Source organism: Rhodococcus sp. NPDC056516, assembly GCF_042794655.1.
Classification (GTDB): domain Bacteria; phylum Actinomycetota; class Actinomycetes; order Mycobacteriales; family Mycobacteriaceae; genus Rhodococcus_F.
Genome location: NZ_JBHTTG010000010.1, coordinates 56619 through 169631 on the forward strand (window position 1 = coordinate 56619; position 113013 = coordinate 169631).

105 protein-coding genes and 1 pseudogene (2 of these 106 running past the window's edge) are annotated in these 113013 nt (G+C 62.6%); 49 read left to right on the forward strand and 57 right to left on the reverse strand.

Features of this window, described 5'->3' with window-relative positions; genetic code table 11:
* A protein-coding gene (locus ACFQ6Y_RS27650; RefSeq protein WP_378541358.1) for a uracil-xanthine permease family protein crosses the window boundary here: on the forward strand, nucleotides 1-1194 show its 3' portion. Its footprint begins 240 nt before the window's first position; only the last 1194 of its 1434 coding nucleotides appear in the window; its start codon lies beyond the left edge, outside the window; its stop codon occupies nucleotides 1192-1194.
* Nucleotides 1195-1278: 84 nt separating this feature from the next.
* On the opposite strand, the gene ACFQ6Y_RS27655 is transcribed toward ACFQ6Y_RS27650, so the two are convergent.
* The 4 genes from ACFQ6Y_RS27655 to upp form a co-directional block, all read right to left on the reverse strand.
* The gene (locus ACFQ6Y_RS27655) at nucleotides 1279-2790 is read right to left on the reverse strand and encodes a carboxyl transferase domain-containing protein (RefSeq protein WP_378639709.1); all 1512 of its coding nucleotides are present in this window, start codon (nucleotides 2788-2790) and stop codon (nucleotides 1279-1281) included.
* Nucleotides 2787-4013, reverse strand: coding sequence for a CaiB/BaiF CoA transferase family protein (locus ACFQ6Y_RS27660; protein WP_378639712.1), 1227 nt, complete (start codon nucleotides 4011-4013; stop codon nucleotides 2787-2789). The genes ACFQ6Y_RS27655 and ACFQ6Y_RS27660 overlap by 4 nt, the downstream gene beginning before the upstream one ends.
* 289 nt (nucleotides 4014-4302) lie before the next feature.
* Nucleotides 4303-6000, reverse strand: a complete 1698-nt coding sequence (locus ACFQ6Y_RS27665; protein ID WP_003946020.1) for a PucR family transcriptional regulator — start codon at nucleotides 5998-6000, stop codon at nucleotides 4303-4305.
* Nucleotides 6001-6091: 91 nt separating this feature from the next.
* The gene (upp, locus tag ACFQ6Y_RS27670; protein WP_378448505.1) at nucleotides 6092-6715 is read right to left on the reverse strand and encodes a uracil phosphoribosyltransferase; all 624 of its coding nucleotides are present in this window, start codon (nucleotides 6713-6715) and stop codon (nucleotides 6092-6094) included.
* Between the two features lie 223 nt (nucleotides 6716-6938).
* Between upp and ACFQ6Y_RS27675 the strand changes: the two genes are divergently transcribed.
* The 11 genes from ACFQ6Y_RS27675 (at nucleotide 6939) to ACFQ6Y_RS27725 (ending at nucleotide 22664) form a co-directional block, all read left to right on the forward strand.
* Nucleotides 6939-8048, forward strand: coding sequence for a ring-opening amidohydrolase (locus ACFQ6Y_RS27675; protein ID WP_378530066.1), 1110 nt, complete (start codon nucleotides 6939-6941; stop codon nucleotides 8046-8048).
* A 136-nt stretch (nucleotides 8049-8184) separates the two neighbouring features.
* Nucleotides 8185-9663, forward strand: coding sequence for an amidase (locus ACFQ6Y_RS27680; protein ID WP_378639714.1), 1479 nt, complete (start codon nucleotides 8185-8187; stop codon nucleotides 9661-9663).
* 40 nt (nucleotides 9664-9703) lie between these two features.
* A complete protein-coding gene (locus ACFQ6Y_RS27685; protein ID WP_378639717.1) occupies nucleotides 9704-10927 on the forward strand; it encodes an aspartate aminotransferase family protein in 1224 nt (407 codons plus the stop codon).
* A gap of 292 nt (nucleotides 10928-11219) precedes the next feature.
* Nucleotides 11220-12659: a uracil-xanthine permease family protein gene (locus ACFQ6Y_RS27690; RefSeq protein ID WP_378639720.1), complete on the forward strand. Its 1440-nt coding sequence runs from the start codon at nucleotides 11220-11222 to the stop codon at nucleotides 12657-12659.
* A gap of 89 nt (nucleotides 12660-12748) precedes the next feature.
* Nucleotides 12749-13651: an FAD binding domain-containing protein gene (locus ACFQ6Y_RS27695; RefSeq protein ID WP_378448500.1), complete on the forward strand. Its 903-nt coding sequence runs from the start codon at nucleotides 12749-12751 to the stop codon at nucleotides 13649-13651.
* Between the two features lie 2 nt (nucleotides 13652-13653).
* Nucleotides 13654-14298 (forward strand): (2Fe-2S)-binding protein, encoded by a 645-nt coding sequence (locus tag ACFQ6Y_RS27700; protein WP_029256750.1) that lies wholly within the window; start codon nucleotides 13654-13656, stop codon nucleotides 14296-14298.
* Nucleotides 14295-16817, forward strand: a complete 2523-nt coding sequence (gene cutA / locus ACFQ6Y_RS27705; protein ID WP_378639722.1) for an aerobic carbon-monoxide dehydrogenase large subunit — start codon at nucleotides 14295-14297, stop codon at nucleotides 16815-16817. Before ACFQ6Y_RS27700 ends, cutA begins: the two co-directional genes overlap by 4 nt.
* On the forward strand, nucleotides 16814-17485 hold the full coding sequence (locus tag ACFQ6Y_RS27710; protein WP_378639724.1) for a carbon monoxide dehydrogenase subunit G: 672 nt from the start codon (nucleotides 16814-16816) through the stop codon (nucleotides 17483-17485). The genes cutA and ACFQ6Y_RS27710 overlap by 4 nt, the downstream gene beginning before the upstream one ends.
* Nucleotides 17486-17776: 291 nt before the next feature.
* On the forward strand, nucleotides 17777-19876 hold the full coding sequence (locus tag ACFQ6Y_RS27715) for a hydantoinase/oxoprolinase family protein (RefSeq protein ID WP_378639727.1): 2100 nt from the start codon (nucleotides 17777-17779) through the stop codon (nucleotides 19874-19876).
* A complete protein-coding gene (locus ACFQ6Y_RS27720) occupies nucleotides 19876-21816 on the forward strand; it encodes a hydantoinase B/oxoprolinase family protein (protein ID WP_378639729.1) in 1941 nt (646 codons plus the stop codon). Before ACFQ6Y_RS27715 ends, ACFQ6Y_RS27720 begins: the two co-directional genes overlap by 1 nt.
* Before the next feature lie 14 nt (nucleotides 21817-21830).
* Complete coding sequence (locus ACFQ6Y_RS27725; RefSeq protein WP_378639732.1) at nucleotides 21831-22664, forward strand: NmrA family NAD(P)-binding protein; 834 nt, start codon at nucleotides 21831-21833, stop codon at nucleotides 22662-22664.
* A gap of 6 nt (nucleotides 22665-22670) precedes the next feature.
* On the opposite strand, the gene ACFQ6Y_RS27730 is transcribed toward ACFQ6Y_RS27725, so the two are convergent.
* The 6 genes from ACFQ6Y_RS27730 to ACFQ6Y_RS27755 are packed head-to-tail and all read right to left on the reverse strand — an operon-like array spanning nucleotide 22671 to nucleotide 27094.
* A complete protein-coding gene (locus ACFQ6Y_RS27730) occupies nucleotides 22671-23681 on the reverse strand; it encodes a YdcF family protein (RefSeq protein ID WP_378639734.1) in 1011 nt (336 codons plus the stop codon).
* A gap of 25 nt (nucleotides 23682-23706) precedes the next feature.
* Nucleotides 23707-24513, reverse strand: a complete 807-nt coding sequence (locus ACFQ6Y_RS27735; protein WP_378541383.1) for an ABC transporter ATP-binding protein — start codon at nucleotides 24511-24513, stop codon at nucleotides 23707-23709.
* Nucleotides 24513-25295, reverse strand: coding sequence for an ABC transporter permease (locus ACFQ6Y_RS27740; RefSeq protein WP_378532687.1), 783 nt, complete (start codon nucleotides 25293-25295; stop codon nucleotides 24513-24515). Before ACFQ6Y_RS27740 ends, ACFQ6Y_RS27735 begins: the two co-directional genes overlap by 1 nt.
* Before the next feature lie 2 nt (nucleotides 25296-25297).
* The gene (locus tag ACFQ6Y_RS27745; RefSeq protein WP_378639736.1) at nucleotides 25298-25759 is read right to left on the reverse strand and encodes an ABC transporter permease; all 462 of its coding nucleotides are present in this window, start codon (nucleotides 25757-25759) and stop codon (nucleotides 25298-25300) included.
* Between the two features lie 38 nt (nucleotides 25760-25797).
* Entirely contained in the window at nucleotides 25798-26079 is a 282-nt protein-coding gene (locus tag ACFQ6Y_RS27750; protein WP_378639738.1) for a hypothetical protein, read from the reverse strand.
* 10 nt (nucleotides 26080-26089) lie between these two features.
* Entirely contained in the window at nucleotides 26090-27094 is a 1005-nt protein-coding gene (locus ACFQ6Y_RS27755; RefSeq protein ID WP_378639741.1) for an ABC transporter substrate-binding protein, read from the reverse strand.
* Between the two features lie 195 nt (nucleotides 27095-27289).
* On the opposite strand from ACFQ6Y_RS27755, the gene ACFQ6Y_RS27760 reads away from it, so the two are divergent.
* The 3 genes from ACFQ6Y_RS27760 to ACFQ6Y_RS27770 are packed head-to-tail and all read left to right on the forward strand — an operon-like array spanning nucleotide 27290 to nucleotide 29311.
* Nucleotides 27290-28072 (forward strand): IclR family transcriptional regulator, encoded by a 783-nt coding sequence (locus ACFQ6Y_RS27760; RefSeq protein ID WP_283306427.1) that lies wholly within the window; start codon nucleotides 27290-27292, stop codon nucleotides 28070-28072.
* The gene (locus ACFQ6Y_RS27765) at nucleotides 28069-28881 is read left to right on the forward strand and encodes an alpha/beta fold hydrolase (RefSeq protein WP_378639744.1); all 813 of its coding nucleotides are present in this window, start codon (nucleotides 28069-28071) and stop codon (nucleotides 28879-28881) included. Before ACFQ6Y_RS27760 ends, ACFQ6Y_RS27765 begins: the two co-directional genes overlap by 4 nt.
* 43 nt (nucleotides 28882-28924) lie before the next feature.
* Nucleotides 28925-29311 carry a RidA family protein gene (locus tag ACFQ6Y_RS27770; RefSeq protein ID WP_003946047.1) on the forward strand — a complete coding sequence of 129 codons (387 nt, stop codon included), beginning with the start codon at nucleotides 28925-28927 and terminating at the stop codon, nucleotides 29309-29311.
* A 13-nt stretch (nucleotides 29312-29324) separates the two neighbouring features.
* On the opposite strand, the gene ACFQ6Y_RS27775 is transcribed toward ACFQ6Y_RS27770, so the two are convergent.
* From ACFQ6Y_RS27775 to ACFQ6Y_RS27815, 9 genes are all read right to left on the reverse strand, one after another.
* Nucleotides 29325-30575 (reverse strand): reverse transcriptase family protein, encoded by a 1251-nt coding sequence (locus ACFQ6Y_RS27775; protein WP_378639747.1) that lies wholly within the window; start codon nucleotides 30573-30575, stop codon nucleotides 29325-29327.
* A 227-nt stretch (nucleotides 30576-30802) separates the two neighbouring features.
* Nucleotides 30803-31744, reverse strand: a complete 942-nt coding sequence (locus ACFQ6Y_RS27780) for an ABC transporter substrate-binding protein (protein WP_378639750.1) — start codon at nucleotides 31742-31744, stop codon at nucleotides 30803-30805.
* A gap of 41 nt (nucleotides 31745-31785) precedes the next feature.
* Nucleotides 31786-32493, reverse strand: a complete 708-nt coding sequence (locus tag ACFQ6Y_RS27785; RefSeq protein ID WP_378541394.1) for a class II aldolase/adducin family protein — start codon at nucleotides 32491-32493, stop codon at nucleotides 31786-31788.
* Nucleotides 32490-33644: an LLM class flavin-dependent oxidoreductase gene (locus tag ACFQ6Y_RS27790; RefSeq protein ID WP_283306422.1), complete on the reverse strand. Its 1155-nt coding sequence runs from the start codon at nucleotides 33642-33644 to the stop codon at nucleotides 32490-32492. Before ACFQ6Y_RS27790 ends, ACFQ6Y_RS27785 begins: the two co-directional genes overlap by 4 nt.
* Complete coding sequence (locus ACFQ6Y_RS27795; RefSeq protein ID WP_378639752.1) at nucleotides 33641-34732, reverse strand: LLM class flavin-dependent oxidoreductase; 1092 nt, start codon at nucleotides 34730-34732, stop codon at nucleotides 33641-33643. Before ACFQ6Y_RS27795 ends, ACFQ6Y_RS27790 begins: the two co-directional genes overlap by 4 nt.
* Entirely contained in the window at nucleotides 34729-35769 is a 1041-nt protein-coding gene (locus ACFQ6Y_RS27800; protein ID WP_378639754.1) for an ABC transporter substrate-binding protein, read from the reverse strand. Before ACFQ6Y_RS27800 ends, ACFQ6Y_RS27795 begins: the two co-directional genes overlap by 4 nt.
* The gene (locus ACFQ6Y_RS27805; RefSeq protein ID WP_378639756.1) at nucleotides 35753-36595 is read right to left on the reverse strand and encodes an ABC transporter ATP-binding protein; all 843 of its coding nucleotides are present in this window, start codon (nucleotides 36593-36595) and stop codon (nucleotides 35753-35755) included. Before ACFQ6Y_RS27805 ends, ACFQ6Y_RS27800 begins: the two co-directional genes overlap by 17 nt.
* Complete coding sequence (locus ACFQ6Y_RS27810; RefSeq protein ID WP_378639758.1) at nucleotides 36592-37449, reverse strand: ABC transporter permease; 858 nt, start codon at nucleotides 37447-37449, stop codon at nucleotides 36592-36594. The genes ACFQ6Y_RS27805 and ACFQ6Y_RS27810 overlap by 4 nt, the downstream gene beginning before the upstream one ends.
* A 4-nt stretch (nucleotides 37450-37453) precedes the next feature.
* Nucleotides 37454-38506 carry an NrtA/SsuA/CpmA family ABC transporter substrate-binding protein gene (locus ACFQ6Y_RS27815; protein ID WP_378639760.1) on the reverse strand — a complete coding sequence of 351 codons (1053 nt, stop codon included), beginning with the start codon at nucleotides 38504-38506 and terminating at the stop codon, nucleotides 37454-37456.
* A 247-nt stretch (nucleotides 38507-38753) separates the two neighbouring features.
* On the opposite strand from ACFQ6Y_RS27815, the gene ACFQ6Y_RS27820 reads away from it, so the two are divergent.
* The 4 genes from ACFQ6Y_RS27820 to ACFQ6Y_RS27835 all read left to right on the forward strand — a co-directional run bounded on the left by ACFQ6Y_RS27820 (nucleotide 38754) and on the right by ACFQ6Y_RS27835 (nucleotide 42202).
* Nucleotides 38754-39503 carry an IclR family transcriptional regulator gene (locus tag ACFQ6Y_RS27820; protein WP_030537941.1) on the forward strand — a complete coding sequence of 250 codons (750 nt, stop codon included), beginning with the start codon at nucleotides 38754-38756 and terminating at the stop codon, nucleotides 39501-39503.
* A gap of 118 nt (nucleotides 39504-39621) precedes the next feature.
* Entirely contained in the window at nucleotides 39622-40092 is a 471-nt protein-coding gene (locus ACFQ6Y_RS27825; RefSeq protein ID WP_378639762.1) for an NfeD family protein, read from the forward strand.
* A complete protein-coding gene (locus ACFQ6Y_RS27830) occupies nucleotides 40089-40904 on the forward strand; it encodes a slipin family protein (protein WP_378639765.1) in 816 nt (271 codons plus the stop codon). Before ACFQ6Y_RS27825 ends, ACFQ6Y_RS27830 begins: the two co-directional genes overlap by 4 nt.
* Before the next feature lie 59 nt (nucleotides 40905-40963).
* Nucleotides 40964-42202 carry a DUF222 domain-containing protein gene (locus ACFQ6Y_RS27835; protein WP_378639768.1) on the forward strand — a complete coding sequence of 413 codons (1239 nt, stop codon included), beginning with the start codon at nucleotides 40964-40966 and terminating at the stop codon, nucleotides 42200-42202.
* Nucleotides 42203-42284: 82 nt separating this feature from the next.
* Here the strand turns inward: ACFQ6Y_RS27835 and ACFQ6Y_RS27840 are convergent, their stop codons facing one another.
* A complete protein-coding gene (locus ACFQ6Y_RS27840; protein WP_378639771.1) occupies nucleotides 42285-42980 on the reverse strand; it encodes a pyridoxamine 5'-phosphate oxidase family protein in 696 nt (231 codons plus the stop codon).
* 82 nt (nucleotides 42981-43062) lie between these two features.
* Between ACFQ6Y_RS27840 and ACFQ6Y_RS27845 the strand changes: the two genes are divergently transcribed.
* Together ACFQ6Y_RS27845 and ACFQ6Y_RS27850 are read left to right on the forward strand one after the other, a co-directional pair.
* Complete coding sequence (locus tag ACFQ6Y_RS27845; protein ID WP_378639774.1) at nucleotides 43063-44448, forward strand: PLP-dependent aminotransferase family protein; 1386 nt, start codon at nucleotides 43063-43065, stop codon at nucleotides 44446-44448.
* 59 nt (nucleotides 44449-44507) lie between these two features.
* Nucleotides 44508-46625 carry an FAD-dependent oxidoreductase gene (locus ACFQ6Y_RS27850; protein WP_378639777.1) on the forward strand — a complete coding sequence of 706 codons (2118 nt, stop codon included), beginning with the start codon at nucleotides 44508-44510 and terminating at the stop codon, nucleotides 46623-46625.
* A gap of 7 nt (nucleotides 46626-46632) precedes the next feature.
* Here ACFQ6Y_RS27850 and ACFQ6Y_RS27855 read toward each other — a convergent pair whose 3' ends face one another.
* The 6 genes from ACFQ6Y_RS27855 to ACFQ6Y_RS27880 all read right to left on the reverse strand — a co-directional run bounded on the left by ACFQ6Y_RS27855 (nucleotide 46633) and on the right by ACFQ6Y_RS27880 (nucleotide 52087).
* On the reverse strand, nucleotides 46633-47691 hold the full coding sequence (locus tag ACFQ6Y_RS27855) for an isopenicillin N synthase family dioxygenase (RefSeq protein WP_378639779.1): 1059 nt from the start codon (nucleotides 47689-47691) through the stop codon (nucleotides 46633-46635).
* A 169-nt stretch (nucleotides 47692-47860) separates the two neighbouring features.
* Nucleotides 47861-48964 carry an inositol-3-phosphate synthase gene (locus tag ACFQ6Y_RS27860; RefSeq protein ID WP_378639781.1) on the reverse strand — a complete coding sequence of 368 codons (1104 nt, stop codon included), beginning with the start codon at nucleotides 48962-48964 and terminating at the stop codon, nucleotides 47861-47863.
* Entirely contained in the window at nucleotides 48957-49520 is a 564-nt protein-coding gene (locus ACFQ6Y_RS27865) for a PadR family transcriptional regulator (RefSeq protein ID WP_003946014.1), read from the reverse strand. Before ACFQ6Y_RS27865 ends, ACFQ6Y_RS27860 begins: the two co-directional genes overlap by 8 nt.
* A 116-nt stretch (nucleotides 49521-49636) precedes the next feature.
* On the reverse strand, nucleotides 49637-50407 hold the full coding sequence (locus tag ACFQ6Y_RS27870; RefSeq protein WP_378639783.1) for a DUF1707 domain-containing protein: 771 nt from the start codon (nucleotides 50405-50407) through the stop codon (nucleotides 49637-49639).
* Between the two features lie 9 nt (nucleotides 50408-50416).
* Nucleotides 50417-51238, reverse strand: coding sequence for a DUF1707 domain-containing protein (locus ACFQ6Y_RS27875; protein ID WP_378541418.1), 822 nt, complete (start codon nucleotides 51236-51238; stop codon nucleotides 50417-50419).
* Nucleotides 51239-51247: 9 nt separating this feature from the next.
* Nucleotides 51248-52087 (reverse strand): DUF1707 domain-containing protein, encoded by an 840-nt coding sequence (locus tag ACFQ6Y_RS27880; RefSeq protein WP_378639786.1) that lies wholly within the window; start codon nucleotides 52085-52087, stop codon nucleotides 51248-51250.
* Between the two features lie 128 nt (nucleotides 52088-52215).
* On the opposite strand from ACFQ6Y_RS27880, the gene ACFQ6Y_RS27885 reads away from it, so the two are divergent.
* The 3 genes from ACFQ6Y_RS27885 to ACFQ6Y_RS27895 all read left to right on the forward strand — a co-directional run bounded on the left by ACFQ6Y_RS27885 (nucleotide 52216) and on the right by ACFQ6Y_RS27895 (nucleotide 56992).
* The gene (locus ACFQ6Y_RS27885) at nucleotides 52216-52635 is read left to right on the forward strand and encodes a DUF5318 family protein (RefSeq protein WP_042448217.1); all 420 of its coding nucleotides are present in this window, start codon (nucleotides 52216-52218) and stop codon (nucleotides 52633-52635) included.
* 589 nt (nucleotides 52636-53224) lie between these two features.
* Complete coding sequence (locus tag ACFQ6Y_RS27890; RefSeq protein WP_378640048.1) at nucleotides 53225-55375, forward strand: transglycosylase domain-containing protein; 2151 nt, start codon at nucleotides 53225-53227, stop codon at nucleotides 55373-55375.
* 39 nt (nucleotides 55376-55414) lie between these two features.
* Complete coding sequence (locus ACFQ6Y_RS27895) at nucleotides 55415-56992, forward strand: glycosyltransferase family 87 protein (protein WP_378530127.1); 1578 nt, start codon at nucleotides 55415-55417, stop codon at nucleotides 56990-56992.
* 2 nt (nucleotides 56993-56994) lie between these two features.
* Here ACFQ6Y_RS27895 and ACFQ6Y_RS27900 read toward each other — a convergent pair whose 3' ends face one another.
* Complete coding sequence (locus ACFQ6Y_RS27900) at nucleotides 56995-57294, reverse strand: helix-turn-helix transcriptional regulator (protein WP_378448469.1); 300 nt, start codon at nucleotides 57292-57294, stop codon at nucleotides 56995-56997.
* Between the two features lie 187 nt (nucleotides 57295-57481).
* Between ACFQ6Y_RS27900 and ACFQ6Y_RS27905 the strand changes: the two genes are divergently transcribed.
* Complete coding sequence (locus tag ACFQ6Y_RS27905; protein WP_378639789.1) at nucleotides 57482-61324, forward strand: helix-turn-helix domain-containing protein; 3843 nt, start codon at nucleotides 57482-57484, stop codon at nucleotides 61322-61324.
* A 6-nt stretch (nucleotides 61325-61330) separates the two neighbouring features.
* On the opposite strand, the gene ACFQ6Y_RS27910 is transcribed toward ACFQ6Y_RS27905, so the two are convergent.
* The 3 genes from ACFQ6Y_RS27910 to ACFQ6Y_RS27920 are packed head-to-tail and all read right to left on the reverse strand — an operon-like array spanning nucleotide 61331 to nucleotide 64095.
* A complete protein-coding gene (locus tag ACFQ6Y_RS27910; protein ID WP_378639792.1) occupies nucleotides 61331-62110 on the reverse strand; it encodes a DUF4190 domain-containing protein in 780 nt (259 codons plus the stop codon).
* Nucleotides 62111-62155: 45 nt separating this feature from the next.
* Nucleotides 62156-62740 (reverse strand): GNAT family N-acetyltransferase, encoded by a 585-nt coding sequence (locus tag ACFQ6Y_RS27915; RefSeq protein WP_378639793.1) that lies wholly within the window; start codon nucleotides 62738-62740, stop codon nucleotides 62156-62158.
* Nucleotides 62740-64095 (reverse strand): glycosyltransferase family 87 protein, encoded by a 1356-nt coding sequence (locus ACFQ6Y_RS27920; RefSeq protein ID WP_378639796.1) that lies wholly within the window; start codon nucleotides 64093-64095, stop codon nucleotides 62740-62742. The genes ACFQ6Y_RS27915 and ACFQ6Y_RS27920 overlap by 1 nt, the downstream gene beginning before the upstream one ends.
* Nucleotides 64096-64305: 210 nt before the next feature.
* Here ACFQ6Y_RS27920 and rpsF point away from each other — a divergent pair, with 210 nt between their 5' ends.
* The 5 genes from rpsF to dnaB all read left to right on the forward strand — a co-directional run bounded on the left by rpsF (nucleotide 64306) and on the right by dnaB (nucleotide 69114).
* Nucleotides 64306-64593, forward strand: coding sequence for a 30S ribosomal protein S6 (gene rpsF, locus ACFQ6Y_RS27925; RefSeq protein WP_003941237.1), 288 nt, complete (start codon nucleotides 64306-64308; stop codon nucleotides 64591-64593).
* Between the two features lie 64 nt (nucleotides 64594-64657).
* Nucleotides 64658-65182 carry a single-stranded DNA-binding protein gene (locus ACFQ6Y_RS27930; RefSeq protein ID WP_003941248.1) on the forward strand — a complete coding sequence of 175 codons (525 nt, stop codon included), beginning with the start codon at nucleotides 64658-64660 and terminating at the stop codon, nucleotides 65180-65182.
* Nucleotides 65183-65221: 39 nt separating this feature from the next.
* Nucleotides 65222-65464 (forward strand): 30S ribosomal protein S18, encoded by a 243-nt coding sequence (rpsR, locus tag ACFQ6Y_RS27935; RefSeq protein ID WP_003941245.1) that lies wholly within the window; start codon nucleotides 65222-65224, stop codon nucleotides 65462-65464.
* A gap of 18 nt (nucleotides 65465-65482) precedes the next feature.
* A complete protein-coding gene (gene rplI, locus ACFQ6Y_RS27940; protein ID WP_007735531.1) occupies nucleotides 65483-65938 on the forward strand; it encodes a 50S ribosomal protein L9 in 456 nt (151 codons plus the stop codon).
* Between the two features lie 518 nt (nucleotides 65939-66456).
* On the forward strand, nucleotides 66457-69114 hold the full coding sequence (gene dnaB, locus ACFQ6Y_RS27945) for a replicative DNA helicase (RefSeq protein WP_378639800.1): 2658 nt from the start codon (nucleotides 66457-66459) through the stop codon (nucleotides 69112-69114).
* A gap of 517 nt (nucleotides 69115-69631) precedes the next feature.
* Here dnaB and ACFQ6Y_RS27950 read toward each other — a convergent pair.
* Nucleotides 69632-70159: an AAA family ATPase gene (locus tag ACFQ6Y_RS27950; RefSeq protein ID WP_378639803.1), complete on the reverse strand. Its 528-nt coding sequence runs from the start codon at nucleotides 70157-70159 to the stop codon at nucleotides 69632-69634.
* Nucleotides 70160-70413: 254 nt separating this feature from the next.
* Between ACFQ6Y_RS27950 and ACFQ6Y_RS27955 the strand changes: the two are divergent.
* From ACFQ6Y_RS27955 to ACFQ6Y_RS27970, 4 genes and pseudogenes are all read left to right on the forward strand, one after another.
* Nucleotides 70414-70518 (forward strand): annotated as a pseudogene (locus ACFQ6Y_RS27955) (ribbon-helix-helix protein, CopG family); the annotation flags it as partial.
* A gap of 1154 nt (nucleotides 70519-71672) precedes the next feature.
* Entirely contained in the window at nucleotides 71673-71912 is a 240-nt protein-coding gene (locus ACFQ6Y_RS27960; protein ID WP_378639806.1) for a hypothetical protein, read from the forward strand.
* Between the two features lie 47 nt (nucleotides 71913-71959).
* Nucleotides 71960-72556, forward strand: coding sequence for an IS3 family transposase (locus ACFQ6Y_RS27965; protein WP_378639808.1), 597 nt, complete (start codon nucleotides 71960-71962; stop codon nucleotides 72554-72556).
* A 21-nt stretch (nucleotides 72557-72577) separates the two neighbouring features.
* Nucleotides 72578-72766 carry an IS3 family transposase gene (locus ACFQ6Y_RS27970; protein ID WP_378639810.1) on the forward strand — a complete coding sequence of 63 codons (189 nt, stop codon included), beginning with the start codon at nucleotides 72578-72580 and terminating at the stop codon, nucleotides 72764-72766.
* A gap of 110 nt (nucleotides 72767-72876) precedes the next feature.
* Here the strand turns inward: ACFQ6Y_RS27970 and ACFQ6Y_RS27975 are convergent, their stop codons facing one another.
* On the reverse strand, nucleotides 72877-73218 hold the full coding sequence (locus ACFQ6Y_RS27975; RefSeq protein ID WP_378639812.1) for a nitroreductase family deazaflavin-dependent oxidoreductase: 342 nt from the start codon (nucleotides 73216-73218) through the stop codon (nucleotides 72877-72879).
* A gap of 452 nt (nucleotides 73219-73670) precedes the next feature.
* Between ACFQ6Y_RS27975 and ACFQ6Y_RS27980 the strand changes: the two genes are divergently transcribed.
* Nucleotides 73671-74771: a hypothetical protein gene (locus tag ACFQ6Y_RS27980; RefSeq protein WP_378639815.1), complete on the forward strand. Its 1101-nt coding sequence runs from the start codon at nucleotides 73671-73673 to the stop codon at nucleotides 74769-74771.
* A gap of 251 nt (nucleotides 74772-75022) precedes the next feature.
* On the opposite strand, the gene ACFQ6Y_RS27985 is transcribed toward ACFQ6Y_RS27980, so the two are convergent.
* From ACFQ6Y_RS27985 to ACFQ6Y_RS28055, 15 genes are all read right to left on the reverse strand, one after another.
* Entirely contained in the window at nucleotides 75023-75373 is a 351-nt protein-coding gene (locus tag ACFQ6Y_RS27985) for a hypothetical protein (protein WP_378639817.1), read from the reverse strand.
* A gap of 163 nt (nucleotides 75374-75536) precedes the next feature.
* Nucleotides 75537-75998 carry an Hsp20/alpha crystallin family protein gene (locus ACFQ6Y_RS27990; protein WP_378639819.1) on the reverse strand — a complete coding sequence of 154 codons (462 nt, stop codon included), beginning with the start codon at nucleotides 75996-75998 and terminating at the stop codon, nucleotides 75537-75539.
* Between the two features lie 1141 nt (nucleotides 75999-77139).
* Complete coding sequence (locus ACFQ6Y_RS27995) at nucleotides 77140-77580, reverse strand: DUF1931 family protein (protein WP_024487875.1); 441 nt, start codon at nucleotides 77578-77580, stop codon at nucleotides 77140-77142.
* Between the two features lie 13 nt (nucleotides 77581-77593).
* The gene (locus ACFQ6Y_RS28000) at nucleotides 77594-79321 is read right to left on the reverse strand and encodes an FAD-dependent oxidoreductase (RefSeq protein ID WP_378639821.1); all 1728 of its coding nucleotides are present in this window, start codon (nucleotides 79319-79321) and stop codon (nucleotides 77594-77596) included.
* Nucleotides 79299-79565, reverse strand: coding sequence for a UBP-type zinc finger domain-containing protein (locus tag ACFQ6Y_RS28005; RefSeq protein ID WP_007735548.1), 267 nt, complete (start codon nucleotides 79563-79565; stop codon nucleotides 79299-79301). The genes ACFQ6Y_RS28000 and ACFQ6Y_RS28005 overlap by 23 nt, the downstream gene beginning before the upstream one ends.
* Nucleotides 79562-80014: a thioredoxin gene (gene trxA / locus ACFQ6Y_RS28010; RefSeq protein ID WP_378530157.1), complete on the reverse strand. Its 453-nt coding sequence runs from the start codon at nucleotides 80012-80014 to the stop codon at nucleotides 79562-79564. The genes ACFQ6Y_RS28005 and trxA overlap by 4 nt, the downstream gene beginning before the upstream one ends.
* A 16-nt stretch (nucleotides 80015-80030) precedes the next feature.
* Nucleotides 80031-82664: an ATP-dependent chaperone ClpB gene (gene clpB / locus ACFQ6Y_RS28015; protein ID WP_378639824.1), complete on the reverse strand. Its 2634-nt coding sequence runs from the start codon at nucleotides 82662-82664 to the stop codon at nucleotides 80031-80033.
* Nucleotides 82646-82975: a chaperone modulator CbpM gene (locus tag ACFQ6Y_RS28020; RefSeq protein ID WP_378530161.1), complete on the reverse strand. Its 330-nt coding sequence runs from the start codon at nucleotides 82973-82975 to the stop codon at nucleotides 82646-82648. The genes clpB and ACFQ6Y_RS28020 overlap by 19 nt, the downstream gene beginning before the upstream one ends.
* On the reverse strand, nucleotides 82972-83892 hold the full coding sequence (locus tag ACFQ6Y_RS28025; RefSeq protein ID WP_378639827.1) for a DnaJ C-terminal domain-containing protein: 921 nt from the start codon (nucleotides 83890-83892) through the stop codon (nucleotides 82972-82974). The genes ACFQ6Y_RS28020 and ACFQ6Y_RS28025 overlap by 4 nt, the downstream gene beginning before the upstream one ends.
* A gap of 6 nt (nucleotides 83893-83898) precedes the next feature.
* Complete coding sequence (locus tag ACFQ6Y_RS28030; RefSeq protein WP_378530165.1) at nucleotides 83899-84423, reverse strand: nucleotide exchange factor GrpE; 525 nt, start codon at nucleotides 84421-84423, stop codon at nucleotides 83899-83901.
* An 8-nt stretch (nucleotides 84424-84431) separates the two neighbouring features.
* A complete protein-coding gene (gene dnaK / locus ACFQ6Y_RS28035; RefSeq protein ID WP_378530167.1) occupies nucleotides 84432-86306 on the reverse strand; it encodes a molecular chaperone DnaK in 1875 nt (624 codons plus the stop codon).
* A gap of 3 nt (nucleotides 86307-86309) precedes the next feature.
* Nucleotides 86310-86537: a hypothetical protein gene (locus tag ACFQ6Y_RS28040; protein ID WP_378530169.1), complete on the reverse strand. Its 228-nt coding sequence runs from the start codon at nucleotides 86535-86537 to the stop codon at nucleotides 86310-86312.
* 905 nt (nucleotides 86538-87442) lie between these two features.
* Entirely contained in the window at nucleotides 87443-87856 is a 414-nt protein-coding gene (locus ACFQ6Y_RS28045) for a heme-binding protein (RefSeq protein WP_378639831.1), read from the reverse strand.
* The gene (locus ACFQ6Y_RS28050; protein WP_378639834.1) at nucleotides 87853-88041 is read right to left on the reverse strand and encodes a DJ-1/PfpI family protein; all 189 of its coding nucleotides are present in this window, start codon (nucleotides 88039-88041) and stop codon (nucleotides 87853-87855) included. Before ACFQ6Y_RS28050 ends, ACFQ6Y_RS28045 begins: the two co-directional genes overlap by 4 nt.
* Before the next feature lie 28 nt (nucleotides 88042-88069).
* Complete coding sequence (locus tag ACFQ6Y_RS28055) at nucleotides 88070-89209, reverse strand: glutathione-independent formaldehyde dehydrogenase (protein ID WP_378639837.1); 1140 nt, start codon at nucleotides 89207-89209, stop codon at nucleotides 88070-88072.
* Nucleotides 89210-89559: 350 nt separating this feature from the next.
* Here ACFQ6Y_RS28055 and ACFQ6Y_RS28060 point away from each other — a divergent pair, with 350 nt between their 5' ends.
* Complete coding sequence (locus tag ACFQ6Y_RS28060) at nucleotides 89560-89856, forward strand: putative quinol monooxygenase (RefSeq protein WP_020971354.1); 297 nt, start codon at nucleotides 89560-89562, stop codon at nucleotides 89854-89856.
* Between the two features lie 164 nt (nucleotides 89857-90020).
* Here the strand turns inward: ACFQ6Y_RS28060 and ACFQ6Y_RS28065 are convergent, their stop codons facing one another.
* On the reverse strand, nucleotides 90021-90173 hold the full coding sequence (locus ACFQ6Y_RS28065) for a hypothetical protein (RefSeq protein ID WP_378530177.1): 153 nt from the start codon (nucleotides 90171-90173) through the stop codon (nucleotides 90021-90023).
* 808 nt (nucleotides 90174-90981) lie between these two features.
* Nucleotides 90982-92100, reverse strand: a complete 1119-nt coding sequence (locus ACFQ6Y_RS28070) for a lipase family protein (protein ID WP_378530179.1) — start codon at nucleotides 92098-92100, stop codon at nucleotides 90982-90984.
* Nucleotides 92101-92309: 209 nt separating this feature from the next.
* On the opposite strand from ACFQ6Y_RS28070, the gene ACFQ6Y_RS28075 reads away from it, so the two are divergent.
* Nucleotides 92310-92453: a hypothetical protein gene (locus ACFQ6Y_RS28075; protein WP_378530181.1), complete on the forward strand. Its 144-nt coding sequence runs from the start codon at nucleotides 92310-92312 to the stop codon at nucleotides 92451-92453.
* A gap of 200 nt (nucleotides 92454-92653) precedes the next feature.
* On the opposite strand, the gene ACFQ6Y_RS28080 is transcribed toward ACFQ6Y_RS28075, so the two are convergent.
* Together ACFQ6Y_RS28080 and ACFQ6Y_RS28085 are read right to left on the reverse strand one after the other, a co-directional pair.
* Nucleotides 92654-93904 (reverse strand): MFS transporter, encoded by a 1251-nt coding sequence (locus ACFQ6Y_RS28080; RefSeq protein WP_378639839.1) that lies wholly within the window; start codon nucleotides 93902-93904, stop codon nucleotides 92654-92656.
* Between the two features lie 12 nt (nucleotides 93905-93916).
* A complete protein-coding gene (locus ACFQ6Y_RS28085) occupies nucleotides 93917-95266 on the reverse strand; it encodes an NAD(P)-binding domain-containing protein (protein WP_378639842.1) in 1350 nt (449 codons plus the stop codon).
* Between the two features lie 97 nt (nucleotides 95267-95363).
* Here ACFQ6Y_RS28085 and ACFQ6Y_RS28090 point away from each other — a divergent pair, with 97 nt between their 5' ends.
* From ACFQ6Y_RS28090 to ACFQ6Y_RS28105, 4 genes are all read left to right on the forward strand, one after another.
* Complete coding sequence (locus ACFQ6Y_RS28090; protein ID WP_378639844.1) at nucleotides 95364-96248, forward strand: helix-turn-helix domain-containing GNAT family N-acetyltransferase; 885 nt, start codon at nucleotides 95364-95366, stop codon at nucleotides 96246-96248.
* Between the two features lie 110 nt (nucleotides 96249-96358).
* Nucleotides 96359-96745: an ArsR/SmtB family transcription factor gene (locus tag ACFQ6Y_RS28095; RefSeq protein ID WP_378541443.1), complete on the forward strand. Its 387-nt coding sequence runs from the start codon at nucleotides 96359-96361 to the stop codon at nucleotides 96743-96745.
* Complete coding sequence (gene arsB / locus ACFQ6Y_RS28100; protein ID WP_378541445.1) at nucleotides 96742-97839, forward strand: ACR3 family arsenite efflux transporter; 1098 nt, start codon at nucleotides 96742-96744, stop codon at nucleotides 97837-97839. The genes ACFQ6Y_RS28095 and arsB overlap by 4 nt, the downstream gene beginning before the upstream one ends.
* A 69-nt stretch (nucleotides 97840-97908) precedes the next feature.
* The gene (locus ACFQ6Y_RS28105) at nucleotides 97909-98319 is read left to right on the forward strand and encodes a low molecular weight phosphatase family protein (RefSeq protein WP_378639847.1); all 411 of its coding nucleotides are present in this window, start codon (nucleotides 97909-97911) and stop codon (nucleotides 98317-98319) included.
* A 49-nt stretch (nucleotides 98320-98368) separates the two neighbouring features.
* On the opposite strand, the gene ACFQ6Y_RS28110 is transcribed toward ACFQ6Y_RS28105, so the two are convergent.
* From ACFQ6Y_RS28110 to ACFQ6Y_RS28135, 6 genes are read right to left on the reverse strand one after another with little or no spacing between them, the layout of a single operon-like run.
* Nucleotides 98369-99574, reverse strand: a complete 1206-nt coding sequence (locus ACFQ6Y_RS28110) for a TetR/AcrR family transcriptional regulator (RefSeq protein WP_378639850.1) — start codon at nucleotides 99572-99574, stop codon at nucleotides 98369-98371.
* Between the two features lie 25 nt (nucleotides 99575-99599).
* A complete protein-coding gene (locus tag ACFQ6Y_RS28115) occupies nucleotides 99600-101147 on the reverse strand; it encodes a long-chain fatty acid--CoA ligase (RefSeq protein ID WP_378639853.1) in 1548 nt (515 codons plus the stop codon).
* A 29-nt stretch (nucleotides 101148-101176) separates the two neighbouring features.
* Nucleotides 101177-101980 carry an SDR family NAD(P)-dependent oxidoreductase gene (locus ACFQ6Y_RS28120; RefSeq protein ID WP_378639856.1) on the reverse strand — a complete coding sequence of 268 codons (804 nt, stop codon included), beginning with the start codon at nucleotides 101978-101980 and terminating at the stop codon, nucleotides 101177-101179.
* A 29-nt stretch (nucleotides 101981-102009) separates the two neighbouring features.
* Nucleotides 102010-102390 (reverse strand): MaoC/PaaZ C-terminal domain-containing protein, encoded by a 381-nt coding sequence (locus ACFQ6Y_RS28125; protein ID WP_378639859.1) that lies wholly within the window; start codon nucleotides 102388-102390, stop codon nucleotides 102010-102012.
* Nucleotides 102387-102842: a MaoC family dehydratase N-terminal domain-containing protein gene (locus ACFQ6Y_RS28130; RefSeq protein ID WP_378639862.1), complete on the reverse strand. Its 456-nt coding sequence runs from the start codon at nucleotides 102840-102842 to the stop codon at nucleotides 102387-102389. Before ACFQ6Y_RS28130 ends, ACFQ6Y_RS28125 begins: the two co-directional genes overlap by 4 nt.
* Before the next feature lies 1 nt (nucleotide 102843).
* On the reverse strand, nucleotides 102844-104028 hold the full coding sequence (locus ACFQ6Y_RS28135) for a lipid-transfer protein (RefSeq protein WP_378639865.1): 1185 nt from the start codon (nucleotides 104026-104028) through the stop codon (nucleotides 102844-102846).
* Between the two features lie 380 nt (nucleotides 104029-104408).
* Between ACFQ6Y_RS28135 and ACFQ6Y_RS28140 the strand changes: the two genes are divergently transcribed.
* The 8 genes from ACFQ6Y_RS28140 to ACFQ6Y_RS28175 all read left to right on the forward strand — a co-directional run.
* A complete protein-coding gene (locus ACFQ6Y_RS28140; RefSeq protein ID WP_378639867.1) occupies nucleotides 104409-105731 on the forward strand; it encodes an MFS transporter in 1323 nt (440 codons plus the stop codon).
* 38 nt (nucleotides 105732-105769) lie between these two features.
* Nucleotides 105770-106927 (forward strand): acyl-CoA dehydrogenase family protein, encoded by a 1158-nt coding sequence (locus ACFQ6Y_RS28145; RefSeq protein ID WP_378639873.1) that lies wholly within the window; start codon nucleotides 105770-105772, stop codon nucleotides 106925-106927.
* A gap of 17 nt (nucleotides 106928-106944) precedes the next feature.
* Entirely contained in the window at nucleotides 106945-107736 is a 792-nt protein-coding gene (locus ACFQ6Y_RS28150; RefSeq protein ID WP_378639876.1) for an enoyl-CoA hydratase/isomerase family protein, read from the forward strand.
* A 46-nt stretch (nucleotides 107737-107782) separates the two neighbouring features.
* The gene (locus ACFQ6Y_RS28155; protein ID WP_378639878.1) at nucleotides 107783-109315 is read left to right on the forward strand and encodes a long-chain fatty acid--CoA ligase; all 1533 of its coding nucleotides are present in this window, start codon (nucleotides 107783-107785) and stop codon (nucleotides 109313-109315) included.
* A gap of 38 nt (nucleotides 109316-109353) precedes the next feature.
* Nucleotides 109354-110499, forward strand: coding sequence for an acyl-CoA dehydrogenase family protein (locus ACFQ6Y_RS28160; protein WP_378639879.1), 1146 nt, complete (start codon nucleotides 109354-109356; stop codon nucleotides 110497-110499).
* A 51-nt stretch (nucleotides 110500-110550) separates the two neighbouring features.
* Entirely contained in the window at nucleotides 110551-111645 is a 1095-nt protein-coding gene (locus tag ACFQ6Y_RS28165) for a CaiB/BaiF CoA transferase family protein (RefSeq protein WP_378639882.1), read from the forward strand.
* Entirely contained in the window at nucleotides 111642-112511 is an 870-nt protein-coding gene (locus tag ACFQ6Y_RS28170; protein ID WP_378639885.1) for an acyl-CoA thioesterase, read from the forward strand. Before ACFQ6Y_RS28165 ends, ACFQ6Y_RS28170 begins: the two co-directional genes overlap by 4 nt.
* Before the next feature lie 291 nt (nucleotides 112512-112802).
* Nucleotides 112803-113013 carry the beginning of an ATP-binding protein gene (locus tag ACFQ6Y_RS28175; RefSeq protein WP_378639887.1) on the forward strand. 227 nt of this gene lie beyond the right edge of the window, so only the first 211 of its 438 coding nucleotides appear in the window; it begins with the start codon at nucleotides 112803-112805; its stop codon lies off the right edge, out of view.

Consider the following 113013-nt stretch of genomic DNA (forward strand, 5'->3'; position numbering starts at 1 on the left):
TACCTCGGAACGTCGGCGGCCTTTGTCGGTGGTATCGCCGCCATTCGAGCCCAGGGCGGAACGTCCGCAGAGGTGACCGGCGCGATCCTGGTGTCCGGACTCGTCCTGGCGGCCATCGGTATCGCGATCCACTTCCTCGGCGGCCGGGTCGTGTTCAAGGTTCTTCCGCCAGTGGTGACCGGCGCGGTGGTGATGCTGATCGGATTCAACCTGGCACCCGTCGTCGCGGGGCTGTACTGGCCGCAGGACCAGTGGGTGGCTCTGATCGTCATGGTGGCCCTGATCGTCATGAGTATCGCGCTACGAGGCTTCATGGCGCGCATCGCCATCTTCCTGGCGCTGATCTTCGGCTACGTCCTCTCCTGGATCCTCGACCGCGTCTCGGGGACGATCACCTCCTACGACGCAGGCACCGGTCAGATCACCGAGCACTTCCGCGTCAACTGGGATTCGGTGCAGTCGGCGTCGTGGTTCGGGCTGCCCCCGTTCTCGGACGAAGCCAACGGAATCGTCGGGATCCACGCTCCGTCGTTCAGCCTGACGTTCATCATCCTGGTCCTTCCGGGTGTCATCGCGTTGATCGCGGAGAACGCGGGCCACGTCAAGGCCGTGGCCGAGATGACCGGGGACGACCTCGACCCGTACATGGGACGTGCGCTCGCCGGTGACGGTTTCGCCACCGCTATCGCCAGCAGCGTCGGCGGCTCGCCCACGACGACGTACGCCGAGAACATCGGCGTCATGGCAGCGACCCGTGTGTACTCCACCGCGGCCTACGCGGTTGCCGGCATCGTTGCCATGATGCTCGGCTTCTCCCCCAAATTCGGTGCCGTCATCTCGGCGACGCCCGGCGGTGTTCTCGGCGGAATCACCGTGGTGCTCTACGGCATGATCGGTCTGCTCGGCGCCAAGATATGGAAGGAGAACGGCGTCGACTTCGGGAATCCGCTCAACCTCATGCCGATCGCGGCCGGCCTCATCATCGGTATCGGCGACACGGCTCTGAAGTTCAGTGACACGTTCTCGCTCAGCGGCATCGCGCTCGGCACAATCGTCGTGATCGGGATGTACCACCTGTGCCAGTTCATCGGTTCGAAGAATCCGGAACTGAATGCGAAGAATCCGGAACCGAACAAGCCGGATTCGAAGGCTCCCGGCGGCGATCGGGAGGAACCCGCCAAGCAGCTCACGTGACGTCTGGCTGAGTGTGCTCGATTGACGAAGGCCGGACATCCTCCACGGAGGATGTCCGGCCTTTCCGGTGTTCTGGGTGATCGATCAGACGGAGGTACTGGCTTCGACCAGGCCGATACGGTCGATGCGTCCGGTGCGGGTGATGAGCCGTTCGGTCGCATCGGTAGCAGTGAGCACGCTCAGCTCGTAGTGCAACACCGCTCCGACACGAGTACAGAATGCTGCGGGTTCGTCCGCTGCATCGGGAAATTCGGGGATGACCCGATCGACGATGCCGCCCGCGAGTAGATCGAAGGACCGTATCCCTTGACTGGCAGCCATGTCCGGCGCGTGCGTGATGTCGTGGAACATGATCGCGCTCGCACCTTCGGGAGGTAAGGGCGAGAGCCAACCGTGGCGGGCCGCCAGCACTCGATCGGCCGGAATCAGCGCCAGTGCACCGCCGCCGGTGCCCTGCCCGAGCAGGAGGGAAATGGTGGGGACCTCGAGTGAAATCATGTCGGCTATGCACCGAGCGATCTCGCCGGCCAGGCCGCCTTCTTCGGCTTCCTTCGACAGTGCCGCGCCCGCCGTGTCGATGATCGTCACCAACGGCAGGTCGAGTTCTGCGGCCAGCCGCATTCCTCGCCGAGCTTCCCGCAGAGCGCCGGGGCCGAGTGGGGAGTGAGGAGTCTGCCCGCGACGGTCCTGTCCGAGAAGGACGCAGGGCATGTCGCCGAAGCGGACGAGTGCGAGCATGATGCCGGGATCGTTCTCGCCTTGGCCGGTTCCGTTGAGCGGGAGCATGTCCGAGGCGGAATTGAGCAACACTTCCCGTATCCCCGGTCGGTCTTCGCGTCGGGATGCGACGACGGATTCCCACGCCGACGTATCGGGTGGGCAATCGTACGAGCACGGGTCACTGGGCAATAAGTACCCACGATGCGCCCCGGTGATGATGCGCAATGCGCGTTCGACGATTTCGGCGAGCTGGTCTGGCGGCCTCACTGCATCGATGAGTCCGTGCTCGTGAAGGTTCTCCGCTGTCTGGACACCGGCGGGGAAAGGTGAGTTGTACAAGGCCTCGAACACTCGAGGGCCGAGGAATCCGACGAGGGCCCCCGGTTCCGCGATCGTCACGTGACCGAGTGATCCCCAGGACGCGAATACGCCTCCGGTGGTTGGGTTTCGGAGATAGACGATGTAGGGCAGGTGCGCTTCTTTGTGCTTGATGAGCGCCGCGGTGATCTTGACCATCTGCAAAAACGCCGTCGTCCCCTCCTGCATACGCGTTCCCCCGGACGTGGGAAGCGCAAGAAGGGGCAGCTGCTCTTGCGTGGCTCGACGGATGGCGACGACGAGGCGTTCGCCCGCCGCCACGCCGATCGATCCGCCGAGAAAGCCGAACTCGCATAAGATGATTGCCACGCGGCGCCCTCTGACGGAGGCGCTGCCCGTCAGGACGGACTCGTCGAGCCCGGTCTTCTCCTGGGCCCGCAGAAGTGCTTCCGCGTAATCGGAGTCGGTCGCGACGGGGATCGGAGGGGTGTCCCACGACTCCCAGGTGCCGGCATCGATCACCAGGTCGAGCAAGTCGCGAGCCGTCAGGCGGTTCATCGGGTGAATCCTTGTAGCCATGACATGATTTCGTCAGTGTCTTCACCGAGAACCGGCGGTGCCGTGTGGCGAGTCTCCGTCACTTCGGTTCCGTCCGGTTCGAAGAATCGCAGCGGCGGACCGGGCAGAGTGATGTTGCCGAGCGTGCTGTGGTCGACATCGACGAGCAATCCCTGTGATCGGGTCTGCTCCCATTCGTACACCTCGGAGATCGTCCGAACCCGTCCTGCCGGTATTCCGATGCGGTCGAGTTCGGTCAGAAGCTCGTCACGTGAGTACGGTTTGAAGGTACGTTCGATCAATTCGACTACCTGGAAATGATTTTCGACGCGTTCGGCGTTTGTTGCCATACCTGGGGCGTCAGGATCTAGGTCGAACCCTTCGCAGAATCTTCTCCACAGACTCTCGCTGCCGACCGAGATCTGTACTGCGCCATCGCCGGTACGAAAGAGTCCGTACGGTGCGATGGAGGGATGGTGGTTACCTTGCGCTGTGCCTACCTCGCCGGCGACGGTCCACTTCGTTCCTTGAAACGCGTGAACACCGACCACGCTGGCCAAGAGCGACGTTCGGACAACGCGGCCTCTCCCCGTCTGCTCGCGTTCCTTCAAGGCTGCGACGACGCCGAAGGCCCCGTACATCCCGGCGAGAAGATCGGCGATCGGAACTCCGACCCTTTGGACGTCGTCCGGATTCGATCCGGTCAGCGACATGAGCCCGGCTTCCCCCTGGGCGATCTGGTCGTAGCCGGCGCGACCACCTTCCGGACCGTCGTGGCCGAAACCGCTGATGGACAGAACGATCAGTCGAGGATTCAGTTTGGCCAGCCGCTCGGTGGAGAATCCGAGTCGATCGAGCACCCCGGTGCGGAAGTTCTCCATGAGAACGTCGGCGCGGCAGACGAGATCTTCGAGGGTTGCACGCCCACTGTCGGATTTGAGATCGAGCGTGATCGACTTCTTGTTCCGGTTCGTGGACAGGAAATACGTCGATTCGCGTTGTGTGTTCGGTGGTTCCAACGGGGGCTCGACAAAAGGCGGCCCCCACCCACGGGTGTCGTCGCCGCCATGAGGTGATTCGACCTTGATCACGTCGGCACCCAGATCGCCGAGCATCATTGCCGCGTGAGGACCCGCGAGTGCGCGCGTGAGGTCGACGACTATCACGTCGTGTAACGGACCACTACGAGCACTTGTGTTGTGAGGCTTCGAAGTCGAGTTCATGTCGCACCGCCGTGTTCTGGTGTAATTGGCTGAGCCAGTTGGTGGTTGAGGCCTCCGTAGTTCGGTCGACTCCGGTCCGCTGGACCGAGAAACCGGCCAGGGCCACTGAAGGAGGTATGTGCGGCCCGTCTTTCGAACCGTAAGCGGGCACCGGTGAACGGCACATGGGTAACCTTGCCGACGACGGGTGTCAGTGGTGGGTAAGAAGTGACGAACGCTCACCGCATGGCGCGATTACGGTTGTGTCGAACCGTGATCGGGGCGCTCTGTCAGCCTATTTGGTGCATTTTCATGACATTTCGTGCATCTTCATGACCTGCAGGGCGAGTGAGACGTTCAACCGGAGAACGGGGTCGTCGGTGAACGATCCGACGACGCTCTCCAGCTTTCCGATTCTGTATCGCAAGGTGTTGTAATGCATATGCAGTGCCCGGGACGCTTCGGCGACATTGCAATTGCAGTCGAGCAAAGTTTGGAGTGTGAGACGTAGGTCCGCGGCTTCGGCGTTGTCCGCCGACAAGGACTTCAGAACGTCATCGGTGAACGAACGCAGTTCGCTCTTGTCCGTCTGGAGCGAGAGGAGTCGGTGTACACCGAGTTCGTCGAAGTGTGCGATCTGCCCCGGCCCGTTGATACGTCGGCCGACGACCACGGCTGTACAGGCTTGGTCGTAGGCCGCGGGTAGATCGGCCAGGGAGTAGATCACCCGGCTCACTCCCGTGCTGAAGGATCGGCGGCCGCTGGTGCGATCGCCGGCAACCTTGCGCACCAACCCTTCGATGTCCCGAACCGCACGGTCGGTGCTGGTCGGGAAAAGCGTGACCACCTCGTGTCGAAACCCGACGGACGGCGCCGTCCGCTCGTGTGTTCGTACCACTTGTTGCCAGCCGTCGCTGAGTCGATCTTGGTCCGTGCGAGTGGAATTCGCGTGCTGGGATTCCGGGTGATCGACGTCGAGTTCTGCAACCACAACGGCAAGTGGACGAGTGACATCCCACCCCAACTGGGTGAAGTGCGCGCTCACTTCCGCCGGCGAGCCGGCTTCGCCTATCAGTGCGTCGCGGAGGAAGTCGCCGCGGAACTTGGATTCCACTGCCGCAACTGCCAGCTGTTTGGTGACGGCCAGCGCGGCAACGGTGGCCGCTCGCTCCAGCGCTTGAACGACAACTGCGCCGAGTTCGTGGGTGCCGGCGTACGCCACCATTCGGCCGTGATCGGTGCCGCCGGCCACTACTCGGGTGAGCGCCAACTGACCGGGAAATCCCTTGGGCGCGTTCTGTAAACCGACAGCGACCCGCTCGGTCAGGAACCGCCCGGTGCTTTCGAACAACGGAAGCGCGTTCAGCGCGGCTGAATCCCCGGCCTCGGTCAATACCCTCCCGTCCGGCGAGCAGATCAGAACGCTGACGTCGAAAAGCGCGGCGAATTCCGCGGCAATCTGAGGTAGATCGCCACCTTCCAGGACGATCGACGTCAACGAGCGGTGAAGTCGATCGGCAATGTCGAGTGCCGCGGACTGCTTCGCCACCAACTTCGTGAAGACCTCCGAGATCACCTCGTCGAATCCCGCGGTGACGGGAAGAACCAACAGCGGAAGCCCTCGCTGCTCTGCCATGTGCAGCATCGCCTCGGGCAGCTCGTCGAGATAACGGCCCGTTTTCACGGCAAGTGCCGCGACTCCTCGACGTGCAAGACCGTCGACGAGGTCACTGAGATCTGTGTCGTCGAGAAGCTCTCCGGTCCGCCCGTAGCGCAGCGGGAACCCGGTTGTCACCAACAACTCGTTCGGCTTCACCCAAGCGAGGATGTCCGGTACTTCCATCACGTTCACCGATTGAACGAGGTGGCGCAAGCCCCCATGCCCGGCAAGCACTTCGGCTCCACGCAGACTGGGCAGCTCGAGGACATCCCGAACCGTCAGTCTGTAGTCGCCACCTTCTGGCAAATGTTGAAGCTCTTCGCTCGAATATTTGGCAGATCTATCCATGTCGCGAGACTACGCTCGATCGCACAGTGAACATTGTCAACAGTTGACGAAAATACTCTCTCGGAATGAGTGGTCTCCGTATGTCTGGCTACTATCTTGGTCCGAATTGGCGATCGCCGGCGTCTCCGAGTCCAGGTACCAGGAACGCATTTTCGTTCAGGCCGTCGTCGATGCTCGCGGTGAGGAGTCGGACCGGATGTCCGGAGTTCTTCAACGCTTCGATCCCTTCCGGAGCCACGACGACGCAAATTGCAGTCACGTCGGTTGCTCCGCGCGCAACGAGCAGATCGATTGTGCGGACGATGGATCCACCAGTTGCCAACATCGGATCGAGGACGTAGACGGGGGTGCCCGACAAATCAGCGGGCAGGGACTCCAGATACGGAACCGGCTGGTGTGTCTTCTCGTCTCGCGCCATTCCCACGAAACCGACTCCTGCCTGCGGAATGAGGGCGCTCGCTTGTTCGACCATGCCGAGGCCGGCACGCAAGACCGGTACCAGGAGCGGCGGATTCGCCAGTCGCACTCCCTGCGTCGGAGCAACTGGCGTCTCGATGTCGAATCGTTCCACTTCTGCGCCGCGCGTGGCCTCGTAGACCAACATGTGCGTCAGTCTGCGCAGGGCGGACCGAAATGTTGCGTTGTCGCTGCGAGCGTCGCGCATGGTCGTGAGCAGAGATGCCGCCAGCGGATGGTCGACAACAGTGGTGTCCATGGTCGAATCGTAAGTGAGAACCGATGGGGCGGCGCACAACCGGTGAATCGGAGTCGAAATAACCAATCACGGTTTTCGTTTGGGCAAGTATTGACGATGCCGAAGGGTTTGAGTCGTCATAGCGTGGTCGGCATGGCAGTTCCGAACCGCTCGGCTGGACTGGGCGCCGGGAACTGTCAAGGCCCAATTTTGCCTCCACGATTCCCTATACAAGGAGATGCCAATGCCCGAAGCAATCGAGGTCCGTAAGGTTCCGCTCCACAGCGTCTCCGACGCCAGTGAGCTCGCCAAGCTGATCGACGACGGTGTCCTCGAGGCCGACCGCGTCATTGCAGTCATCGGCAAAACCGAGGGTAACGGCGGCGTCAACGACTACACGCGCATCATCGCGGACCGAGCGTTTCGAGAGGTTCTCTCCGCCAAGGGCAATCGCAGCCTCGACGAGGTGGCGCAGGTGCCGATCGTCTGGTCAGGTGGTACGGACGGCGTGATCAGCCCGCACGCGACGATCTTCGCGACGGTACCGGCAGACAAGGTCACCAAGACCGACGAGCCGCGACTGACCGTGGGCGTCGCCATGAGTGAGCAACTGCTGCCCGAGGACATCGGCCGTACGGCCATGATTACCAAAGTAGCTGCGGCAGTGAAAGATGCGATGGCCAACGCCGGCATCACCGATCCCGCCGACGTGCACTACGTACAGACCAAGACTCCGTTGCTGACCATTCACACCATCCGTGACGCCAAGAGCCGCGGCAAGACGGTGTGGACCGAACAGACTCATGAGTCGATGGACCTGTCCAACGGCGGAACGGCTCTGGGGATCGCGGTTGCGCTCGGCGAAATCGACATGCCGACCGACGAGGATGTCATGCACAGCCGCGAACTCTTCTCCTCTGTCGCATCCTGCTCGTCCGGCGTCGAGTTGGACCGCGCGCAGATCGTCGTCGTCGGTAACGCACGTGGCGTCGGCGGACGCTACCGGATCGGCCACAGCGTGATGAAGGATCCGCTCGACCAGGACGGCATCTGGGCGGCGATCCGTGACGCCGGACTCGAACTTCCGGAGCGGCCGCACTCGAGCGACCTGGACGGTCAACTCGTCAACGTGTTCTTGAAGTGCGAGGCCAGTCAGGACGGAACGGTCCGTGGCCGTCGTAATGCGATGCTCGACGACTCCGACGTGCACTGGCACCGCCAGATCAAGTCGTGTGTCGGCGGAGTCACGGCAGCTGTCACCGGCGATCCGGCAGTGTTCGTCTCGGTATCGGCAGCGCACCAGGGTCCCGAGGGCGGCGGCCCAGTCGCTGCCATCGTCGACCTCGGTCAGTAGTAGGCAAGAACCTCGCTGGAAACCTCGACAGTCGCGCCGCCACCGGCAATTCGTCCTCGAATCAGTTGCCGGTGGCGGCGAGTCCGTCCGGTGTATCTCCCGGCGCACCCCACTTCACTGCTTGAAAGGATTCACGATGGTTCATGCTGCTGACCCTGTCGACGAGAGCGATTCCGGTGTGGCTGAGAGTGGCGATCTCGTCATGGCCGATGCGGTCACGCTCAGTGGTCTGATACGCAGGCGTGAAGTGTCGTGTGTCGAGGTGATGGAGAGCTTCCTCGATCAGATCGAATTACATAACCCGGCGGTGAACGCGATCGTCGCATTGCGGGATCGGGAAGCGTTGACGGCGGAGGCACGCGAGCGTGATTCGCAGTTGGCGAGTGGGGAGTATCTCGGTTGGATGCACGGGTTTCCGCATGCGGTGAAGGATCTGTCGGCAGCCAAGGGTCTGCCGTTCACGTCCGGGTCGCCGATGTTCGCGGACCGAATCGCCGAAGAAGATGAACTGTTCGTCAGGCGGATCAAGTCTGCCGGCGCCATCGTGATCGGCAAGACCAATACGCCGGAGTTCGGGCTCGGCTCCCAGACGTACAACCCGGTGTGGGGTACGACGGTGTCGCCGTACGACACTTCGCGCACCGCCGGCGGTAGCAGCGGAGGCGCCGCAGCGTCGCTGGCGCTCCGAATGCTTCCGTTGGCGGACGGAAGCGATTACATGGGCTCGCTCCGAAACCCGTCGGCGTTCAACAACGTTGTGGGATTTCGACCTTCTTGGGGCCGCGTACCGGAGACGGGATTCATTGCGCAGGGCGCTGTTGTGGGCCCGATGGGCCGAACCGTCACCGACGTGGCTCACCTGCTCTCCACGATGGCGGGGCCGGATGCCTATGCACCGTTGGGGATTCGCGAGGATCCCGCTGTATTCACCGAGAGCCTCGCCCGTGATCTGAAGGGCTCTCGGATTGCATGGGTCGGTGACTGGAACGGTTACCTGGCAACCGAACCTGGAGTCCTCGAGTTGTGCGAATCCTCGTTCGAGGTCTTCGAACAGTTGGGGTGCCACGTCGAGGCAGCACTTCCCGACTTCAAACCCGAGGACATCTGGCAACTGTTCTTGCGATGGCGTTGGTGGGCACAGCTCGGCTTGATCGATCAGTACAACGATCCGAGCATGCGCGAGTTGATGAAGCCCGAACTGTTGTGGGAGCTCGAGCACGCGGTCACACTCTCGGCTCTCGACGTGACCAAGGCGGCGGAGGCTCGCAACGGCTGGCTGTCGGCCATTACCAAGATGTTCGAAACCTACGATTACATTCTCGCTCCCAGTGCCCAGGTGTTTGCTTTCGACAAGAACACTCACTGGCCCGAGGTCGTCGACGGCCGGTCGATGGACACGTATCACCGGTGGATGGAGACGGTTGTTCCCTGGACGATGGCCGGGGTCCCGGTTGCGGGGATGCCGGTCGGCTTCGATGATCGTTCGCTTCCCATGGGTATCCAGATCATCGGTCGGCACGGCGCCGACTTGGACGTTCTCCAACTCGCCTACGCGTTCGAGCAGGCAACCAAGTGGGTCGAGCGGGTACTTCCGCCAGCACTCCGCGTGAACTGACTTATCTATTTCGGACGTATCCAGTTGGGAGAGAACGACGATGGCTTCGGCACTGTGGCACGGGTTCGCGGACATGGGCGCTGTGGAGAAGAACGGCGCGTTTGTCGTCTCTCGCGGTGAGGGCGCGTACATCTGGGATTCCGAGGGCACTCGGTATCTGGATGCGACGGCGGGCCTGTGGTTCACCAATGTCGGGCACGGGCGCACCGAGATCGCGGATGCGGTGGCGGCTCAGTTGTCGAAGATCGCTCATTTCTCCAACTTCGGTGATTTTGTTCCCGAGACCACGCAGGTGTTGGCCGAGCGTCTGGCGGCCATCGCGCCGGTTGCCGGGAGCAAGATCTTCTTCACCTCGGGTGGTTCGGATTCGGTGGACACTGCGGCGAAGCTGGCTCGCCGGTACTGGCACGAGGTGGGGCAGCCGGAGAAGACGATCATCGTCGGACGCCAGAAGGCGTACCACGGAATGCACGTTGCGGGAACGGCTTTGGCCGGTATTCCGGTGAACCGTGAGGGTTACGGCGAGCTGATGGCGGATGCGGCGACCGTCGGCTGGGACGATGCGAAGAGCCTGCTCGAGTTGATCGAGAAGATCGGTGCGAACAAGATCGCCGCGTTCTTCGCGGAGCCGATCATCGGTGCGGGTGGGGTGTATCTGCCGCCGGAGGGGTATCTGGCCGAGGTGCGTGACATCTGCCGTGAGCACGACATCCTCTTTGTCGTCGACGAGGTCGTGACCGGTTTCGGCCGGATCGGTGGTGAGTGGTTCGCGTCCACTCGTTTCGATTTGCAGCCTGACATGATGACCACGGCAAAGGGTTTGACGTCGGGTTACGTGCCGATGGGTGCGGTGTTCATCGCGCCGCGGGTGGCGGAGCCGTTCTATGCCGGTTCGTGGTGGCGCCATGGGTACACGTACGGCGGGCATGCCGGTGCTGCTGCGGCGGCGATGGCGAACCTCGATATTCTCGAGCGTGAGAATCTGCTCGCGGAGTCGAAGCGTTTGGAGGCGTCGTTGCATACGCATCTGCAGCCGTTGGCGGAGCATCCGCGGGTGGCGGAGGTTCGTAGTGGGCTCGGTGCGGTCGCGGCTGTGCAGTTGGCTGATCCGGCGGAGGCGTTGCCGTTTGTGAAGACGCTTCGCGAGCATGGTATTTCGGGTCGCGCTGCGGGTCAGGGTGCGATGCAGATTTCGCCGACGTTTGTGATGACCGATGATCAGGTCGCGGAGATGGCCGCGGGGGTCCTCGCAGCCCTCGGCTAGGAGAATCGTTTTCCGTTGACAGACATCGTGTTACGGAACCGTTAAGCCGAAGAAAATGTTGGGGCCCTTCGTGACGGCGCCCCCATTTCGGTCGAAACTGCCTCCAGCACTGACGATGACCCCTGTCCGCATCATCTGTCACCATTGTTGCCAATCTCGGCGAGCGGGTTCTGGCAGATTGTCATCACGTCCAAAACTTGGTGCTGTATTAGCGTTTCACTCCAGACACGGTGTTTGTGAGCTGGGGCACAGAGCATTTCGAACACCTTCCTCCTTCGCGAAAGGTCTCGTCATGCCGATCTGGACGTTGCACGGAGATGGCAAGAACATCGGACCCGGTGAAGTGGTAGCTCCCGGCGAGCGACTCAGTTGGATGAGGACCATCGGGTTGGGCGGCCAACATGTCGTGTCGATGTTCGGCGCTACGTTCGTCTTCCCGATCATCATGGGTCTCAATCCTCAACTTGCCGTGATGATGTCGGGTTTCTGTACCCTCTTCTTCCTGCTGGTGGTCAAAGGACGCGTCCCCAGCTACCTCGGTACGTCGGCGGCGTTTGTCGGTGGTGTCGCAGCCATTCGCGCCCAGGGCGGAACGACGGCGGAAGTGACCGGCGCGATTCTGGTGTCGGGGCTGGTTCTGGGATTTGTCGGCGTCGCCATCCACTTCCTCGGCGGGGGCGTCATCAGTAAGGCGCTACCCCCGGTGGTCACCGGCGCAGTGGTGATGTTGATCGGATTCAACCTGGCTCCAGTTGTCGCGGGATCGTACTGGCCGCAGGACCAGTGGGTGGCACTGATCGTGATGGTTGCGTTGATCGTGATGAGTGTTGCGCTACGCGGCTTCTTGGGACGTATCGCCATTCTCGTCGCGCTGGTTTTCGGCTACATCTTCTCCTGGGTCCTCGACCGGGTCTCCGGGCCGATCACCTCCGCCGGCGGTAGTGGAGCACCTACCGAGCACTTTCGTGTCAACTGGGATTCGGTGCACTCGGCGTCGTGGTTCGGGTTGCCACCGTTCTCGGACGAAGCCAACGGAATCGTCGGTATTCACGCTCCCTCGTTCAGCCTCACGTTCATCGTTCTCGTCCTTCCCGGTGTCATCGCACTGGTCGCGGAAAACGCCGGACACGTCAAGGCGGTCGCCGAGATCACGGGCGACGATCTGGACCCCTACATCGGACGCGCAATTGCCGGTGACGGTTTTGCCACCGCCATCGCCAGCGCGGTAGGCGGCTCCCCCACGACGACGCACGCCGAGAACATCGGTGTCATGGCAGCCACTCGGGTGTACTCGACCGCCGCGTACGTGATCGCGGGTTTCATCGCGATCCTGCTCGGCTTCTCGCCCAAGTTCGGAGCAGTCATGGCGGCGACTCCCGGGGGCGTTCTCGGCGGAATCCTGGTGGTTCTGTTCGGCATGATCGGTCTGCTCGGCGCCAAGATCTGGAAAGAAAACGGTGTCGACTTCGGGAATCCACTGAATCTGATGCCGATCGCCGCCGGCCTGATCATCGGTATCGGTGACACGGCTCTGAAATTCAGTGACACGTTCTCGCTCGGAGGTATCGCGCTCGGCACCATCGTCGTGATCGTGATGTACCACCTCTGCCAGTTCGTCGGGTCCCGGAACCCCGAGCTGAACAGGCCGAAGTCCGGGCGGCGACCGGGCGCAACACCGGGGGCGAATGCGTCAGATGACGAAAGGGAAGAGCCCGTGGCGCAGCTCACGTGATGCCAAGTTGAATGTATGCCAGGTATGACCCGTGACCGTTGTCACATCTGCACAAAACGTGAAGTGACTCATAGAGGCAGGATTGAGTAATGAAACCGTCGCCGCTGACTTATCACCGACCGTCCTCGGTCGAGGACGCGTGCCGAATCCTCTCCGAGGTATCTCACGAGGGGAAGGTGCTCGCCGGTGGGCAATCGCTTGTGCCGCTGCTGTCCATGCGCCTCGCCGCCCCCGCCCACATCGTCGACATCGGATCGATCCCTGACCTCGCTTCGGTGACCTCGTCCGAGGACGAAGGAGTGCGGTTCCAGGCCCTGGCCACGCACTCGGTGCTGGCGGCCGACGAAGGTGCTCGCCGAGTTCAGCCTCTGCTGAACCGCGCTCTGCAGTTGGTAGCGCACCCCACGATCCGTAACCGCGGGACGAGCGTCGGCTCCATCGTCCATGCCGACCCGTCGGCGGAGATGCCGGCAGTCCTGACACTGCTCGGGGGCAGCGTGAGCGTGCAGTCGGTGCGTGGCACCCGCGAGATCGCGTCGACGGATCTCTTTGTCGGTCCCCTCGAATCGAGCCTGGAATCTGACGAGATCGCGGTGTCGGTGTCGGTGCCGGCCGCCGAGCCCGGTGTGGGAACCGCCATCGACGAGATTGCTCGTCGTCACGGTGACTACGCACTGGTCGGTGTCGTTGCGCGTATTCGCGTGGTCGACGGTCTGGTGGCCGAAGCACACATGACGTACGTGTCCGCCGGCGAGCTGGGGCAGGTCGTGGACTACACGGACGTGCTGGCGGGGGCATCCGCGACGGATCAGCGAGATCCGCGCTGGCGCACCCTCGGGGAATGTGCCCGCGCGCAGATAGATACCGAGGCAGACATTCACGGGACGGCGGCGTACCGCTCGCAACTGGTGTCCGCGCTCACGGCGCGGGTCGGCTTTGCAGCGGCAACAGATGCTCTCAGTGAGAACGCAGTACTGGCAGGAAAGTGGTGACCATGTCCAAAAACGATCGCTCCATCGATGATCAACTTGCCGAGCTGGCAGCAGATACCGGTGAACACCATGTGGCCGTGACGTTCACGCTCAACGAGGTGACGAGCACCGTCGTTCTCCCCTCCCGCACTCTGGCCTCGGACGCCATTCGTCACCACCTCCGTAAGACGGGCACGCACGTCGGTTGTGAACACGGCGTGTGTGGTGCGTGCACCGTGCTGCTCGACGGAAAGCCGGTGCGATCCTGCCTCGTCCTCGCCGCCAGTCTCGAAGGTCGATCGATCACCACCGTCGAAGGACTCGTCGAGCCGGACGGCACCTTGCATCCGGTTCAGCAGGCGTTCAAGGATTGTCACGGCCTGCAGTGCGGATTCTGCACTCCGGGATTCGTGACGACCATCGCGGCATTTCTCGAGGAGAACCCCAATCCCACGCGTGAGGAAGCAACGGACGCTATAGCGGGAAACCTCTGCCGTTGTACGGGATACCAGAACATCAGGGCGTCGGTTCTGCGCGCAGCCGAGATCAAGCGTGAACGAGCCGGGCAGTTCCCGCTCGGAATCGACGACGCATCCACTCGGGAGGCGTTGGATCGCAAGGTGCGGGGAACAACGAATCCCGTCGGAGGACGGGCGGGTAAGGCATGAGTACTCCGGTCAAACCAGCAAAGCGCAACGGGGCGAAGCACCCCGCCTCCGATCATTCGACGGCCGATCATTCGGTTGCCGACGACGGCAAGTTCTTCGGCAAACCGATTCCGCGCGAGGAAGATACGCGTCTGCTCAGCGGTCAGGGGCGGTATCTCGACGATCTGGGCCACAACGCGCTGATCGCGGCATTCGTCAGGTCGCCGCATGCACATGCGCGAATCGTCGACATCGACATCGATCAGGCACTGGAAGTGCCTGGCGTACATGCCATCTACACCTACGAAGATCTCCTGGCCGACACCCCGGAAATGGCGGAGAACCTGCCACTGCTCATTCCGCATCCGGGAATCATCGCTCCGCGTAACGGGTACCCCCTTGCGAAGGACGAGGTGAACCACGTCGGAGAAGCCATCGCCATGGTGGTCGCCGACAATCGGTACATCGCCGAGGATGCGTGCGCGAAGATCGATGTCACGTACGAGACATTGAAGCCGGTAGTGGGAATCGACGTCGCCCGCACCGCCGACAACGCCGTCCATGCCGATGTCCCGGACAACATCGCCGCTCATCTGCAGCACGGGTTCGGCGATCCGGACGCCGAACTTGCGTCCGCGCCGCACCGACTGACGCTGGATCTCGAAATCGAGCGTTCGGCATCCATGCCGATGGAGGGCAAGGGTGTCTACGCACGCTGGGACGGCGACGAGAACACCCTCACGTTCTGGACCTCCACCCAGACGTCTACCTCCGCCCGCGCCGCCGTTGCTGCGCGATTGGGTATGGCACTGAACAAGGTTCACTGCATCGCTCCCGACGTCGGCGGTGGATTCGGTGTCAAGATCGTCCATCCGTGGCCCGAAGAAGTGATGGTCACGTGGGCTGCGCGACGCCTCGGCCAGGCCGGCATCTCCTGTGAGGTGAAATGGGTCGAGGATCGCCGTGAGCACTTCATCTCGAGCGCACACGAGCGCGGACAGATCCAGAAGATCGACATCGGGTTCGACGACGAGGGTCGTCTGTTGGCTTTCGACTTCACGTTCTGGCACGACAACGGCGCGTACCTGCCGTACGGGATCATCGTCATGATCAACACCGCGACGCAGGTTCTCGGGCCGTACAAGCCGAAGTCGTTCCGGGTCAACGCTTATTCGCTGTACACCAACACGGTCATCGTGACCCCGTACCGCGGTGCCGGACGTCCGCAGGCCGTGTTCGCGATGGAGCGATCCATGGACGCCATCGCCAAGTACCTGAACAAGGACAAGATCGCGGTCCGGGAGGCGAACTTCATTCGCCCCGAGGACATGCCGTACGACTTCGGCCTCATGTTCCAGGACGGGCGCCCGTTGATCTACGACACGGGTGACTACCAGGCCGGTATCGACAAGCTCAAGAAGCTCATCGACTGGGACGGATTTCCCGAGTACCAGAAGAAGGCTCGCGCCGAAGGGCGGTCGGTCGGCATCGGCATCGGCGCGTACGTCGAGGGAACCGGTCCCGGACCCTACGAAGGCGCCCACGTAGTGGTCGAGACGTCCGGAAAGGTCAAGGCGGCAACAGGCTTGACGACGCAGGGGCAGGGCCACCAGACAGCGTTCGCCCAGATCGTTGCAGACGATCTCGGAGTCAAGGTCTCCGACGTCGAGATCGTCACCGGTGACACTCGCCGGTTCGGTTATGCCGTCGGCACTTTCGCCTCACGTGGCGCGGTCATGTCGGGTTCGGCTTTCCATGTCGCGGCGCAGATGGTCGCGGAGAAGGCGAAGAAGATCGCGTCCGGAATCTTGAATCTGCCGGAAGCCGAACTGGAACTCCAGGGTGGCCACGTGTGCAAACTCGGCACCGAGCCTGGGGTGGAAGGTACTTCTGTACCGCTGAGTGTTGTTGCCGTGCTGTCGAACCCGCTGCGATATGCGTTCGACCGTGAATCGAAGTTGGCTACCGGTTTCGCCAAGACCGACACGGACATGTCGAAGCCGCCGATTCCCGAGGGCGAGCAGCCGGGTCTGGAAGCCACCGGCTACTACTCGCCGCCCAGTTCGACTTTCGCTTCGGGAGTGCACGCGGCGATCGTCGAAACCGATCCCGTCACGGCCGAGATCACGGTCCGTCGTTACGTCGTCATCCACGACTGCGGAAACGTGATCAATCCGCGCATCGTCGAAGGCCAGGTCATGGGCGCCGTTGCGCAAGGTATCGGCGGAGCACTCTACGAGCGGATCGTCTACGACGAGCATGGCCAGATGCTCAACGCGTCGTACATGGACTTCTTGATGCCGTTTGTCACCGAGATGCCGGATTCACTCGAGATGGATCACACCGTCACGCCGTCGGGGCTCAACCAACTCGGTATGAAGGGCGCCGGTGAGGCCGGTGTGATCCCCACCAGCGCCGTCATCGCGGCTGCCATCGAGGACGCCGAAGGAATCTCGATCACGTCCATGCCTATTTCACCGTCCGAACTGTTCGAACTTCGACTCGCACATGCGGGTTCGTCATCAGAGGAGAATGCATGAGAATCGCCGGCACCGCGCAGCTGACGGCACCTCGAGAAGAGGTCTACGACAAGCTCCAGGACGGTCGTGTACTGGCCGCGACCATTCCCGGTGTGCAGTCGCTCGAGCAGCTCACGGACAATCACTACAAGCTCTCGATCATGGCGGGGGTCGCGTCGATCAAGGGCGTTTACGACGGCGAAGTTGTTCTTTCGCAACAGAATCGGCCCAATTCGTTTGTCATGACGGCTTCGGGCGCTGGTGCTCCCGGCACCGTGAAGGCGGACGTCACGGTCACGTTGACGGAGAACGAGGGTGGCACGCTGCTTTCGTACGACGCCGACGCGGTGGTCGGCGGGATGGTCGGCGGCGTCGGACAGCGGATGATCACCGGTGTCGCCAAGAAGATGGCCGGGGTGTTCTTCAAGAGCATCGACGGCGTCATCGCCAACGGCATTCCCGAGAAGGTCACGACCGCCGTGGCGGCGGCAATACCGGCAGCGTCGGTCGAGGCGGTGCCGGTAGTTTCAGGAGCTGTCGCGGCACCGGCGATTCTTCCGGCTGCTGCACCGACCGCGGGTGGCGCCGATGCTCGCACCGTGATGGTCAGCGCCGTCGTCGGAGCGGCCATTGCTTTGTCAGGTGTTGCTATAGGCGGATTCCTGGCGCGTTCTGGTTGTCGCGAGTAGTTCAGCAGCGTATCGACAGGGCTTCCACAGCTGTTTTGCGATGAGGGAAACGCCCCGAACCGACCAGGTTCGGGGCGTTTTTCACGTCCGCGTAACCCGCTGGGGCGCGGGCGAAGATCCGCTCGTGATCGTGCGCCGAACCTTGGTCCCCCGATTCGGCGAATTGTGACAAAGAATCCGCTCTTCCGAACCTGTGGAATAGCACTACACGTCAGGTACGAGCCACTCACCGGCTAGGCCACACCGTCGATCGGTACCAGACGAGACGAGCCAAAGATCTCAGGAGGAAGCGTGGAACCCAGGAAGATTCGGGTCGGTATCGATACCGGCGGAACGTTCACCGACATCGTGGCAGTGGACGACGAAACCGGCGCCATCGTCACCACCAAGACCCCGTCCACCCCGGCGGACCCCGCCGAGGGCTTTCTCGCCGGTATCGAGAAAGTGCTCGCCAAGCTCGGCGAGAGCGGCGACTCCATCGGTGCGGTCAGCCACGGCACGACCGTCGCGACCAACAAACTGCTCGAAGGCAAGGTGGAGAACCTCGGCTTCATCACCACCGAGGGTTACGAGCACGTTCTCGAAATCGCTCGTCAGTCGGTGCCGGACGGTTACGGCAACTCGTACTTCTGGGTCAAGCCCGAACGCATCGTTCCTGCCGATCGGGTACGCACCGTCGGCGGACGGCTTTCCTTCGACGGCAGCGAGATTCGCCCACTCGACGAAGAGAGCGTCCGCAGCGCAGCGCAGTTCTTCAAGGACCGCGGCATTCGCACCATCGGTGTCTGCCTCATGCACTCGTACGCCGATCCGACGCACGAGGAGCGCGTACGCGACATCCTCTTCGAAGTTTTCCCCGACGCGACGGTGAGCATCTCGAGCCAGGTGCTTCGTGAGTATCGCGAGTACGAGCGGTCCATCACCACACTCGTGGACGCCGCGGTCAAGCCGAACATCCGCAACTACGTGAACAACATCGCGAATCGTCTGCGTGAGTTCTCGACCACCGACGGCGAACCTCGCGACATCCCGTTCTACGTCATGAAGTCCAACGGCGGTGTCCTCTCGGCCAAAGAGGTGGTTCATCAGCCTATTACGACAGTGCTCTCCGGACCGGCTGCTGGCGCTCTCGGTGCCGCGCTGATCGCCGACGCGGCCGGCGTCGAGCAAGTGTTGACCTGTGACGGCGGCGGAACGTCGACGGACGTCACCGTCGTGGTTCGCGGCGAGCCCGCGCTGACCACCGAAGGGCGAGTGGGCAACTACCCGTCGAAGATCCCGATGATCGACGTCGTGACCGTCGGCGCCGGTGGCGGGTCGATCGCGTGGATGACACCGGAACACACCCTCCGGGTCGGACCTCAGTCGGCGGGCGCCGATCCCGGACCGTTGTGCTACGGCAAGGGCGGTAGCGAACCGACCATCACCGATGCGCATGTCTTGCTGGGGCGCATCCCACCCCATCTGCTCGGTGGCGAGATCCCCCTCGACACCGAACTGGCACGCAAGGGACTCGAAGAACTTGCAGCACAGCTGAGTCTGGGTTACGAGGAGTGCGCGGTCGGCGTCCTCGAGGTCTCGGCATGGAACCAGGCCAACGCCCTGCGTCAGATCACCGTCAAGCGCGGTCTCGACGTTCGCGACTTCACCCTCGTGACCTTCGGTGGCTCCGGCTCCCTGCTCGCCTGCCGCCTCGTTGACATCCTCGGCCTGAAAGATGTTCTCGTCCCACTCAATCCGGGTAACGTCTCTGCGTTCGGTCTACTGACGGTCGACGTGCGCAACGACTACGTTCAGACTCATGTCAGCCGCCACGACCGGTTGAAGGCGGAAGACCTGCAGAGCCAGTTCGACGCGTTGGCCGGCGAGGCCGAGATCGCGCTCGCCGAAGAAGGTTTCGACGAGACGCAGCGCAAGTACTCCCGGACTGCGGACCTTCGCTACCTCGGTCAGGCGTTCGAGGTACGTGTCCCCGTGGCGGAAGGCACCGTCACGGCGCAGATCATGGACGACGCGGCCGAGGCATTCCACCAGGCACACCGTGAACTGTACGGCTACGACTTCCGGGGAGACCCGTCGCAGCACGTGGAATGGGTCAACCTGCGCGTGAGCGGCATCGGCCCGATCAAGCGTCCGACACTCAAGGAAATCCCCGCCGGAAACGGTGCCGAGACCGCCCGAACCGGTTCGCGCCAATCCTATTTCGACAGCTGGGTCGAGACGGCCACCTACGATCGCACACTGCTCGGTGCGGGTGACGTCATCGAAGGACCCGCCGTGATCGAGGAGTTCAGCTCGACTGTTCCGATCCATCCCGGATTCTCGGCACGTATCGACACCTTCGGGAACATTCGTATCTCGAAGTCTTCCGACTCGAACGGAGTGAAGTGATGACCGCCATTCTCGATGCTGCTGCTGCCACCGCGGCCAAGCCGTACCGACTCACCGCTACCGACGGCGCGTCACCTGATCCGATTCTGGTCGAGATCGTCGCCGGTTACCTGGCCAGCGTGGAGATGGAGGTGGAGACTTCCATCTCGCGCACCTCGCGCTCACCGATGATCCGTGACGCTCACGACTTCCGCGCCGGTATTCACGACCGGAACCTCCGCAAGCTCACGGGCCGTTCGTATTCCGCCCTGGTTCATCCGATCGCGCGGGACTTCCCGCTCGAGACGATGAAGCCGGGAGACGTGTACTTCCACAACGACGTCTACCTGTCCGAAGGTGGCATCGGCCATCTCCCCGACCTCTGCGTCACCGTGCCTGTCTTCGCCCGCGTCACTCCCGATGCCGAACCCAAAGTTGTCGCCTTCGTTCAGGCATTCGGCCACCACGACGACATCGGCGGTTGCTGCCCCGGCTCCATGCCGTCCGGTGCCACCACGGTGTACGAAGAGGGACTGATGGTTCCGCCGATCAAACTGTGGGACCAGGGCGTTCCCAACGAGGCGGCGCTGCGCATCATGACGCGCAACTCCCGCATGCCCGACGCTCTCGCAGCCGACCTCGACGCCGAGTGCTCGGCGTGCCTGATGGGTGCGCGTCGACTCACCGAATTGTTCGAGCGCTACGGCGTCGACACCGTCGAGTCGTGCTTCGACGCGATGATGGACGCGACCACCGAGACGTACCGCCGCGAGATTCTCAGCAAGATCCCGGTCGGTGAGTACACCTGGGAGGACTACGCAGAGCACGACGGCGTGGACGAGCCGATGCTCCACATCCAGCGAATCACGCTCACGAAGACGCGGCCGGAAGACGAGGGCGGCGAGCGACTCATCTTGGACTTCAACGGAACCGGACCGCAGGCAAAGGGCCCGATCAACCACTGCGGCGACTACGCGGACGGAAACTTCCTCATCAAGTGGTTGGCGCCGATTCTGCGTAACCTCGCGGACACCCCGGAGCGCATGGCAGAACTGGATGTCAACGAGGGCGTCGTACCGCTGATCGAGATGAAGTTCCCCGAGAAGGGAACACTGATCACCCCGATCTTCCCCGCCCCCACCAACGCTCGCACGTTTGTCATCCTTCGTCTGCTCGGAGTGCTGGCCGGCGCGGTGGCCAAGGCTGTGGACGGCAACATGCCCGCCGATCAGGAGACCATCAGGTACACCGGTGTTTACGGTGAGGACTTCGAGGGTCACTCGTACCTCATGCGAGAGGTGCTCGGCGGAGGTTCCGGCGGACGCTACTACGCCGACGGCGAGGACACGATTCACGTCGTTCCCGATTCACGGAACCTGCCGACCGAGTTCACCGAGAGCCGTTTCCCCTTCATCGTCGAAAAGCTCGGTCTGGCTATGGATTCGGGCGGAGCCGGACGTTACCGCGGTGGCCTGGGATACGAGAAGCACATCCGCATGCTCAAGGATGCTCACTTCATGTCCATCGCGGACCGTTCGATTCTCGCCTGCTGGGGAGTCAAGGGTGGCAAGGCCGGTCGGCCGTTCTCCGTCGTCCTGGATCCGGGTGGACCGAACGAGCGTGAGTTCGACGCGCTGACCGATGCCGAGCCGATCAAGGCCGGCGAGGTCGTACGGATTCGTACCACCGGTGGCGGCGGTTGGGGAGATCCACTGGAGCGTCCCACCGAGGAAGTTTTGCGAGATATTCAGTGGCGCAAGGTTTCGGTCGAAGGCGCACGCGACGACTACGGAGTTGTCGTGATCGACGGTGACGAGCCGTCTGTCGACGAGGCTGCTACCACGGAGCTCCGGGATCAGTTGCGCTCGGAGCGCGGTGAGAACGAACCCTTCTTCGATCGGGGTCCGGGCTACGCGCAGCTTTCGGGTGGCGCCACCTCAGCGGTCTACGACTACGTCTAGGACGGAAAACTCTCATGGAGAACGGAATTGCTCGCGGCGCCGACATTGCGGTGATCGGCGCCGCGGGTAAGACCGGTGAGGCAGTTGTCGCAGCACTTCCGCCGAGCGTGACAGTTCGGCGACTGGTGCGGAAGGCGCGTGTCGACGGCGACTTCGAGGTAGAACTGGAAACCGGAAGCGGACTGCGCAAGGCGCTCGCCGGATGCCGGGGCGTGTATTTCATCGCCCCCAACGTCCATCCCGACGAGCCGGCACTTCTTCGCAATGCGCTGACGGCAGCGGCTTCGGCGGGAGTGGAGCACTTTGTCTATCACTCCGTCGCGTGGCCGTTCAGCCCGTCCATGCCGCATCACCTGGACAAAGCCAAGTGTGAGGACGAACTGCATCGCTCCCCGCTGAAGTGGACTGTGTTGCAGCCGTGTGCGTATGCCGAGAACTTCGAGGCGGTACTCACTGGTCGATCCGAGACCGTCGTCTTGCCGTACAGCGCGGACACGAAATTCTCGTTCGTGAGTTTGGCGGACGTGGCGGCCGTTGCCGCTGTGGTTCTGAGCGAGGGCCCGGGTGAGCATCACGGAGCGACGTACGAAGTGGGCGGCCCTGAAGCTCTGAGCGTCATGGAGGTGGCACAGATGGTGGAGAAGCAGACGTCACGGACCGTCACGATAGATCAGATCAGCGTGGATCAATGGCGCGAACGGATCGGCAACGACCTCGACGTCAACGCCAGCTCGCGTCTGGCCGCGATGTTCGACTTCTACAACCACCATGACTTCCTCGCCGGCAGTGCGGCCGTCGAACTGCTGTTGGGTCGCCGACCGACGGGAATCGAGAGCCTGATTCGGTGAACCTTGCTACGAAATGCCTCCTGCCGCCCAGACCACCAGCGGAGGTAGGGCGGCCAGGATCAGGCAGACCGTTCCGTTGAGCCACTTGTGCTCCACCGTGACGGCGGCGAACTCGCGCAGAATGGCGCTCGGTAGGTAGTAACGGGCGGTGTGGGAACCGATGACTTCCGCATCCAACCCGAGGCTTCGGGCAAACGTCGCGGTTCGAAGGATGTGGAAGTTGCTGGTGACCAGAACCATTCGAGGGTCCGTGGTGTCGGCGCGGAGGAGGTCCCGCGTGTACTCGAGGTTCTCGAGCGTGGTGGTCGAGCGGTCCTCGAGCATCACGTTCTCGCGCGGGATTCCGTGATCGACGAGGTAGGCGCACATTGCCTCCGCCTCGCTGACGATCTCGTCCGAACCCTTCCCGCCACTGACGACCAACAGCGGTGAACGTCCTTCGCGGACCTCGGCACGAAAGACGTCCGCGGCCTTGTCCAGACGGCTGGCAAGCAGGGGCGTCACGTCGGCGCCCGAAAGCCCGGCGCCGTGTACCACTATCGCGTCCATCCCGGGCTGGTACTTCTGGCGTCCGTAGACGTAGGAGTAGAGCAGAAAACTCGTGAACAAGAACCCCAGGTACGACGCGACAAGACTGAATGATCCGAGAACGACTGCGAGCCAATACCTCTGCGTCAGCATTGCGGATGCGAGCAGCACATAGGGAACGAGCAGTCCGAGGCCGGCGACGAGCGAGAGCAGATTTGCGACGCTGAATCCCTCGCGCCGCAGCATCGTGACCCCGTTGACGATCAGGAACCCTGCGAGCAGGAGCACCAGCAACGGCGAGAGCAGAGCGATCGTCGCGATCACGAACGACGGGACCTCGGTTCCCGGCGCACCCGACTGCAACATCCAGAGGCCGGTGAAGATCAGTCCCAGAAGTAGATAGACACCGTTGCTCAGCCTCCGCCTGTCCTGTCTGAACCGGTAGCCGCAGAAGCCGAGCAGCGCGAGGCCGATGAGGAGAAGGATCACGGAGCCAGCCTAGGCGAGGCGCCTACTACACGGGCGCCACCACCTTCGACTGCTGGATCGACGTCAGCACTCTCGTGCGGGCCTCGATGAACAGTGGGTCCGCTTTGGTGGTCAGTTGATCTCGCGCACCGGTCAACGGAACGTCGACGATGTCCTGCATCAACGCCGGGGTTCCGCCGAGGACGACCACCCGGTCCGACAGGTACACCGATTCGTCGACGTCGTGGGTGACCAGGAGGACAGTGATGCCAAGATCACGTTGAAGGGTGAGCAGCAGGTCCTCAAGTTCCGCGCGGGTCTGCGCATCGACCGACGCAAAGGGTTCGTCCATGAGAAGTACCTGCGGTCGATAGGCGAGAGCGCGAGCTATCGCCACTCTCTGCTGCATTCCGCCGGACAACTGCCAAGGGTACGAACGCGCAGCACCTTCCAGACCGACGACGGTGAGTGCCTCGGTTACCCTCTCGTCCTGAACCTTGCGTGCCAGGCCGTTGCCCCGCAGCGGCAGGCGAACGTTCTCGCCCACTCGAAGCCAGGGCATCAGTGTGCGTCCGTAATCTTGCGACACGAGCGCAAGAGTGGCGGGCGGAGCGTCGATTGCGATCCCGGCGATGCGGACCTCACCCGTAGTCGGCTTCTGCAGACCGGCGATGCAACGAATCAACGTGCTCTTGCCGATTCCGGAATGTCCGACGATGCAGACGATTTCTCCCGGTGCAACCGAAAGATCGATCCCGCGAAGCACTTCGCGGCCGGTAGGTCCGCCGTAGGTCACTCCGAGGCCGTTCAGTTCGACTGCGGGGGTGGATGCCGCAGATTCTGTGGATGACATCAGTTTCCTTTCACTGCGAGTGCGCCGTGGGTCCGAGGCTGCCATCTGAGCAACCATCGTTCGATCACGCCGTAGCCGACGTTGAGCACGTACCCGATGATTCCGAGCAGGAGGATTCCGGACCACATGTCTGCGATGGCAAAGGTCTGTTGCGCGACGATCACGAAGTGACCGATACCCGCAGTGGAGACATACATTTCGCTGCCGACCATGATGACGACGCCGATCGCGAGACTGGTACGGATACCGACCGTTATCTGAGGCATCGCTCCGGGGAGGAGTACCTGCGTGACCAGCAGGGGTGTTCGGATGCGATAGCTGCGCGCCACCAATCGAATACTCGGGTCGATGGAGCGAATGCCGTCGAGGGTGTTGAGGAGTATCGGCCAGACCGCGCCGAAAGCGATGGCGGCGACGTTGCCCGAAGAACCTGTGCCGAAGACGATGAACAGGGCCGGCAGTACGGCCAGTGCGGGTATGGCACGGAAGAATTGGAGAAACGGATCGGCGATGTCTGCAGCCAGTGGAAACAGTGCAAGAAGAAGGCCGGCCCCGATGCCGAGCACCAGTGCTACGGCGAGACCGAAGCCGAGATTGGTCAGGCTGGGCACTACATCGCGTGCAAATCCTGCCCCGAACCAGTTGTCCACAAATGCTTTCCAGATTCGTGACAGCGGCGGAAAGTACGGAGACTTACTCGACGCGGATCCGAAGTACCATACGACGACGATCAAGATCGGCAACCACAGCTCCCACGCGAGGAGTCGAATCCCGGACATCATTCTCACGTCGTCATCCTCCTCGGGATGTAATGCCAAGCAAGTAAACGATTCTCGATTGCCATCACAGCGAAGGCGAGCAGCATACCGAGCACTCCGGCGACGATGATCAGTGCGAACATTCGATCGGGAACGGATTGGCTCAGCAGGATTTCCTTGCCGAGTCCGGGAACGCCGGCGATCAGTTCGGCGCCGATGGTCAGTAGCAAGCTCAGTGTTGCCGAGATACGAATTCCCGTGAAGATGTACGGCATCGACGCGGGTGCAACTACGAGAGCGAGTCTGCGCCACAGGGGAAGCCGGAAGGATCGTGCGGTGGCGAGTAGTTCCGGATCGACGTTGCGGACGCCGTGGATGGTCTGGAGCAGGATCGGCCACACGCTCACCGCCACGATCAGCGCCACCGCCATACGTTGTGTCGGGCCCATGATCAACAGAAAGAGCGGGATGATCGCGAGCGGAGGCACGGTCCGGCAGAAGTCGATGACGAAGCGGGAAGAGACAGTCAGAAACGGTGCGCGGCAAGCAGCAGTCCTGCCGGGATACCGATCACCAGACACAGGGCCAATCCGATGGCGGTTGTGGTCAAGGTCTGTCCCAATGACGTCCACAGCGAGGACGTGCTGAGCTCGTCCACGAACGCCACTGCCACGTCACTGAACTTCGGAACACCCTTGACGTTCTCGTCGCCCAGCATTCCGAAGACCTGCCAGGCGGCTGCCAACGCGAAGAGCGTCAGCAGCCGTCCGAGCAGTACCTGCCTGCGGCGTGTTTTCGGGGTTGTCAAGGCAGACAACTCAGTTGGCCGGAGTCAGCAAGGAATCGCTGTCAACCGACTCCGTCAGAACCCCGTACTTGACCAGCAGTTCGATCTCCGTGCCGAGTGCGCCCGGTTCTACTACTGCGACGAACTGAGGATTCTTGCTGTTGGCCAGCATTTCGAGCGGAATCTTGGCTTGTGTCGAGAGTGCAGCCTTGACCGCGCCCGGGTTCTGATTGGCGTAGTTCACTGACTTGGCCAGCGCTGTACGGAATTTCGCGAGTGAGTCCGGGTTCGCATTGACAAACGAATCCGAAGCGACCAGCGAGGTCCCCGGAACACCGGGTGCGGCCAAGGGGAAGGGGTGGCCGAGGATCTTCAGCCCCGAGTCGGTTGCTTTACTCAGGAACGGATCGATGAGGAATGCCGCGTCGGCCCCGCCGGTGGAAACCAGGTCGCCGAGGTTGGGCATGGGCGCCTGAATGAACGAGACCTTGTCCGCTGCTCCGCCGGATTTCTCCACCGCGGCAGAGATGACTGCTTCGCTGACGGACTTCAAACCGCTGATCGCGACGGTCTTGCCTTCGAGGTCACGGAAGCCGCTGATGGAACTGTCCTTGGCGACCACGAGACCGGACTGGTCGACGCTGTCATTTGCGGCAAAATTCGTGAGCCCGCCGACAATGGTGACGGGCATGTTCTGGCTGCGTGCCTGAATTGCGGCAGCGGCAGTCGTGGCCGCCATATCTGCATTTCCGCTGAGCAGCAACGGAATTTGAGCCGACGAGCTGGCCCCACCCTCGACCAGTTGAATGTCGAGCCCCTCATCGGTGAAGAATCCCTGCTCCATACCCAGCCAGATCGGTGCGAAGTCCGCGATCGGTTGAGGTGCGATACGAATCGTGGTGGTCTGGGTGCCCCCGTCGTCGGAGGCCGTGGCGTCGCTCGAACAGCCTGTCAGTGCCAAAGCAGCTGTCGCAACCGCGGCCAGGGCAACAACTCTGAACCGTGGTGTCGACCGAAGGGTATGTCCAACCGTCATGTCCGAAAGCCTCTCGCTGGGAAAGATAGGACTTCCTTGCCGGGAGTCCGGTGGGAAGGTGAAGACGCTCAAAGAATTCCGTACGCCGGAACGATTGTTGTGACTATAGTAATTTCCTAGGCGAATGCCAAGGGTTTTCCAAGAACACGAGATTTCGGATCGCCGGGTACTCACACGGCACCGGGAGGGGATCGGATGACGAAGGGTTCTGCGTCCGCCGTCGACAAAGCGCTGGATCTGCTCGAGGCCATCGCGCGCTCGACCACGCCGATGAAGCTCAGTGAACTGGCAGAAGAAGTCGGGATGCTCCGCCCGACTGCGCACCGAGTGCTCGGAGAACTCGCGAACCGTGGTTGGGTCTTCCGCTACGACGGTCGCTACCTCCCTGGACCGGCTGCGCTGCAGGTTTCCCACGAAGCAGCCGCGCATTCCTTGGCGGCCTTGTGCGATCCGACCATGCAGGCGCTGTCCGAGAGCACGGACATGATGGTGAATCTGCAGGTCCTCGAGAGCGGCGGGACTCGGATCATCGCGGCGCTGCGTCCCGAGCGGCTCAAGATGATCACTCGGATGCTCGGGGATCTGCTTCCGCCGCACCGGTTCGCGGGTCCGCTCGCGTTGGTGGCGGCACTCGAGGACAACACTCGGGCGCCTTACCTGGCAATGGTGGAAAAGAGTGGCTATCCACTCGAAGGCCCCACCGGGTTCCTCGCCGACATCGCCGAGACGCAGAAAACCGGATTCGCCGTTGTCCACAAACGATCTCAGGACATCATCGGTTCGGTCTCGCGTGCAGTGTCTTCCCGCAAGGGGTCTCCGCTCTGTGCGTTGACGGTGATCGGTTTCGATACCGACTTCGATGCGAAAACGACGCGAATGGTCGAAGAACACCTGCTGCGGGCCACCGATGAAGTGCAGCAACTCCTCACTGACCACACTTCGGGCAAGCGCCCGTCCGACACAGGAGAAGAAGGATGATTTCACGGACCGAGGGCTTCATCACCGTCGCAGACGGCGAACGGGTCTGGTACGAGACTGCCGGCGAGGGCCCGGATCTGATTCTCACGCACGGTCTCGGCGGAAATGCGGCCGTCTGGTACCAGCAGGTGCCCTACTTCGCTCAGCACTATCGGGTGATCAGCTGGGATCAGCGAGGATTCGGCCGCTCTACCAACGAGAACGGCAACCACGGCCCGGTAGCGGCAGTCTCTGATCTGATCGAAATCATGGACCTGTTGGCGGTTGATCGAGCGCACGTGGTCGGCCAGTCGATGGGCGGTTGGGCCGCATTGGGGACCGCGATCGCTGTTCCGGACCGGGTGGAGTCGGTAGTGCTGGCCTGCACGACCGGCGGCATTTCCGTCGGATTCGGTCCGGACAGCGCACCTCCCCTCACCGCAGCACCCGTCACCGCGCGGCCCCTGGGGGAACATCCCGCTGTGGGCGGACGGCTGCCGAGCTTGGACATGGCCAGGGCATATCTGTACCAAGCTCTCGGCACGTTCGGTCATCGCCCACCTGACACCGAGTTTTTCCGAATTCTCAAGGCCCACAACTATTCGCCGGCCGAACTTGCGGCGGTGGCTGCACCGGTTCTCCTGATCGCAGGTGAGCTGGACGATTTGATGACACCCGAGCGGATTCGCAGCGCTGCCGAGTTCCTGCCTCACGCAGAAGTGGTCGAGCTTGCCGACCGCGGCCACTCCCCTTATTTTGAGGACCCACACGCGTGGAACGAGTTGGTGGCGCACTTCCTGGCCGATGTTCGTGCCCGTCCAGTGCGCTGAAATCGGCTACTCGCCAAACATATTCCACTTCCGAGGAGACCTAATGGATTCATCTCAGACTGTCGAGTTCATCCCACCCGCTTTCGACACACCGTTCTCCACCGGAGTGCGCGTCGGAGACGTTCTGTATCTGTCGGGTCAGATCGGCATGCTTCCCGACGGGACCTTGGCCGACGGCTTCGAAGCGCAGGCCCGCCAGACCATGGAGAACATCGTCGCTTCGTTGATCGCCTACGGATCCGGTGTCGAAGCGATCTTCAAATGCACTGTCATGCTTGACGACATGTCTCGCTGGCAGGAGTTCAACAAGGTCTACCTCGAGTACTTCCCGGCGTCGAGACTGCCGGCCCGCAGTGCGTTCGGAACAGATGGACTGGCGCTGGGTGCGCACATGGAAGTCGAATGCATGGCGTACACACCGCGGGTCTGACTGCTCGCGCGCACTAGTCGTCCCAATCCACACGTTCAGCCAGGCGCAGCAATGTGCGTCGGCGCGTAGTGCTGGTTTCGCCGATGTGCGCGATCCGGCCGTAGACGTGAGCCCGAAAGTTCTCGATCCCGTCCCGATTCTGTTCCTGCGCAGACGTATTGGCGGCATTGTGAAGCAGGGCGCGCAGACGATCGTAATCGTCCCGCGGATACGACGGTTGGTCGTTGATCACCAGTCCGGTGAGGTGTTGGCGTCGATGAGGGCGCATCACCTTGGTCTTTCGCGGATGGACGGCAAACCCTTCGTCCCTGGCGATTTGCTCAACCGTCCACAGGAGGGTGCCGACGTCTGCCACTTCGATTCCGGAGAAGGCGAGGTCGTCGGCATATCGGGTGTAGGTGAGCCAGTTCGCTTGTGCGAGCCCGCTCAACCGGATGTCGAGTTTGCGCGCGACGAGATTCGCCAGTGCAGGCGAAGTGGGCGCACCCTGAGGCAGATGCGCGGTTCGTAGCTGCGACGCCTGTGCGTACGGCAGACCGCGCAGGGTATCGGCAGGTGTTGTGACGGTGCACAATCCGGTGAGAGCTCCTGCCACTGCGGGTGGATACCCGAGGGCGGCGAAGATCGCGTGGACTCGCTCACCGGTGATCGACGGGAAGAACTGTGCGAGGTCCACACCGATCACGATTTCCGACTGTGCGTGCGGCGCTGCAAAAGTCAGCGGACTTCGACCACGGACAAACCCGTGGGCCGCGTCGTGTGCGGGCACCTGGTCGAGTATGCGGCGCAATATCTTCCGTTGGATTTCGCGCAACCGGGGTTTCGGTATCTCGAGGAGGCGAGCGCCGGCCTTCTTGCTGATCTGCATTGGCCGGTAGTGGCGTAGCGGTAGGGGTTTCGTACGCAGCCACTCCCCGCGGTCGGCAAACCACTCGAGTTCGGAGATCGTCAGATCCAGTGAACGCGCCAGATCCGCACTGGTGTTGTAGCGGGGGACGTCGAACCGCCACACCGAGGATTCGTTGGTGTCGAGTGAGACCGGGACTGGTCGAAGCCGCGGCAGTTCGCGTAGCAATCGGTACAGGGTCTGTGGTTCGAACGGTGGGGCCGGCATGAGGTCGAGCACTCGGACGGCGAGCGATGTCGCTGAGACACCGTGGACCGTTCCGAATGCATCTTCGAGCCCACCGAGAGTCCATGGAGCGTCAGCGGCTGCAACTGCCAGGAGTCGCGCCAACTCGGGATCGAGTTCGAAGTCACGCATGATTCGAGCCCGGGATGCGGCGGCATGAGGTGACCAAATCCTTTGTCCGGAGCGGCGGCAAGCACGCGGAGCGTGCCGAGCGCCGGTGGACGCAGTATCCAATTCTTCTGGCCGACCCAGGGGTTACCCCTGAGACTGGTCGCGTGGACCAACTCTCACCCACACGCCGCCGCATTCCTTCACAATGGCAGACCGTTCGGTATCTGTCACCTGCCAGGTGCAGGCTCTCAGACCGACGAACGGTCCGAACCGACGAACTCGCTGATCCACGGCACTACTGCTTCCCGAACGGTGACCGCCTGCGGCAGTAGTCCGTTGTTCAGCAGGAGATCGGCCGCGCGCTGCTGCTCGTCGAGGAATTCTTCGGTGACGGCGTTTACACCGAATGGACGTCCGCGCAGTGCGGCTTCCCAGGCGTCGAGGCTTGCGGACCCGCCACGCTTCTCGACGTCGTCGACGAAGATCTGTGCGGCTTCACGGGGGTTGGCTTCGATCCAGGCGTCGGATTCCTGCAGAGCCTCGATGACCGCCTGAAGCGCCTCCGGGTTGGTGTCGGCGAAGTCGCGCCGGGTGAACCACAGTGACGGGTGGCTGAAGAGTCCGTCGGTGGCGATCAGCGTGCGCAGTTCGTGGTTCGCTTCGATGTCCGTCAACCCCGGGTAAGCACCCACCCAGGCGTCGATGGTGCCGTCGACGAGGTCCGCTCCACCGCCGCGGACGTCGGTGTCGACGGGGACGATGTCGGACCACGTCAGTCCCGCCTGATCCAGGGCGAACAACAGAAGTGTGGTCTGCCACGATCCGTGCGCGATGCCGACTCGCTTGCCGCGCAGGTCATCTACCGACTTGATCTCGGAATCGGCCTTGACCACCAGGCGCCCGTTCTCCACTCGGGGACCGGAGATTCCGATGTAGACGAGGTCGCGGCCCTGGGCCAGTCCGGTGACGGGCGGCGTGAAGCCGGTTCCGATGACGTCGTATCCGCCCTCCTCGAACAGCCAGTCCGAGTGCAGGGTCGGCAACGCGTTCTCCGGGTTCACCGCGGGCTTGGCGGGAAGCTCACGCAGGTCCACCCACTCGACGTCGGGGAGACGGCGTTCGAGGATTCCGGTGTGGCGCAGAACGAACAGCGAATTGTTGTGTGGGAAGTATCCGACGCGAACGGTCATGGGATCTACGGTTTCCTGTTCTGAATCTGTGATGGGGGTGGTTAGATGAGGCCGCGTCGACGCGCCTCGTCGGCGAGTCCGCTACGCCCCCACTGGACGGTGAGGTTGGACGGATCGAATTCGACTGAGCCGCCGAGGGATTCGGCGATCGCCTGGAACTGTGCGCCTTCCTCGAGGAGGACGACGAACTTCGCGAGGTCGAGCAACCCGCTGCGGCCGATGACGTTGACCCCGCCGTTGGCTTCGAAGATCGCGACGAGATCGGGGTCGTGTTCGAGGCGCTCGAGGATGAACTCGCCGGCAGATCGTGACCGATCGATGTGCGGCGGAATCTCTCGGGAGAGAGTCAGCCTCTGCGAAGCCGCGTAGCGGATCGGCAGTGTTCGGTGTGTTTGGGCCCAACCGCCGAGCCACGGAGTGTGGATGTGGACGACGCTGGTGATCTCCGGATGCTGACGGAACACGGACGCATACCCGGTGACGAAACCGGCCGATCCCGTACCGGACAGCACCTCACCGTCGAAGGTGGCGACCACTGGTGACACCGATGGGTCATCCGCCCACGGTCCCGGATCGTTCAGGGCGACTGCAATTTCGGTGTCCGGCACGCGTTCGACGAAGTTGACGGTCCCGTTGGCCGCAACCGTTCCGGTCTTGCGGAAGACGTCGAAAGCCTTGTCGGCTGCTCTACGTGCTTCCTCGACAAATGCTGCGGTGTCGGCATCGAGACGGGTTTCGGTGGTGGTCATCGGGTCTCCAGTCCAGAAGGTGTGATCGGGGTGCGCTGCAGAAGAGGTAGAACTTCTTCGCCGACGCGGTAGGCCTCTTCGAGGTGCGGGTTACCGGCGAGGATGAAGGCGTCGACGCCCAACTCGCGCAGCTCGTCGAGTCTTTCGGCGACCTGCTCGTAGCTACCGACCAGTCCGAACGCCGGTCCGCCGCGGATCAGGCTGAAACCGCACCACACGTTGGGCTGCACTTCCAGATCCCGGTAGCCGGTGATGTGTTCGGGTACCCAGCCCTTGATGCGGGCAGCACCCACCGAATCACCTTGTGCTGCGCGGTCGGCGGCGCCCTTGTCGACGAAGGCCCAACCCTTCTCGATCTCGGCCCACGCGGCTTCTTCGGTGTGCCGGGCCACGACGTCGATGCGTACGGCGAACTTCGGGGTGCGTCCGAGCTTGGCCGAGTTCTCCCGCACACCGTCGATCTTGGCTCTCAGATCGGCGTACGGCTCCAGCCAGGAAAGGTAGTAATCGGAGTGCAGTCCGGCGGCGGCGACGGCTGCAGCCGACGATCCGGAGAAGTACACCTCGGGAAACGGCTGACCGGCAAGTCCGGGTGGCAGTGCGGCGCCCTGGGTTTGGAAGAAGCGACCGTCGAAGTCGAAAGGTTCGCCGTCCCAAACACCTTTGAGGACATCGAGGAACTCGGACGTCCTGGTGTAGCGGTCGTCGTGGTCGACCTTGTCGCCCCACCACAGCTGAGGCGCTCCGCCTCCGCCACTGATGATGTTGTAAACCAGACGTCCGCCGGTTGCGCGCTGCAGGCTGGCCGACATCCGCGCGGCCTGCACCGGGTGAAGGAACCCCGGTTGGAACGCGACCATGAAGCGGTACGTGGTGGTCTCGGCGGCCAACGCTGCTGCGGTCGCCCACGGATCCTCGGTCATCGGGAAGGACGGCAGCAGTCCACCGAGAAAGCCGGCGGACTCGGAAGCCTTTGCCACCGCGGCCATGTGGTCGATGTAGCTGTATCCGTCCAACTCGCCGCCGCGGATCGCGGGAGCGATGTTGCCCGGTCCGTATCCACCGGCGTCGCCGCGGTTGTAGCGGCGCGGGGTGCGCAGCGACGCATGGTCGCCCTCCATCCCGATCCGCCAATAGAAATCGATACTCATGCGGTGGCCTTCTCTTCTTTGCGGATCCGACCCTCGGGATCGACCAGGTGCAGGAGATGCTCGCCCGCCCGGTGCAGCTCTTCGATGTGTGGCCGACCGGACAGGACGAAACCGTCCACGCCGAGATCGCGATACGACGACAATCGCTGCGCCACTTCCTCGTAGCTTCCCACGAGGCCGATACTGTGCTCGTAGCCGATGCGGTCGAATCCGGACCACAGGATGCCGCCACGATCGATCTCGAGTGCCGCGGAATCGGATTCTCTCAGTTGTCGTTCGACGCGAGCCCAGGCTTCGTCGGCTGTCTCCCGCGCGATGATCGGGATGCGCAGGACCTTGTCGACTGTCCTGCCGAGTTCGGACGCTCGGTCGTCGAGGGCGGTGATCCGCGTCGACAACTCGTCGCCGGCGAGGGTGAACTGATGGACGTCGCCATGGTGGGCGGACAGTTCCAGAGCTTCCGGAGAGTCGCCGGTCAGATGCACTCGGGGAAAAGGGAGTCCGGACAAGATGCCTCGGAACCCGCCGCCGAGTACGTCGTAGTACTCGCCGTCGAAGTCGTAGCCGGTACCGCCGAATCCACCTGGCAGAATCTGTTCCTCGTTCCACACACCGCGTGCGACGGTCAGAAACTCCGCGGCGCGAGCGTAGCGGTCGGCTCCTCGAACCACGTCACCGCGAGCGGTGGCATCGTCGGCGTCTGTGTCGACCTTCACTCGCCACTCGAGACGACCTGCCGACAGACGCTGAAGTGTCGCAGACATTTTGGCGGCATAGACTGGAGTGCCGAAAGTAGGGTGAAACTCGACGACCACTCGCGAATGACGCGTCTGACGTAGTGCTGCGGCAGCAACGATCCAGGATTCTTCTCCGCTCGGATCGTACGGTGCGACTACCCCGTCGACGCCCGACAGTTCGGCTGCGAGAACGATCTGCGCCAGTTCGTCGAAGGGCCCGAAGTTTCCGGGGCGAACATCGGTCGCGATGGTGGCGGGGCGTTGCGCGCCGAAGCCGCCGCGACTGTTGAGCGCGGCCACCGCCCGGCGTCCGTCACCGCGCGAGGGTAGCTCCCAGTAGACGTCCGTCATTCTTCTGCGCCCTTCTGAGCAACAAGCCTGCGTGCCTGTTCCAGGGGTTCATGCGCCACCCACGACTGCAGGTCGAAGTCGGCGGCGAGGAAACCGTGCGCGTACAGGAATTGCTTCTGCACCCCGAGCAGGTCCACACGCTCGTCCGACAGGCTCAAGTGCAGTCCGGTGTGGAAGTTCTCGCCGTACGCTGCCACCACACCTTCGGGCCCCGACTGTGTTTCGGTCTGCAGCACAGCCCGGACCTCGTCGAGGTTGGCTGCCGCCCAGTCCGCCGCCCTCAGGCTCTCGGCGAGGAAACCGACAACGATGTCCGGACGCTGTTCGAGTAGATCGGCGTGAACCGTGATCGGGCGTGGAGTGCCGTTGTTGACGCGATCACGCAGGGATGCAGTGGAATCGAGATCGACGGCCACCGCGAGGCCGTGTTCGCGTGCAACTTCCTGGGCGCGGGCTCCCTTGACGTAGATGGCGTCGACGTCGCCGCGTAGCAGGGATTCGACGCCCCACGTCGTGTTGCGACTGGAGGAGGCAGTGCGGACCTCGGGGGCTGCCGTCGTTGCTACCTCGACGAGCGTGACGTCGGCAAAACTCAACCCGCCCAGGCGAAGTGCCGAGGCGAAGCCGTGCAGAGCCATGGCGCGAGGAAAGCTCCTGGCCTGGTCCGCCGCCCAGGCCGGGATTCCGATCCGAGCGCCGGCCAGCAGGCCTGCTTCTCGGATGTCGGAGTCACCGCGCACCAGGATCGCCTGGGCCTCGTCGATCCAGGTGAGTCCGATCAGCCTCGTCGGTGAACCACCGGCACGCGCGGCCAGCGCGGGGACGTTGCCGCCTTCGCGAATGAGTCCGGAGAGTTGGTGGTCGAAATGGCGCACTGCCAATTCCGGTCCCGCATCTTGCAGTACGCCGAAACGCACTCCGGCTTCGTTTGCCGTCCGGTCGAGCCAACCGAGGCTGTTGGCGAGACCGCTTGCGGTGGGGACGGGGCAGCGTGTGTACCAGAGTGTGTCGATTGCGGAATCAGCGATCAATGTCATGACTGTCCTGTCCGTCGGGGAAGGTGCGGCCGACGCCGAGCTCCTTCAGGAAACTCGCTCGGTAGCGCAAAGATTCGGGATCGTTCCGATCGCGGGGGCGTGGCAGGTCGATGTCGACGTCCACGGCAAACCCGCCCTTGTCGAGAATGAGCACGCGGTCGGCGAGTCGTACGGCTTCGTCGACGTCGTGAGTGACGAGCAAAACCGCGGGACGGTGACGCGCGACCAGATCGCCTACCAGGTCTTGCATTTGGAGCCGCGTCAGAGCGTCGAGAGCGGCAAAGGGTTCGTCGAGTAGCAGCAGTTCAGGTTCGCGGACGAGGGCACGAGCCAATGCGACGCGTTGGGCCTCACCGCCGGAGAGGATGGCAGGCCAGGCGCGGTGCTTGTCCGCGAGGTTGACCTCGGAGAGTGCGTTGCGGGCGTTGTCGGCGACCTGGCGCGATCGCTTCTGTCCCACTGTGACATTGGCCAGAACTCGCTTCGACGGTATCAATCGCGGTTCCTGGTAGACGACCGTGCGGTCGCGCGGGACCAGCACCTCACCGCTGTCCGGTGCTTCCAGTCCGGAGAGCACTCGCAGAAGTGTCGTCTTGCCGGTGCCGCTGGGACCGAGCAGGACAACGAACTCTCCACGTGTGATCTCGAGGTCGATACCACCCAGAACAGTCTTGTCGCCGAACGACTTACGCACTCCGGTGAGCGAGACCGCTACCGGTGATCCGGCCCGTCGCTCGGCCGCGGTGGTGCCGGTCCGCTCACGGGTTGCCAACGGCGGCAGAGGTGCTTCGGCGGATGGAAGCGAGCCGATGGTTGTATTCGTCATCGTGCCACCGACAATCTCCGCCACGGCATGGAGTACCGCTCGATCAGTCTGACGATTGCATCGAATATCAGACCCAGTGCCGCGTACATGACGATGCACAGAACCATGTAGTCGGTGCGGTTGTATTCCTGCGCCAGGGTGACCAGATATCCGATACCCTCGCGCGTGCCGACCTGCTCGGCCGCGATCAATCCGGTGATGCTGAGCGACAGGCAGATTCGAAGCCCCATCAGAACGCCGGGGAGGGCGGTCGGAAGAATTGCCCCGAAGACCAGTCGCCAACCGGTCAGGCCGAAACCCTGTGCCGCTTCCACCATCTTGCGATCGACTCCGCGAACTCCCAGGTAGGTGTACGCGTACATCGGGGCGACGGTCGCGACGGCGATCAGTACCACCTTGAAAGTTTCGTCGATACCGAACCAGGCGATGAACAACGGAACGAGCGCGAGGAACGGCACCGCGCGGTTGATCTGCATGGTGGAGTCGATCAGCTCTTCACCGAGCGAGGAGAGACCGGACAGAACCCCGAGCACCAATCCCACGATCACACCGACCGAAACACCGAGTGCAGCGCGTTGAAGCGACGCGAGACCGAAGTCGACCAACTGGCCCGACTCGTACAGCTCGGCGAAAGCCGTCCACACCGCCGGAGGTCCGGCCAGGATCTCTTCGCGGATCAGCCCGGTAGCCGACCCGATCCACCATCCGGCAACCAGCAGCGCGGGCACGAGGAAGCGGAGGGGGATCGAGACCCACTTGGGCCTGCTGCGATTGCGCCGGTAGCGCGGCGTCTCGAGTTGCGGATGCTCCGCTGACGGCGACGCAGTTCGTGCGGGCCGGGTCAGCGTCACCATCGGGTCACTTCCCCTCGGTGGTGGGCGCTGCCGCTGCCGAACCTGCCACAGCACCCTGGAGGTCGAAGATCACGTCACTGCCCTTGATCGGCTGCTGGATCACCTTGTTCTCGGCGAACAGCGTGGAGATGGATTCGAGGTCGGTGGCATCCGCTGGGGTCGGGTAGCGGAAGTTGGTGATCTGGCCGCCGAGGGTGATCGCGTCGTCGAGTCGCTGTCCGGAGAGAGCACGCGGACCGGTCTGTTCGAAGACGTTCTCGAATGCTGCCGGGTCGGCCTGCTGCTTCGCGGTGAGTTCCTGGGTGACCTCGAGGAACTTCTGGACCACCTCGGGATGTTCTTCGAGAATCGCGGTGCGGCCGGCGATGATGGTGCTGTCCACGGAGTCGATGCTCGCTTCGGTTGCGATCTCGACCGCGCCCTTGGCCTTGGCCTCCTGGTAAGGAATCAGGAACGAGGCCCAGGCGTCGACCTGCCCGGTGGAGAATGCCGACGCGGCGTCTGCCTGTTGCAGCGGAACACGTTCGACGGAATCGATCGGCACTCCGGCCTGTGTCAGGGCCTTGAGCGTGATGTACTCGCCCTTGCCTGCCGGGTTGACGGCAATGCGCTTGCCGGCCAGATCGGCCACGGTCTTGATGCCGGATTCCGGAGTGGCGATGATGCCGGCCTGGTCCTTGTTGTACGGGTCCGAGGTCGCAAAGATGCGGACACCCACGTCCTTGGACAGTGCGCCGACGACGGGACTGTATGCGCCGGTTTGGATATCGAGTTCGCCGCTGTTGAAAAGTTTGAGGTTGGAGCTGAATCCCGGCGTGGTCTTGACCCATTCGATCTTTGCGCCCAGCGGTGCAAGCGCCTCGTCGTAGGTTCCGTCGCGCTTGCCGACGGCGATGGCACCGGAGTTTCCGGGATCGAAGACCTTGAGTGTGAAGTCTGCGCTGGAATTGCCTGCGGCGCTGTCGGAATCGGAAGACCCACACGCCACCGCCAACCCGGCCAGCGGGATCATGGCGAGCGCAGCGGCAGCTCGTGGCAGTCGGCGGAAGCGGGACATGTATGTGGCTCCTTCAGGCGTTGAATCGTCAGAACTGACGACGATGACGCTATTGGGTGCCAGTTCGTTTTACCCCCGTTTGTTTTCTGGAGATTGGAAATCTTGACAACATCGGAAGTCTGTTTATCTGGGCTTTTGCAAGTCTCCATCTGCATCCTTTCCACCTGATGGAAAGGATGGCCGGACTGCTGGGTCCGTGTTAGCGTCCGATTCTCAGGTCGATCAGGCCACAGCGAAAGGATCGTTCGTGACGGACGCACGCGGCGCGGGAGTTCAGACGGTAACCCGTGCCCTGACCATGCTCACATGTTTTCGCAGTGGCGAAGAACTGGGAGTCTCGGAAGTTGCGCGGCGACAAGAGCTTGCGGTCAGCACCACGCATCGATTACTGCAGTCGCTCGTCGACGCAGGGTTCCTCGAGAAAGACGATGCAACCAGTCGGTATCGCATCGGCGCGGCGCTGGCGGCCTACGGGCAGGTCTCCTACCGGCAGCATCGAATCTATCTGTCCGAGCCCTACTTGGAGCAATTGGCCGCGACGACAGGAGCATCAGCCTCGCTGGCAGTGCGAAGCGGAAGTGAGGTGGTGTTACTCGGTTTCAGCCGGTGGCGTGAGGCCGACGGACACGTGCTGCAGGGTGTTCGCCTTCCCTTGCATGCGAGCGCACTGGGGAAAGCCTTTCTGGCCTGGTCCGATGTCGACGACTCGGAACTCGCTGCCCTGCCACGTGAAGCGACCACCCAGCGTGCGATCACCGATGTTGCCGGTATCCGTCGGGAACTGGAACTGACTCGTGAGCGAGGATACGGATTCAACGACGAGGAGTTGACCCCGGATTTTCGAACGATCGGAATTCCGATCATCGATGGATCCGGCACTGTGCGTTACGCTCTCGGGCTTCGTGGTCCGGTCGAGCTGATGATCGACGAGCGGATTCCGTTTCTCGCGGATCTTGCCAAGGTGACTGCACGACAGATCGGTGAGGTCCTTCTCTGAATTGATGTGAAAGCGCTTGTGGCAGATCCGGCCGAACGTGATTACCGTTGAAGTCGAGGGCGCGATCGCACAATGGCTACGCGACGTGACCGCGTCCTCGCGAGCATGGAGACGAGTGATGACGACGATCGGTGTCGTTGCCCTGCTGGTGGGTGTCCTGTTGATCGTGGTCGAGGCGCATGCCCCAACCGCGGGGGTGCTCGGTGCGCTGGGGGCTCTTCTGATCGGTGCGGGCGTCTGGATGCTCTTCACGTCCGACGGTATCGGCCAATTGATCGCGATTCCGGTGACGGCGGGGGTTGCGGTGGTCGGTCTGGGCGTAGTGGCGGTAGCGAGCCGAAAAGTGCTTACCGCGCGCCGCGCGCCCGTGCGTACCGGGACCGAGTCGCTTGTCGGCTCCGATGCGACGGTCCGCAGTTGGACCGGTGTGCAGGGTCAGGTCGAGCTGGACGGCGGATTATGGAGTGCTCGAATGGAATTCGGGTTCGACGATTCTGCACCTGCCGTGGGCGAATCCGTCGTCGTGGAGCAGGTTCGAGGCCTGACTCTGAAAGTGCGTCGTCGTGAACCGTGGGAGCTGCCGCTATGACCACCGTCCTTGTTGTGTTGTCCGTGTTTGTCGTGCTGATTGCAGTCCTTGTGGGTATGTCGGTGAGAGTTCTGCGCGAGTACGAGCGCGCAGTCGTGTTCCGCCTCGGTCGACTGATCACCTTGAAAGGCCCAGGCCTGGTGATTCTGGTTCCGGCCATCGATCGCATGGAGCGGGTCAGTCTGAGAACCGTGACGCTGAAGATTCCGGTCCAAGAGGTGATCACCCGCGACAACGTTCCGGTGAAGGTCACCGCCGTCACGTACTTCCGGGTTGTCGACGCGGACCGTTCGATAGTCGAGGTCGAGGATTTTCTGGCTGCCACCTCGCAGATCGCCCAGACCACACTGCGCTCGATTCTCGGCAAGGCAGAGTTGGACTCGCTGCTCTCCGAACGTGAACGTCTCAACGAGGACTTGCAGAAGGTCATCGACCAGCAAACCGAACCATGGGGAGTCAAAGTCACCACTGTGGAGATCAAGGACGTCGAGATTCCAGCCAACATGCAGCGCGCCATCGCCCGGCAAGCTGAGGCTGAACGAGAGCGGCGAGCCAAGATCATCAACGCCGACGCGGAGTTTCAGGCTTCGGCCAAGCTGGCCGAAGCGGCAGAAGTGATCAGCCGCAATCCGACCACCCTGCAACTGCGTTACCTGCAGACGCTTCACGAGATCGGTAGTGAGAACAACTCCACCGTTGTCTTCCCCTTGCCCTTGGATCTTGTCCGGCCCTTCATGGGCGGCCGAGTCGAGGCTACTCCCGCGACCCAAGAACCTGCCCGTTTCGCCTGGAATGCGAAAGTTGTTGATTAGCAGCTAGTTTCGTTTCTCCATCTTTTGTATTCGAAACTGTGTTCGAATACGATTGCTGCATGGACAGTCGGGAAGCGTGGCAGCTGGATGGTGAGGGCCTCAAGGGTGAGGTTCTGGATCTGGTGCGTGTCCGGCACGAGTTGCAGTCGCGGATGGTGTTGTTGATCGTGGAGATGTTTTCCCGGGAGACTGTGTTCGGGAAGGGTTTTCGGGCGATCGCGCAGTGGTTGCATGGTTCGACGAATTTGGAGATCGGTGAGTGCAGTCTGCTGGTCAGCTTGGCGCGGTTGCTGTTGCTCGAGCCTGTTGTGGCGGATGCTTTTCACCGGGGCGATGTGGATGCGTTGAAGGCTCGTCAGGTGGCGTCGTTTTGTCAGCATCCGCCGAAGAACATGACCCCGGTGGATGTGGACAAGGCCCGCGGGATCCTGTTGGGGTTGGCGTCGAAGAACATTGCGGATTGTGATGCGGTGCGGGCGGCGATTCGGCGGATCGAGAAGCAGTACGGCAAGCGTGAGGACGGCGTCCCGGTCGGTGAGGATTCGGAGCGTAATGAGTTCTATGCCTCGAAAGGTTTGTACGGGCGGGTGTCGGTGAAGGGTGATCTGGATGCGGTCAACGGGGCGCGTTTGATCACGTTGTTGTCGAGTTTGTCGGCGCCGACGCCGGAGAAGGACGGCGTGAAGGACACGCGTACTCCGGCGTTACGACGGGCGGATGGGTTCTGTGAACTGCTGCGGCGGTACGAGCGGGCGGGGTTGGGTCCGATCGAGGGCGGGGTGAAACCGCACATCACGGTGACTGCGTCGGCGAAGGACATGACGGACCTCAAAGCCTTGAAGGATCTACTTCCGTCGACCGGGGAACTGGGATTTGCGTGGGCGGATTGGGTGGGGCCGATCAGCATCGACACTGCCCGGATGTTGGCCTGCGACTGCACCATCACCCGGATTTTGTTGGATGGGAATGGTGTTCCGCTCGAGTGCGGTAAGGAAGCGAGAACGGCGACGGTTCCCCAGCGGCGGGCGTTGGCGGTTCGTGATGGTGGGTGTGCGTTTCCGGGGTGTGGGACTCCGTCGGGGTGGTGCGATGCCCATCATATTGTTCACTGGAATGATGGTGGCCCAACAGATCTCGATAATCTGATCTTGTTGTGTGGCCATCATCATCGGACACTGCATCACACGCAGTGGCGGGTGGAGATCGGCCCGGATCGGAGGACGGTGTTCTATCCGCCGATGTCGGTTGATCCGTATCAGCATCCGATCGGCGGGAACAGCCCACCCACAGCAGCCTGAACGGGCACAAACTGCAGACGCGAGCACCGGGGCATCACCATGCCCCGGTGCTCGACGTGTGTTGTCGGACTCGCGAGTGGGATCAGACCATCGTCGAGATATGTTCCGGTAGCTCGACGTTGGAGTCGAGATCGTCAGACGGAATTGGTTCACCGAAGAGCGTGGATGCAGGAACTACTCCAGCCCAAACGGTTTCGACACCGATGTCGGCGGCATCGTCACCGGGGCCGCCGGTGCGAGCCTTGACGGAAGCCTCGTACAACGGCAGCGCAAGAACCACGGTAGCCGCCAGTTCCTTGCGCGTGTGATCCCGAAGATGCTGGGAACGACCGGGAACCACCTGGTCGACGATCAGATTCAAAGCCTTCACTCGCTCGTCGCCGTCGGTCACGACTCGAGGTGATCCGACGATGATTCCGCTGCGGTAGTTCATCGAATGATGAAAGCCCGACCGAGCCAACACGAGTCCATCGAGGATCGTGATGGTGATGCAGATTTCGCTGTCGGGAGCCAAGCTCCGTGAAGCCACTGAACCGTGAACATAAATAGACCCACCGCGGTCGGGGCCGTCGAGGTCGAACCCGTAGGCGGTGGGAAACACCATGGGAACTCCGCCGACGGTCACACCCATATGGCACAGTTTCGCGGACTGCAATACGTCGACGAGGGCTGCTCGTTCCGCGACGCCGTGGTGGCGGGCCCGCTTGTGCGTCGTACGTACTGTCGGGGACAGCGGTGCAATAACTGCTGGGACGGTGAGGACAACGGAATCTGTCATGCAGACAATGCTGCTGGCAAAGTGGCTTCAAGTCATGATCCAATCAGTGGAGACTTCGATAGGCCACTTTGGAAAGGTTCTGATGTTTCTTCCTTCGGCGGTAGCCGTAGTCCTCGACCGGACGGATCGGCGGGCGCTTCCGGTCCAGGTCGCCGACCACCTCAGAGCTGACATCCGCAGTGGTCAGGCGGCGGTCGGTCTGCGGTTACCCAGCTCCCGGAAGCTGGCGTCAGAGCTCGCGGTGGCGCGGGGCGTCGTGGAACGGGCGTATGAGCAGTTGATCGCAGAGGGATGGCTGGTCGCTGTCCACGGTTCGGGCACCTTCGTTGCCGAGGCACCCTCCCCCGTGGTCACTCCCACGACTACGACCGCGAAGCCCGCCGAGAAAGTGTTGCCCAGGGTGCGGCTTCGACCCGGTGTGCCGTGGACGCCGCCGCGCGCGTCGGCAGCCTGGCGTCGAGCGTGGCGAGACGTCGGGGCCACGCCACCACCATTCGAGGATCCCGATCCCGCGGGTGACTACGAATTACGCTCGGCACTATCGCAATTGCTGGCGAGGGCCCGAGGTATGTCGGTCGAACCCGAGCGAATCCTGATCACCTCGGGTGCCACGCACGGCCTCGGCCTGGCCCTGTCGGCGTTGCGTACCAGTGGCGCAGTCCTGGCGATGGAAGATCCTGGATATCGTTACGCATCCTCGGCCGCAACGGCATGCGGATGGTCGTTACTGGACGTGCCGGTTGATGCGCACGGTCTCTGTGTGGACCAACTCGAATCGGCACCGGAGGACGTTAGTGGCGTGTATGTGACACCGTCCCACCAGTATCCGACCGGAGGGCTGCTTCCCGTCCGTCGTCGCAATCAGTTGATCGACTTCGCTCGAACCCGCGATGTTGTCCTGTTCGAGGACGACTACGACTCCGAATTCCGTTACGACGTAGCACCTTTGCCTGCGCTTGCGCAGTTGGCTCCGGACCGGGTGGTGTATCTCGGCACGGTCGCCAAGACGCTCGGTGCGGGAATTCGACTGGGCTGGTTGGTCGCTCCCCTCGAGTTGGTCGAGCGCATTGCGACATACCGCAAACGAATCGGCGACTTCCCCTCGATACCGCTGCAGCATGCACTGCTGTCCTTACTCCGTGACGGCGAATGGGATCGGGCGGTGCGCACGGCACGTCGTCGGTACCGCGAACGAGATCGTGCGGTGGAAGAGGCGCTGTCACCGTTCGGCGAATTGCGCGGACTCGGCGCCGGCATGCATACGACGCTCATACTCGACGCAGATTTGGCAGAGGTCGTTGCCCGCGAGGCACTCGAACACGGCGTCGAAGTGCCCACCCTGGTCGAGTCCACCCGAACGCACGGAGACCCCGGCGGATTGGTCATCGGGTACGGGCGAGTGGAATCCGCAGACCTCGAATATGCGCTCGCGGTGATAGCCGAGTGCCTCGCACGTCACAGCGCGTGAAGTCTCGTTGATCGGGAGTGCGACAACGGACGGTCGTCGTCGAGTTCTAGCGTCCACTCGTGACGATCCGAAGCCAGACCTTTCCGCACCTGCTCGCACCAGGCACTATCGGCCCGATGACGGTGCCCAATCGCGTCGTTCTCCCTGCCATGGACATGAATCTGTGTGAAGACGGGGAAATCGAAAAGGGCGACATCGACCACTTCGTGGCGCGCGCGGCCGGTGGAACGGGTCTGATCATCACCGGTTGCTGCGCTGTTGCGTATCCGCTGGGTTGCACCAGTCGCAAGGAACCGGGGCTCTCGGAAGACCGATTCATCCCCGGACTCAAAGCATTGGCCGACGCGGTGCACGACGCGGGCAGCAAGCTCTGCGTGCAGATGACACACCACGGCAAGGTGGCGCGCATCGATACCCTCGACGGCCGACCGCAGTTGGTCCCGTCCACGCCGAAGCCGCCGGGTGACATGAGCGCGATGGCCGATTGCACGCCCGAAGAACTGGGCAAGATGGCTGCCATCAACGAGGGCAAGAGGGCGACCTACCACGAGGCCACCAAGGAAGATCTTGATTGGCTGGTCCGCATGTTCGCCGAGGCTGCCGGACGGGTGAAGGCCGCGGGCGGCGACGCCGTCGAGATTCACTGTGCCCACAACTACGTCCTCGGAGCGTTCCTGAGTCGGTACACGAATCAGCGCAGCGACGAGTACGGAGGTTCCATGGAGAACCGTGCTCGCCTGGCTTGCGAGGTCATTCGGGCGGTCAAGGAGGAGGTCGGCGGTTCGCTTGCCGTCATCGTGCGTCTGGCCGGTCAAGAGTATGGGGAAACCGACGGGCTGACGGTCGGCGAGGCCGCTGCGGCCGCGAAGATGTTCGAACAGGCCGGCGCCGACGCCATCCATGTCACCGGTACCGCGCTGAATGCTTTTGCCAACTTCACCGACGGCCCCCTGCCCGACAAGGTCGGCTACTACACCGACAATGCAACTCGAATCAAGAAGGCGATCTCGATTCCCGTGATCACCGTCGGACGTATGCTCCCCGAGGTCGGCGAGAAGATGATCGCGGAAGGTCGCACTGACTTTGCCGCAATGGGCCGTCAGCTGCTGGCAGACCCACAGTTGGTGAACAAACTCAAAGACGGTGCACCCGAGCGCGTTCGGCCTTGCATCAATTGCTACGTGTGCGTGCAGGAGAACTTCTGGGACGAGACCCCGCTGTGCGCTGTCAACCCCGCCCTGGGCAACGAGGCACTGCTCCCCTTCGTTCGCACCAGCACTCCGAAGCACGTTGTTGTGGTCGGCGCAGGCCCCGGCGGTCTCGAGACGGCCCGCGTGGCAGCTGAACGTGGGCACCGAGTCACGGTGTTGGACAAGTCCGATCGACTCGGCGGCACCCTGTGGTTCTCGAGCCTCACTACCCCGGACAACGGGCGTCTGCTCAGCTGGTTGAAAGTGGAAATCGAGCGTCTCGGTGTCGATGTTCGACTGAAGACCGAAGCCTCGGTCGCCTCGATCCGGGCACTGAACCCCGACGCCGTAGTCGTGGCTACGGGTGCAGTTCGTGAGCGGCCGAGTGTTCCGGGCGGCGATCTCCCGCACGTACATACCGGTGACTCGTTGCGCGCCTTGATGACCGGCGCCGGCGACGTCTCACAGGTACCGCCGTTCCTGCGGACGATGGCCAAGTTGGGCAAGCTGTCCGGTATCACCAAGAGTCCCGCGGCGATCCGAGCTGTGACTCGCAAGTTCCTGCCCATGGGTAAGGACGTCGTGGTGATCGGTGGTTCGCTTGTCGGACTCGAGCTTGCGGAGTTCCTGGCCGAGCGCGGTCGCAATGTGACGCTGATCGAAGAAGGCCAGCAGTTGGGCATTCCGATGGCGATGCCGCGCCGCTGGACGGCCGTGCGTCACGCCAAGCATGTCGGTGTGAACATTCACCGCAATTCAACGGTGCAGCGAATCACCAAGGAGCACGTCGAATTCCGTTCCGGTGACAAGACACTGACAGCTTCGGCCGACATGGTTGTCGTCGCGTCGGGTGTGTCGGCGCAGGCGCCACTGGCCGACGCTCTGATCGGCGTCGTCTCCGACGTGCATGTCGTTGGTGACGCGGTGAACGTCGACTACATCGAAGGTGCGATGCACACGGCGTGGAAAGTTGCGATGGACCTGTAGTTCAGCTTCAGGTAGCGCTTTGTGCCGCAACGATATCCGGCCACCATCGGGCCGCGACATCAGGATGCGCGCGTAGTCGACTCTTGAGGGCGTTCGCCCCGTAGGAATCGTGGATCGGGTTGTTCGCGTCCACGGTGACGCCGGTGGCGCGCGCCGCCAACTCGGGCGGCAGGTCGAACTCCGGGATCTGTGCCGCATAGTTCGGGTTGAAGAAGAACGGCACCGAGATGCGTTCGCCGTCGCCTTCGGGTGAAATTACCCGGTGCACAGTCGCTTTCAGGTAGCCGCCGGTTGCCACCTCGAGCAGTTCGCCGATGTTGACCACCAGCGCCCCGTCGATCGGCGGTGCGTCGATCCAGTCGCCGTCGTGCTCGACCTGCAGACCACCCTTGCCTGGTTCGACATAGAGCAGAGTCAGCACGCCCGCGTCCTTGTGCCCGCCGACGCCCTGGGAGCCGGCACCTTCCGGGCGTCCGGGGTAACGCACCACTTTGATGAGGATCGACGGATCGTGAGCGAACGCGTCGTCGAAGATGTTTGCATCCTGGCCCAGTGCTACCGCCCATTCGCGCAAGAGGCTCAATGCGATCGCGGTGAGCGTGTCGTTCCACTCGGTGATGACGTCGCGAAGTTCGGGAAGGGCGTCGGGCCACTGGTTCGGCCCCTGCAGGATCTCCCAGGCCGGTGAGGTGTCGGTGCGCTCGGCGGCGGGCTGTTCGGCGCCGATGTCGATCTGCTCGCGCCAGTCCTGCTTGCCTTCGGTCAGTTCACCGCCGAGCCTGGTGTACCCACGGAAGTGCGGGCTGCGGACGTTCTCGATCGCGAGCTTCTCGGCAGTCGGAAGCGCGAAGAACTCGCGGGCGACGTCGAGGAGGCGTCGCTGCAGGTCGTCGGGAATTCCGTGGCCGACAAGATAGAAGAATCCGACCTCGTGGGTGGCCTCGCGGAGCTGAGTGCGGAACTGCTCGGCGGTGTCGGGATTCTGCGCCAGCGACAGATCGAGCACTGGCAGCGACGTAATCGACATGGGGTCCTCGATCCGTGTGATGGTTCTGATGTCCATCATTCCACGCTGATCGGCACACGGACCCGCGCGGCGATTCAGCAGCCGCAGGCGTGATTACCCGCGCGGATGCGGAAACACCCTGCGGATAACAGAATCGGGGCCTTGCGCCGTTGGCGCAAGACCCCGAATCAGCGTGAGCCTAAATAAGCTTCGTCGGCCCGGCGTAGACCTACGCTTCGTCAGCGCCGATGATGAAAGCCTCGAGCTCGGTGCGAGCCTTGTCGTCAGCCATCTGGACCGGCGGGGACTTCATCAGGTAAGCGGAAGCCGGGTAGACCGGTCCACCGATGCCGCGGTCCTTGGCGATCTTGGCTGCGCGGACGGCGTCGATGATGATGCCGGCAGAGTTGGGCGAATCCCAGACCTCGAGCTTGTACTCCAGGTTCAGGGGAGCGTCACCGAAGGCGCGGCCTTCGAGGCGGACGTATGCCCACTTGCGGTCGTCGAGCCACTCCACGTAGTCCGAGGGACCGATGTGAACGTTGCGGTCGTGAACCTTGCCGGCGAGCGCACCGGTCAGGTTGGACGTCACGGCCTGGGTCTTGGAAACCTTCTTGGACTCCAGGCGATCACGCTCGAGCATGTTCTTGAAGTCCATGTTTCCACCGACGTTGAGCTGGTAGGTGCGGTCCAGCACGACGCCGCGGTCTTCGAACAGCTTCGCCATCACGCGGTGGGTGATGGTGGCGCCGACCTGGCTCTTGATGTCGTCACCGACGATCGGGACGCCGGCGTCCTTGAACTTGGCAGCCCACTCCGGGTCGGAAGCGATGAAGACGGGCAGGGCGTTGACGAATGCCACGCCTGCGTCGATCGCGCACTGTGCGTAGAACTTGTCAGCGTCGTCGGAACCGACGGGCAGGTAGGAAACGAGGACGTCGACCTGAGCGTCCTTGAGTGCCTTGACGACGTCGACGGGCTCGGCGTCGGACAGCTCGATGGTCTCGGCGTAGTACTTGCCGATGCCGTCGAGGGTCGGGCCACGCTGAACGGGAACGTCCAGGGGCGGAACGTCGGCGATCTTGATGGTGTTGTTCTCGCTCGCGAGGATCGCCTCGGAGAGGTCGAAGCCGACCTTCTTGGCGTCGACGTCGAACGCAGCGACGAACTGCACGTCGCGGACGTGGTACTTACCGAACTTGACGTGCATGAGGCCGGGGACCGTCTGGGTCTCGTCGGCATCCTTGTAGTAGTGGACGCCCTGAACCAGGGACGAGGCGCAGTTACCCACGCCCACAATGGCTACGCGCACCGCGGTGCTGTTCTCACCCATGGTCGGGTTCTCCTTCTTTCCGGGATGTTCCTGTTGTCGATTGCTCGGCTGCGATCAATTCGTTGAGCCAACGCACTTCGCGTTCACTCGATTCGAGTCCGAGCTGATGGAGCTGACGGGTATAGCGGTCCAGCGATCCGCTGGCCCGACCGACGGCCTCGCGGAGCCCCTCGCGGCGCTCCTCGACCTGACGTCGCCTGCCTTCGAGGATCCGCATCCGCGCTTCTGCGGGGGTGCGGCTGAAGAAGGCGAGGTGAACGCCGAAACCGTCGTCGGTGTAGTTCTGCGGCCCGGTGTCGGCGACCAGTTCGGTGAACCGTTGCCGACCTTCCGGAGTGAGCTGGTAGACGCGACGCGCCCGACGCTTGAGAGTGCCGGTGGCAGTGTCGACGTCTTCCGAGATCAATCCGTCGGCTTGCATGCGCCGCAGTGCCGGGTACAGCGATCCGTACGAGAACGCGCGGAATGCGCCGAGCAGACCAGTGAGCCGCTTACGCAGCTCGTATCCGTGCATCGGTGACTCGAGGAGCAGCCCGAGGATTGCGAGTTCGAGCAACTGACAAACCTCCCGAGTCGTTGAACCTAACCGCTTGATGCGATAACCAACTATATCGCGCCGATATATAAAACCACACTGCGGCCCGATACGTGTACCAAGGTGTCACGGCTAGATCAGGGCTTGAACGGGTAAATCGACATGATTTCGCCGTCGAGGGCAGCGGTCAGGTACCCGCTCTCGTCGAGGTCGTTGCCGACGTGAATCTGGATGGTCGGAGCATTTTCGGTGCTGTCGACCGAGACGTATCGAGTGGTCGGATTTTGCACCGACGTCGTTGTTCCGGCGCCGTCGAGCAGGGCGATCACGATGCGAGGATCGAGCTGTGTGACGTCGATCTGTGCCACGTCGGGTTCGCGCGATCCTCCTGAAGTCGTGTCCTCGAGATCGCCTCGGTAGTAGCTGTCCAGGCTCTTGCGCGGCGCGGCAGGATCGGCGCGTGTTACGCGTGCATAAGTGGGATAGATGGTCATCTCGTCGACCAGTCCGCTGCCGTACTCCGTTTCGATGGCACGGAACATCGCACCCAGGCCGTCGACGGTGTGCAACTGTGGCTCGGGGCTGGAGAAGATCGTGACGTCGGACGCGGCGTATTTGATTCCGAAACCGATAGCCGAGACCAGTGACAGAGCGATGATCACAACGGCGATCCAACGCGTGTCCAGCGAAGGTTCTTTCCGAAGAACGGGTAGGGACGCCTCGGTCTGCAGGTCGAACGTCAATTCTTCGAGATCGCCGAGAGTGACTGCAACCGCGGCGAGTTCGGTCAATTCGTCGTGCTCGGCCGCGGTGAGTTGCCCGTCGGCGAAGGCGGAGTCCAGCACTGCGCAGGTGGCCTCGCGGTCGGCGTCGCGAGCACGGGTGGTCCGGGTCAGATCGTTCGGCATGTCCGAGGCCTATCGAGGAGTGAAGGGAGACAAGCGGATCGGGCGGCCATCCGGGGTCAGCTCCATCGAGCCGCTCGCGCCGAGTTCGTTGTCCACGTAGATGGAAATACGTGGATCTTGGCCCGACGAACTCATGCTGATGTGTGAGACCTTGGCGTCGGGGACGTTGAGATTGGCGGACGCTCCGGCCAGGTATCCGGCGAGTTTGTCGATGTCGACCGAGGCGAGGTCGAAGGTAGTCGTGCTGGCCGCCCGGGTCGACGTGCTGTCGCCTGGTGTGAAACCGCCTCGAAAGTCGATGTCCTCCTCCAGATTCGGCGAGACAGCGGCGGCGCGAGTGACGCTTGCATGGCCGTCGTAGAAGTTGGCGGAATCGATCAGCGTCGTGCCGTACTTGGCGCTGTATCTGGTGATGAATTCCCCGATCCCGCTTGCAGTGACCGTGTTCAGCGTCGAACTCACAATGGGGGCAAGCGGTCCGACCGGTTCGGCTGCAGCCGGTGGAGGCGGTGGGGGTGAATCGTCGGCGGACAAGGTGAGGAACCCGATCATGCCCGCGAAGACAACCGAAGCGGCCGCGAGGTACCAGATCTTGTCGATACGACGAACTTTGGCGACGGCGTTACGCAGCGTCGCTTTCTGCAGATCGCGGACCAGTAGATCGAGCTGGCCGAGAGTGGTCGCGGTCATGGCCGATGCCGTTCGGTTCGCATGCTCGTCCGCCGTGATCTGTCCGTCGGACAGGGCGGAGTCGAGAACGGCGCAGGTGTCGGAACGGTCGACGTCGCGCGCGCGGGTGCGCGTAGAGGTAGTAGTCGGGGACCCACTCACCGGCTCACCCTAGCTCCCGTACGGGTAGGAACGAGAGATCTCGCCCCATGGCGTGACTTCGATGCGTCCTTGGTGACCGAGTCCGTTCTCCGCATAGATCGCGATCTCCGGGACGCCGTAGTTCGCATCCATGATCAAGTGCGTGATCGCGGCGTCCGAAACGTTGACATAGCCGCCGATGTTCGCCATGTACGGCGCGAGTTTGTCGATCTCGATGGAGCCGAGGTCGAACGTCGGCTGATCGCTTCTGCGAGGGGTGTTGTTCGGCTCGATCTGGAATCCACCCCAGAAGCTGATGCGCTGGGTCTGAGCCGGTGCACCGGGTGCTGCGCGTTGGACCGAGGAATGCTTCTCGTGGAAGCTCGCGCCGTCGACGAACATGTCGCCGAACTCTTCTCGATACCTCTCGATGAATGCTCCGATTCCTTCCGGCGTCAACGTGTCGATGTGTGCGATCAGGATCGGTTCGACGGTGGGCTCCGGCACCGGGGTGGTGGTCGGCAAGGGCGGAGCCAGGGAAGTAGTGCTGGCATAACTGGCTGTGATGTCTTCCGAGGGCGTCAACGGTGACCGACTCCACGCCACTGCGGCGATCGCGCCGACGACGATCAGAGCGGCAGCGCCGAGGTACCCGGCCTTTCGTGTCGTCGACGTGCGAGGCGCCGTTCTGGTCTCGATCTTCGGCACCTGCAGATCGTTGACCAGGCGTGCGAGCGCGAGCAGGGTCTTCGCGGCCTTCGCCTTCTCGGTCCGTTCGAAGTAGTCCTCTGCGCTCAACTGCCCTTCGGCGTATGCAGCTTCCAATACATTGCACGTTTCGACGCGATCGAGATCACGAGCACGCGTCATCGGAGAACGGGAAGACTTCACAGGAAGTGATCGTAATGGCTGGTCGCCATGCCCCCGGCCCCCGAAATGTGTTCATCGTGACCCTCCCGAACCGTCCGTCGGGGCGCGGACGCACGTACGCTGGTCAGGTGCGGATACAGCGGCAAGTTGTGGACTACGCGCTCGCGCGTCGGTCTGTGCTGGCCGAAGTGTCTGCGGGTAGGACCGACGTCAAGCAAGTGTGTGACGCCGATCCGTACCTACTCAGAGCCGCGAAGTTCCACGGCCGGGGCAGCGACGTCGTCTGCCCCATTTGCCGCAAGGAACAGTTGACGCTCGTGTCCTGGGTGTTCGGCGACAAGCTCGGCCAAGTTTCGGGATCCGCCCGGACCTCGGACGAGCTCGCTCGGCTTGCGGAAACAGCAGAGGAGTTCACGGTGCACGTTGTAGAGGTGTGCCGTACCTGCAGTTGGAACCACTTGGTGCAGTCCTATGTGCTCGGCGCAGTACCTGCGCCGCCGCGACCGCGGCGAGCACGCCCACCAAGCCGGCGCACCGCCAGCGAGTAACGCCACACCCGAAGAAGGGCCCGATCGAAGTCTGCACGTGATCGGTCCGTGACCACTGGAGATTTGATTCGTGAGTTCCCCCAGCAACAACAACCCGGGAGGCAACAACCCGGGTGGCCGTCCCGTCGGTCCCAACCGTCCCGCCGGACCTCCTCAGGGTCGTCCGCCGCAGGGACGTCCGATAGGTCCACCACTGCAGGGTCCGCCGCCCCAGGGTCGGCCTCCGATGGGCCCACCCCCTCAGGGTCGCCCGCCGCAAGGTCGGCCGATGGGACCTCCGCCGCAGGGTCGTCGGCCGCAAGGTCGACCTTCCGGCCCGCCTCCTCAGGGCCGTCCCGCCGGACCCCCGCCGCAGGGTCGTCCGCCGCAGGGACCTGCCGGCCCGCCGCCACAGGATCGCGCGGGACGTGATCGCGCCGCCGGCGCTCAGGCAAACGAACCGACCCAGCGCGTCGCAGCAGCAGCAGCGACCACTCGTACCAACGCGGGCACTCGCCCGCCGGTCGGACCTCCGCCGACGAAGCCGCCGACTGGTGGCTCCGGTGGGGGTGGCAATGACGGACAACCCCCGAAGGGAAGAAAGAGCACCGTGAAGAAGAAGTCCAAGTGGCGCACAGTTCGCCGCTCGGCCTACGTCTTGGTGGCGCTCGGTCTTGTTCTGCCCGTTCTTGCCTTCATGGCCGCGTACATCGTGCAGGACGTCCCCAAGCCAGGCGACCAAAAGACCAATCAGGTGGCGACGGTCTTTGCCTCGGACGGCACCACGGTGATCAGCACCGTGGTCCCGCCGGACGAAGGTAACCGCGTCGAGGTCTCGCTCGATCAGGTGCCGATGCACGTTCGCAACGCCGTTCTGGCCGCGGAGGACCGCGATTTCTACTCGAACCCGGGCTTCTCGATCTCCGGTTTCGCGCGCGCAGCCCGAGACAACGTCCTCGGTCGCGACAGCGCCGGTGGTGGCTCGACCATCACGCAGCAGTACGTGAAGACGGCGCTCGTCGGCTCGGAGCGTTCGCTGACGCGAAAGATGAAGGAACTCGTACTTTCCTCGAAGATGGCCAACGAGTGGTCCAAGGACGACATTCTTGCCGCATACCTGAACACCATCTACTTCGGTCGTGGTGCGTACGGAATCGAAGCCGCGTCCAAGGCTTACTTCGGTAAGCCTGTCGACCAGCTGTCCATCGAGGAAGGCGCCGTCCTGGCGTCGTCGATTCAGCTTCCGTCGCTCCTCGACCCCGAAACCAACCCGACCGGTGCCAAGTCCCGTTGGAATTACGTGCTCGACGGCATGGTGTCCGCCGGCACGCTGGATCAGGCTGCGCGCACGCCGATGCAGTACCCCGGTTACATCCCGCTCGCCCAGGTCGACAACAGCAGCCAAGGCTCGACCGGACCCGAGGGCCTGATCAAGCGTCAGGTGCTCAAAGAGATCGGCGACGCCGGAATCAGCGAGCAGTTGCTCAATACCGAGGGTCTGCAGATCACCACGACCATCGACCCGCAGGCGCAGGCCGCAGCGGTCGAGGCAGCGCGTTCCAACATGAAGGGTGAGCCGGAGAATCTGCGTACCGCAGTTGTCTCGGTCGACCCGAAGACCGGAGCGGTCAAGGCGTACTACGGCGGTGAGGACGGCGCGGGATACGACTTCGCGAATGCCGGACTTCAGACCGGTTCCTCGTTCAAGGTGTTCGGCCTCGCAGCCGCCCTGGATCAGGGAATTCCGCTATCGCAGATGTACGACAGCTCGCCGCTGACCGTCAACGGCATCTCCATCGGCAACGTCGAAGGAGAAAGCTGCGGCACCTGCACCATCGCCGAAGCACTCAAGCGTTCGCTGAACACCAGCTTCTACCGTCAGATGCTCAGCCTCGACGGCAACGGCCCGCAGGCAATCGCGGACATCGCTCACAAGGCCGGCATCCCGAAGGACATCCCGGGCGTCGGCCCGTCGCTCACCGAGGCCGACGGTTCCGGTCCCAACAACGGCATCGTGCTCGGCCAGTACCAGGCCCGCGTGCTCGACATGGCGTCGTCGTACGCGACGCTCGCCGCGTCCGGCACGTATCACGCACCGCACTTCGTACAGAAGGTCGTCGCGGCCGACGGCACCGTGCTGCTGGACCGCGGCGCACCCGCGGGTGAGGACCGCATCGACGCTGCCGTGGCGGACAACGTGACGGCTGCGATGCAGCCGATCGCGGCGTACTCACGCGGTCACAACCTGGCCGGCGGACGTCTGTCGGCGTCGAAGACAGGTACCGCGCAGCTCGGTGACACCGGAGCCAACAAGGACGCGTGGATGGTCGGCTACACGCCGTCACTCTCGACCGCGGTCTGGGTCGGAACGCCCGACGGTGAAGCGATCACCAATTCCGGTGGCGCGATGATCTACGGCTCGGGTCTGCCTTCGGACATCTGGAAGGACACGATGGACGGCGCCCTCGACGGCACCGACAACGAGAAGTTCCCGACGCCGGGCAAGATCAACGGCCAAGCCGGTGGTGTTCCGGAGTACACGGCTCCCGCACCGCCCAAGACGTCGGCGCCGCCGACCACCACACCGACGACGACGGAAACCACTCCGCCGCCTGTGGTGACGACGACTCAGGTCGAGGTTCTGCCGGGCATCACCATCCCGATTCCTGGCATCTCCCGGCCGACGACAACCACGCCGCAGGTACCCGGGGCAGGCGAGACCACCGAGGAAGAACCGGCAGGTGTGAGCCCCGGCCAGTAGTTGGAGGGTGGTCGGTTCGAAAGACGGTAACCTCGCGGAGTGGCCGCGAATGCTGATGATGCCGAACCGACCTCCCCCGCTCCGCTGGCCGAAGATCTTCGTTCGGCGGATTGGCGGGACGTTCCCAGTCGCAACGATGCGTTGGTGTCTGCGCTGTCGGGAACCGTCGGCGGTCCGGTAGGTCGTCACGCACTGATCGGGCGCACTCGCTTCTTCACACCGATGCGAGTGATCCTTCTGCTCGCCGTGGTGTTCTTGGCTTTCGGCTGGTTCGCCAAGGCGGGCTGTATTCAGCAGTCGCCGGTCGGCGAGAGCGGGCAGGTTGGCCTCGACTGGAGCGGCAGCCGTCAGTACGTGGCGATGTGTTACTCCGACACCGTTCCGCTGTACGGAGCCGAACGCCTCGATCAGGGCGCCTTCCCGTACAAGACGTCGTGGGAAGAAGTGCGCGGCGACGGTTCGATCCAGATGCGGTACATGGAGTATCCGGTCATCTCGGGGCTCTATCAGTACGGTGCGATGAAGGTCGCCAAGGCGTGGGATTCGATCACCTGGCTGCCGGGCGCTATTCAGGTGGCGCTCTATTTCAACGTCGTCGCATTCGGGTTGGCGTTGGCGTGGCTGGTGACCGTGTGGGCGAGCACCCTGCTGGCCGGACGACGAGTGTGGGACGGCGCGCTGATCGCCTGTTCCCCGTTGGTGATCGTGCACGTGTTCACGAACTTCGATCCGCTGGCGACGGCGTTCGCGGCCGGCGGGTTGTTGGCGTGGGCACGTAAGCGTCCGGTACTCGCGGGAATTCTGCTCGGCCTCGGCGGCGCCGCGAAGCTGTACCCGCTGCTCCTACTCGGACCGCTTTTCGTCTTGTGTCTGCGTGCGGGCAAGACGCGGGACTGGCTGGTGACCGCTCTCAGCGCCGTCGCGGCCTGGCTTGCGGTGAACCTGCCGATCGCCGCGCTGTACCCCCACGGTTGGTACGAGTTCTTCCGTCTCAACTCCGAGCGCGGGGCCGATCCGGATTCCCTCTACAACGTGATCGCGTCGTTCACGTCGTGGAAGGGCCTTGACGGTCCCCTCGCGCAAGGTGAGTCGCCGTCGAATCTCAACGCCGTCTCCCTGCTGCTGTTTGTCGCCGTCTGCATCGGTGTCGGCTACGTCGCCCTGACGGCGCAGCGTCGTCCGCGCGTAGCGCAATTGTGCTTCCTGCTCGTCGCGGGCTTCCTGATCACCAACAAGGTGTGGAGCCCGCAGTATTCGCTGTGGCTGGTGCCGCTGGCCGTGTTGGCGTTGCCGCACCGAAGACTGTTGCTCGCGTGGATGACCATCGACGCCCTGGTCTGGGTTCCACGAATGATGTATTACCTCGGGGTGTCCAACAAGGGTCTGCCGGAGCAGTGGTTCACCGGAACCGTCGTGATCCGGGACATCGCGGTGCTTGTTCTGTGCGCGCTGGTGCTGCGGCAGATTTACCGCCCGTCGGAAGATCTTGTGCGATACGGGTTCATCGACGATCCGGCGGGCGGTGTTCTCGATCAGGCGCCGGACAAACAGCCTGCCTGGCTACCCGGTTGGCTGAAGCCGTCCAAGGCGAAGGAACCGGAACCCGTCACGGTCTGAGTTCACCACTCGTCGAGGGTGGTGTACCCGTCCTGAACCGCGCGGGCGAACAACGCTGCCTTCGTGGGTGCGGGCCGCCCGACGTCGCTGTACTTCGTGCGGATCCGAGTGATGTGTGTGTTTACGGTGCTGACGCGTAGGCCGAGTGTCTCGGCGACCTCGGACTTGGAATCCGAACGAAGCCAGGCGAGAAGGACTTCGATCTCGCGGACGCTCAGCTTCGGCTTGTGCTTGCCGTGCTTGGGGTTGCCGACTCGGGACACGTTTGCCTCGATCTTCGAAGAAATGCCGATTGCAGACATGCGAGTAGCGCCTTTCGACGGAGGGAATGCGCGTCGACTGCCGTATTTGCAGAAGGGCTGCTGACTTCGGGCGCGACTGAGATCGAGTATTTCGATGGCGGCGTCTCAGTGGAACGGGCGCAGCTCTCTCGATACAGAGTCCATACAACGGACAAATCCCCTACCTGCTCCGATAGAGTGCGTCGCTATGAACTCGAAGGCGGAAGCCGGTACGCACAATCAGGTCGATCCCGCCCAAATCGAGTCGCGTGGGCAGTTTGCTGAGGCGCTCACCGCGCTGCGGAATGCAGCCGGAATGACGGTTCGCGAAGCCGTCGAGCGGTCGGGAGGTTTGCACGGAACTGTCAGCGGATGGTTTGCCGGCCAACACCTGCCGACGCCGGCGAGTACCCCGATGTTTTTTGCGCTCCTCGAGGCCTGCGGCGTCGATTCCGAGGATGAGCGGCAGCGCTGGATCAGTGCGGTGCAACGAGTGAGACAGTTGACGGCCAGACGACGCGGCGACGCCACCGTTCCGTATCGAGGTCTCGAGTCGTTCCGGCAGGAGGACGCCGAGTGGTTCTTCGGTCGAGACGAACTCACTGCCAACTTGGCGGAACGGGTGGCGTCGGCGATACAGGGTGACGGCCGCCGTCAGTTCATGGTGATCGGTGCTTCCGGCTCGGGTAAGTCGTCGTTGCTGCGGGCCGGGCTCGCCCCCAAGATCGCTGGAGACGATCCACGGTTCGACGGCTGGCGGGTGGAAATCCGGCAGCCGGGTACGGGAGGAATCCCGTCGTCGATTTCAGACGAACCAACGGTCTTGATCCTCGATCAGTTCGAGGAACTGTGGACGCAGTGCGACGGTGATCGTCGCGAGGAAATACTGCAGACTCTCGCGGAACTCGGTGAGAACACCATTGTCGTCATCGGCATGCGCGCCGACTTCTACGGGCTCGCGGCGAAGGAACCGCTTTTGGTGCCACTGCTCGACGACTCGCCGATGGTGGTCGGGCCGCTGACCGAAGAGCAGTTGCGCGAAGTGATCGTCGAGCCGGCGGTCAAGGCCGGGATGACCGTGCAGAGCGAATTGGTTCAGGTTCTGGTCGGCGAGCTGACACCACGCGGCTCGCGCACGGCTAGCGACCCCGGCGCTTTGCCCTTGCTCTCACACGCGTTGTTGGGGACCTGGCAACGGTCGACGCGTAAAACGCTGACCGTCTCGGACTACTACGCCACCGACGGGATCGCCGGAGCCGTCCAGCAGAGCGCCGAGGAAGTGTACGGCGAGCTGACGGAGCGGCAGCAGCAGTTGGCGCGCAGGATCTTCCTGCGCTTGGTCAACGTCGACGAAGTGACGCAGACGCGTCGGCGCGCACCGCGCACCGAACTTTTCCTCGGTGACGACGTCGACGACGTGAACACCGTCATCGACCGGTTCGCCTTACGCCGCCTTCTCACCGTCGACGAGGAGACCGTCGAGGTTTCGCACGAGGTGTTGCTGTCCGCGTGGAGTCGGCTTCGCGATTGGATCGACTCGGACCGTGCCGGCCTGGCAGTGCATCGCCGGTTCACGTACGCGGCGCAGGTGTGGGAGGACAGTGGACGCGACCCGGGCGCACTGCTCGGACCCGCCCGTCTTCACCTGACGGAAGAATGGCTGCGTTCGGGCGAGCTCGGTCTCCCGCTGGAACCGAGCCAGACCCGGTCCGCCGACCTCAACGCCACCGAGCGGGAGTATCTCGCCGCGAGCATCGAGCATCGTGATCAGCAGGAGTTCGCCGATCGTCGACGCACACGCGTGCTGAGACGACTCGTGACTGCGTTGGCGGCTGCGTCGGTGATCGCTCTGGTGTTGGCGGTGGTCGCCACCGTCGCCGGTATCGGTGCGAATCGCCAACGCGTCCAGGCGGATACCGCGCGCGACGAGGCGATGTCGCGTCAGGTGGCCACCGAGTCGATCAGGATGCGTGAGCGGGATCCGTCGCTGGCGTCGCAGCTTGCTCTGGCGGCATTTGCGGTCAACGAGACGACCGAAGCCCGCTCGGCATTGCTGGATGCGTCCGGCGTTCATTCGGCTACCCGCATCATCGGACCACCCGGCGCGATGAAGGCCCGGATCAACCCAGCCGGAACTGTTGTGGCGGTAGGCAGTTCGGACGGAAAGGTCAGACTGTATCCGATGGTGGACGGAGTGGCCTCAGCCGTTCCGCAGGCGGAGTTCCTCGGAGTCGCGGAGGGCACGGCTCTCTTTGCTGTCGCCTACAGTCCGGACGGCCGGCTGCTTGCCGCTGGTGGTGCCGGCGGCGCTGCACTCTGGGACGTGTCGGATCCGAAAAATCCGGTACGTGGAACACTGCCCGTCGACGGTGAACGCGTAGTGCAGGACATGGAGTTCAGCCCCGACGGAACCAAATTGGTCGCCGGTACCTCGACGCCCGACGTCCTGCGATGGAACATCGACAGCTCCACGAATGCCGTTGCTTTGCCAGCTCTTCCGCACCCAGCTGACGGCATCGTCACCGCGACGTTCAGCCCCGACGGACGGTTCCTCGTGGCGGGCGGGCGTCAAGCGACACTGCGTGTGTGGGATGTCGCGAAGTGGGGTGAGGAATCGGCGCCGATCTTCGCGACCGAGCCCAACGGCACTACCGTTCACTACCTCGGCGTCGCCTTCAGTCCGGACGGACGTGAGCTTGCGGCGGGAACCACTGGCAGGGAGGTGGTTCGGTGGGACATGAGCGATCCGGCGCGCCCGGCTCCCCTGCCGGCACTGACGGGATTCTCCAGTTACGTCAACGAACTCAACTACGGCAAAGACGGAACACGACTTGCTGCAGGAAGTTCCGACAACTCCGTACGCGTGTGGGACCCGCGAACCGGAGCGTTGATCGAAACACTTCCGGACAGTGGGGCGGTGACCACCGTCGACTACAGCGACGACGGCCGCAACCTGGTCACCGGGGGACTCAACGGTGTGACTCGCGTGTGGGCTCTACCTGGTCCCGTGTGGGCGGGGGCTCGGGACACGATCTTCACCAGTCCCTTTGCCGCGGACGGCTCGCGCCTGGTGGCCGGCGTCGGCGCCAGGGGCGGCGCGATGTTGGCGTGGAACACCGAGGATCTCGATCGCCCCGCGATGATGCCGGAGTTGAAACCGCAAGGGGCCGACACTTTCAGCGGAGCATCGGCGGTCTCGACGGACGGGAACCTGGCCGTGAGCGGCACCGGCGGCGGCGGTGCCTATCTCTGGGACCTGAGTGATCCGGCGTCGCCGCGGATCTACAGCGAACCTGCGGTATATGTGAAGGGCATCGTGGCGGTTGTCGCGCTGAATCCCGGCGGAGATCTGCTGGCAGTGTCCTCGCAGGACGACAACAGTGTGGCCTTGGTCGATGTCTCCGATCCGTCGGCCCCGAAACTGTTGTCGTTGACCGATGTCGGCTCTTACCCGCAGATGATGGCATTTCAACCGGGTGCCGACATACTGGCGATCGCGAACGCCAAGAATGACGTTGATCTGTGGGACGTGTCGAACCCAGCGTCGCCCAGGGTGGCGGCAACGGTGGGCGGGTTCCAAAGTTACGCACTAGCAGTGTCTTTCAGTGCCGACGGAACTCTGTTGGCCGCTGGAAGCGCGGATCACGGTGTCGCCCTGTGGGACGTACGCACTCCGTCGGCGCCCGAGGAACTCGCTCGTCTTGTCGGCCCCGAGGGCGCAATCTATTCGATCTCGTTCAACCGCGCCGGTGATCGGCTCGCTGCCGGTGTCGGCGACGGAACCGTGTGGCTCTGGGACATCGAGACCCCCTCGCAGTCAACACGATTTGCGACGCTGTCCGCCTACCCGGGCCGCGTCAACGACGCTCAGTTCGCCGGCGAGAGTGACATGATCGCGGGCAGCGGGTCGGACAAGACGGTTCGCTTGTGGGGGATCGATCCAGGCAGCGTCGTCGATCGATTGTGCCGCACCGCAGGATCTCCCATCACGGAAGCCGAATGGGAGCGTTACCTGCCCGGTGTTCCCTACCAGGACCCGTGCGCCGGCTGACGTGGGTCAGTTCATCCAGAATTCGATGGCGGCTTCCCTACCCAGCTCGCCTCCGGTGCCGGTGATCACCAGTCCGGCGGAGGTGAGCTTGTATGTCACGTCCTTATTGGTGACGGTGAATCCGTTGCCGGTGGGGGTTGGATCGTCGAGTTCGATGGTGGCGCCGTCGCTCAGCCGTTGACCCTTGTAGTAGTAACGGCCGACTCCGGTTTCGCAGATGACGATTCGTGATCCGGTCGTGACGGCAATGGCGACGGCAGGATTGGTGGAGTTGCAACTGGGACCGCCGGAGATGAAGCCCTGACGGTCGGTGCCGGAGACGGTAGGCGCTGGACCGACAGAGGTCGTGGCGCGTGGGGGCGTCGTCGTTCTCGGCGCTGTGGTGGGTGCACTCGGCGCCCGAGTCGTGGTCGTGGAGTACGAGTACGGCGTCGTGTAGGTGAAACTCCGCGAACTCGCCTCGTTCGCGGCGTTGCCGAAAGCGGCGGCGAGCAACCCGAAGAACGCGATCCACACCACCACTGCCAGGATGCCCAGTGCGGTGAAGATGTATCCGATGATCAGGCCGGCAAGAGCGAGTCCGTCGCCTTCTTCGCCGGTCCGTTTGATCTGGCCGCGTGCGATGTGCCCGAAGACGATCCCCAACGGCGCGATGAGGAAAGCGAAGACAAGAGCGAGTACCGCGAGCGTGTTCGTCGGCCGCCTGCCGTACGGATCAGGCTGCCCGTACGGAGCCGGTTGCCAATTCTGATTGCCCTGGTACCCGTACCCACCCTGATCGCTCATGAGGTGAATCTTGGCATGGACTTCGCCGAAGAGTGCAGGTGATCGCTAGTTTCGGGTACGTGTCTCCAGCTGAAGTGCGATGGTCGGCCAGTCGTCGTCGGTCATCGCGAACAGCGCCGTTGTACGCCAACTGCCGTCGAGGCGGCGTCGGTGCTTGCGCAGCAGGCCCTCGAACTGAGCGCCGAGCTTGGCGATCGCTGCCCTGGACTGTTCGTTGAACTCGTCCGTGTGCCATTCGACGCGTACGGCTTCGAGCTGGTCGAAGGCATGGCGAAGCAGGAGCAGTTTCGATTCGGGATTGATCCCGGTTCCCTGAACCGATCGCGACAACCACGTGTATCCGATTGCAAGACTGCGGTTTACCGGGTCGATCTGGTACATGGACGTGGTGCCGACCACGGCGTTCGTCGCGATGCTCACCTGCGCGAAGGCGATCCGATTCGGGTCGTCGGTGGCTGCAGCGATGTACTTCTGTGCCTGTTCCCGATCGGTGATCGGCGCCGCGGTCCAGCGAAAGATCGCCGGGTCGTCGGCGGCCGCGAGCAGTGCGTCGGTGTGCGCGACGCTCAGGGGTTCGAGTCGTACTCGATCACCGGTCAACGTCGGTGATTCGAACCACGATGCAGTCATCAGGCGTGCTCCCGTGAGTGAGTCGGAAGGTTGTTGTCGGAGTTGGCAATCTGATCGGTCCCGCCGGCAAGTGGATAGCGCAGTGGGACTCGCAGGAACAGGAAGAAGAACACGGCGAGCAGGATGACGTGGCCCCAGACGCTCGCCTGGACGACGGCCTCGTACTTGCTCGGATCGAGATTCATGTCCAGTTGGTAGAAGTACCGGAAGACGCCGATGCCCAACGCTGCATCGACGATCAGATAGGCGACGATCCAGAACCACCGGATCTTGAACAGAACGAGGAACGGCAGGATCCACAGGGTGTACTGCGGTGAATTGACCTTGTGCAGCAACACGAATCCGCACAACATCGCGGCACTGACTGCAATCCACGGAAAGTAGCCGTCGCGGACGTAGCGACGCCAACCCAGATACATCGCGAGCGCGAACGACGCCAGGATCATGACCGGGGACAGGATGCTCACCAGTGCGTCGTAGTCGGCGTTGAGTTCGCGAACTCCGAAACCGTAGAACGGTCGCAACCCCCAGAACCACAGCGAGTTGGTGGTGATGTCGGCGCTTCGCTTCTCCTGGAAGCTGAACGACGCGCGCCAGCCTTCGTACGAGATGAGGGCGAACGGCAGGTTGACGAGGACGACGGTGGCGATCGCCGCACCCGCCGTCATCAGCGCCCCACGAACGTCGTAACGCTTGCTTTCGGTGCCGCGTAGGAGCACGTAGGCCATGAGCGGCAGTACGAACATTCCCGGGTACAGCTTCAAGCAGAAGCCGATCGCCAGGATGACCGCCGCCAGAATCGCGCGAGTTCGTAGCGGGATCCGCTCGAACGTCATCAGGAAGATCGCGCCGACGCTGGTGGCTACTACCGGGAGCTCCCAGTTGTGGAATGCGTACAGGACCAGCGGCGGTGTTGCCGACCACACCAGCGCGTACGCGCCGCTCATCTTGCCGAGCATCCACGCGGTGAGCAGTCCGAAAGGAGCCAGGATCAGTGCCGAGTGCAGAAGGAAGTCCGTGTCGGTGTGTGAGCCGATACCGCCCAGCCACATCAGAATTCCGCTGAGTACCGGGTATTCGACGGTTCCGCCGGTCAGGAATCCTTCGGGCGTTATCCCTCCGGTGACGAAGGGGAACAGATGCTGATCGATACCTCGTCCGAGCCAGAGCAACTGAATGTCGGAGTAGCAGACGTCGATGTTCTTGTTGACGTCGAAGTTCAGGCTTCGGCCGTCGGGAGCGAACGGTGCGCCGCCGCATCTGGCCTTGTTGAAATAGCCCAGTGCCAGCGTCAGGCCGCACAATCCGACGACCAACGCCAGGATCGACGCCGGGGTCTTGCGGTCTGTTCGCATGATTCTCACCCTAGGGGGCGGAGTGGCTCGCGGGGCGACGTGTCTGCACCACGCGTCGCGTATCGACCTGGTGATCTTCCCGGAGAGCCGGGACGATTTCCCTGGTCAAGGCCCCTCGTGTAACCTACGAGGGTTGCTGACGCAACGACCCTCCTGCCACGGATAGTCCGTGGCCGTTTTCACTTAGTCCACAGGAGGTGATGAGGTCTTATGCGTCATTACGAATTGATGGTCATCCTTGACCCCAGCCTGGACGAGCGCACTGTCGCTCCTTCACTGGATACGTTCCTCAATGTTGTGCGCCAGCACGGCGGCACGATCGACAAGGTCGATGTCTGGGGTAAGCGTCGTCTCGCCTACGAGATCCTGAAGCATGCTGAAGGTATCTACGCGGTGATCGACATCAACGCCACTCCCGCCACCGTCGCTGAGCTCGATCGTCAGCTCGGTCTGAACGAGTCGGTTCTGCGCACGAAGGTTCTGCGCCACAACAAGTAATTACTGTCGGTAGCGAGCTCTACTCTCGCGCCCAACGGTCTTACATCAATGCAGGAGGAACCACATGGCTGGCGACACCATCATCACCGTCATCGGAAACCTGACGGCTGATCCTGAACTTCGTTTCACCCCGGCGGGTGCCGCGGTTGCAAACTTCACGGTTGCTTCCACGCCCCGCACCTTCGACCGTAATTCCAATGAATGGAAAGACGGCGATGCACTGTTCATGCGTTGCAACATCTGGCGCGAAGCAGCCGAGAACGTCGCGGAGAGCTTGACCCGTGGCTCACGAGTAATCGTGAGCGGCCGGCTCAAGCAGCGTTCGTACGAAACTCGCGAGGGCGAAAAGCGAACTGTCGTCGAGCTCGAAGTCGATGAAATCGGTCCTTCACTGAAGTACGCCACGGCAAAGGTCAACAAGGCCAACCGTGGCGGCGGCGGTGGAGGCGGCAACTTCGGCGGTTCCTCCGGCGGATCGGGTGGCGGACGTCCGAGCGCTGCACCTTCGGGTGGAGACGATCCTTGGGGCAGTGCGCCTCAGGCTTCGGGCTCCTTCGGTGGTGCGGGCAGCGACGAACCGCCCTTCTGATCCGTACCTGATCAGGAACATCCAGAAAAGAGCAAAGACATGCCGAAGCCGCCCTTGCGCGACAAGGTTATGAAGAAGAAGGTCTGCACCTTCTGTAAAGAGAAGAACACGCAGATCAACTACAAGGACACGACGTTGCTGCGTAAGTACGTCAGCGATCGCGGAAAGATCCGTGCTCGCCGTGTCACCGGCAATTGCGTCCAGCACCAGCGCGACGTTGCCATTGCCGTCAAGAACTCACGTGAGGTAGCACTGCTGCCTTACGCCACCGTGGCTCGCTAAGGAAAGGGAGGAAAGAACATGAAGCTCATCCTCACCGCTGACGTGGACAACCTCGGTGCGCCTGGCGACACCGTGGAGGTCAAGGACGGCTACGGCCGTAACTACCTGCTCCCCCGCGGACTGGCAATCGTCGCCACCCGTGGCGCCGAGAAGCAGGTCGAGGGCATCCGTCGTGCACAGGAAGCGCGCGCTGTGCGCGGCCTGGACCACGCCAAGGAGCTCAAGGCAGCTATCGAGGGCCTCGAGTCCGTAACGCTGACGGTCAAGACCGCCGGTGGCTCGGGCAAGCTCTTCGGTTCGGTTACCGTCGCTGACGTCGCTGCTGCGATCAAGGCTGCCGGTGGACCGGTTGTCGACAAGCGCTCCATCGTGTTGCCGAAGGCTCACATCAAGAACACGGGCAAGCACGCCGTGGTCGTGAACCTGCACCCCGATGTGGTTGCCAAGTTCAACCTGAACGTCGTCGGCGCATAGTCGACTGTTCGTCTCGTCGGGCCCCGCACACTTCGGTGTGTGGGGCCCGATGTTTTGTTTCGAGGTTGCGCGTGACTGCTTAGCCGCGCGCGCGGGTCCCGAATCGGACCTGGGGATAACTCTCACACTGTGATGTTCGACTTCGGTGATCGGTGACGAATCGGGCGAGGCAACACGCCCGACACGCCGACGCGCCGACTGTGGAAGAACTATTTTCATCAACAGGCCTGTGAAATTGTGGATAGTCATCTACCTGCTCTTTTGCGGTTGCTAGGCAAAGTAGTCCCCAAATGCTCCACAGGCGGTGCACACCGTGGGGCGGGAGTTTCCACAAAGCATCCACAGGTTTATCCACAGTCCGGTTTGTATGCGGACCTACTAGTCCCTAACGTCATCTCGGCGTCTATCTACAGCCCGGCCGAATGCGGCTAGGGGATGTCGGTGGGGGCAGGTACAAATGATGAGGGCGCTGCGGTTTCTGGCAGTGTCGTCGAGTGTTTTACGGGAAGGTCTCGCTTGTGGCTGTTGTAGATGATCGAGGACCTTCCGACTTCTCAGGGCCGGACTACCCGGGCCCTCCCGAGGCCGAGCCCGACCAGGAGTTCGGACGCCAGCCACCTCAGGACATGACTGCCGAGCAGTCGGTGCTCGGCGGCATGCTGCTGAGCAAGGACGCCATCGCTGACGTCCTCGAGGTACTGCGTCCGGGTGACTTCTACCGGCCCGCCCACCAGTCCGTCTACGACGTGATCCTGGACCTCTACAGCCGTGGCGAGCCCGCAGACCCGGTGACGGTCTCCGCCGAGCTCGACCGTCGAGGTGAGCTCCGCCGTATCGGTGGTGCTGCCTACCTGGTGACGCTGACCCAGACAGTGCCCACAGCCGCCAACGCCGCCTTCTATGCCGAGATCGTGGCCGAGAAGTCCGTGCTGCGTCGTCTGGTCGACGCCGGTACTCGCATCGTCCAGTACGGCTACGCCGGCACCGAGGGCCAGGACGTGGCCGAGGTTGTCGACCGCGCGCAGGCCGAGATCTTCGAGGTCACCGAGCGTCGAACCACCGAGGACTTCGTACCCCTCACCGAGCTCCTCCAGCCCACGATGGACGAGATCGACTCCATCGCCAGCCGCGGCGGAATTTCCCTCGGTGTGCCCACCGGATTCAAGGATCTCGACGAGATCACCAACGGCCTTCACGCTGGTCAGATGATTATCGTCGCGGCCCGTCCTGGTGTGGGCAAGGCGCTTGCCCTCGATACTCCCCTCGCGACGCCCAGTGGCTGGACCACGATGGGTGACGTTGCTGTCGGCGATCTGTTGATCGACAACCACGGCAAGCCGACGCGGGTTGTTGCCGCTACCGACGTGATGGTTGACCGTCCTTGCTACGAGGTCGAGTTTTCCGATGGAACAGTGTTGGTGGCCGACGAGCAGCATCAGTGGTTGACGGAGACGCGTGCTTCGCGCCGTTCAGCGCAGAACGCCAAGACAGGTTACAACCGCTATAAGAATCAAAAGACATTCGCCGAGGTCCGAACCACGGCGGAGATCGCATCGACGGTGCGATGCGCAACGGCGGATGGCCGCGTTAATCACTCTGTCGTGAATGCCAAGCCGCTCGACCTACCAACGCAGGATCTCCTTGTCCCGCCCTACACACTTGGCGCTTGGCTAGGTGACGGTTCTACTGCCTGCGCACAATTCACCACTGCTGATCCTGAGATCATCATGTTGATCGAGGCCGAAGGCCTGGTTGCAGTTCCGTCCAAGTCGGCGCATTTGCGCTACAGCCTTAAATTAGCCCCGGAAGATCCCGTCGCTCCGCGCGATTGCGTTGTGTGCGGAAAGAGCTTCGTGCCGTTCACCAGTCAGGTGCGAACATGCGGTCAATCATGCGGCGGCAAAGCACGTTTCATGTCTGACCCTGTACCTGCGCCAACCTGTTCACACTGTGGTGGACCTTCGATCGGGCTGCGACTGTGCCAGAAGTGCCGCAACGAGTACGGCACGGTTCAAGGACGCCTACGTACGATCGGTGTTCTGGGCAACAAGCACATCCCTGTCCAGTATCTCCGTGGGTCCGAGGCGCAGCGTCGTGCGGTTCTTGCGGGGCTTCTCGACACTGATGGAACTGTGACTGCCGGTGGCTCCGTTCAGTTTTCGGTAACCAACGAGCGCCTCGTCCGCGATGCCCAGGAATTAGTGGTCAGTCTTGGCTATCGCTGCCAAATGAGCACAAAGCGAGTCAACGGTCGCACCGAGGCTTCGTCGACTGCATTCACCTTGACCTTCTCGACTGATGACGAAGTGTTCGGTCTTACGCGGAAAGCGATGATGCACAAGGAGCGTCGAGCGAGTAAAAGCACTGCGAGCAGCGGATCGCGCTACATTGTCGATGTTCGACCAATTGCGAGTGTTCCGGTTCGCTGCGTCGAGGTCGACAACGCCGACCACATGTACCTGGCCGGTCATTCGATGGTCCCGACGCACAATTCCACGCTCGGAATGGATTTCCTGCGTTCCTGCTCCATCACGCACGGCATGGCCAGCGTCATGTTCTCCCTGGAAATGAGCAAAACCGAGATCGTCATGCGTCTGCTGTCCGCAGAGGCAAAGATCAAGCTCGGCGACATGCGCTCCGGAAAGATGACCGACGACGACTGGACCAAGCTCGCGCGTCGCATGAGTGAGATCAGTGAGGCGCCGCTATTCATCGATGACTCCCCCAACCTCACCATGATGGAAATCCGCGCAAAAGCGCGGCGGCTCAAGCAGAAACACGACATTCGCCTGATCGTCATCGACTACCTCCAGCTGATGAGCTCGGGTAAAAAGGTCGAGTCCCGTCAGCAGGAAGTCTCCGAATTCTCCCGTAGCCTAAAGCTTTTGGCGAAGGAGCTCGAAGTTCCGGTTGTCGCGATCTGTCAGCTCAACCGTGGTCCCGAGCAGCGAACCGACAAGCGTCCGCAGGTCGCCGACCTTCGTGAGTCCGGATCGCTCGAGCAGGACGCCGACATGGTGATTCTGCTGTACCGCCCCGACGCGACCGAGCGAGACGATCCCCGTGGCGGTGAAGCCGACCTGATTCTGGGTAAGCACCGTAACGGCCCGACCGCGACAATCACTGTGGCGCACCAGCTTCACCTCTCCAAGTTTGTGGACATGGCCCGGGGATAGTGGCTGCCGCCATCGCCTGAAGGTGGGACAAGAATCGGTCATGGTGGGATTCGGGGCGAGCACCAGCGATTATGTCGATGTTGGGCGGATGCCGAGCGGTTACGGTGTTCGTCGAATCAGTCTCGGAGCCCGACGAACATCCGGCCACGACAAGTGCGACCGTAGCGAGAATCGCAACAGAAAGGATGGGTACGCGGCGACTGTCACGCTGGACTCCGTTTCCTCGGTTTCGCGAAACTTACCAGGACAACCGGCTCTCAGGATTCACTCTGAGCCACGAGATGCCTGTTTTCGATACCCTCCGCCAGAGAGTGAGCCCGGGAACGCGCGTTGGTGAGGCGCGCACTGCGGGGCGGCAAACTGAAGGGGCGTCAGCACCAGCTCACCCGAGAAGACGTAGATCCCTTGCAATCCTAGAGACCGGCCAGCCCACAAATCGAAGTTCGCCAGGTCGATCATCACGAGTAACACTCAGTGCCAGCATCTTTCGAACGCACCCAGCTCGACGATTCCGGTGTCAATGCAAAGCCGAGAGAACCGTGTCGACCCGCCCACGGAGTGGGCCGTCAAGCTCGACAACTACGAGGGAGTCACACACCTGCATCGGATCGGCGTACACCAAATCCAGCAACGCGTCGTTCACCGCGCGCTGCAGCTCCGGCATCCCCACCGCAGGCAACTTCTGCACTGTTTCGACGGTAATCGGCACCACAACCAGCACGTCGAGAGTACGTAGCGCGGACCTCACAATCGCCGCCTCAACTTCTGCCTCCGGATCGACACCACACGCCGACAGGTACGCCAGGAAGTCGAGCGGCGTGCGATCGAATACAACACCAGAAGAAGGTGTAGTCAGCAATCGCAGTGAACGACGAAGCTGCGCACGGTAGTCATCAGCCGAGGGTGGAAACTCGAACTCGCGCCCCTCCTCTTCGAGCACGAAATACGGTTCATCGACCCGAATGTGCCCTGCGAGGCGGCCACACAACTCGTCGACCAGCGTGCTCTTGCCGGTCCCGTGCGGGCCGGATACTCCAATACGCATTAGTGGGGCCCTCTCGAAAAAGTTGCGGAACTACTTGTCAGTGGAGCACCCGTCGACCGCCGGTTCGATACCGACCCCTGGACGCCCGGACCCGCCACTAATTCTCGTTGCACCTGGAGCGTCGAAGGTGATAAGTGGGGCCGCCGAGGTTGCGGACGATACCCGACAGTTCACCACGTGCGGGAAGATCAGTGGTGCTCGTAGATGGCGAACCTGGCGTCGTGATCGCCCCGTTCGGGCGTGCATTTGCACTGATGGACGCCGCGTTACTCGCGGCGTTGAACGCGCCGCAGAAACAAGAACATGTCTCCCGGTCCGAAGCGATCCGACAAGCAGTGCGTGCCTGGACCCACGTCGCTTGTAAACACATAAGTCCGCACCCAAACACGGAATCAGCGAAGACGCCGGCATCTACGCCGCAGAGCACCACGTCTAAGTCGCCGACCTGGACGACGACAATCCCGCCCGTCCACGAACGAACTTCAAACCCGCACCCTCACACAAAAGTTGCTCACCGGACCCGGGATTCAGTTGGGCACGCCCGAGAAAGCTACTGCAGCAGGAAAGACGCCAGCAACCACGAGACGACCGACCAATGGCGCAAGGTTCCACGGGAAGGTCTACGGCTCGCCGATTCCCACCCGCGTATGCCGAGCATGTCGCCGGCGTTCGCCACGCGAGGACGTTCGGAGCCACTGGAAGTCCAGGTACATCACCACGATCAGACTCACACCCAGCATCACTAGCAACAGAACCACGTTCACCAACGTCTCACTACTCCATCCGGAACCGAATTACTCACTCGCACAGAACAGCACAGCACAAGATGCAATTCTCACAAGCATGCCGTGCATGCGCACCAGGCGGCTGTGCTCAGGCAGCGGCCACGGCCCGAATCGATCGGACTACTGATTCGCGCGTCCTCGGATTCGCCGAAAAACCACTTGTGGTCAACTTTCTGGGCTCCATCCCTACGTCACGCTCGCCTACGGGCCCGACGCCCATGACCTGTCGCCACCACCGCTCACGTTCCTCGGATTCAGCCCACACAATTACATCCATCACTGTCTCCTCATCGACCTCGGTTTGTTACCCAGATCACGTTTGTTGGAAACGTGAAGCATGTGAAGTAGGACGACAGGGAGACTCCGAATCGCACTACCTGAGACGATTCCAGCCTTCGAGGCTCGCCGGAAGCCGATCCGAACACAAGGACGACGAGAGTCGAAAAGCGCGTGCCGGATGATCGCTGCTCACTCCTTGCCAGCCACGGGCGCACGGCTCATCGGCGCAGCACGCACACGTCCTACCGATGAGCCACACACTCCGCTCCCCGGCCGCCGCCTCCATCACCGTCGGCACCCGTGTCACTGAATCGCACTGTAGTTTCGGGGGGACTGATGTGCCCCGAGTTTCCGGAGTTCGTTTGTTTTGCTTCAGGCATTGATGCACCCAAGAGAGGTTCGCGACGCCCCGACGTTGTCCGCCCGAGTTCCGCCGGAAAGTCCTCGATTTGTCGAAGTCAGGACGCACGGTCGCCGAGGTCGCCGCAGGTCTCGATGTCACCGAGCAGACCATCTACGACTGGCTTGGGCCAGGAGCTCATCGATACCGGACAGAAGCCGGGGCTGAGTTCGCTCGAAATCGCCGCCGCCCGTCGTCGTATCGCCGAGTTGGAGACCGAGCTTGCATCGCCGAACACTCCACGGAGCTGCTGAAGTCGGTGGTGCTCCCAAAAGGCGGTTCGAAGTGATGACCAAGGAATGACTACCGGTACAGACTTCGTGGCGGATTCTGGAGGTGTCGGGGTCCGGCTTCTACGAGTGTTGCAATCGTGCACCCTTGGAACGCTCACTGCGACATGCCTGGTTGACGCAGCGGATCACCGAGGTTCACACCGCCTCGTACGTCGCCGACGGTGCGCGGCGCATCCACCCTGAACTCACCCTCCGTCACGGTATTACCGTGAGACACGGCCGCATCGAAATGTTGATGAGAGCTGCTGGTGTGAAAGGACTTCCGGGAAACAATCGTGCGTGTTCCAAGCATCGGACTCCGACCGCGAGCGATCTCGTGGACCGTAAGTTCACCCGCGACGAGCCGAACAAGTTGTCGGTCACGGTTATCACGGAACATCACACCCGTGAAGGTAAAATTTACTGCGCTGTTGCCGAAGGATACGTTTTCGAGGCGAGTCGTCGGGTGGGCTGGCGACAGCTCGTAGACAGCGACATTGGTGATAAACGCTCTGGGAATGGCCATTTCCAATCGAGGCCCGACGCCCCGCACACCCATTTGCTCGGGCCACGGAGTGCAGGTCACGTCCTGGGTATTCACCCGCCGGGCGCACGACTCAGGGCTGGTCCCGTCGATGGGATCGATCGGCGATCGCTATGACAATGCCGTGATCGAATCATTATGGGGCAGAGTTCAATCGAACTCTCGAATCGAAAACGACGGAAAACGAGGACCGAATCGGCCGACTCCACGTTCGAGTACTTCGAGATCTTCCGCAATCGCCAACGCTGGCACAGTGCCCTCGGGATGCTGACACCGATCGAGTTCGAGAACGTCACACGTCACACGTCAACCGGTAGCCTGAAGTAGAAAATGACGACTCCACGAAACTTGGGGTACATCAAAGTCCCTGGACTCGCCGGGGCGATTCAGTCGATACCGGTCGATCGGGAGTAAGGGGTTGTTCTTGTTGCGGGGAATCAGGTTTGGCGCCGTTCGAGAGCGAACACACGAAGATTGCGCGCCGTGCGAGTCTTGTACACGGAGTACGTAGGGTTGTATTCGACGAACTGTTCGAAGACCTTCTCCGCCTCCTGCCCAGTCAACAAGGTCGTGTTCACAGGGATCTCGGCCCCTCCGATTGTCACCGTCGCCTCCCGATTGGCCAACAGGTTCTCGGACCATGCGGGGTGATGGGGTCGTCCGAAATTACTACCGACCAGAAATAAGCGGTCCCCTTCGCGCATGTAGGTGAGAGGCGTCGTCCGGGGCTGTCCTGTTTTCTTTCCGGTCGTGGTCAACAACAGCAACGGCACCCCCATCGGCCCGAAGATTGTTCGTCGACCTTTGCTGTGCAGGAGCAGTTTTCGGTCGACCGGCGTCAATTTCCGGAGATATCAAGACCCGATCCGCGATGATACGAAGGCATTGAGTGGCTTCTTGAGCAACCGCCGATCGTGACCCCACCGAATATCAGGGAAAGCGTTGGTGTCCATAGTTGATTGTCTCTCCAGCGCTTCTCTGTGTACACCGCCTCCTGCAGTGCACTCAGTCGGCGAACTGCTGCGGAGTGTTGTGGTTCGGCGCTGGAGCTGATTGGCGGGTTGGTGTCTACTCGAAATGATCATGTGTGTCTTGGTGCGCGGCGTGTCTCGTTGCCGCGGCCGATGGCGCGTCCCTGGTGCATCCGGTGGTCGACCTCACGCCGTCATTGATTCGGAGTGACAACGGATTCGAGGAGTTTGGGGGAAGTCCGGGCGGGTAGGTGAAGGTGGTGAAGACAAATGAGCACTTTCAGGGAGAGCGATCTGGTGCCGTAGGTGAGCAGGCCTCGGTGCTGTTGATCGCGGAACCGGGCAAAGCTGCGGCTCTCGCGGAACGCATAGCGAAGTATCTGCCGCAACGGCTGCGAAGCCGTGACCGCCTCGAGCGCCGGTGGACGACGTGTGTACGTAGCAAGCCCTACCTCTCGGACGAGCAAACAGACTTCGCGGAGGTCATCGAGGCGGTCGATCCGTCCTCCGAAGGGGAGGACATCGTCGTATACCTCACTGATCTACCGCGCCGCGAAGATACGCTGCCGGTGGTGGCCGACGTCAGCCCCGACCATTGCTTCGCGCTTGTCTCTGTCGCCGGGGTGGGTGCGATCCACATCGAGCGCCGCGTCCGCGCTGTTACCGAACTCGCGATAGCCCGCATCCTTGGTGAACCGGAACTCATGCCGCAGGGCGCGGCGCGACGGTTCCCGTGTGTGCAGACGGAGAATGGCAGCCGTTACTTCGCGCCATCAGGACTGCGGCGGTTACGACTGTTGTCGGGGATGGTGCGGGCGAACCGTCCGTGGCGGCTGGTCGCCGGACTGTCGAAGGTGCTCGTCGGTGCCTTCGCCACGGGTGCGATCGCGCTGGCTACGAGCACGATTTGGTCGTTCGCCGACACGATGGGCCCTTGGCGTATGAGCGCGGCTACGGTCCTGTCGATCGTGGCGATGATTCTCTGGCTGATTGTCGATCACGAACTGTGGGAGCGGCCGAAGTCGTCGGAAGAGCGCGATCGATCCGTGCTGTACAACATTTCGACCGTGGTCACCCTGTTCATCGGCGTGACCGTCCTCCACGTGGCCCTGTTCTGTCTACTGTTGTTCACTGCGTGTCTCACACTTCCCCCGGAACTGCTGGCCCGCACTCTCGGACACGGGGTGAACTTCTCCGACTACCTCACGCTCGCCTGGCTGCTGGCGTCGATCGCCACGATAGGTGGGGCTCTCGGGTCGGGTCTCGAGGACGACGACGCCGTCACGGAAGCGACGTACGGGGTCCGGCAGCGGCAACGCATCGAGGAGACCCGAACGCGGTCGAACGAGGCGGATGAATGATCGCGAGAGCGCATCGTCGGCGCTACTGCCGGTGGCGTTCGCGACCGCGGGCGAGGTCGTGATCCCTGCCGACGGTTCGTGATGGGAATGTGCAGCTGACCAGCGCAGTCCTATTCTCTCGTGAGGATCGAACGCAGCACGAAGTGGAGGATCACAGCGATCGGGCTCCGACCGCGACACCGGCCAGCGCGCACCGTGATCACGTTACAGCACAAGCGAATCCGATTTCGCGAGTGCCGAATTCGGTTTGTCTACAGGTGGGGTAGTGCTGCAGTGAGGAAGACGGCGCCGAAGGCGATTCCGGCAATGCCGGTGAGGATCCCGACCACGCCGGCGGTGTTGTCGCCCAGATCGCGTCCGGGGGTGTCGGGTCGACGCGCTGCCAGGGCGGTTCCGATGGCGGCGGCACCGAGGAGGATGCCGAGGCCGAACATCCAGAACGTCAGTATCGAGAGGGCACCGAACATCAACGCCATGTCGCTGTATTCGTCGCTGGTGACAGGACGGTGCTGAGCCCACCAATCGGGTGGGGTGTGCGCTCGGGATTCGGCGTTGCCGGTGTTGTCGGATTGTTCGTGCGGGGGGATGGTGGATGCAGTCATGACAGCTAAAGGGTTCTCGTGCTGATTCTTTCGTGAGGTGGACGTGCCGGTGTGCGCCACGAGTGTGCAGTGGGAGATCGAAACGGTGGCGGGGCGAGGCCCGAGAACCCATCGCGTGTGTCCTCGGGAGTCACCCCACCATCATGTGGTCGGGCCAAGCGGATCAGGCTTCGACCTGCACCTGCTTTGTCGCTTCGATGGTTCCGGTTCGGGAGGGCGGTCCGGAGGAGACCTCGATCCGCCGCGGTTTCGCCTTCTCTGCGATCGGCAACGTCACAGTCAACACGCCGTTGTCATACGAGGCGACGATCTGTTCGGCGTCGATGTCGTCGCTGATCGAGAGTTGCCGTCTGTATGTTCCGGCGAAACGCTCACTCGCCAGCCAGCTCACGCCCTCTTCGGAGAGGGCGGTGCGATGCGCGGTCAACGTCAGGGTCGACCCGTCGATGTGCACGTCCACTGATCCCGGGTCGACGCCGGGAAGATCGGCGTGCAGGACGTACTGGTCTTCGACCGTGTAGAGGTCCATCGGCATGAACCGTGGACTGCGTCCGTTGCCGGTTCCCGCGGCGAGTACGGACTTGCTGATCGCGTCGATGTCGGTGAAAGGATCGAAACGAAGCACAGCAACACACCTCCCATGTCTGAAAAGAAAGGTCTCCGCCACTGTGGCGGTTGACCGAACTCACTGTGCGAGAACATGATAACCACACGAATTAGCACTCTGCAACCGAGAGTGCCAGATTTTTTTGGGAACTGTTCCGGTCCCTGAAGATCGCAGCAGCGGGGTAGCGTGAGAAACGGCTGCTGCGCTCGGGGTGGGGATAAGTTGGAAACAGTCGAAGTCCCGATGCGTCGCCTGGTCTCGACAAAAGCGGTGGCCGCCTTCGGCCTCGATTCGAAGCGGGCGGCGCGGCACGGCACTTCGTCAGTAGCGGCGGTGCGGTAATGGAGCCGCTGGCTCTGTCGCCTTCGATGCCAAGAAGTGGTCACGCTAGCCGCGCAGTAGCCGTGGCGGCTGGAAAGGTGGCCCGTGCCTGGTATTTGGTTTGCCGACGTCCGTTCCGAATGCTTTTGCCAAATAGGTCTTTTCCCGATGTTTGCGGGTGGATCGGGCATCGAACATCGCGGGTGCTCGTTCGTCGGAGTCGCTGCGACCGATGTCGATATTCGTGCACACACCGAACCAGCTGTAAGGGAGAACACTTCGGCCACCGTCAAAGCTTGCTCATCACAATGGAACTGGGACTTTCGACCCTGTCGTCCACAAACAGTGCGCAATAACCTTCGTCGGGTCGGGGGCACCCGTTCCTTTCGAGGGGGCAAACAATCGGGCGGGTGTTCGTCAAGGCAAGGCCATATCACCCTCACTGGTCTCCTTGCCGGGCCTTGAGCTGTGCGCGCCCAGAAGTGCTCAGGGCCCGCCCGATGCGGGGATCGAGAAAGCGAAGACGAAAGGTTCTCAGATGAGCCGAAGGAGCGATCGGCGATCGACAAGTTCTGCTCGCCGCCTGGCCACGCGGACTACCGGTGTCAGAGGTTCGGCGTGTAAGCCGAACTCGCTCACGGCAGAAGATCTGAGGGCTGTAATCGAGTCCCTCACTGGAGTTCTCGTTGCTCGAGAATCGAGCGCGGAAACCGCACCTCTCGCCGGAAATCCTCCGTCGTCGACGCCAACTGACAGGCAGTTCTGAATCGCACCGCCATTTTCGCAGCCGGACAGCATATTCGAACTCAGACGCGCTGTCAGCCGGGACGGGTGGTAATCACAGAAGTAGGTGGAAGATGTCGAAGGCGACTGTCCATTGGGCTGTGCCGGGGTTCTTGCGGTCCGGTTCGACCGTGGCGAAAGTTTGCGCCAGCGCTACGCTCAACCCTCCTGCGATCAGCGGCAGTCGTTGCTCTGTCTCCTCGGAGAGGGCCACGTCCAAGGGCGGGCGGGCCGTGAGCTGATCGAGCAGCGGTTGAAGTTCGATCTCCTCGTCGAGTTTTTCGAACCGGTGGATGCTCTCCTGTAATCCCTTGGTGATCGGCAGGTCCCACGGTTCGATCACGTCGCGCAAGTTTGCTTTCGCGGAGGCTTTCCCGATCAGGATCACGTCGTAGATCTTGTCGTCGATGAAATCGGTATAGCGCTTGAGATCGTTCCGGTCGACCTGCAGTCCGGCCGCTGCCCTGAAGAACCGCTGGAATTTCACGGTGCCCATTACTGGCATGTCGTCAGCTCCTTTCGAAGTATTCATGGATTTGGCGTACGGCCATCGCTCCTTCGCCGACGGCGGATGCGACTCGTTTCACCGAACCGCGGCGGATGTCGCCCGCCGCGAACAGCCCGGGCAGGCTGGTTTCGAGCGTCCTGGACAGGCCGCCGTTGATTGGCAGGCTGCCGTCCGCTCGGGCGTGGATCGCGTCCACACCGGTGAGGACGAAGCCGTGGTCGTCGAGTGCGATCGCGTCGGCAAGCCACGCTGTGTGCGGTACCGCCCCGATGAAGACGAACAGGGCGCGCACCCGAATCGTGTCCTGGTCGCCGGTGCGATTGTCCTCGACTGCAATTGCTTCGAGGTATTTCTCGCCGTGGACCGCACGAATCTCGGTGTGCCGGTGCACGGTGACCCGCGGATGGTGTTCGATCTGGTCGACCAGGTATCGGGACATGCTCTTCCCGAGGTCATCGCCGCGGATGAGCAGGTGCACCTGTGAGACGTGCTCGGCGAGGAAGACGGCGGCCTGGCCGGCGGAGTTGCCGCCACCGACGATGGCTATCGGGTCGGTGCCGCATATCCGTGCTTCCTGATGCGTTGCGGCGTAGTACACGCTTGTTCCTTCCAGCGCCTCGATCCCCTGAACGGCCAACTTGCGGTACCGCGCCCCGGCGGCGAGCACAACGGCCCGGGCGTGCACCGACCCGCCGTCCGCCAGTCGGAGCACATGGTTCCCGGCCTCGGATCCCAAACCGGTCACTTCTGCCGACACCAGGATGCGGGCGCCGAACTTCCCGGCCTGGAGCACGGCTCGTTCGGCCAATTCGGAGCCGGAGACCCCGGCGGGGAATCCCAGATAATTCTCGATCCGGGATGAGGTACTGGCTTGGCCGCCCGCAGCGATCCGCTCCAACGTCACCGTGTTCAACCCGTCCGAGGCGCCGTACACCGATGCGGCCAGGCCGGCCGGTCCGGCACCCACGACGACGAGGTTGTAGACGTCCTTGGCTGCGTCCGCGACGGGTGCCGGGACAGGAAGCCCGACGACGCGTGCGAGTTCCGCATTCGTCGGATTGCGCAGCACCTTCTCGCCGTGCCAGATCACGACGGGTGTGTCCTCGGGTGCGACGTTCAGGCTGCGTAGCAGCTGCTCCACTCGTTCGTCCTGTTCCAAGTCGAACCACTTGTGGGGCAGACGGTTTCGCATCGCGAACTCACGAAGTCGCAACGTATCCGGGGAGAAGCAGGAGCCGATGATCCGGAATCCGGAGCCGAGCCCGATCAGCAAGTGCCGACGCACAAGGTAGGCGCGCAGGATCAAATCGCTGAGCACGGGATCGTGGGCAATCAGCTCGCGTACCTGCTCGGCCGGGACGACGAGTATCTCGCCGTCCTCGATCGCTTCGGCGGTGAAGAACGCCACCTGACCTTCCAGGAGTCCGAGCTCGCCCAGGAAACGCCCAGGACCGTGCACGCGCAGTATCCGGCGCTCGCCGTCCGCGTCGCCTTCGTCGACGACTGCGATCTTTCCGGAAAGGACGACGACGAAATCGTTGTCAGGCGCGCCTTCTCGGATCAGCACCTCGCCGCCGTGAACCGGTCGACGCGAGCCACCGACCTCGAGCTTCGCGACCTGGTCGTCCGTCAGCCGCGGGAAGGCGCCCTCCTCGTCCGGGGTCTCGTCGTCGACCGGCGGGCTGTACCCGATGGGTGAGGCGCCCTCAGACGAAGTTCTGGTCGACATAACACCACCGCCAATCCTCGCCGGGCTCCATCGACTGGACGATCGGATGCCCGATGGCGTGAGCGTGAGCACTCGCGTGCCTGCCCGGCGAAGAGTCGCAGCAACCGACGTGTCCGCACGTCAGGCACAGCCTCAGATGCACCCACGGGGTGCCGAGGCGAAGACATTCCTCGCAGCCCTGCGGGGTACGGGGCACCACGGCCCGGATCGCGGTTACATGTGGGTCCGCATGGACAGGACTCATGACTTCGCCTCCTCGCCGGCATTTTCCGAGAGCGCCTGATCGAGCCACGTGCGCAGCTGGGGGACCGGAGCTGCGCCCGACTGGCGAGCGAGAACCTCACCCCGGTCCATCACCAGCAGAGTCGGCACGGCGCGGACGGTGAATCGTTCAGCCGTCCGGGGTGCAGCATCGACGTCGACCTTGACCAGCTTGATCTGGCCGGCGTGTTCTCTGGCGAGCTGCTCGAGCGCGGGGCTGACCATGCGACACGGGCCGCACCACGTCGCCCACAGATCCACGAGCACAGGCACCGAGGATTTTTCGACGATCTCCGCGAAGTCACCGTCTCCCGCCGCGGCGATCCAGGGCAGCGGCTCGTGGCAGTTGCCGCAGCGAGGTCTTCCTTCCCCTGTCGCCGGGATGTTGTTGGTCTTGCCGCAGTTCGGGCACTTCACCTTTTCGGATCCCATGACCAGTTACCTCTTCTCAGGCCGCCGCGAAGGCGGGTTCGGCATACGCGACGGCAAGCTCGCCGCCGTCCACCGTGACGCTGATGGTGCCGTCCGGTTTGATCTCGCCGCGCAACAGTGCACGGCCGATCTTGGTTTCGACCTCGTGTGCGATGTATCGGCGCAGCGGCCGCGCACCGTAGACAGGGTCGAACCCGTGTTCGGCGATCAGTCGGCGTGCCTCCGGCGTGATTTCCAGGTGTATCTGTCTCTCCGACAACCTGTTTCGAAGGTCGGTGAGTTGCAGTTCCACTATGTACTCGATCTGGGGCAGGGTGAGTGGGGAGAACAGCACGATGTCGTCGACCCGGTTGAGGAATTCGGGGCGGAAATGCCCGCGCAGTTCTGCCATCACCCGTTCCCTGGCGTCCGGCTTGATTTCGCCGTCGGCTGTGACCCCGTCGAGGAGATGCTGGGATCCGATGTTGGAGGTCATGATGATCACCGTGTTCCGGAAATCGACTTGCCTCCCTTGAGAATCGGTGATCCGGCCGTCGTCGAGCACCTGCAGCAGGGTATTGAAGACGTCGGCGTGGGCCTTCTCGATCTCGTCGAAGAGCACCACGGAGTACGGCTTGCGCCGCACCGCCTCGGTGAGCTGGCCACCTTCGTCGTACCCGACGTACCCGGGAGGTGCACCGATGAGCCGACTCACCGTGTGACGCTCCTGGTACTCGCTCATATCGAGGCGCACCATGTTGTCTTCGCTGTCGAATAGGGCGCTGGCCAAAGTCTTTGCGAGCTCGGTCTTTCCGACGCCCGTCGGGCCCAGGAAAATGAACGAACCGATCGGCCGACGCGGATCACGGATACCGGACCTTGCCCGGATCACCGCGTCCGCGACCAGTTGCACCGCCTCGTCCTGACCGACGACCCTCTCGTGGAGGATCTCGTCGAGCTTCAACAACTTCTCCCGCTCGCCTTCCTGCAGCCGGGCGACCGGGATGCCCGTCCATGCGGCCACGATCTCGGCGATCTCGTCTTCGGTGACCACTTCACGTAGCAACGGATTTTGGCCCTGTCTGGTGGTCAGTTGCTCCTCCGCCGCCTCTAGCCGGCGTTCCAGCTCGGTAATCTCGCCGTATCGCAACTCGGCTGCCCGATTGAGGTCGTAGTTGCGTTCGGCTTCCTCGGCTGCGAGGCGCAACCGTTCCAGATCTCCTCGCAGCTCCTGCACCCGCCGGATTGCCTGCCGTTCCGCCTCCCATTGAGCGTGCCGGGCGTCTGCCTCGGCCCGCAGGTCGGCCAGCTCCTTGCGCAATTCTTCGAGGCGCGCCTTGCTGGCCGCGTCCGTTTCCTTGGACAGTGCGGCCTCTTCGATCTCCAGACGGGTCACCTTGCGGGTGAGCTCGTCGAGTTCGGCAGGCATCGAATCGATTTCGGTGCGGAGCCGAGCGCACGCCTCGTCTACGAGATCGATCGCCTTGTCCGGAAGGAATCGGTCGGTGATGTACCGGTGCGAGAGGGTCACGGCGGCCACCAATGCACCGTCTTGAATCTTCACGCCGTGGAACACCTCGAGGCGTTCTCGAAGTCCACGCAGAATCGAGATCGCATCCTCGGCACTGGGCTCGTCGACGAGAACGGTCTGGAATCGACGCTCCAGTGCCGCATCGGATTCGATGTGCTTGCGATACTCGTCGAGGGTGGTGGCACCGATCATGTGCAGTTCGCCGCGGGCGAGCATCGGTTTGAGCATGTTGCCGGCGTCGAGAGATCCCTCACCGCCTACTGATCCCGCGCCGACCACGGTATGCAACTCGTCGACGAACAACAGGATCCGCCCCTCGGCCGCCTTCACCTCGGACAGCACGGCCTGCAGCCGCTCCTCGAACTCGCCGCGGTACTTCGCACCGGCCACCAGTGAACCCATGTCGAGCGAGAAGATCGTTTTGTCGCGGAGGCCCTCGGGCACGTCACCGCGGACGATCCGTTGGGCGAGACCCTCGACAATCGCAGTCTTACCTACACCGGGGTCGCCGATCAGCACCGGGTTGTTCTTCGTTTTCCGGCTCAAGATCTGAGTTACCCTGCGTATCTCGGCATCCCGGCCGATGACCGGATCGAGTTTGCCTGCCCGCCCCTCGGAGACGAGGTCGCGCCCGTACTTCTCCAATGCCTCGTACGCCCCCTCCGGGGTTGCCGACGTGACACGCTGATTGCCGCGCACCTTCGTCAGCGCTGTGAGGAAGGTGTCTCGTGTGACCCCATGACTGGCGAGGACCCGCCCGGCCGCGCTGGCCGATCCTTCCTCGGAGAGGGCCATCACAAGATGCTCCACCGACACGTAGGAATCCTTGAGTCTCTTCGCCTCCCGCTCTGCGGCATCGAGCAGCTTGGCCAGACGCTGGGTGATCATCACCTGACCGGGAGTTGCGCCGGGGCCGCTGACCTTCGGCCTACGCGAGAGTTCACGATCCAGATCGGATCGAAGTGCTTCGATATTCGCGCCGGCCTGTTCGAGCAGTCGGGGCACCAACCCATCTTGCTGATCGACCAACGCGAGCAGCAGGTGCTCTCCGTCGACTTCGGTGTGGCCCATTCTGGTTGCAACATTCTGGGCTTCCTGCAAGGCTTCTCGTGACTTTTCGGTCAAGCTGCCGGTGTCCATGAGGATGTCCTCCTTCTGCGGGCCGCTGTTTCGAGTCCTTCGATTCGATCCAGCAGATCGAGCACGAGCCCGATTGCCGAGTAGTTGAGACCCAGACCCGTCCGCAGTCGTTGGATGCGTGCGGCGTGGGTCACTTCGGATGGGTCGAACGACATCTCTCCGCCGGCGTAGCGGTGGGCGTCGAGCAGTCCGAGAGCCACGAGTTTTCGTGCCAGATCCGGGTGCAGGCCAGTACGTTCGGCGAAGGCGTCCGGCGACAATCCGGTACGGCGAACCAATACGTACTGAGTGATCGGCGTTGAGGTGCTCATGTCTCTTTCCTCGGATTGAAGTTCGATTCGGCGCCCAACTGCTCGAACAGTTCGCGTTCACGTGCTGTCGGTTTCGACGGAACCATCACCTTGATTTCGGCGTAGAGGTTGCCGTTGGCACCGCGCGGATTGGGCATTCCCTCTCCGCGCAGGCGCAGCTTCCTACCAGTCGAAGAGCCAGGCACCACTTTGACTTTCGCCTCTCCACCCGGTGTGGGAACGACGACTGTCGACCCGAGAACCGCCTCCCATGGCGATACGGGCAGATCGACGTAGATGTCCCGACCTTGCACGCGGAACCGTGAATGCGGTTTGATCCGCACCACGAGGTACAGGTCCCCGGGCGGCGCGTCACCGTTGCCTCGGCCGCCTTGCCCGGCCAACCGGATTCGCTGGCCGTCCAGGACGCCGGCTGGAATGTCGACGTCATACTGCCGTCCGTCCAGTCTGAGAGTGCGTTTTCCGCCCTGGTAGGCCTCTTCCAGAGCCAGTTGCAGTTCGGCTTCCTGATCGGCGCCGGGAATCGGTCCGAACCCACCGCCTCCGCCGAACATCTGCCCGAAGAGGTCTTCGAAGTCGACCGCACCCTCACCACCGACACCGTGGCCGAAGTGCACCCTTCTCCCGCCACCGCCGTACCCGCCACCGCCGTACCCGGCGGCGTTTGCCCGCACCCGTTCGTCGTAGTCCTCGGGTACATGCCGGAAGTCGTCACCGAATCGGTCATAGCGTTTCCGGGTATCCGGGTCGGACAACACCTGATAGGCCTCGTTGACCTCCTTGAACCTGTCCTCCGCAGTGGGATCCTTGTTCACATCGGGGTGGTACTTGCGGGCCAGCTTGCGGTACGCCTGCTGAATTTCGTCGGTGCCGGCGCCCTTCGGTACGCCGAGTACTTCGTAGTAGTCACGGGCCATCGGTGCTCACCCCTCTGGGCGGCTGACGACCACCGCGGCGGGCCGCAACTGTCGCCCGTCCTCTCCATAACCCGGGCGCAAAACCTCGACCACGGTCCCGGACGGAAGGTCGGGTCGGGTTACCACACTGACCACTTCGTGGAGTTCCGGGGAGAACGGCACACCGACCTCGTCGTGGCGCTCGAAGCCGAGTCGTGAGAGCACCTGTACCGCCTGGTCCCGGATCGCCTTCACACCTTCGACGACGGCCTGCGGATCGCTGCCTGCGTGTGCAAGCGCAAGCTCCAAGTTGTCCAGTATCGGCAGCCACGCCGCCGAAACCTTCGCTACTTCCGCGGCGCGTTCACGGTCCAGATCTTTGGCGTATCGCTTGCGCAGGTTGTCCAGATCTGCGACGGCCCTGCGCCAACGGTCCTCGAGTTGAGACAGCTCGTCTGCCGTCTCGGCGCGATCGGACGCGGTCTTGCTCTGATCCGTGTCGGCGCTGTTGGTAGTCGGCTCAGTCGTCGAATGATCTGCAGACATTTCCATCGTGCGCCTCAGCTTCGATCGAATTCGGCGTCGATCACGTCGCCGTCATCCGACGACGCAGCATCAGCGCCACCTGCTTGGCCGTCGTCCGACTGGTCCGGCACAAGTCCGTAGAGCAGCTGTTGCAGTTCCGAGGTGAGTGGCTGAACCTCCGCGGGTGAAGCGCCGTCCTGCACGGCCTTTCGGGCGTCGGCAATCAGCATCTCGGCCCGCGCCTTCTCATGCGGCGGGGCACTGTCACCGAGTTCGGCGAGTCGCCGCTCCACTTGATACGCAACCGAATCGAGCCCGTTGCGCGCATCGACCGCCTTGCGCAGCGCCTCGTCCTCACCCCGGTTCCGTTCGGCCTCCGCCAACATGCGCTCGACCTCACCCTGATCCAGATTGCCCTGTTCACTGATCGTGATGCTCTGTTCCTTGCCGGTATCCTTGTCGCGAGCGGTGACGTTCAGGATGCCGTTGGCGTCGATGTCGAAAATGACTTCCACCTGGGCCTCGCCACGTGGCGCGGGGCGGATGTCTTCCAGCCGGAACCGACCCAGCACCCGGTTGTCGGCCGCACGTTCGCGTTCGCCCTGCAACACCACGACGTCTACCGCGGACTGATTGTCTTCCGCCGTGGAGAACACTTCGCTGCGCCGTGCCGGGATCGTCGTGTTCCGCTCGATGATCTTCGTCATCACCCCGCCCTGCGTCTCGACTCCGAGGGACAGCGGGGTGACATCGAGTAACAACACATCGGAAACCTCGCCTTTGAGCACGCCTGCCTGGACTGCGGCTCCGAGGGCAACGACCTCGTCCGGGTTGACGCCCATGTGGGGGTCCTTGCCGCCGGTCAGCCGGCGAACCAGCGCCTGTACAGCCGGAATACGTGTCGAACCGCCGACCAGTATCACTTCGTCGATGTCGTTGGCGGCGACCTTGGCGTCACTCATGGCCTGCTTCACCGGGCCGAGGCACCGTTCCACCAGATCGGCAGTCAAATCATCGAACTTCGATCGCATGATCGTAGTGGTGAGATGTTTGGGACCATTCGCGTCAGCGGTGACGAAAGGCAGGTTTACCTGGGCCTGGGTCACCGAGGACAGCTCAACCTTTGCCTTCTCCGCGGCTTCGAACAGTCGTTGCAACGCCTGCGCATCCTTACGCAGATCGATGTTCTCCGCGCGCTGGAATTCGTCGGCGAGGTAGTCCACTATGCGTCGGTCGAAGTCGTCGCCGCCCAAGTGGGAGTCGCCGGCCGTGGAACGAACCTCGACTACCCCCTCTCCGACGTCTAGCAGGCTCACATCGAAGGTTCCGCCGCCGAGGTCGAAGACCAATACGGTTTCGTGGGTCTGTTTGTCCATGCCGTACGCGAGTGCCGCAGCGGTCGGTTCGTTGATAATCCGCAAAACCTCGAGGCCTGCGATACGGCCGGCGTCCTTGGTGGCGTTTCGTTGCGCGTCGTTGAAGTAGGCAGGAACGGTGATGACCGCTTCCTTCACCTTCTCACCGAGGAACTTGCTCGCGTCGTCGACGAGCTTGCGCAGCACGAGAGCGCTGATCTCCTCTGGTGCGTATTTCTTGCCACGCACGTCAAATCGGGCCTCACCGTTGTCACCCGGTACGACGTCGAAGCTGACCGCTTTGGCTTCCTCGGAGATCTCGTCGTAGTGACGTCCGATGAAGCGTTTCGCCGAGTAGATCGTGCCCTTCGGATTCAAGATCGCCTGTCGTCGGGCAAGCTGGCCCACCAGACGCTCACCGTTCTCGGTGAACGCCACCACCGAAGGCGTCGTCCGTGCTCCCTCCACATTGGAGATCACCACCGGCTCGCCGCCTTGCCAGCTTGCGATGACCGAGTTGGTTGTGCCCAAGTCGATGCCTACAGCAGTTGTCATGACTCATTCCTTTCGATCGGCCCGGCCGTTGAGCAAGTGGACGATTCCGCCCGCAACTTCGCTCGATGTCGGCAAGGACTTCGTAGTTCCCTGGTTTTGACGAGTGGATTGGGTGAAGTCACGGAGACCGAGCAGGGCACCGATAACGGCGCCCGACACCAATCCGTGGACGGCGGACGTGAGGCTCGAGAGCGGCCGAGGGTAAGGGTTTCCGCCACTGAGCTTTGACATCACGCCCCTCAGCGTTGATGTTGTGGGGTTCGCCGGGCCTGTGTGTACTGACAGGGTCCGACCGCCGGTCAACTGGTTGAGCTCACGAACCACCCAGCCATGATGAGTCTTTTCGTCCACCTAAAGGGCGTCAACAACATTCGCCTGATGGGCGGGGCGCAACGGGGCAGTGGCGACCACACCTGCCCTTGATCGAAGATGCCCGCCGGAACCCGATCGAAGCGGCCATCACAAGAAACTCCGAGTATCGGCTTCGACACGAAAACTCGAGTGTCGGCTGCTACTGCGGTACGTCCACACTACCGCGGCGCATGCATAAGGAGAACTCCCTTTGCGAAAGAACTTCCCAGTCGGCGAACAGCAGCTCTGTTGAACCGAGACGAAATTCATCGTGATTCTATCGAATCGTGTTGTTAGAGAATGGTAATGAACAACCGCGCGACGGGTTCAATTGGTTGCGAGTGGGGGGCCTGCACCCGCGTGCTGCACAGTTCGGCGTCCCGTTCTGTGGCTGGTCAACAGACCGCTCAAGCGAGAATTATTGCAAATCAACATGTTTCTGGCACCAGAATCGCGGGACTTAGGTGATTCTCGTCTATTCCTTGCGGCACCATTCGGCCGAGGGCTCGGTTTGCCCCTGTCGCGGCGCGGATGTGCCACGTCTGGCCGTGGTTATGTTTGTCTCGGTCCTGGCCGCGTCAAGGATGCAGGACGACTTCGGTCCAGCCGCAGTCGCGGGCCGCGTCGGGAAAAATGTGATCGATGAACATGGTGGGCTTGCCAGCGTCAATTCACCTGACGTGCGGGTGAACCGGGGGACCTCATCGGCTTGCTGTAAAGCAACGTCGGAATGCTCGACGTCGCCCTGGCGATGCGTTCTCCGACCTGACGACGCAGTCCACCGCTCACAGCGCCGCCACGGCCGCCTCGGCGACGGCCTTGTCTTGCTCCCCGGTGCCGCCGCTGACGCCGACAGCGCCGACGACCTGGCCGTTGTGCCTCAGCGGCACGCCGCCGGTGAAGATCATGATGCGCCCGCCGTTGGAGGCGTGTATCCCGTAGAACTGCCCGCCCGGACCCGCGTTGGCCGCGAGGTCCTCGGTCGAGATATCCAGCGCCCGCGCGGTGAACGCCTTGTTGATCGAGATGTCGATGCTGGCGATCCAGGCCCCGTCCATCCGCACGTGGGCCACGAGGTTGCCGCCGGCATCGACCACCGCAATGTTCGACGGCGACTCGATCTCGGTGGCTTTGGCCTGTCCTGCGGCGATGACCCGCTGCGCATCGTCGAGGGACACTGAGGTCTGGTTCACGGTCATGACGCACCTGCCCCGAGCTTCGCGAACTGCTCGACGATGGCCTGACAGAACGCAGGAAGGTCGTCGGGCGAGCGGCTCGAGATCAGGTTCCCGTCGATCGCGACCTGTTCGTCTGTGACTTCTACTCCTCCGGCCCCGTCGGCAGTCAGTATCGCTATTTGCTTGTCCTGCAGTGTCATTGGCATCGTTGTGCTCCTTTCGGTTCTGGCCGTGTCAGGGATGCAGGACGACTTTGGTCCAGCCGTCGTCGCGGGCGTCGAAGTGCTGGTAGCCGGATTCGGCTTCGGCGAGCGGGAGTTCGTGGGAGATGATCCAGGAGGGCTTTGCCCGGTCTTCGTGGATGAGGTCGCGCAGTTGCCGGTTGTAGTGTTTGACGTTCGCTTGTCCGGTGCCGATCTTCTGGCCCTTGAACCAGAATTTGCCCATGTCGAAGGCGATCTTGCCGTTGCGCTCGAGTTCGTCGGGGCCGTTCTGGTCCTGGGGAAGGAAGATGCCGACCACCCCGATGTGGCCGGTGAAGCGCACCGAATCCACGAGCCGGTTCATCGTCATGGCGGCGTCCTCGTGGCCTTGCGGGTCGTGTGCCTGATAGCCGACGCACTCGCACCCCTTGTCTGCGCCTTTCCCGTTGGTTTGCTCGAGGACCTGCTCGACGGGGTCGCCCTTCGAGTCGTCGATGGGGACGACGCCGATCTCTTCGGCCAGGCGTAGCCGGTCGGGGTGGCGGTCGACGATCATCACCTTGCTCGCTCCCTGGATCATCGCCGAATACGCGGCCATCAAACCGACTGGGCCAGCGCCGTAGACCACCATCGAATCGCCGGGTTGCATGTCGGCCAGGCGGGTGCAATGCCATCCGGTGGGAAAGATGTCCGACAGCATCACGTAGTCGGTTTCCTTGTCCTGGGCATCCTCGGGCAGTCGCAGACAGTTGAAGTCGCCGAACGGCACTCGCAGATATTCCGCCTGTCCGCCCCAGAACGGGCCCATCCCCGCGAAACCGAATGCAGCGCCGGCCATCTTCGGATCGGGGTGCACCGTCAGGCAGAATGCGGTCAACCCTTCCTCGCAGTTTCGGCAGAAGCCGCAGCCGATGTTGAACGGCAAGCACACTCGATCCCCTGGCGATACTTTGACCACTGCATTGCCGACTTCGGCGACGATGCCCAAGTTTTCGTGACCGAGGACCATTCCTGGCTCCAGATCGGTGCGGCCTTCGTACATGTGCAGATCCGACCCGCAGATGTTGGTGCTCATGATCTTCACCAGCACATCTGTCGGATTCTCGATCCGCGCATCGGGCACGTCCTTGACGTGGACCTCTCGAGGCCCGTCGTATACAAGCGCTTTCATCGCGGCACTCCCTTGTCTTGTAGCTGCGGCTTTCCGGTTGATCTCGCCGGCCGCAGGCGTCCACGCGTGAGCGACCGACCGAATGAATCGTGCTGTTCGGGGAAGGTCCACGGCGCGCGGAAGTGAAGACCGCACCAAAATGTCGGCGCACCAACATTTTTCCTGCCATCGACGCAACTGCGGCTGCATCCAGGCATCGCATTCCCTCACCATGGAGTCTCCTCCTTCAGCTCCACGATCGCTAGGGGGTTGGGATCGGTTTCCTCGAACGGTGGGTTTGGGCACCTTCCATTAACCGATGGATGGTGTGATGCTTGACAGTGTTCACCACCTCGAAGAGGAGAACCGATATGGCCACCAAGGCGCTGCTGGTCCGACTTGAAGCCAAGCCCGGCAAGGAAGAAGCGGTCGAGGAATTCCTCCGATCGGCACTGCCGCTCGTCGAGCAGGAGCCCGGCACGAAACCCTGGTTCGCGGTGCGGTTCGGGCCCTCGTCGTTCGGTATCATCGACGCATTCCCGGACCAAGCTGCCCGCGAGACACATCTCAATGGTCCGGTCGGCAAGGCCCTCGGCGAACGCGCCGACGAACTCTTCGCTGCGCCGCCCGAAATCAGCTACCTCGACGTTCTCGCTGAAAAAGTCTGAACCACCGACTGGAAAATGTCTTGTCGATGCGGTCGCTTTCGGTTGTGAATACAGTTGTGCCACAGCAATACCCGAATCACGGGAGCTTTGCCGTCGAGCGCGGCTGTGGCGTACTGTCCGTCGCTCGCTTCCACCCAGGTATCGGTAGATCGCGAGCAGGGCACTCAGTCGAGCCAACTCGCTACACGTGAACTGACGATCCACCCGGCGATCGGTCCGGCCAGGATGAGACCACTTGCGATCGAGTACGTCATCATCCCGGCGGCGAAACCGATGAGTTCGACCTGCCGCGGTTTGTCCGTGTTCTTGTTGGACAACTCGACCCGCTAAGTGAAGGGGTGGTTTTCGGGTGGCTGTTTCAGGTTTGAAAAGCGGTGATGCCGCGTCCCCGTGTGGTTGGCGTCGGAGCGGTGTGAGCCCCGATTTCCGTGGGCTGAATATTGTTGCAGTCGTTACTTGTTCGTCGTTTGATGCGATCTCGTTGTGTGCCGTTTGGTCGGTTGCCGACCATGTCATGTTGCCGTTGTTGCAAAGCGCCAGTAGGTGTTTCGTGGCATCAACGGCGGCTGAGGTTGGAAACGACATGGACGATCTCCGCTGGCAAAGTATGTAGGGGTGGTTGGTGCCCCTAAGAGCGCTCGGAATGCTCGTGGGAAGTCGCGGCCACACCTGTTGCCGCAGAACCATGGCGATAGGTCACCTGTCGGGTCGGTGCCTGGTGTTGGAAAGGTTCGAACCTAGTCAACAGTTTCCATCGGCAGTCACTCCCGGTCGTCGACGCCCTGGGGAATCTTGACACCCCATGCCTCGTTCGTAGCTCCGTTGCTAACGGTTTCATCCCGTCGAGTCCAGGGAGAGGGGCAGTGTTGACCGACTGCTGGTGGATTGTTCTCAGCTGTCGAAAAAGGCCATCTTTGCCCGGAATTTCAGCGCCGACTGTCGCGTAATTTTTCGAAAGTCGCAGGTTGATCTGACAAATAGATCCGGAATCTACATGTGCCTGGAGACTCCGGATTCAAATGACAGATTCCGGACCTACGCCCTGCGCATCGCCTTGTCGCGGCGACGCACAGCGGAGTTGCCCTACGAGCGCTTCGCGCCGCAGCCGAATTTCGATGGTCCTGTCTACGGCTCGAATAGGTTCCGGGCGAAGGCGAGGCTTTCGGGGAGCGCTGCCCGCATCGTCTCGATATGCCCCGTCGGAAATGTGCGGAATGTAACTGGCTGGCGGTTGGCGGCGAGTTCGGCCGCGAGTTTCAGTGCCAGCGGCGCCGGCACCATCTCGTCCGTCAGCCCCTGCCCGAGGAAGACGGGCCGGTCATACCCGGTCGTCGGGATCTCCAGCATGCCGCGAGCAGCAGCCAGCACCGCGGGATCGTCGAGCGGGCGGTTCACCAGATCGCCGATCGCTGTGTCGCCGAGGTCCGATGCCATGTCCTGGTAGCAGTTGGTTTCGGCTCTGGCCAGGGCATCCGTGCCGCGCGGTGTCAGGTAACGATCGATGTCGAGATCGGGTCGCGCCGCCCGGAGTCCGGCCAAGAGGTACGAGACGAACACGGTACTGCCGGTCAATGGCAAGCGGGGAAAGTCCGGCCCCACGAGTGGTGCAAGGTTCTCCAGGTTGGACGGCGCCCCGGTCGCGACCGCGCCCCGGTAGTCCAGTTCGGGTGCGTACCGTGTCGCGATCGCTGCCGTGACCATCGCGGCCTGACCGCCCTGAGACTGTCCGAGTGCCACCCACCGCGGTGAGAGCGACGGTTCCACCGCACGCGCGGCGCGCACCATGTCGATCACGCTGTGCGCCGCCGAGGGTCCGTCCAGGTATGCGTGGATTCCCGCCGTGCCGAGCCCCACGTAGTCCGTCGCGACGATCGCGTAGCCCTGCGAGAGCCAGTTCGTGAGGTATGGACTGCCGACGGTCCCGGTCACGGTGGGAGCGCACTGGTCGGAAATACCTACAGTGCCGTGAGCCCACGAGATGACCGGCCAACCGCCGTCGGGTGGATGGCCGGGGGGCAGGAAGAGCGCGCCTGTACTCAACGCGGGCCGGCCCAGCGGTCCCGTAGACCAATAGGTGAGTTTTGATGCGTTGGCGGCGCCGGGGATCCAGAAGGGTTGTGGCAGGGGATCTGCCGCGGTCACTGTACCCGGCGACGGCACCTGCGCCTGGGCGGGTGCGGTCGAGACGGCCGCGGAGGCGAGTGCGATCACCATCAAGGCTTGGCTGAGTCGTCGTCGGATCATTGCACCGCTCCCGGGGTTCGTCCGCGTGTACGCACTTCCATTCTGCGCGAACCGGAGGTGCAGGTATATCGGTTCGACCATCTTCGGTTGCCGTTCCTCGTTCGAGGGGACAGTTGATTATTCGAGACGCACACGGGCGCAGCGGAGTTCGCGCTTCATTGCCATGGTAGTGGGGGTGGATCCGTGGGCTTGAGAGAGTAGCCGGGGGAGTGGTCGCAGCGCCGACGTGGCTGGTGGTTGTCGCGATGATCCCGATCCTACTGGCCCTGCTGACGATGCTGGCACTACCGAGACAGCTCATTCAGTCGTTCATCGACGGCGCTTTTGAAAATGTTGAACTTTCTGATCGCTGAGCAGTTTGGCGGGTTGCCGATCACACGCTGTTGCCGCGAGCAGGCACGGAGCCTGCGCCAACGTGCTAGGAGAGGCGATCAATGTTTCGTTGCTTCAACGACGGCTGAAGTAGGGCGTGACGTAAGCGATGCCAGGCTGGTGAAATGTGAGGCAGGGTGGCCCGCCCTTCGGCCGCTCGGCATATTTGCCGCCTTCGCGACTACATCCGTTGTCGCCGAACCGAGACGATAGTCCCAGCACTTCGGAGGGTGGGGATGGTTGCTGCGCTGATCACGGCGCCGACGAGGGCGATCGCTCCGAGTACGAGGTAGGCGTGGGCGTAGCTCCCGGTCCAGGTGGAGAGCACGGTGCCGGCCCACGGAGCCAGGGCCATGACGATGACGATCGGTGCGGACATGAGCCCGTTGAGGCGCCCGTAGTGTTCGAAGCCCCAGCGGTCGGTGACGGCGGTGGCTTGAATCAGGGTGAAGATGCCGCGGACCAATCCGGCGCCGATGGCGATGCTGATCAACGCCGCCGCCGAGTTCGCCAGACCTAACCACGCGGTGCTCAGGGCGGCAATGACGATGACCGATACCGTGCGCGCGCGGACACTGGTTTTCGCTGCGAGTGGTAGGTAGAAGACGCGACCGATGACCTGGCCGGCGCCGCCCAATCCGAGAGTGAGTGCGGCGAGGCTGGGACTGAAACCGCGTTCGATCAACAAGGGTACGAGGTTGAAGACGCCGGCGGATGCGGCGAAGGCGGCTGCAGCGAGGGCGACGATCAGAGCAAGAAATGCAAGGCTGCGGGAGGTGCGGTGGTAGTCGCCGGGCTGCGCGTGGGGTAGCCGGATCGGGTCGGGCCACCCGCCACGCAAACCCCAGAGGTGTCCGGGGATTGTGATCACAGCCAGTATGACCGCGAGGACCAGGTAGGTTGTGCGCCAATCGAAACGATCGGCCAGAGCGACAGACAGTGGTGCGAAGACGGTACTGGCCAGCCCCGCGGCAAGAGTGAGAATCATCAACGCTTTGACGTAGTTGTCGCCGTACCAGCGGGTCAGGGCCGCGAATGCCGGCGGATACAGCACCGCGCCCATCGCGATACCGGCAATCATCCACCCTGCGAAGAAGATCGGGAGGGTATGAGCTGTTGCGATAACCACCAGTGCGGGTACCGCGAGCACGGAACCTGCGGTCATCACCCATCTCGGGCCGCGGCAATCGAGGATCCGCCCGACCGGAATGCCGACCACCGCGGCGACGAGCTGACTGACGGAGAACGCCGCCACGATCACAGCGCTCGACCACCCGGTGTCGTGGGAAATAGCCACCGACAGAACGGGAAACGCGTAGTACAGGATTCCCCAGCTGGTGATCTCGGTCAGACACAGCGCCACCAGGACCCGCCGCAGCCCCGAAGGAGCGAGGCTGACAGGGCGCTGCGGCGGATCCTCGATGGTCGTCATCAGCTCAGCGCTTTATCCGCAGGAGTTGGAGCTGGCGGCACCGGACAGAGAGATCAGCTGCGGAGCGGGAGCGGCGCAGCAACCGCCTTCGGCTTCCGCGGTGTCGGGTTCGTCGAAAACACCTGCGCCGCCGCAGACTCCGGTTTCCGGGAGGATCAGCTCCACCCGGGCGGCGGCCTCGTGATCGCCGGCGAGTTCTGCGGCGATGCTGCGGACCTGCTCGTACCCGGTCATCGCCAGGAACGTCGGCGCGCGGCCGTAGCTCTTCATCCCCACCAGGTACACGCCGGGCTCGGGGTGACGAAGTTCTTTTGCGCCGTGCGGATACACCGTGCCGCAGGAGTGGACGTTCGGGTCGATCAGCGGCGCCAACTGTGTCGGGGCCTGCAGCACTGGGTCCAGGCTCAGTCGGATTTCCGACAGCCACGAGAGGTCCGGGCGGAATCCGGTCAAGGTGACGACGTTGTCGATGTTCTCGATCCGGGCATCGGCGTCGGAAACCAGTGTGAGCTGACGATTTCCGGCAGATTCGACGGCCGCGGTGCGGAAACCGGTGACGACGGTGAGAAGTCCGTCGTCGACCGCCTTCTTCGCACGCAGTCCGAGGGCGCCGCGAGCGGGTAGCTCGTCGGATTCGCCGCCGCCGAACGCGGAACCGACGCTCCCGCGGCGAACAGCCCACGTGATCCGGGTACCGGGGGCATCTTCCTCGAGACCGGCCAACGCGACGATCGCGGTCAATGCGGAATGGCCGCTGCCTGCGATGACAGTGTGCTTGCCGGCGAACTGGGCACGCACTGCCGCGTCGTCGAGATCAGGCACACGGTAGGCGATCGTGGCTGCGGCAGCCCTCTCGCCGAGAGCGGGCAGTCCTTCCCCGCCGAGCGGGTTCGGGGTGCCCCAGGTGCCGGAGGCATCGACGACGGCCTGAGCGAAGACGCGGTCCTCGCTGCCGTCGCCGCGGCGCAGGTGGATGGAGAGAGGTTCGGTATCGCGGCCGGCGTCGACGACCAGATCGCGGCCACGTCGGGCGACACCGATCACCTCGGTGTCGAATCGCACGGCATCGCCTAGGGCCGCGGCGAGGGGTTCGAGGTAGAGCTGTCGCCACTGCTGTCCGGTCGGGTACGCATCCCCGGCGGGAGCGCTCCACTCGTTCTGCTCGAGGAGGAGGCGGGCAGCCGGGTCGACCAGCTCTGACCAGCGGGAGAAGAGCCGGACATGATTCCATTCGGCGATCGCCGCACCGGCGACTGCGCCTCGCTCGAACACCAGCGGCGTGAGTCCTCGTTCGCGCAGTTGCGCGGCGGCGGCGAGGCCGATCGGTCCGGCTCCGATCACGACAACGGGTAGTTCGGTCATCACAATTTCCTTTCATCGACAACGATCGATCGTTAGTCAACTGTATCGACAACGATCGATGAAGGCAACCATCGACGAAGGTCGATATAGTGGGTGCATGACATCGCTGCAGACCCCGACAGTGCGCGTCGGCGATTCGGATCAAGGCTGGATCGACTCGAACGTGCTCGAGCAAGCTGACGCCGACACTTACGCACAGTGGTTTGCGTGCCTGGCCGAACCGATGCGGGTGCGGCTGCTGCACCGCGTCGCGAGCGCTGCCGGCGGGATCACGATCGGGGCTCTCGCCGAGGGGTTGGGGATCGGGCAGCCCACGGTCTCCCATCATGTGCGCAAGCTCGCCGACGTGGGATTCGTCAGCCTGCGCAAAGAGAGGACCAGCACCGTGGTCGCGATGAATCCGACGTGCTGCGTCGCTTTGCCGCAGGCCGCCGACATCGTGATGGGAGTTCTCGCGCCGCGGCCGTGCTGCCCGAGCGATCTTCCCGACGACGTCGCCGTCCGGGTCATGTCCGATGACGACTGGGACGCCGTTCTGCGGATCTACGGCGAAGGAATCGCCACGCGCAACGCCACTTTCACGACCGAAGTCCCCAGCCGGGAGTACCTCGATGCGCTGTGGCTGCCGAACCATCGCTGGGTCGCCACCATCGACGATGTCGTCGTCGGCTGGGCAGCCCTGAGTCCGGTGTCCGGGCGGGACTGCTACCGCGGAGTCGCCGAAAATTCCGTCTATGTCGCCGACGGTATGCGCGGGCGAGGGGTCGGAAAAGCGCTGCTACGCAAGCAAGTCATGGCAGCCGACGCAGACGGACTCTGGACCCTGCAGACATCGATCTTCCCCGAAAATCGTGCCTCGGTCTCACTGCATCACTCGGCAGGATTCCGCACCATCGGGATCCGGGAAAAGATCGCCCAACTCGACGGGATCTGGCGCGACACGGTCCTGCTCGAACGGCGATCAGCGGCTGGCCCCACCTGAGGTTCCCTGACGGCGGTAGTGCTCACTACGGCATCCGAGTGCGGTCAACGTGTGCTGGAAGTACGCATCTTCCGGTTGCGGGTTGATTCGAAAACTGTCAATATCGAAGCATGTCGAATCAAGACTTGCCGGATTCCGGTGCCTGCTGCTCGCCGCTCGTACGTGAGCCGTTGACCGAGGATTGGGCCGGCGACCTGTCTCGGATGTTCAAAGCCCTCGGCGATCCGGTTCGCCTCCGCCTGCTCAGCTTGGTGGCAAGCCACGAGGGCGGTGAAGCCTGCGTCTGCGACATCTCGGATACGTTCGACCTGTCCCAGCCGACGATCTCGCATCATCTCAAAGTGCTGCGCCAGGCCGGACTTCTCGACTGTGAACGCCGCGGCACCTGGGTGTACTACTGGGTGATTCCCGCTGCACTGCAGCAACTCTCGGCCGTGCTCCTGGTCGAAGGCTCCACCGTGACCGCAGCGGACGCGTGCGCGGAGGTCACTGCATGAGCAACACCGCTGCCACCGCCGAACACCCCGCAGTCGTCGGAAAACTCTCCACCCTCGACCGCTATCTGGCGGTCTGGATCGGCGTGGCCATGGTCGTCGGCCTGCTGCTCGGACGCTGGGTCCCCGGCGTGAACACTGCCCTGGACAAGGTGCAGATCGACGGCATCTCGTTACCGATCGCCCTCGGCCTGCTGATCATGATGTACCCGGTCCTGGCGAAGGTCCGCTACGACCGCCTCGACACGGTCACCGGGGACAAGAAACTCCTCGCGGGCTCGCTGTTCCTGAACTGGGTTCTCGGCCCGGCGCTGATGTTCGCCCTCGCCTGGCTGTTCCTGCCCGACCTCCCGGAATACCGAACCGGTTTGATCATCGTCGGTCTCGCTCGCTGCATCGCGATGGTGATCATCTGGAATGACCTGGCCTGCGGAGACCGCGAAGCCGCCGCCGTTCTGGTCGCCATCAACTCGGTGTTCCAGGTGATCATGTTCGCCGCGCTCGGTTGGTTTTACCTCTCGGTCCTGCCGGGGTGGCTCGGCCTCGAACAGACCACCATCGACACCTCGCCCTGGCAGATTGCGAAATCGGTCCTGATCTTCCTCGGTATCCCGCTGCTGGCAGGTTTCCTGTCCCGCTTCTTCGGCGAACGCGCAAAGGGCCGCGACTGGTACGACAACAAGTTCATCCCCAGGATCAGCCCGTGGGCGCTCTACGGTCTGCTGTTCACCATCGTCGTGCTCTTCTCGATGCAGGGCGAACAGATCACCTCCCAGCCCTGGGATGTCGTTCGGATCGCGTTGCCGCTGCTGGCGTACTTTGCACTCATGTGGGGTGGTGGCTACATCCTCGGCGCCACAATCGGATTGGGCTACGAACGCACCACGACCCTCGCATTCACGGCTGCGGGCAACAACTTCGAACTCGCGATCGCCGTCGCCATCGCCACCTACGGCGCCACCTCGGGGCAAGCGTTGGCGGGTGTTGTCGGCCCGCTGATCGAGGTACCGGTGCTCGTCGGCTTGGTGTACGTCTCCCTTGCTCTACGCAAACGCTTTGCAGTCAAAGAGATTTCACCCGCGCCCACCGCTACGTAAGTCCACGGCCACGATCGGCAAGCCCAGTCGGCGCACCCTGACTTCCCAGACTCGACGAAAGGAACCTCGATGAGCAAACCCTCCGTACTGTTCGTGTGTGTCAAGAACGGCGGGAAATCCCAGATGGCCGCCGGTCTCATGCGCAAAGCCGCCGGCGACAACGTGGACGTCTATTCCGCCGGCACCAAACCCGGCGACGCGGTCAACGCGCTGTCCGCCGAAACACTCCTCGAAGTCGGGGTGGACATCACCGGTGAGACTCCGACATTGGTTGACCCGCAACTCGTGCGCGATGTCGACCTCGTCGTCACACTGGGCAACGAAGCGAAGGTCGAACCCATCCCCGGCACCGACTTCGAGAACTGGGACACGGACGAGCCGTCCGAACGCGGCATCGACGGAATCGAACGAATGCGCCTGGTCCGCGACGACATTGCTGCCCGCGTCGACGCTCTCTCCGAGCGTCTGGCGACCCGCTGACGCCGGATCGACAGAACCGGCACCATCGCAGCGTCTCAACAACCGATGGTCAGTTGATCTGAGTAGTCAGAATCCTGACGGCCAGATCCTCGATCGCGCACTGTCGTGATTCGAGCCGTACGCGGGTGAGGTCGTTGATCATGCCGACAGTCGCCAACACCGTCGCTCGGGTCTCCGCGGTTTCGCTACCGAGCAGGTGCACCCACTCGTCGAGGTACTCCCGTTGTGCAATGTGCGTCGACGCCTGCGCTTCTTCCGGCAAGTTCGCCGTTTCTTCGATGAGAATGGCGATCGCGCTGTCTGGTGAGATAACCAGATTCGTGTAGGAATGCACGACCCGGGCAATCGCGTCTTCGCGTGAGTCCGCGTTCCTCAAGGCATGAACCAGGCCGAGCCGGAGTGTTTCGTTTCCGCGACTCAGAATTGCTTGCAGCACTTCCGCTTTACTGTCGAAATGGGTGTAAATGCTCGAGCTCGGAATGCCAGCCGCAGCACCGATGTCGTCCATCGTGACGGAGCGGTAACCGCGTTGGTCGAAGAGCGTGATTGCAGCGCCCATCAAGCTTTCGCGACGCGAGGTGTGGCTGAAGTTCGAAGTCGGTTGCGGTTGGGCCGCCGGCTCTTCGGGAAGGACGGGAGCCGTACGGACTACATCGAACAACGAAGCGAGCAAAACCTCGAAGCGTTTTCGAGGAAGCGCCGTCCGGTGTCTAGCGGGGCTGAAGGCGATACTGGTGAGTGCCCACCCCAGGATGACGGAATCGGGAACCGAAAGATCGGGACGCTCGTGTCGAAGGGCCCCCGCGACGCGATTCATCACTTCCCGCACTCCTGCGCGAGCCTCCACTCTGCGCTCGGGAGTCAAATTACGGGCCTCCTGATCGAAGAGGAGGCTACGGAAGTTGTTGTCGAGGCCGTAGCGAACGAGCGCCGTGAAGATCACTTTGGAATCGGTTCGATCGATCTCGTCGAGGACAGCGATGATCGACGAGGAACCGTCGAGCATCGCCTGTGCGAGTAGTTCCTGCTTGTTCGGAAAGTGGCGGTACAGCGCGCCTGCGGTGATACCCACCGCAGACGCGATGCCTTCCATGCTGACGTTGTGGTAACCCGAACGGCCGAACTGGTCACGAGCCACGGCGATGATCTGCGCTTTGCGATTGCGTGGACGCAACGTTTTCTTCGGGGTCGTCTTCGGCGAGGCCGGTTGGTCCGGCGAGGCGGAAGACGTGCCGTCCGATGTATCGATCGTCATGGGGCCCTCGAGGTCGGTGGCATGGTCAAGTGATGGTGCTGGTTGCCAAGTCGGAGAACTGCCTGCGGAGTTCCCTCTTGAGTATCTTGCCAGCCGGCGACACGGGCATCTGCTCGACAATGGTGATACTTCGCGGGGACTTGTACCCGGCAATCAGCGTCTTCGAGTGGGCCCGCACTTCTTCGCACGTCAGGGACACACCGGGACGCACGACCAGGACAGCATGGACTCGTTCACCGTACTGGTCGTCGGGTACGCCGATCACAGCGCAGCTGATCACGTCCGGATGTGTGGCCAGAGCATTTTCGACCTCGGTCGAGTAGACGTTCTCGCCGCCCGAGATGATCATGTCCTTGAGCCGATCCACGACGAAGAGGTATCCGGCTTCGTCCATGTAGCCACCGTCGCCGGTGTACAGCCAACCGTCGCGCAATGCCGATCGCGTTTCTTCCGGCCGGTTCCAGTAACCGGACATGATGTTGCCGCCGCGGGCGATGATTTCCCCGACTTCGCCGCGAGGAAGCTCGTTGCCTTTCTCGTCGACCACCTGAACTTCGACGTGTCCCATCGGCCTTCCGGCCGATTTCAGGCGGGTCGCGTCGACGTGATCTTCTGCACTCAGGCTGGTGAGTCCGGGTCCGGCCTCGGTCATGCCGTACCCCTGCATGAAGGCTGCCTGCGGAAAAGCCTGTTGCGCTTGCCGAAGCAAGGTTTCGGAGATCGGGGAAGCACCGTACTGCACGGCCAGGATGCTGGACAGGTCCCGGTTCGCCCGGTCCGGATGACGAATCAGCATTTGAATCATCGTGGGTACCAGCAGCATCGACGTAATTTTGTGCTGCTCGATCAATCGCAGTGCGGTAGCCGGTTCGAAACTCGGCTGAATCACCAACGTCGCGCCGACAGTGTTACGGCCGATCCAATTTGCCAGTGACGCAAGATGAAACATCGGAGCGGTGATCAGAGCCAGGCCGTCGGTACCAGGCGTTCTGTTACTGGCCACTGCGCCGAGGCTCGACGTCACGAGGTTGACGTGGGTGAGCATGACTCCCTTCGGGTGGCCACTGGTTCCGCCGGTATAGAAGATCCCGGCCAAGGTGTCACCGCCCAGTCGCAGGTCCGGTGCGGGTTCGTTCGACGCAATCAGATTCTCGTAGTCGAGAGCGCCTGCCGGCGTGGGCAGTTCGCCGGCATGAACCACCACGGCGAGCTGTGGGAACAACACCCGTACCTCGTCGAGTAGCGGCAGAAAGGTGTCATCGACGACCAGCACTCTTGTATCGGAATCGTCCAGTGCAAAAGCGATCTCGGCAGCGCTCCATCTGGTGTTGAGCGGATTGACCGCGCCTCCCATCCACCAGGTGGCAAAGAAGTACTCGTGATAGCGATCGGAGTTGAGTGACAGTATGGCGACGCGATCGCCTGCCTGCACACCGAGGTCGCGGAAAGCGCCTGCAAGACGGGCAACTCTCTCACCGACCTCGGCGCAGGTGCGGACACGGTCCCCGCACACGGTCATGGGCTGTTCGGGGCGTTGCTGCATCGATCGTTGCAGAGACTGCGTCAAGTACATGGGGACCGCTCCTTTCGGGAAACGCGAGGTCAGCGACTGCCGCCGTCGCACACCAGGCACTGGCCGCTGACGTAGTCGGTTTCGGGCAGGCACAGTGCGAACACCGCGCCCGCCGCTTCGTCCGGACGTCCGGCGCGGCCCAACGGGATGGTCCGCTCGGCGGCCGCCAGGAGTTGCGGGTTGACACCGACCTTGATCTCGCGACCCTCGACGTCGATGGTGGAATTTCCGTCGGCCGACGCCTCTGTCAGGCGAGTGTTGATCAGACCGTACGCAACGGCGTTGACGTTGACCTTGTAGCGGCCCCACTCCCGGGCGAGGGTCTTGCTCAAGCCGATGATGCCGGCCTTGGCGGCTGCGTAGTTGGACTGACCGGCATTGCCGACCACTCCGGCGTTGGACGAGATGTTGACGACCTTGCGGTGGTAGTCAGTGGGATTGGCCTTGATGTAGGGCTGAGCCGCGCGCAGGATCTGGAAAGGCGCCTTCAGGTGCAGATCAAGAATTGTGTCCCACTGCTCGTCGGTCATCTTCTGGATGACGTTGTCCCAGGTGAAGCCGGCATTGTTGACGATGATGTCGAGCCCGCCGAAGGTGTCGATCGCGGTGTTGACGAATCGATCCGCAAAACCTTCTTCGGTGACCGAACCGACGCACGCCACGGCCTTACCGCCGGCCGCGATAATTTCCTCGACCGTCTCCTTGGCAGGACCGGGATCAAGATCGTTGACTACGACGCTCGCGCCTTCCTCGGCGAACTTCATGGCGATGGCGCGACCGATGCCTCGGCCGGATCCGGTGACGAGTGCAATCCTGTTGTCGAGCTTGCCCATGTCGGGGTTCCTTTCGGTGGGGAGGGTTTTCACGCGGCTACGACGGCGTCGCCGCGCAGGGTGATGGTGCCGTCGGAGAGTGTGACGGCAATATCGAGGTGGGCCAGGCCGTCTTCGACCTTGGTGACGGTGCCGGTGCAGGTCGGCTTCGCGTGCAGGGGTGTGATGGAGGCGAAGCGCACGTTGTACGAGCGAATACGTTCTTGCGGAACGTAATTGGTGAGTAAGCGGCCGAGGTAGGCCATCGAGAGCATGCCGTGCGCGAACACGTCGTCCATTCCGCCGGAGCGGGCGACGTCGAGATCGATGTGCATCGGATTGTGGTCGCCGGACGCGCCGGCGTAGAGCGCGAGCGTGGTGCGACTGATATCGGGCAGTTCCAGCGAGGGAAGAACGTCTCCTGTTTTCATTTCTGCGCCTTAGGGTTTCGAACGACCAGGGTGTTGGTGAGGCGTGCGATCAACTCGCCGTCGCGAGTGACCTCGGCGGTCCGGACCAGGAAGTCCAACGCGCCGTTCTTCTTCGAGTACACGTCCGTGACCTTGCCGTTGTATGCCAGTGTGTCGCCGGCGTAGGCAAGTGCGTGGTAATCGAAGGACTGCTCGCCGTGCAGTACGTACCTCATGTCGATCTTCAGCGATCGGACCAGGGCAAACGGGTCCGGTTTCTCCATGTCGAGGCAGAAGAGGAAGGTGGGCGGCACCACCAGGTCACGATGACCGGCAGCCTTGGCGGCCTCGACGTCGCTGTAGATCGGGTTGGTCTCGCCGATGGCCTGCGCGAAGAAGCGTAGGCGTCCGCGCTCGACGAGTGCCTCGTGGCCCGGGATTGTCGTTCCGACGACGGACGGGTCGAGTGCCATGTCAGCCCACCTTCTTGAAGATGCTGACCACGCACGCACCACCGAGTCCGAGGTTGTGCTGCAGGCCGATTCGTGCCCCGTCGACTTGCCGCTTACCGGCCTGGCCGCGCAGTTGCCAGACCAGTTCGGCGCACTGGGCCAGACCGGTGGCGCCGAGGGGGTGACCTTTCGACAGCAGGCCTCCCGACGGGTTGGTGACTACTCGTCCGCCGTAGGTGTTGTCGCCGTCCAGGATGAACTTCTCGGCAGTGCCTTCGGGTGTGAGGCCCAGACCTTCGTACGTGATGAGTTCGTTGGCGGAGAAGCAGTCGTGCAGTTCCACGACCTGGACGTCCTCGGGCCCGATGCCTGCGGCTTCGTAAACCTGCGCAGCCGCGGCTGCAGTCATGTCGTAGCCGACGACCTTCATCATGTCGCGGTCCTCGAAAGTGCTTGGTGTATCGGTGGTCAGGGCCTGTGCCTCGATCACTACGTCAGCCGCCAGCCCGTGCTTTCGGGCGAACTCCTCGCTGCAGACGACGGCGGCAGCGGCGCCACAGGTGGGCGGGCAGCACTGGTAACGAGTGAGCGGGCCGAAGATGTGCGGTGACTCCAGCACCTGCTCTTCGGTGAGAAGATCACGGAAGACCGCGTTGGGGTTGTTGGCCGCGTGCTTACGGGCCTTGACCGAGATCTTTGCGAAGGTCTCGGGCTTGGTTCCGTACTTCTCCATGTGTGAAAGTCCTGCGCCACCGAACATCTGGGCTGCGCGCGGACCGTCGTGGACGCCTTGGATCTCGGTCATCAGGTCGTCGAAACGGAACATCGGTGCTGGGCGGTCGTCCCAGACCCGCTTGAGTGCGCCGGGTTTCATCTGCTCGAAGCCGACAGCCAATGCGCATTCGACGGTGCCGCTGGCGACGGCTTGGCGTGCGAGGAAAAGGGCCGAAGAGCCTGTGGCGCAGTTGTTGTTGACATTGATGACCGGGATGCCGGTCAGTCCGAGGCCGTAGATGGCGGCCTGTCCGGCAGTGGAATCACCGTAGACGTAGCCGGCATAGGCCTGCTGGACCAGCGAGTAGTCGATACCGGCGTCGTCGAGGGCGGCACGGGCGGCCGTCTCCCCCATGACGTTGTAGTTCTCACTCTTGCCCGGCTTGGTGAACGGGATCATTCCCACTCCGGCAACATGGACTTTTCTGGTCACGATTGTCTCCTAATTGATCGGATGGAAATTTACTTAACACCACGATTTGGGTTTTGTCTACTGAGTCACAGTGCGTCTTTACAAGGGACTTTTGCCGCGATAGCCGAAGATTTTTCGACGAAAGGGGTCAATTTCACGGGGCTATTGCGTCGGAGCACCGTTTGGTGATTTACTTTCTGGGCGGCAAGGTGGCGTGCGTCACAGGGTAGGTGCCTGGCGGTTGAATCGACCACGAATCGATCACGTCGGGTTCGCACCGGACCGGTCTCCGAGTCCCGCATCCAGTACTTCGTTGCTGAGATCAGTTCACCCAGCTTCTGTTTCGCATTGCGCTCGCTCCGTGGCGCAGTTGTCGCACTTGCCTGAGAGGATCGATGAGAATGACGTTGAGCAAGCCAGCTCTTCCCACTGATGCACCGCCGCGAGAAGTAGGGGAATCCCGAGTGCGAGCGTGGGGGCTCACCGGAGTACTCGTGCTCCTTGTCATCGTCAACTGGGCTGACAAGGCAGTCTTCGGTCTGGTTGCGCAGCCGCTGGCCAAAGAATTCGGATTGACCTCGGCGCAGATCGGACTGGTCGGCAGTGCCTTCTTCCTGGCCTTCACCGTCGGGGGCTTCTTTGCCGGAGTCCTGCACAAGTGGATGTCGCTGCGGTGGTTGCTGGTTCTGCTCTCACTGGGATGGGCAGCCTCGATGATCCCGCTCGTCGTGGTCGCCGGGTTCGGCATGCTCCTGTTCACGCGCATGATGCTCGGATTCTTCGAAGGGCCCGCGGGCGCGCTCGTTCACACCGGCGTCTACTCGTGGCATCCTGCGGAAAAGCGTGGCCTGCCAGGAGCTTTCCTGGCCTCCGGTGCCTCGATCGCGAAGATTGCGATCGCACCGCTGATGGCCTTGGCTGTAGCCAGTTGGGGATGGCGAGCAACTTTCATCATCCTTGCCGGGGTCGGCGTGGTCTGGTGCGTCCTGTGGTTGTTCACCTGGCAAGAGGGGCCGTACATGCAGCGGCCGGTTCGGAAATCCGACACAGTTGCGTCGTCGGTTGCAGACGGGCCTGTTGTCGCCAAGGTGCCGCTGGCAAAGATCTTTCTCACCCCGACGTTCCTCGGAGCCCTCGCCGCAGTGTTCACCATGTACGCTCTGGTGACGGTAGTTCTCACGTGGCTACCGTCGTACTTCGAAGTGGGACTTGGATACTCGCGGGTTCAGGCCGGAACTATGTTCGGCATCCCCAGCATCGCAGGCCTGTTCTTCATGTTTCTGTGCACGTCGATCAGTGACAGGTTGATGGCGCGCGGTGCCAGTTCGAGGATCCTTCGCGGGATCGTTCCCGGAATTGCCCTGTTGATCTGTGGGCTCGCCCTGGTCACCATGCCCTTCATCAAGACCCCGATCGTTGCGGTGCTCGTGGTATCGGTGGGCTACGGCATCGGCACGGTCATCATTCCCCAGTTCAACGCGGCGATCTCCGAAATCTGCCCGCCGCAACAGATGGCTGCGGTTCTGGGTGTCTTCATGGCGCTGATGGCGACCGGTGGACTTATCGCCCCCTACCTCACTGGCGTCATTGTCGACAGCGCCGCAACCCCGGCCGAGGGATACGCCACTGCTTTCCAGATCTTCGGAATCGCGACTGTCATCGGTGCCGTCATCGCGCTCTGCGCCGTCAACGCCACCCGCGATCGAGTGCGGATCCTCGGCTGAGCACTACTCACTTTCAATCACAATATTCAGGAGAAACAATGCAGCGCACAGTATTCAACGAAGAGCACGAGGATTTCCGCAAGGTCATCCGCAGCTTCATCGAAGCCGAGGTCATGCCCAACTTCTCCGATTGGGAGCGCGAGGGCCAGGTGCCTCGCGACTTCTATCGCCAGCTAGGCAAACTCGGTGTTCTAGGAATGACGGTTCCCGAGCAGTACGGCGGAGCGGGTGAAACAAGCTTCAAGTTTCAGGCTGCCCTGAGCGAAGAGACGGCTCGCTCGGCGGTCAGCTTCGGCGCATTCGGTGTGCACACGGGCCTGGTCCTGCCCTACATCCTGACCTACGGCACCGAAGAGCAGAAGCAACGCTGGCTCCCCGACTTCATCAGTGGCGACATGTTGACTGCCATCGCGATGACCGAACCGGGCACCGGCTCGGACCTGGCCGGAATCAAGACCACGGCCAAACTGTCCGAGGACGGCACTCACTATGTTCTCAACGGCGCAAAGACATTCATCACCGGCGGTGTTCAGGCAGATCGGGTACTCGTGATCTGCCGGACGTCTCCGCCGACGGCAGAGAACCGTCGCGCCGGGCTGAGCATCCTCGCAGTAGACACCGCGAGTGAAGGCTACGAGGTCGGTCGCAAACTCGAGAAGATCGGCATGCGTACTTCGGACACGGCAGAGCTTTCGTTCACCGACGTACGGGTGCCGGCCGAAGATCTGCTCGGTGAGGAGGGCGCTGCCTTCGGCTACCTGGCCAACAACCTTCCGCAAGAGCGACTGATGATCGCAGTCACCCAGACTGCCGCGGCTGTCGGAGCCATCGAGTTCGCTTCTGCCTACGTGCGTGACCGAAAGGTGTTCGGCCAGGCGGTCGCGGAGTTCCAGAACACCAAGTTCGTCATCGCCGAGTGCATCGCCAAGGTCGAGGCTGCGCAGTGCATGGTCGACCGGGCTCTGGAATTGCACGAGACCGGCGACCTCGGTGTCGCCGACGCAGCCAAAGCAAAACTGTTCTGCACCGAGACCGCAGCTGAGGTCATCGACAAGTGCTTGCAGCTGCACGGGGGTTACGGCTACATGCTGGAATACCCCATCGCGCGTCTGTATGCAGACACCCGTGTGTCGCGCATCTACGGCGGAACCAACGAAGTGATGAAGACGATCATCGCCAAAGCGGCCGGGTTCTGAACGAACCGAGGGAAACCATGGCAGAGCTTCTCTATAACGTCGACGCCGGTGTCGCCACGATCACGATGAACCGGCCGGATCGACGAAACGCGATCACGTACACGCTGCTCACCGAGCTGCAGAAGGCGCTTACGTCGGCCGCCGGTGACGAATCTGTCAGAGTCATCGTGCTCACCGGCGCCGGTGACAACTTCTGTGTGGGCCGCGATCAGTCCGGAGATCCGACAATGCGGGTTGTTCGAGGGTTGTCTGTGCAGGAGGATCGCACTCGCCTGCTTGATGTTTCACGGGTGATACCGACTTTGATTCAGATTCCCAAACCCACGGTGGCAATGATTCGCGGAGGTTGCGCAGGAGCCGGGCTGAGCCTCGCGCTAGCCTGCGATCTTCGCTACGCCGGCACCGGCGCGGTGTTCAACACGGCATTCGTCGGGGCCGGAATGTCTGGTGACGCCGGTATGGCGTGGTTGCTGACCAGGGCGGTCGGCCCGTCGAAGGCTCGGGAACTGATGCTGTTGCCCGAACGGATCAAGGCTGACCAGGCAGCCGCGTTCGGGATGATCCACGAAGCTGTTGCCGACGAAGCATTGCAAACCAGGATTGCGAAAATTGCTCGGCGGCTAGCTGATTCGGCTCCGTTGGCAGTGCGTGGAGCAAAGCTGAATCTGGAGTCGGCGCTGTCACGACCATTGTCGGAGTTCTTGATCGACGAAGCCGACCGACTGATCACATGCGCGTACTCCGAAGACGTGGAGGAAGCGCGCTCGGCCTTCCTCGACAAACGAGTGCCGCACTTCGCCGGGCGATGAAATGCACTGGAAGACATTGTTATCGGGATCAGGAGAGTGAACGAGAATGTACTTGACTCAGGGTTTACATCGGTCGGTCCAGAGTGATCCCGACGCGATCGCCGTCGTTGACGGGCAGCGCCAGTTGACGTTCGCTCAACTGCAGAGTCGCGTCGCGCGATTGGCGGGTGTATTCACGTCGTACGGGCTCGAACGAGGTGACCGGGTAGGAATACTGGCCACGAACTGTCTCGAGTATGTCGAGTACTCCTTCGCCTGCGCCTGGGCGTCGATGGTGGCTTCCCCGGTGAACAATCGCTGGAGTTCCGACGAGATGGCATTTCACATCGAAGATGCCGGAATCACAGTTCTTCTCGTGGACGGTCCTCGTCTGGCCGCTGCGCTGGAACTTCGTGATCGCTGCGCAGTTCTGGAGACCGTGATCGTCTTCGGCGCGACAGATCTCCCACGCGATACGGTCGACTACGACTCTGCTTTGGCACTGCACGGCCCGGTTCCCGATACTTACGCAGATCCTGATGCATTGGCGCTGCTCATGTACACGGGCGGAACTACAGGCCGCCCCAAAGGCGTCATGTTGAGCGCCGGCCAGATCCTGACATCGGTGCTCGGAGTCCTTGCCGGTAGTGGTGAGCCGAATCTGCCAGGCCGATCCCTGCACGTGGCCCCGCTGTTCCACCTCGCAGCTTTTGCCGGTTTGGTCCAGGCCTCGGTAACCGGATCCACGCACGTCTTGATGGGAGACTTCACCGTCGAGAAATTGGTCGAAACCATTGCAGAGAAGCAAGTTACACAGTCCCTGCTCGTGCCGACGATGGTGCACGCGATGCTCGAGTACGCTGATCGAACAGGTCTGACGATCGACAGTCTGACCTCGATCACCTATGGCGCTTCGCCGATGCCGGAGCCTCTGGTTCGCCGCTTGATCGAACGATCACCTGATCTTCGACTGCGTCAAGGCTACGGAATGACAGAGTTGGCTCCGGCGGCGACACTCCTCCGCGACGACGACCACCGCAATCCTGATCACCCGGAACGACTTCGATCCGTGGGACGTGCTGCGCCACACGCCGAGGTGCGGGTTGTCGACGCAACCGACGTAGAGCTTCCACGCGGCGATATCGGAGAGGTCGTGGTGCGGGGCGGGAACGTCATGATGGGGTACTGGAACAACGAGGCCGAGACAGCTCGAGCAGTCCGCGACGGTTGGATGCACACGGGTGACCTCGGCTTCATGGACGAGCACGGCTACGTGTTCCTCGTCGACCGACTCAAGGACATGATCATCTCGGGCGGCGAGAACGTCTACAGCGCCGAGGTCGAAGCCGCTCTGTCCCAGCATCCCAGCGTGAGCAGTTGTGCAGTCATCGGTGTCCCCGACGAGAAGTGGGGAGAACGAGTGCACGCGGTTGTTGTACTGAAACCTGAAAACAATTCCAGCGGTGAGGAACTCCGAGACTTCGTCGGCGCGCGTATCGCCCGGTACAAGGCGCCGAGGTCGGTCGATTTTGTCGACGCCCTCCCACTGTCACCGGTAGGAAAGATCCTCAAACGCACTCTCCGCGACACCTACCGGTGATACATCCATCTTCCCGACATTCTTCCAGGAGTAGAACCGTGATCGACCCACAGATTCGTGACCTCGATTTCGAGACCTACCGGCAGGTGATCCGCGACTTCACCGACAACGAGCTCATTCCTCGTGAGAACGAAATGGTGTCTGCCGGTAAGGTTCCCGCTGATCTCGTGACAAGAATGGCCGACGTCGGACTGTTCGGCATCACGCTTCCGAAGAGCGTCGGTGGGTTGGGGTGGTCCGTCGAGCAGCAGGTGCTGCTGACTTTCGAGTTCACCAGGTCGTCGGCGGTGTACCGTTCCCGATTCTCGACGAGCATCGGGTTGGCTTCTCAGATCCTCCTCGAATACGGAACCGACGCTCAACGCCAACAGTATCTACCGTCGATGGCAGCGGGAGAGTGCGTCATGGCGTTCGCTCTCACCGAGGAACAGGCGGGTAGTGACGCCTCGGCTGTGCGCGCGACCGCTGTCCGCACCCCGGACGGCTATGTGATCAACGGTGAAAAGCGCTTCATCACCAACGGCGCCTGGGCTGATGTTCTAGTGGTGTTCGCCCGCACTACGGACGGCGAGATTTCGTCGTTCCTTGTAGATCGGGAATCGCCGGGAGTAGAGACCCGGGTGCCTGACTTGATGAACGGTCATGCCGAGGGCCCGGTCGCCGAAATCAGCCTGCGTGATGTTTCGGTGAGCTCCGACCGATTGATCAGCGGTGCAACAGGTTTGGGGATGGTTCACGCGATGCGCGGAATCAACCAGGCGCGCACGCACGTTGCGGCTACCGCAGTGGGTCAAGCGACTCGAATGCTGACGGAGGCAATGAGATACGCGGGGTCTCGTGAGCAGTTCGGCCAACCCTTGGCCGAGTTCGGCGCCGTGCAGTCGATGCTCGGACGCAGTTATGCCGAACTCGAGGCGGGTCGAGCGATGATCCTCGACTGTGCCCGTGAGTTCGACCGCGGAACGCCGCCGCGTCACAGGATCGCCGCGGCAAAGCTGTACTGCACCGAAATGGCGTCGGTGGTCGGGGACCGCGCGGTACAGGTGCTCGGTGGGGTCGGCATCGTCGGCAATCATCCGGTGCCGCGTATGTGGCGGGATGTGCGTGCCTTGCGAATCTACGAAGGCGCCTCGCAGATTCACGAGCGCAACCTTGCACGGGCGCTGCCGTCATTGCTCAGCTGAAACCCATACCTACACAGATACTTCGACTCGAGAGAGAACAGAGGGACAATCATGGCCACCACCACAGGCCGCGGACCGCTTGACGGGCTTCGCGTCGTAGAGCTTGCCGGAATTGGTCCAGGTCCCCACGCAGCGACGTTGCTCGCTGATCTCGGCGCCGACGTCGTCCGTGTTCAACGTGCCGGCCTGATCCCCGCCCCCGGTCAGCCACGGGATCAGACCCAGCGTGGGCGTCGTATCTGCGAGGTGGACCTCAAGGACCCTGCCGGAGTCGACCTCGCTCTCGGATTGATCGAGCGTGCGGACGTGCTCATCGAGGGCTTTCGTCCCGGGGTCACCGAGCGGCTCGGCCTCGGTCCGGACGTTGCGCTGGAACGGAATCCGGCCTTGGGGTACGGGCGGATGACAGGATGGGGTCAGGAGGGGCCGCTTTCTCAGGCTGCCGGACACGATATCAACTACATCTCGCTGACCGGCGTTCTGCACGCGATAGGTCGTGCCGGTGAGCGCCCGGTTCCGCCGCTGAACATGGTGGGGGACTTCGGCGGTGGCTCGATGTTCCTGTTGTTCGGAATACTTGCCGCGCTCTTCGAACGGCAGAAGTCCGGGCAGGGTCAGGTGGTCGATGCCGCCATGATCGACGGGACGCTGGCGCTGTCACACATGATGTGGAGTTTCCGGGGTCTCGGGCGCTGGTCGGACGAACGCGGTGTGAACATGCTCGACACGGGAGCCCCGTATTACGACACTTATGAGACGTCCGACGGCAGATACATGGCCGTCGGTGCCGTCGAACCACAGTTCTATGCACTACTTCTGGCCGGCTTGGGACTTGAACCCGCGACGTTGCCGAGTCAGAACAACAAGAGTGCTTGGCCGCAAACGAAGAAGGTGTTCGCAGACGTGTTCGCGTCGAAGACGCGCGACGAGTGGGCTGCGATCTTCGACGGCACCGATGCATGCACGACGCCAGTTCTGACGTTCGCGGAAGCGTCGTCCAATACTCATGTTGCCCAGCGTGGTTCGCTCGTGGAGCTGGACGGGGTCATCCAACATCGTCCGGCGCCGCGATTTTCGCGTTCCGATCCGGGTTTGCCGTCTGCGCCGGCGGACGCAGCCGTCGACGCAGGGACCTTGTGGACATGACTCTCACCGAATCGAGAGAACTCGAGTCCTTCGACCTGCACACGTTGCTGAGTCTGGATGACCTCGGCTCCGACAGATTCCGGGGATATTGCCATGCCGGATCCCCCGGGCGCATTTTCGGCGGGCATCTGGCGGCGCAGGGCCTGACCGCTGCCGGTCGGACTGTGCCTGCGGCGGCGGTGGTTCATTCACTTCACGGGTACTTTCTCAGCTCGGGCGATCCACAGCAGCCCATCGCCTACGAAGTCAGCCGTCTGCGTGACGGACGGACGTACTGGTCCCGTCAGGTCACAGCCCTGCAACTGGGTACACCGATCTTCACGCTGTCCGCGTCGTTCAAAATCTCCGAGGAAAGTGCTGACCGACAGGAGAAGATGCCCGTCGTACCCGCGCCGGAGGACCTTCCCGATCCGTACGAACATTGGGCGAGTACCCGCGCCGACGAGTTTCGCGACAACAAGACGCACCGTGCGATGGATATGAGATTCGTGGCCGACGAGGGTGAGCTCGAGCGGGGATTGGTGGCACAGTCGGTGTGGTTCAAACCGAATCACGCATTTCCGGATGAACCGCTGTTCCATGCCGGTGTCCTCACCTACGCCTCGGATTTGTCGTTGGCGTCAACAGCCTCACTTGACATCCAACCTCACCGGTCGTTGATGGTCGGACCTTCGCGAGTGCTGATGGCGTCACTGGATCACGCGATCTGGTTTCATCGACCCTTCCGTGCCGACGACTGGATGCTCTTCACCCAGCAGAGTAACTCCGCCACTGACGGTCGGGGATTTTCGACAGGACATTTCTGGACACGCGACGGTGTTCTGGCGGCGAGCGTGGCACAGGAATCGCTTCTTCGTGCGCCGTAATGCAGAGAGAGACATTTTCTGTCCGTCCAGAGCCGAAATCACTAGCGCTTCAATCGGATTCCGTTTGCTCAGGTTTGTTACTAGGGCTAGTGCACGTTGAATCGGAACACGAGGCAACGGTTCAGGAAAAAGTGGGTGCAGTATCGAACTGCGTTGGTTTCGACTTCCGTGGAAGTTTCTACTGCGTGAACTCCGTTGGCTGTCGTGGAGAATGATGGGACGATCGACTTCACGCGTGCGATCAGCCCTCCAAGGGGTGACTTGCATCCGACCATGTACAGGAGAGTTCACGTGGTATCCCCCGAACAGGCGATCGACCCGCCCGCACCCTCCTCGCCGCCTTCCCCGACGCTCAGCGTCGCCGCATCGCCTCATCAGCTCGGGGTGCTCCGAGCGCTCGCACGAACGGCCGCCGCACAGTACCCGCTCTCCGTCGACGCGCTCACAGACCTCCTTCTTGCTGTCGACGAAGCAGCCACCACGCTCGTCGGGCATGCTCGCC

What these genes read in the sequence shown, in the direction of transcription:
- ACFQ6Y_RS28055 (WP_378639837.1), bottom strand. Translation starts at nt 89,209, where the DNA reads ATGAAAGCGCTTGTATACGACGGGCCTCGAGAGGTCCACGTCAAGGAC.
- ACFQ6Y_RS27660 (WP_378639712.1), bottom strand. Translation starts at nt 4,013, where the DNA reads ATGAACTCGACTTCGAAGCCTCACAACACAAGTGCTCGTAGTGGTCCG.
- ACFQ6Y_RS27835 (WP_378639768.1), top strand. Translation starts at nt 40,964, where the DNA reads ATGGACAGTCGGGAAGCGTGGCAGCTGGATGGTGAGGGCCTCAAGGGT.
- ACFQ6Y_RS27845 (WP_378639774.1), top strand. Translation starts at nt 43,063, where the DNA reads ATGTTTCTTCCTTCGGCGGTAGCCGTAGTCCTCGACCGGACGGATCGG.
- ACFQ6Y_RS28090 (WP_378639844.1), top strand. Translation starts at nt 95,364, where the DNA reads ATGACATCGCTGCAGACCCCGACAGTGCGCGTCGGCGATTCGGATCAA.
- ACFQ6Y_RS27920 (WP_378639796.1), bottom strand. Translation starts at nt 64,095, where the DNA reads ATGCGAACAGACCGCAAGACCCCGGCGTCGATCCTGGCGTTGGTCGTC.
- ACFQ6Y_RS28105 (WP_378639847.1), top strand. Translation starts at nt 97,909, where the DNA reads ATGAGCAAACCCTCCGTACTGTTCGTGTGTGTCAAGAACGGCGGGAAA.
- ACFQ6Y_RS27970 (WP_378639810.1), top strand. Translation starts at nt 72,578, where the DNA reads ATGGGGCAGAGTTCAATCGAACTCTCGAATCGAAAACGACGGAAAACG.
- ACFQ6Y_RS27695 (WP_378448500.1), top strand. Translation starts at nt 12,749, where the DNA reads ATGAAACCGTCGCCGCTGACTTATCACCGACCGTCCTCGGTCGAGGAC.
- ACFQ6Y_RS27905 (WP_378639789.1), top strand. Translation starts at nt 57,482, where the DNA reads ATGAACTCGAAGGCGGAAGCCGGTACGCACAATCAGGTCGATCCCGCC.
- ACFQ6Y_RS28025 (WP_378639827.1), bottom strand. Translation starts at nt 83,892, where the DNA reads ATGGCCCGTGACTACTACGAAGTACTCGGCGTACCGAAGGGCGCCGGC.
- ACFQ6Y_RS28020 (WP_378530161.1), bottom strand. Translation starts at nt 82,975, where the DNA reads ATGAGCACCTCAACGCCGATCACTCAGTACGTATTGGTTCGCCGTACC.
- ACFQ6Y_RS27810 (WP_378639758.1), bottom strand. Translation starts at nt 37,449, where the DNA reads ATGGTGACGCTGACCCGGCCCGCACGAACTGCGTCGCCGTCAGCGGAG.
- ACFQ6Y_RS28145 (WP_378639873.1), top strand. Translation starts at nt 105,770, where the DNA reads ATGCAGCGCACAGTATTCAACGAAGAGCACGAGGATTTCCGCAAGGTC.
- ACFQ6Y_RS27830 (WP_378639765.1), top strand. Translation starts at nt 40,089, where the DNA reads ATGACCACCGTCCTTGTTGTGTTGTCCGTGTTTGTCGTGCTGATTGCA.
- ACFQ6Y_RS28095 (WP_378541443.1), top strand. Translation starts at nt 96,359, where the DNA reads ATGTCGAATCAAGACTTGCCGGATTCCGGTGCCTGCTGCTCGCCGCTC.
- ACFQ6Y_RS27735 (WP_378541383.1), bottom strand. Translation starts at nt 24,513, where the DNA reads ATGTCATCCACAGAATCTGCGGCATCCACCCCCGCAGTCGAACTGAAC.
- ACFQ6Y_RS27665 (WP_003946020.1), bottom strand. Translation starts at nt 6,000, where the DNA reads ATGGATAGATCTGCCAAATATTCGAGCGAAGAGCTTCAACATTTGCCA.
- ACFQ6Y_RS27690 (WP_378639720.1), top strand. Translation starts at nt 11,220, where the DNA reads ATGCCGATCTGGACGTTGCACGGAGATGGCAAGAACATCGGACCCGGT.
- ACFQ6Y_RS27915 (WP_378639793.1), bottom strand. Translation starts at nt 62,740, where the DNA reads ATGACTGCATCGTGGTTCGAATCACCGACGTTGACCGGTGATCGAGTA.
- ACFQ6Y_RS27930 (WP_003941248.1), top strand. Translation starts at nt 64,658, where the DNA reads ATGGCTGGCGACACCATCATCACCGTCATCGGAAACCTGACGGCTGAT.
- ACFQ6Y_RS27685 (WP_378639717.1), top strand. Translation starts at nt 9,704, where the DNA reads ATGGCTTCGGCACTGTGGCACGGGTTCGCGGACATGGGCGCTGTGGAG.
- rpsF (WP_003941237.1), top strand. Translation starts at nt 64,306, where the DNA reads ATGCGTCATTACGAATTGATGGTCATCCTTGACCCCAGCCTGGACGAG.
- ACFQ6Y_RS28110 (WP_378639850.1), bottom strand. Translation starts at nt 99,574, where the DNA reads ATGACGATCGATACATCGGACGGCACGTCTTCCGCCTCGCCGGACCAA.
- ACFQ6Y_RS27725 (WP_378639732.1), top strand. Translation starts at nt 21,831, where the DNA reads ATGGAGAACGGAATTGCTCGCGGCGCCGACATTGCGGTGATCGGCGCC.
- ACFQ6Y_RS27740 (WP_378532687.1), bottom strand. Translation starts at nt 25,295, where the DNA reads ATGATGTCCGGGATTCGACTCCTCGCGTGGGAGCTGTGGTTGCCGATC.
- ACFQ6Y_RS27815 (WP_378639760.1), bottom strand. Translation starts at nt 38,506, where the DNA reads ATGTCCCGCTTCCGCCGACTGCCACGAGCTGCCGCTGCGCTCGCCATG.
- ACFQ6Y_RS27680 (WP_378639714.1), top strand. Translation starts at nt 8,185, where the DNA reads ATGGTTCATGCTGCTGACCCTGTCGACGAGAGCGATTCCGGTGTGGCT.
- ACFQ6Y_RS28155 (WP_378639878.1), top strand. Translation starts at nt 107,783, where the DNA reads ATGTACTTGACTCAGGGTTTACATCGGTCGGTCCAGAGTGATCCCGAC.
- ACFQ6Y_RS27710 (WP_378639724.1), top strand. Translation starts at nt 16,814, where the DNA reads ATGAGAATCGCCGGCACCGCGCAGCTGACGGCACCTCGAGAAGAGGTC.
- ACFQ6Y_RS27720 (WP_378639729.1), top strand. Translation starts at nt 19,876, where the DNA reads ATGACCGCCATTCTCGATGCTGCTGCTGCCACCGCGGCCAAGCCGTAC.
- ACFQ6Y_RS27790 (WP_283306422.1), bottom strand. Translation starts at nt 33,644, where the DNA reads ATGAGTATCGATTTCTATTGGCGGATCGGGATGGAGGGCGACCATGCG.
- arsB (WP_378541445.1), top strand. Translation starts at nt 96,742, where the DNA reads ATGAGCAACACCGCTGCCACCGCCGAACACCCCGCAGTCGTCGGAAAA.
- ACFQ6Y_RS27700 (WP_029256750.1), top strand. Translation starts at nt 13,654, where the DNA reads ATGTCCAAAAACGATCGCTCCATCGATGATCAACTTGCCGAGCTGGCA.
- ACFQ6Y_RS28125 (WP_378639859.1), bottom strand. Translation starts at nt 102,390, where the DNA reads ATGAAAACAGGAGACGTTCTTCCCTCGCTGGAACTGCCCGATATCAGT.
- ACFQ6Y_RS27825 (WP_378639762.1), top strand. Translation starts at nt 39,622, where the DNA reads ATGACGACGATCGGTGTCGTTGCCCTGCTGGTGGGTGTCCTGTTGATC.
- ACFQ6Y_RS28150 (WP_378639876.1), top strand. Translation starts at nt 106,945, where the DNA reads ATGGCAGAGCTTCTCTATAACGTCGACGCCGGTGTCGCCACGATCACG.
- trxA (WP_378530157.1), bottom strand. Translation starts at nt 80,014, where the DNA reads ATGGGATCCGAAAAGGTGAAGTGCCCGAACTGCGGCAAGACCAACAAC.
- ACFQ6Y_RS27950 (WP_378639803.1), bottom strand. Translation starts at nt 70,159, where the DNA reads ATGCGTATTGGAGTATCCGGCCCGCACGGGACCGGCAAGAGCACGCTG.
- ACFQ6Y_RS27770 (WP_003946047.1), top strand. Translation starts at nt 28,925, where the DNA reads ATGGATTCATCTCAGACTGTCGAGTTCATCCCACCCGCTTTCGACACA.
- ACFQ6Y_RS28070 (WP_378530179.1), bottom strand. Translation starts at nt 92,100, where the DNA reads ATGATCCGACGACGACTCAGCCAAGCCTTGATGGTGATCGCACTCGCC.
- ACFQ6Y_RS27755 (WP_378639741.1), bottom strand. Translation starts at nt 27,094, where the DNA reads ATGACGGTTGGACATACCCTTCGGTCGACACCACGGTTCAGAGTTGTT.
- ACFQ6Y_RS28140 (WP_378639867.1), top strand. Translation starts at nt 104,409, where the DNA reads ATGACGTTGAGCAAGCCAGCTCTTCCCACTGATGCACCGCCGCGAGAA.
- ACFQ6Y_RS27785 (WP_378541394.1), bottom strand. Translation starts at nt 32,493, where the DNA reads ATGACCACCACCGAAACCCGTCTCGATGCCGACACCGCAGCATTTGTC.
- ACFQ6Y_RS27860 (WP_378639781.1), bottom strand. Translation starts at nt 48,964, where the DNA reads ATGGGTGAGAACAGCACCGCGGTGCGCGTAGCCATTGTGGGCGTGGGT.
- ACFQ6Y_RS27855 (WP_378639779.1), bottom strand. Translation starts at nt 47,691, where the DNA reads ATGATGGACATCAGAACCATCACACGGATCGAGGACCCCATGTCGATT.
- ACFQ6Y_RS27840 (WP_378639771.1), bottom strand. Translation starts at nt 42,980, where the DNA reads ATGACAGATTCCGTTGTCCTCACCGTCCCAGCAGTTATTGCACCGCTG.
- ACFQ6Y_RS28030 (WP_378530165.1), bottom strand. Translation starts at nt 84,423, where the DNA reads ATGGAAATGTCTGCAGATCATTCGACGACTGAGCCGACTACCAACAGC.
- ACFQ6Y_RS28120 (WP_378639856.1), bottom strand. Translation starts at nt 101,980, where the DNA reads ATGGGCAAGCTCGACAACAGGATTGCACTCGTCACCGGATCCGGCCGA.
- ACFQ6Y_RS27995 (WP_024487875.1), bottom strand. Translation starts at nt 77,580, where the DNA reads ATGGGCACCGTGAAATTCCAGCGGTTCTTCAGGGCAGCGGCCGGACTG.
- ACFQ6Y_RS28080 (WP_378639839.1), bottom strand. Translation starts at nt 93,904, where the DNA reads ATGACGACCATCGAGGATCCGCCGCAGCGCCCTGTCAGCCTCGCTCCT.
- ACFQ6Y_RS28050 (WP_378639834.1), bottom strand. Translation starts at nt 88,041, where the DNA reads ATGCCAATGACACTGCAGGACAAGCAAATAGCGATACTGACTGCCGAC.
- rplI (WP_007735531.1), top strand. Translation starts at nt 65,483, where the DNA reads ATGAAGCTCATCCTCACCGCTGACGTGGACAACCTCGGTGCGCCTGGC.
- ACFQ6Y_RS27760 (WP_283306427.1), top strand. Translation starts at nt 27,290, where the DNA reads ATGACGAAGGGTTCTGCGTCCGCCGTCGACAAAGCGCTGGATCTGCTC.
- ACFQ6Y_RS28170 (WP_378639885.1), top strand. Translation starts at nt 111,642, where the DNA reads ATGACTCTCACCGAATCGAGAGAACTCGAGTCCTTCGACCTGCACACG.
- ACFQ6Y_RS27985 (WP_378639817.1), bottom strand. Translation starts at nt 75,373, where the DNA reads ATGACTGCATCCACCATCCCCCCGCACGAACAATCCGACAACACCGGC.
- ACFQ6Y_RS27675 (WP_378530066.1), top strand. Translation starts at nt 6,939, where the DNA reads ATGCCCGAAGCAATCGAGGTCCGTAAGGTTCCGCTCCACAGCGTCTCC.
- ACFQ6Y_RS27655 (WP_378639709.1), bottom strand. Translation starts at nt 2,790, where the DNA reads ATGAACCGCCTGACGGCTCGCGACTTGCTCGACCTGGTGATCGATGCC.
- ACFQ6Y_RS28045 (WP_378639831.1), bottom strand. Translation starts at nt 87,856, where the DNA reads ATGACCGTGAACCAGACCTCAGTGTCCCTCGACGATGCGCAGCGGGTC.
- ACFQ6Y_RS27805 (WP_378639756.1), bottom strand. Translation starts at nt 36,595, where the DNA reads ATGACGAATACAACCATCGGCTCGCTTCCATCCGCCGAAGCACCTCTG.
- ACFQ6Y_RS27775 (WP_378639747.1), bottom strand. Translation starts at nt 30,575, where the DNA reads ATGCGTGACTTCGAACTCGATCCCGAGTTGGCGCGACTCCTGGCAGTT.
- ACFQ6Y_RS28060 (WP_020971354.1), top strand. Translation starts at nt 89,560, where the DNA reads ATGGCCACCAAGGCGCTGCTGGTCCGACTTGAAGCCAAGCCCGGCAAG.
- ACFQ6Y_RS27910 (WP_378639792.1), bottom strand. Translation starts at nt 62,110, where the DNA reads ATGAGCGATCAGGGTGGGTACGGGTACCAGGGCAATCAGAATTGGCAA.
- ACFQ6Y_RS28040 (WP_378530169.1), bottom strand. Translation starts at nt 86,537, where the DNA reads ATGTCAAAGCTCAGTGGCGGAAACCCTTACCCTCGGCCGCTCTCGAGC.
- upp (WP_378448505.1), bottom strand. Translation starts at nt 6,715, where the DNA reads ATGGACACCACTGTTGTCGACCATCCGCTGGCGGCATCTCTGCTCACG.
- ACFQ6Y_RS27780 (WP_378639750.1), bottom strand. Translation starts at nt 31,744, where the DNA reads ATGACCGTTCGCGTCGGATACTTCCCACACAACAATTCGCTGTTCGTT.
- cutA (WP_378639722.1), top strand. Translation starts at nt 14,295, where the DNA reads ATGAGTACTCCGGTCAAACCAGCAAAGCGCAACGGGGCGAAGCACCCC.
- ACFQ6Y_RS28005 (WP_007735548.1), bottom strand. Translation starts at nt 79,565, where the DNA reads ATGAGTCCTGTCCATGCGGACCCACATGTAACCGCGATCCGGGCCGTG.
- rpsR (WP_003941245.1), top strand. Translation starts at nt 65,222, where the DNA reads ATGCCGAAGCCGCCCTTGCGCGACAAGGTTATGAAGAAGAAGGTCTGC.
- ACFQ6Y_RS28000 (WP_378639821.1), bottom strand. Translation starts at nt 79,321, where the DNA reads ATGTCGACCAGAACTTCGTCTGAGGGCGCCTCACCCATCGGGTACAGC.
- ACFQ6Y_RS28085 (WP_378639842.1), bottom strand. Translation starts at nt 95,266, where the DNA reads ATGACCGAACTACCCGTTGTCGTGATCGGAGCCGGACCGATCGGCCTC.
- ACFQ6Y_RS28115 (WP_378639853.1), bottom strand. Translation starts at nt 101,147, where the DNA reads ATGTACTTGACGCAGTCTCTGCAACGATCGATGCAGCAACGCCCCGAA.
- ACFQ6Y_RS27880 (WP_378639786.1), bottom strand. Translation starts at nt 52,087, where the DNA reads ATGACGCGTGCTCGTGATCTCGATCGCGTCGAAACGTGCAATGTATTG.
- ACFQ6Y_RS27765 (WP_378639744.1), top strand. Translation starts at nt 28,069, where the DNA reads ATGATTTCACGGACCGAGGGCTTCATCACCGTCGCAGACGGCGAACGG.
- ACFQ6Y_RS27800 (WP_378639754.1), bottom strand. Translation starts at nt 35,769, where the DNA reads ATGACATTGATCGCTGATTCCGCAATCGACACACTCTGGTACACACGC.
- dnaK (WP_378530167.1), bottom strand. Translation starts at nt 86,306, where the DNA reads ATGACAACTGCTGTAGGCATCGACTTGGGCACAACCAACTCGGTCATC.
- ACFQ6Y_RS27900 (WP_378448469.1), bottom strand. Translation starts at nt 57,294, where the DNA reads ATGTCTGCAATCGGCATTTCTTCGAAGATCGAGGCAAACGTGTCCCGA.
- ACFQ6Y_RS28130 (WP_378639862.1), bottom strand. Translation starts at nt 102,842, where the DNA reads ATGGCACTCGACCCGTCCGTCGTCGGAACGACAATCCCGGGCCACGAG.
- clpB (WP_378639824.1), bottom strand. Translation starts at nt 82,664, where the DNA reads ATGGACACCGGCAGCTTGACCGAAAAGTCACGAGAAGCCTTGCAGGAA.
- ACFQ6Y_RS28165 (WP_378639882.1), top strand. Translation starts at nt 110,551, where the DNA reads ATGGCCACCACCACAGGCCGCGGACCGCTTGACGGGCTTCGCGTCGTA.
- ACFQ6Y_RS27795 (WP_378639752.1), bottom strand. Translation starts at nt 34,732, where the DNA reads ATGACGGACGTCTACTGGGAGCTACCCTCGCGCGGTGACGGACGCCGG.
- ACFQ6Y_RS27975 (WP_378639812.1), bottom strand. Translation starts at nt 73,218, where the DNA reads ATGGGGGTGCCGTTGCTGTTGTTGACCACGACCGGAAAGAAAACAGGA.
- ACFQ6Y_RS27870 (WP_378639783.1), bottom strand. Translation starts at nt 50,407, where the DNA reads ATGCCGAACGATCTGACCCGGACCACCCGTGCTCGCGACGCCGACCGC.